The organism is Stenotrophomonas sp. SMYL89, from assembly GCF_036319985.1.
GTDB lineage: Bacteria > Pseudomonadota > Gammaproteobacteria > Xanthomonadales > Xanthomonadaceae > Stenotrophomonas > Stenotrophomonas maltophilia_Q.
In genome coordinates this window covers 226,897-340,918 of the sequence record NZ_JAWIRW010000002.1, presented here as the reverse complement: position 1 = coordinate 340,918, position 114,022 = coordinate 226,897, and the positions used below count along the sequence as shown (strand labels likewise).

Genomic DNA, 114,022 nt, shown 5'->3' with positions numbered 1-114,022 from the left:
GGTACTGGTGGAATACCCGCTGGGCCACGCGCGCCGACGTGAGGAGGGCATTCCGCTGCTGATGGACAAGTTCCGCCGGCACCTGGCCCACCGCTTCCCGACCGCCCAGCAGCAGCGCATCCTGGCCGCATCGCTGGACCCGGTGGCGCTGGCAGCGATGCCGGTGACCGACTACGTGGACCTGTACCTGCCGGGGTAGGGCGCGCCTTGGTAGGTGCCAACCTTGGTTGGCACGGGCCCAACGCCAACCAAGGTTGGCGGCTACCGGGACCGCCGGGCATGGCCCTGCGCTACCGTTCCGATGCATTCCTGCCGAATCCGCGTCAACACCTTGACGCGGCCTGCCTATAATGGCCACCTCGATCAAGGAGTGACGACATGAGCGGTCCGGCACGGCGGAAGCGGTGGGGATGGGCGGCGGCGGTGCTGGCAGGAGGCCTGTTGCTGGGCCTGGCCGGCTGCCGCAACGACAGCGGGCAGCTGCCCAAGGCCAGCGGTGAAGCCATCACCACCAAGGCCGAGCAGGTGAAGGAGTTCACCCTGCTGCGCGCGTACCCGGACCAGAAGAATGACGGCCTGTCGCTGGCGCTGGAGTTCTCGCGCCCGCTGGTCGGCACCCAGGATTTCGACACGCTGGTGCGCTTCGAGGAGAAGGTCGGCACCGACGACAGCAGCTGGACGCTGTCTGATGACGGCCTGACCCTGCGCTACCCGTTCGTCGAGGCCGGCAAGGAGTTCAGCCTGGTGGTCTCGCCGGACCTGCTTGCCGCCGATGGCAGCCGCCTGGGCAAGGAACTGAAGCAGAAGGTGTTCAGCGGCGAACTGAAGCCGGTGGTCGGCTTCGCTTCGCAGGGCAGCGTGCTGCCGGCCAAGGACAGCCGCGGCCTGCCGGTGGTGTCGGTGAACGTGCCGGAGGTCGACGTCGAGTTCCTGCGCGTGCGCGAGAAGGACCTGCCGACCTTCTTCAGCCAGTACCAGCGCGGCGGCCGCCGCGGCAGCTGGGAACTGAGCAGCGATTACGAGCGCAGCCCGATCAACAAGCTGGCCGAGCCAGTCTACGTCAACCGCTTCATCCTCGGCGGCAAGCAGAACGAGCGGGTGCTGACCTACCTGCCGACCCAGGACATCAAGGAACTGCAGGAGCCGGGCCTGTACTTCGCCCTGCTCAAGCGCACCGGCGACTACGAGGGCGAGTTCGATACCGCGTTCTTCTCGGTCAGCGACATCGGCCTGCACACCCGGGCGTACAAGGACAAGCTGTTCGTGCACACCGCCGGCCTGAAGGACGGTGCGCCGCTGAAGGGCATCGACCTGCGCGTGCTCGATGCCAAGGGCGAGGTGGTGCTGAAGGGCAGCACCGACGGCAACGGCAATGCGCTGCTGAACTACACCCTGGACGCCACCCACGTGCTGGTCGCCAGCAGCGGCAAGGACACCAGCTTCCTGCCGTTCAACCAGCCGGCGCTGGACCTGAGCGAATTCGCCGTGGCCGGCCGCGACAACGCCTGGTTCGATGTCTATGCCTGGTCCGGCCGCGACCTGTACCGCCCGGGCGAGACCGTGCGCCTGTCCGCGCTGCTGCGCGACAACGATGGCAAGCCGGTCAAGGCGCAACCGGTGTTCCTGCGCCTGAAGCAGCCCGACGGCAAGACCTTCCGCGAGACCCGCCTGCAACCGGGCGAGCAGGGCTACATCAACTTCGAGCAGGTCATCCCCGCTGAGGCGCCGACCGGGCGCTGGCAGGTGGAATTCCGTACCGACCCGGCCAGCAAGGAAGCGATCCAGGGCATGACACTGCGCATCGAAGAGTTCCTGCCCGAGCGCATGAAGCTGGACCTGGACAGCGCGCAGAAGACGCTGAAGCCGGGCGAGGAGCTGCGCCTGCAGGCCAATGGCGCCTATCTGTACGGTGCGCCCGCCGATGGCAACCGCTTCACGGCGCGCATGGCGGTGGCCGCCGAGCAGCAGCCGGTGGAAGGCCTACCGGGCTACTTCTTCGGCGACCCGACCCTGCAGTTGCCGCGCGAAGCCAAGGATGTGATCGACACCACGCTGCCGGCCAATGGCCAGCTGCGCGAGGACGTGGCCCTGCCGGAAGAGGCGGCCAAGGCCAAGGCGCCGATCGCGGTGGTGCTGTCCGGCAGCCTGTACGAGACCGGCGGCCGTACCGTCACCCGCACCCTGAAGCGGGTGATGTGGCCGGCCAATGCGCTGGTGGGCGTGCGCCCGCTGTTCAATCCCGAAGACGGTGCCGATGCCAACGGCAATGCGCGCTTCGAGCTGATGCGCGTGGATGCAGCGGGCAAGCCGCAGCCGGCCAAGGGCCTGAAGATCACCCTGGTGCGCGAACTGCGCGATTACCACTGGACCTTCAACGACAACCGTTGGGACTACGATTTCACCCGCCGTTTCGAGAACAAGGAAACGCGCACCGTCGATGCCGGCGGCAGCGCGGTGGCCTTTGATTTCCCGGTGGAGTGGGGCGAGTACCGGGTGGACGTGTTCGATCCGTCTACCGGTCTGACCAGCCGCTATCCGTTCCGTGCGGGCTGGAGCTGGGGGGATGACAACCGGGGGCTGGATGCACGCCCTGACAAGATCAAGCTGGGCCTGGACAAGACCGGCTACAAGGCAGGCGACACGCTTGAGGTGACGGTGACCCCGCCGCATGCCGGCAAGGGCATCCTGATGGTCGAGACCGACCGCATGCTGTACGTGCAGGACATCGACGCCAAGCCGGGTTCGACCTTCAAGATCCCGGTCACCGCCGACTGGGAACGCCACGACGTCTACATCACCGCGCTGGTGTTCCGTGGTGGCAGTGCGCCGAGCAAGATCACCCCGGCCCGTGCCGTGGGCGTGGTGCATGTGCCGATGGACCGCAAGGGCCGCACCGTGGCGGTCGGCCTGGCGGCGCCCAAGCAGATGCGCCCTGAGCAGGACCTGCCGGTGACGGTCAGCGCACCACAGTTGGCCGGCAAGATGGCGCACGTCACCGTCTCGGCGGTGGACGTGGGCATCCTCAACATCACCCGTTTCCCGGTGCCCGATGCCGGCGCGCACTTCTTCGCCCAGCGTCGCCTCGGCATCGATGCCTACGACATCTACAGCCGGGTGATCGAAAGCTTCGACGGCGGCGCCGGCAAGCTGAAGTTCGGCGGCGACATGGCGCTGCAGGCACTTCCGCAGGCCAAGCGCCCGACCGCACGCGTGCAGACCGTGGACCTGTTCTCCGGCCCGGTGCAACTGGATGCCAAGGGCAATGCCCGCATCCGCCTGAAGGTGCCGGACTTCAACGGCACGCTGCGGGTATCGGCGCTGGTCTACAGCGATGACCAGTACGGCAAGCGCGATGTGGAAACCGTGGTGCGTGCCCCGATCCTGGCCGAAGCCAGCATGCCGCGCGTGCTCGCCCCGGGCGACCGCAGCACCGTCACCCTGGACGTGCAGAACTTCACCGGCAAGCCGGGTGCGTTCAACGTGCGGGTGGAGACCGAGGGCCCGCTGGCACTGGCTGAAGGCACGCGCAGCGTGCAGTTGAACGCCGATGCCAAGAGCACGCTCAGCTTCCCGCTGTCGGCGCGCGAGGGCCACAGCGTGGCCAAGGTGCGCGTGCGGGTCGATGGCAATGGTTTCAGGGCCGATCGCCGCTATGACCTGCCGGTACGTGCGGCGTGGCCACAGGTGCTGCGTTCGCAGGTGCGCACGCTGGATCCGCTGGCCGCGGTCAGCCTCGACAACAGCCTGACCGAGGGCCTGATGTCCGAGTCGGTGAACGCACGGCTGCTGGTCAGCCCGCTGCCGCCGATTCCGTTCGCCAGCGCCCTGCAGGGCGCGTTGAACTACCCCTACGGCTGTGCCGAGCAGACCACCAGCAAGGGCTACGCCGCGCTGATCCTGGACCAGGCGACGTCGTCGATGCTTGGCGCCGATGGCTTGGATGCCAAGACACGCCGCGAACGCATGGAAGGCGCGTTCGGTCGGTTGGCGTCGATGCAGGTAGCCAATGGCAACTTCTCGATGTGGGGTGACGACGGTTACGTGAACCCGTGGCTGACCCCGTACATCACCGAGTTCCTGCTCGATGCCAAGGACGCCGGCTTCGCCGTGCCCGACAACGTGCTGCAGAAGGCGCTCAACCGCCTGAGCGAGGATCTGCTGTCCGGCGGCAACCAGTTCTACGGCCAGGATGACCGCGAGAAGCTGAAGTTCGCCAACCAGGCGTATTCGGGTTACGTGCTGGCGCGGGTCAACCGCGCACCGCTGGGCACCCTGCGCACGCTGTATGACAACGAGCGCAGCAAGGCGGTTGGTGGCCTGTCGCTGGTCCATCTGGGTGTGGCGCTGTCGCTGCAGGGCGATGCCAAGCGTGGCCAGGCGGCACTGGCGGCGGCGTTCGCCAAGTCCAGCAGCGAGCGCCCGTCGTACTTCGGCGACTACGGCAGCGCGATCCGCGATGACGCATTGATGATCGCGCTGACGCACGAGAACAAGCTGGCCAAGCCCGCCTGGGACGCACGTGCCGTCGATCTCGGCCGTGGCCTGGATGCGCGCCGCAATGCCGGCTGGATGTGGCTGAGCACGCAGGAACAGGTGGCGATCGCCCGCCTCGGCAAGGCGCTGGCTGCCAACCAGAAGGCGCTGGTGGCCGGTGAGCTGGTGATCGGCGGCAACAGCGAAGCCATCGGCGAGCGCAAACTATTCGGCCGCAACTTCAGCGCCACCGAACTGGCCAGCGGCGTGCGCTTCACCCCGCAGGGCCAGCCGCCGATGTTTGCCAGCATCGACGTGGCCGGCATCCCGCGCAGCGCACCGGCGCCGGACAACAGCGTGCTGGGTGTTGAACGCAGCTACTTCGGCACCGATGGCAAGCCGTGGACGCCGCGCCCGCTGAAGGAAGGCGAAGCGCTGATCGTGCGCGTCACCGTCACTGCCGACACCACCATGCCGGATGCGCTGCTGACCGACCTGCTGCCGGCGGGCCTGGAGATCGAGAACTTCAACCTCGGTGATGCCAAGCAGTGGGCTGACGTGGTGGTCGATGGCATCACCATCAGCGACCGCAGTGAAGCAGCCGATACCAAGCACGAAGAGTTCCGCGACGATCGCTACGTGGCCGCGCTGAAGCTCTCGCGTGGCAGCAAGGCCAACGTGTTCTACCTGGTGCGTGCGGTGACCCCGGGTACCTACTCGGTGCCGCCGCCGCTGGTGGAGGACATGTACCGGCCGCAGCTGCGTGGCGTTGGCCGCAGCAACCCGACCACGATCACGGTGGTGCAACCGTGATCCCACGGATGGGCCGCGCAGGGGCGGCCCGTCCTGCGGGCAATGTGCAATGAAAGACGCAATGAAAAACCGGCTGGCGGCCCTGCGCCGCCGGCTGCAGCCGCTGTGGCCGTGGCTGCGCTGGGGTACCGCGGCGCTGCTGGCGCTGCTGCTGGTGCTGGATTTCGCCTTCCCGCCACCCTTGCCGAAGCAGCGCGACACCAGCACCCTGGTGGTGGCTGCAGACGGCACACCACTGCGTGCGTTCGCCGATGCCGAGGGCGTGTGGCGCTATCCGGCTTCCATCGACAGCGTCTCGCCGCTGTACCTGCAGGCATTGCTGACCTACGAAGACCGCTGGTTCTGGCGCCATCCGGGCATCAATCCGCTGGCGATCCTGCGGGCAAGCGGCCAGCTGCTGCGCGGCGGCCGCATCGTCTCCGGTGGCTCGACCCTGACCATGCAGGTCGCACGCATCCTCGATCCGCATACGCGCACGCCCTGGGGAAAGCTCAAGCAGATGCTGCGCGCGGTGCAGCTGGAAGTGCATCTGAGCAAGCAGCAGATCCTGGCCCTGTACCTGGAGCGCGCGCCCTACGGCGGCACCATCGAGGGCGTGGAAGCGGCCAGCTGGGCCTATCTGGGCAAGCCGGCGGCGCAGCTGTCGCATGCCGAAGCCGCGTTGCTGGCGGTGCTGCCGCAGGCACCGAGCCGGCTGCGCCCGGATCGTCACCCGGAAGCGGCGCAGAAGGCGCGTGACAAGGTGCTGACCCGCATGGCCGAACTGGGCGCGTGGACACCGGAAGAGGTGCAAGACGCGCGCATCGAGAACGTGGTGGCGCGCTCGCTGCGGCCGCCGCTGCATGCCGCGCTGCTGGCGCAGCGCCTGCATTCGGCGCATCCGGGCCAGGCACGCATCCAGAGCAGCATCGACATCGGCCTGCAGCGCACGCTGGAAGAGCGCGTGGCCAGCTATTTCTCGACGCTGCCCGAGCGTACCTCGGCCGCGCTGCTGGTGGTCGACAACCAGACCCTGCAGGCGCGTGCCTATGTCGGTACGTTGTCCTTTGGCGACCGCCAGCGGCTTGGCCACGTGGACATGGTGCAGGCCTGGCGTTCGCCCGGCTCCACGCTCAAGCCATTTCTCTACGCGATGGCACTGGATGATGGCCTGATCCATTCGGAGAGCCTGCTGGTCGATGCGCCGCAGAGTTTCGGCAGCTATCGCCCGGGCAATTTCGATATGGCCTTCAATGGGCCTGTTGGCGCCTCCAGCGCATTGCGGCTGTCACTCAACGTGCCGTCGGTGGACCTGTTGCAGCGGGTCGGGGCCGCGCGCTTTGCCGCACGCCTGTCGCATGCCGGCATCCAGCTGCGCTTTCCGCCGGGCAGCACGCCCAACCTGTCGTTGATCCTGGGCGGCACCGGCGCGCGGCTGGAAGATCTGGTCGGCGCGTTCGCCGCGCTCAACCGCAATGGCATCGCCGGGCGCGTGCGTTACACCGATGACGAGCCGATGATCGAGCGACGTCTCGCTTCGCCCGGCGCAAGCTGGATCGTGCGCGAGATGCTGGAATCGAATCCGCGCCCGGGGTACAGCGTCGGTACGTTCGATGTCGGTGGCCGCCCGCGCGTGGCGTGGAAGACCGGCACCAGTTACGGGTACCGCGATGCGTGGGCCATCGGCAGTACCCGCCATTACACCGTGGGCGTGTGGGTGGGCCGGCCGGACGGCACGCCTCTGCCGGGCCAGTACGGCGCGGTCACCGCGCTGCCACTGATGTTCGAGGTGGTGGACAGCCTGCCACGCCAACGCGGTGACTCGGCGTCCGCGCCGATGCCGGCCAGCGTCAGCCAGGAAGACGTCTGCTGGCCGACCGGTGAGCGTGCCGAAGACCTGTCTGCTGCGCTCTGCCAGCGCAGGATGTCGGCCTACCTGCTCGATGGCGCAGCACCGCCGACCTTCCCCGAGCGCGAGGCACGACGCTGGCAGCCGGGGCGGCAGCGTTTCCTGGCAGACGCCCGCAGCGGTCTGCGCGTGTCAGCCGATTGCCGCTTGCCGCACGAAGAAGTTGCGCGCGAGATCGCGCGCTGGCCAGCGTTGCTGTCACCGTGGCTGCCCAAGGCCACGCGCGAGGCCTCCCAGCTGCCGGCGCTGTCGCCGGACTGCCGTGATGATGGGCGTGAGGCCAGCGTCGCGTTGCACATCGATGGCCTCAATGATGGCGCCGCACTGGCGCGTGCACCCAACGCCGAACATGGCGTACGCCTGCAGCTGCGCGCGCTGGGCAGCGAGCAGACGGTGGACTGGCTGCTGGACGGTCGCTGGATCGCGCAGACTCACGGTGCGCAGTTGATGCAGCGCGAGTTCGCCGAACCGGGCGCGCATGCCCTGACCGCACTGGCGGCCGACGGCGCGTGGACGCAGGTGCGGTTCACCGTACTCCGGTAGGTGCCAACCTTGGTTGGCACGTCCCGTATGTCTGCCACGCTGTTGTAGAGCCGAGCCCATGCTCGGCTGCTCCTGCGACGTGCATGCAGAGGTAAGCCGAGCATGGGCTCGGCCCTACAACACCGTAGATGGCCGCGAGCCCTTGGCGTAACCGCTATTCCCCGATCCACCCATCCAGCAGGTCGGCGAATTCATCGGCGTGTTCCTCTTCCTGCGCCAGGATTTCCTCAAGGATGCGCTTGGTGGTGGTGTCGCGGTCGCCGATGAAGTTGATCATCTCGCGATAGCTGTCGATGGCGATGCGCTCGGCCACCAGGTTCTCGCGCACCATGTCGCGCAGGTCGCTGCCTTCCTTGTACTCGGCATGCGAACGCGCGGTGAGCGTATCGGGGTTGAAATCAGGTTCGCCGCCGAGCTGGACGATGCGCTCGGCCAGCTTGCCGGCGTGCGCCTGTTCCTGCTGTGCATGCTCGAGAAACTCGGCTTTCACCGCATCGGCCAGCATGCCCTTGGCCATGAAATAGTGCCGGTAGTAGCGCAGCACGCAGACGTACTCGGTGGCCAGCGCGTCGTTGAGCAGCTTGATCACCACCTTGCGGTCGGCGCTGTAGCTGTCGGTGATCGCGCCATCCTCGATGTTGCGCCGGGCGCGATCACGCAGGGTCTTGCGGTCGCTGATGCCGGGAACCTTCGCGGCGGGCTTGGGGGCTTTGGCTGGCTTGCTGGACATGGCTGGCCGTTTCCTTTTGCGGTGGAGAATCAGGTGGGCAGGTGCTCCAGCACGTACTCGGCTGAAGAGACTTCGAACTGGCCGGGTTGTTCAACCCAGGCGGCGCGCACCACGCCATCGACCACGTACAGCGCGAAGCGACGCGAGCGGATGCCCATGCCCGAGGCGCTGGCGTCGAGCTCCAGGCCGAGCGCGCGGGTCAGTTCTGCATTGCCGTCGGACAGCATCAGCAGGCCGTCGGGCACGTGCTGGTCGGTGGCCCAGGCTTTCATCACGAACGGATCGTTGACCGCCACGCAGTAGACGTCGATGCCGCGCTGGCGGAAGGCCTCGAACTTTTCGACGTAGCCGGGCAGGTGACGGGCCGAACAGGTGGGGGTGAACGCACCGGGCACGGCGAACAGCACCACCTTGCGCGCGTCGAACAGCGAATGCGTATCGAGCGTTTCGATGCCCTCGCGGATGCGCTTGAGGGTCACTTCCGGAATGCGGTCGCCAACGTGGATGGTCATGGTGGACTCCTTGCAGGGGCAGGCTAGAGGCCGGCGTGGGACAGGGGCGTCAAGACATTGGAAAACCGGCGTGCAGGCCCCATCTTCAGGCCTGGCGGGGCAGGCTTCCAGTCACAGCCTGGGGCATGGGGATGGCAGCCGCATTGCGCAGGATCAGTCGGCCTCACCAGGGCCGCACGAGGGGCGGCGTAGCATCGCCGGCGCGTAGAATGAACCCGGGGCGGCGCCACCGGCGCGGCCGAAGCGAATCGAGGTAGATGGATGGAATTCAAGGATTACTACGCCACCCTGGGGGTGGAACCGAGCGCGGGCGAGGCGGAGATCAAGACCGCCTACCGCCGGCTGGCACGCAAGTACCACCCGGACGTCAGCAAGGAGGCCGGGGCCGAAGACAAGTTCAAGGCGGTCAACGAGGCCTACGAGGCGCTGCGTGATCCGGAGAAGCGCGCGGCCTACGACCAGTTGCGCGCGCAGGGCTATCGCCCGGGCGAGGAGTTCAACGTGCCGCCGAACTACGGCGGCGCCGGGGGCTTCAATTTCGAGGAAGTGTTCGGCGGTGGCGGCCCCAATGGCGGCTTCAGCGACTTCTTCGAAAGCCTGTTCGCGCGCCAGCGTGGCGGTGGCGGCGCTGGTCCGGGGCCGGGCTTCAGCAGCCAGGGCCATGCGCCCAATCGCGATACCCGCGCCAAGCTGTCGGTACCGCTGGAGGCGGCCTATAACGGTGACAGCCTGCGCATCACCGTCAACGGCAAGCAGCTGGACGTGCGCGTGCCCAAGGGCATCCGTCCGGGCCAGGTGATACGGCTGGCCGGGCAGGGCAATCATGGCGGCAACCTGCTGCTGGAAGTGGAGTACGCCGCGCACCCGCAGTTCGAGGTCGATGGCCGCAACATCCTCTATACGCTGCCGGTCACACCGTGGCAGGCCGCGTTGGGAACCAGCATCAGCGTGCCGACCCTGGGCGGTGCGGTGGAGCTGAAGATTCCGGCCGATTCCGATGCCGGGCGCAAGCTGCGCCTGCGTGGCCGTGGCCTGCCGGGCAATCCGGATGGCGACCAGATCGTCGAGATCGAGATCGTGGCCCCGGCCGCGACCGATGAGGCGCAGAAGAAGGCATACCGGAACCTGGCCAAGGCGTTCGGCGAAACGATCTGAGGTGGATTCTGGTGGGGGCGGACCTGGGGCCACACGCTTTTCGGCCGTTCAAGGCGTGCCAACCAAGGTTGGCACCCACCGGAATGTTTCAGCCCTGCCCGGCGAACACCCGTTCCAGCACCTCGGACAGTTCGTCTTCCGAGAACGGCTTGGTGATGTAGGCCTTGGCGCCCTGGCGCATGCCCCACATGCGGTCGGTATCCTGGTCCTTGGTGGTCACCAGGATCACCGGAATGTGCCGGGTCGCCTCGTCACGGGCCAGCGTGCGGGTGGCCTGGAAGCCGTTGAGGTTGGGCATCACCACGTCCATCAGGACCAGGTCGGGCAGCTCGGCCTTGGCGGTTTCGACCCCGGCGGCGCCATCGGTGGCGGTCAGGATCTGGTGCCCGAGCTTCTCGACGATGCGCTGTATCCCCAACAGCTGCGACGGTGAGTCGTCGACGATCAGAATGCGTGCCATGTTGTTCCCCATGTAATGCCCGCAGTGTAGTGCGGGCACATTACCGGCGGGAGGGGACCGCCTGCCGTCCGTCGCCTGCCTGCGACGTTCAGTCGATCCGCACCACGGTGCGGCCCAGCGAGCCGCCGGCCAGCATCCGCTCGAACACGGCGGGCAGGCCATCCAGGCCGACTTCGGCAGTACAGATGCGGTCCAGGTGCTGCGGTTTCCAGTCACTGCCCAGTCGCGACCACACCTCTTCGCGCAGCCCGCGCGGCGCATTGGCCGAGGACACGCCCAGCAGCGAGACACCGCGCAGGATGAACGGCATCACGGTCATGTCCAGCGTCGGGCTGGCGGCCAGACCGGCACTGACCACGCTGCCGTAGGGCACGGTCTGCGCCAGCAGGCTGGCCAGCATGTCGCCTCCGGCATTGTCGAGGCCACCGCCGAAGCGCGCCGACTGCAGCGGGCCGGTATCGGCCAGCGCGTCGCGTGGCAGTACCTCGGTGGCGCCGATGCTGCGCAGGAAATCGGCCTGGTCCGGCTTGCCGCTGACCGCGTGCACGCTGTAGCCGGCACGGCTGAAGATCGACAGCGCCAGCGCACCGACACCGCCGCTGGCACCGGTGACCGCCAGCGGGCCGAGTTCCGGGGTCTGCCGGTTGTCCTGCATGCGCAGCAGGGCCAGCGCCGCAGTGAACCCAGCGGTGCCCAGCACCATCGCCTCGCGAGGGGTCAGCCCGGCCGGCTGGGCGATCACCGCACGCGACTCCAGCCGCACGTACTGGCTGTAGCCGCCGTCGCGGGTTTCGCTGAGGCCGCAGCCGGTGGCCAGCACCGCGTCGCCTTCACGCCAGTCAGGATCGGCGCTGGCGACTACGGTGCCGGCCACGTCGATGCCCCCGACCAGCGGGAAGCGGCGCAGGATCTTCCCCTTGCCGGTGCCGGCCAGGGCGTCCTTGTAGTTGACCGAGGACCAGTGGGCGCGGATCAGCACCTGGCCGGGGTTGAGGTCGTCGACACCCAGCTGGGCCAGGCCGCTGCGGTAGCCGGCGTCGTCGTTTTCGATACGGAAGGCGGTGAACGGGGTGGTGGGGGCCATCGGCGTTGCCTGACTTCGAGGAAAACGCCACCTTACCCCGTAGCCCCCCTTTCGATCCTGCCGATCCGCCCCATCTTGTATGATCGGTGATGGTTTCACGGCTGGCGGTGCGGGAAGGGCCCGTGCCGCAGCCCAAATCTTGATGGAGCGTGCATGGCCTGGAATACACCCGGCGGCAACAAGGGCGGACAAGGCCCCGAGGACAATCGACGCGGGCCGTTCGGGTCACGCGGCGGTGGCAATGGTGGTGGCTGGGGCGGATTGCCCGGACCACTGAAGGACCTGTTCGACGGCGGCTTCGTGCGTTGGGTGGTGGCGGCCGTGGTGCTGCTGGTGCTGTTCTCCAGCTTCCAGCTGATCGGCGAACAGCAGCGTGGCGTGGTGCTGCGCTTCGGCCAGTTCTCGCGCATCCTGCAGCCCGGCCCGAACTTCAAGCTGCCGTGGCCGATCGAATCGGTCACCAAGGTCAATGCCACCGAGATCAAGACCTTCTCGATCCAGGTGCCGGTGCTGACCCGCGACGAGAACATCGTCAACGTCTCGCTGAACGTCCAGTACCGCATCGACGACCCGCAGCAGTACCTGTTCGGCACCGTGGATGCCAACCAGGTGCTGGAGCAGTCGGCGCAGAGCGCGGTGCGCGAGGAAGTCGGCCGCGCCGACCTCAACGCCGTGCTGAACAACCGTGGCCCGCTGGCCGTGGCCGCCGAAGAGCGCCTGCAGGCGCTGCTGAAGGCGTTCAAGACCGGCCTGACCGTGACCGGCCTGACCCTGCAGGACGCCCGTCCGCCGGAAGAGGTCAAGCCGGCCTTCGACGAGGTCAATGGCGCCCAGCAGGTCAAGGAACGCCTGATCAACGAAGCCCAGGCCTACGCCGCCAAGGTCGTGCCGGAAGCCCGAGGCCAGGCCTCGCGTGCCCGTACCACCGCCGAAGGCTACAAGCAGGCCGTGGTGTCCAAGGCCGAGGGTGACGCGCAGCGCTTCAGCCTGTTGCAGGCCCAGTACAAGGACGCCCCGGAAGTGACCCGCAAGCGCCTGTGGCTGGAGACCGTGCAGCAGGTGCTGAGCGAGAACCGCAAGGTGATCGGTGGCGATGGCCGCCAGCTGATCTACGTGCCGATGACCGGCGATACCCGTCCCACCACCTCGGCCCCGCCGGGGGTGACCAACCCGGAGGTGGTGATGCCGTCGCTGCCGGGCGCAGCGGTGGAACAGTCCCGTGATCCGGGCCGGCCGGTGGGCCGCCCGACCGGGCGACCGAGCGGCCGTGAGGAGGGCAGCCGATGAAGAGTCCTATCTGGATCGCCGTGATCGTGGCGGTGGTGCTGGGCCTGCTCGGCTCGGTGTACGTGGTCCGTGAGGACCAGACCGCCATGGTGCTGAACCTGGGCAAGGTGGTGCGTTCGGACATCAAGCCGGGCCTGCACTTCAAGGTGCCGGTGGTGGAAACGGTGAAAGTCTTCGACCGCCGCTTCCAGGTGCTCGACACCGCCCCGGCGCGTTACTTCACTGCTGAGCAGAAGGACGTCAGCGTCGACTTCTTCGCCATCGGCTACATCTCCAACGTGGGTGACTACTTCCGTGCCACCGGCGGCGATCCGCGTATCGCCAATGCCCGTCTGGCACCGATCATCACCGACTCGCTGCGCAACCAGATCAACTCGCGCACCCTGCAGCAGCTGGTTTCCGGCGACCGCAGCGAGCTGATCGCCGAGCAGCTGAAGGGGATCAACGAAGCCGTGGCCGGCCTGGGCATGCAGATGATCGACCTGCGCATCAAGCAGGTGGACCTGCCGACCGACAGCCAGGTGATCAACGACGTGTACGAGCGCATGCGCGCCCAGCGCAAGCAGGAAGCCGCCAAGCTGCGCGCTGAGGGCGAGGAGCAGTCGCTGACCATCCGCGCCCAGGCCGACCGTGACAGCACCGTACTGATCGCCGAGGCCGAGCGTGATGCCCAGCGCCTGCGCGGTGAAGGCGATGCCGACGCCGCCCGCATCTACGGCAAGGCCGGCTCGGCCGACCCGTCGTTCTACGCGTTCTACCGCAGCCTGGAGGCCTACCGTGGCTCCATGACCGACGGCAACGGCGTGATCGTGCTGGACAAGAACGACCCGTTCCTGCAGTACCTGAAGAACGACCGCTGAGGTCGCAGGGCGTTACCCCACGGGGCCCGGCTGAATGCCGGGCCCCGTGTTTTTTCCGGAGTCCCCCCCATGAAAGATCTGTTCGCCGCCGTCTGCCTGGTGGCGGTGCTGGAAGGCCTGTTCCTGTTCGTCGCACCGTTCGCCTGGAAGCGCATGGCCGAGCGCCTGCTGGACATGCCGAGCCCGGCCCTGCGCAGCTTCGGCGGGCTGGTGCTGCTGGCCGGCCTGAGCCTGCTGTGGTGGGCACGGCACTGAACCCCGCCCTGTAGCGTCCGAGCCCATGCTCGCGCGGCGCCGCGCAGCGGCGGAAAGGCAGCCGAGCATGGGCTCGGCTCTACATGAGACGCCGGCCTGACCGGCCGGTGAAGCCGTCCGTCGGAAAGGTGGCACCCGACCCCGGAAACCCGGATAATGCACAAAAGCCGGACGGGCCTCCCCGTTCGGCTTTTTCCGTGTCTGGGCCTTCCATCGCCGGCCGCTCCCCGTTTGGAGCCGCCTTGCAGGTGCTGGCCAGCCCCGCCACGGTTTACCCGTCCGCGGCCCCGATGGCCGCAACAAATCGAGGAGCCCGTCATGGGTCAGTCTGTCGTAGTGTTGGGTGCCCAGTGGGGCGATGAAGGCAAGGGCAAGATCGTCGATCTGCTCACTGAGGAAATCGGCGCCGTCGTGCGCTTCCAGGGCGGCCACAACGCCGGCCACACCCTGGTCATCAACGGCAAGAAGACCGTCCTGCACCTGATCCCGTCGGGCATCCTGCGTGACGATGCGCTGTGCCTGATCGGCAACGGCGTGGTGATCTCGCCCGCCGCACTGCAGAAGGAAATCGCCGAGCTGGAAGCCTCCGGTGTGGAAGTGCGTTCGCGCCTGAAGATCTCCCCGGCCGCGCCGCTGATCATGCCGTACCACATCGCCCTGGACCAGGCGCGCGAGCGCGCTGCCGGCGGCAAGGCGATCGGCACCACCGGCCGTGGCATCGGCCCGGCCTACGAAGACAAGGTGGCGCGTCGCGGCATCCGCATCGCTGACCTGCACTACCCGAAGCAGCTGGAAGAACTCCTGCGCACCGCGCTGGATTACCACAACTTCGTGCTGACCAAGTACCTGAACACCGATGCGGTCGACTTCCAGAAGACCTTCGACGAAGCGCTGGCCTTCGGCGAATACGTGCAGCCGATGAAGTCCGACGTGGCCGGCATCCTGCACGACCTGCGCAAGCAGGGTAAGCGCGTGCTGTTCGAAGGTGCGCAGGGCGCGCTGCTGGACATCGACCACGGCACCTACCCGTACGTCACCAGCTCCAACACCACCGTCGGTGGTGCGCTGGCCGGTTCCGGCGTCGGCGCCGATTCGATCGACTATGTGCTGGGTATCGCCAAGGCCTACGCCACCCGCGTCGGCGGCGGCCCGTTCCCGACCGAGCTGGACGACGAAGTCGGCCAGGGCATCCGTGACCGCGGCGCCGAGTACGGTGCTTCGACCGGCCGTCCGCGTCGTTGCGGCTGGATGGACATCGTCGCGCTGAAGCGCGCAGTGGCCATCAACGGCATCAGCGGCCTGTGCATCACCAAGCTGGATGTGCTGGACGGCATGGAAAAGCTGAAGGTCTGCATCGCCTACGAATACAACGGCAAGCGTACCGAGTACGCGCCGCTGGACGCGCAGGGCTGGGAAGAGTGCACCCCGGTGTACCTGGAGTTCCCGGGCTGGAGCGAGAACACCCACGGCATCACCCACTGGGACGAGCTGCCGCCGGCCGCACGTGCCTACCTGCGGTCGCTGGAAGAGCTGGCGGGTTGCCCGATCAGCATCGTCTCCACCGGCCCGGACCGCGACCACACCATGGTCCTGCAGGATCCGTTCGCCTGAGTGAGTGACCGGTAGCGCTGGGCCATGCCTGGCGTCGCAGAAAGAAGAAGCCCCGCGAACGCGGGGCTTTTTCGTTACTGTGTCGCCAGTGCCGGCGAGGAAGCGAAGCGATGACCAGGATGTCAGCGTGAAAGGCGAGACCGTGGTGCGGGTCACCCTGTGGGTGTTGTGGAGCCTGTGGGGCATCGCCTGCGCGGTTCTGGCGCTCGGCGCGATCGCCAACCATATGGCCTCGCGTACCCAGACCCTGCCGCTGCTGCTCAGCCCCGGCGCGACGGCCGAGGTCACCGTCTACCGCTTCATCGATGACCAACTGCGGCTGCGACTGCGCTATGCCGCAGACGGTACTCAGGCTGACCCTGAAGTTCTGCTGCGCATCGATACTCCCACCGATCATGGAGATTTCCGCGCGGGAGAGCGTTCGGGCGTGGCCGGGCAGGGCATCAACCGCAGGCTGGCATCGGTTGAATCCAGCGGCCTCACGGCGTCCTACTTCGGCTATGGCCCCGGCGATGCATTGCCACGCGGACGCTCATGGCTGCGGGTAACCGTGCTGGAGGTGGACCCGGCGCTGGCGGGCAGGGCGGCCGTGATCGAACTGCAGCCCCCACTGGACCTGTTGAAGCTGACCGACCTGGACTACGTCTGGCTGTGGCCGTTCTTCTTCTGGAAGGTGGCGGCACTGTTCCTGCTGATTCCTGGGGGCGCGTTGGCGGTGTTCACGTTCACCTTGCGGCGCTGGCAGCGCCGGGCGTCGAAGCAGCCGATTTCAGCAGCGGATACGGATTGATCGATTCCCCCTTCCACCACTGCTTCTCCGGCCCCAGTACGTGTACTTCGAAATGCAGGTGCGGGGCCTCCGCGCTGGCATTGCCGGTGCTGCCCACATAACCGATCACCTCGCCGCGCTTGATCACCTGCTTTTCGGCCAGGCCATCGGCATAGCGCTGCAGGTGCGCGTAGTAGTAGCACCAGCGTCCGCTGGGCTCGAACTGGTAGATGGTCAGCCCACCGCGCTTGCTGTCGAACAGCTTCTCCACCGTGCCGTCGGCCACGGCCCGCACCGGCGTACCGGCATCCGCCATGATGTCGATTGCATCGTGCACGCGGCCCTCGCTGCGTGCATCGGTGAAGGTGTCGCGCAGTTGCGAGGGCAGTACCCCCTGCACCGGCAGCAGCAGATCCACGGGTGCATCGCTGGCGCTGGCTGACGTTGGCAAGGATGCGGATGCTGGAGCATTCACGTGCGGCACTGCCGACGCCTTCGCCGGTGCAGCAGCCACCGCTGGTTGCGATGCGGGCGCCACAACGTCCACCGGTTCACCCACATCGCGGCGCAGCCACCAGCCCACTCCCACACCCAGCAGCACGCCCAGCACGATCAGCTGCGAAAGACGCATCGGCTCACTCCTGCATCACCACGGGAACGGAGGTATCCACCGCATCGGCCACACGCAGCGCATCCCAGTTGGTCATGCGCACGCAGCCATGCGATTCGGTCTTGCCGACATGGCCAGGCACCGGCGTTCCGTGCAGGCCATAGTGGGGTTTGGACAGATCGATCCAGACCCGGCCGACGGGATTGTTCGGACCGGGCGGCAGCGTGGCCTTCTTGTCGCCCTTGCGCGCATCCCAGAACAGCTTGGGGTTGTAATGGAATGGCGGGTCGCGATACACGCCGAGAATCTTCCATTCGCCGATCGGCAGCGGATCGTGCTGGCTGCCGGAAGAGACCGGCACCTGCGCGATCACCTTGCCCTGCGCATCCAGCAACTGCAGGGTGGAATCGGACTTGTCGACCACGATCCTGGCCGCCTTCGGCAACGCCCCCGGTGCGATGTTGGGCACCTGGATGCGGTTGCCAGCCTTGGCCAGATCGACGCCGGGGTTGAGTGCCTTCAGCAATGCCGGCGAGGCATGGAAGCGCTCGCCCAGTGATTCCTCGACGCTGCTGTAGCCCAGTGCTTTCAGCTTGGCCTGGGCGGCCGGTCCTTTCGGGACCGGCTGGAACGGGCCTCCCACGTCATCGGCGGTCAATGTGTAACTGGCAAGCGGTGTGGTCGCATCGGCCTGCAGTGCTTTCCAGGTGGCATCGTCCAGCTCACCGGTCACCGTCAGCCCGTGTGCGGCCTGGAAACCGGACACCGCGCGGCGCTGATTGCTGCCGACCTCACCGTCGATCTCGCCCGGGGAGAAATTGGCGCGATCCAGAAGCACCTGGGCGTGCAGCGGCGAGCGCGCCGCGGTATCGGGTCCGGCCTTCTCGGCAATGGGCTCCGGCAGCTGGGCCGGCGGCGGCACCTGCGCGAAGGCGGGAGACACCAGCAAGGACAGGGCGAGCAGGGCAGGGCGGTGTACGGGCATGGAGGTCTCCGGCAGATGGCAGCTCCACCCTGCCCGCAGAGGCTGCGCAGCCCCCGTGAAAGCATCCTGATGCCGGCATGAGCAGGGCAGCCCTGGCGTGGCCCGGGCCCTTGTCGCAGAAGCGTAGTGCGTGGCATCACCAAGGTGAACGGCTGCCGACGCCCGTGCATGTTGCCGGTCAAGAATGCCGGCGGCGCGGCCGATAGGGGCGCATCCCCCCGTTTTGGATGTACCGATGAACTACTTGAGGAATGTCAGGGTTGCCTGGCGTCTTGGGCTGGGCTTTGGCCTGCTGTTGTTGCTGGTTGCCGCCGTGGTGGCCACCGGCGCCACCGCCAGTGTCGTGCAGAAGCGCGCGATGCAGAAGGTGGTCGACATCAGCGTGGCCAAGGTGCGTCTGTTGTCGCAGATGCTCGATACCAACAACCAGATGATGGTGGTGCGCCGCGAGATGCTGATCCGCCAGGGCGAAGATCGCGGACACGACGAGCAGCGCATCGCCGATCTGGTCAAGCGCTACGAGGCCAGCTGGACCGCCTACCAGGCGCTGCCCAGCGACGCCCAGGGCAAGGCCATCGCGGAAACCATCGCGGCCAAGCGTGCCGTCGCGCGCCCGCTCAACAAGCAGACCAGCGAACTGATGGAGCAGGGTGACTACCCGGGCGCCGTGGCGCTGACCCTGGGCCCGGTGCAGGAAGCCGCCAATGGCTGGAACAAGGCGCTGTCCGATGGCGTGGACTTCGAAGAGAAGGAAAGCCGCGATGCAGCCGCCGAGGCGATCAGGCTGGGCGAGCGCAGCCTGCTGCAGCTGCTGGTGCTGGGCGGCGTCGCGCTGCTGGTGGGCATCGGTGCCTCGGTGATGATCGGCCGCAGCCTGACCGGCCCGCTGGCCCGCGCGGTGAACCTGGCCGAGCGCCTGTCCAAGGGCCAACTGGACCAGGAGTTCCGCCTTGGTGGCCGTGACGAACTGACCCAGCTGGGCGAGGCGATGGCCAGCGTGCGGCAGAGCGTGCAGGCGGCGATCGGCGCGCAGCTGCAGATGGCCGAACAGCATGAGGCCGGTGCGATCCGCTATCGCATGGATGCCAGTGCGTTCCCCGGTGATTTCGGCCGCATGGTGCAGGCCACCAACAGCCTGGTCGAATCGCACGTGCAGGTTGAGCTGCTGATGGCCGAGGTGATGCAGCGCTACGCCATCGGTGACCTCAGCCGTGATCTGCCGGACTACCCGGGCGAGAAGGGCACACTGACCCGCACCCTGGCGGCGGTGAAGCAGAGCCTGATGGCGATCAACGCGCAGATCGATGAACTGGCCCGCGCCGCACGCGCCGGTGATTTCAGCATGCGTGGCGATGCCGCAGCGTTCCAGTACCAGTTCAAGGCGATGGTCGAGCACCTCAACGGCATGATGGCCAGTTCGCAGGCCAGCATCGCCGACGTCTCCGACGTGCTGCGTGCAATCTCGCACGGCGACCTGACCGCGCGCATGGAGGGCGAGTACGACGGTGTGTTCGCGCGCATGCGCGACGACGCCAACACAACCACCGCGCAGCTGACCGGCATCGTGCGGGGCATCCAGGTGGCCGCCGACAGCATCAACAACGCAGCGCAGGAACTGGCCGCCGGCAACAACGACCTGTCGCGCCGCACCGAGCAGCAGGCCGCCAACCTGGAAGAGGCCGCAGCATCGATGGAGGAGCTGACCTCCACCGTGCGCCAGAATGCCGAGCTGGCCCGTCAGGCCGACAGCGAAGCGCATGCCGCCGGTGCCGCAGTGCGCGAGACCGAGCAGGCCATGGCACAGATGGCATCGGTGATGGGCGAGATCGATCAGTCATCGGCACGCATCTCGGAGATCTCCACGGTGATCGACGGCATCGCGTTCCAGACCAACATCCTGGCGCTGAATGCTGCGGTGGAAGCCGCCCGTGCGGGCGAGCAGGGCCGTGGGTTTGCCGTGGTTGCCAGCGAAGTGCGCACGCTCGCGCAGCGTGCCGGCGTGGCCGCCAAAGAGATCAAGGAACTGATCGAAGACGCCGCTGCCAAGGTGAAGAGTGGCCTGGCGGTCACCGTTGAATCCGAAGCCGCCATTGCGCGCGTGGCCCAGGCCAGCTCGCGCACCACCCAGCTGATGAGCGACATCGCAGCGGCCAGCAAGGAACAGGCGGCCGGTATCGAGCAGGTCAACCAGGTGGTGGTGCAGATGGACCAGGTGACCCAGCAGAACGCTGCACTGGTGGAAGAAGCGACCGCGGCCAGCCGCGCGCTGGAGGAGCAGGCGCATGCACTGACCACGTCGGTGTCGGTGTTCAAGGTGGAAGGTGAAGTGCAGGACAGGTCTATGCGGTCAAAGTCCGCCGCGTGATGAATGGCTCGCGCGCTGGAGTGGCTCCAGCGCGCGCATTTGGATTGTTCATGCCAATGCTAGGTGCCGAAGAACAGCCGAATCGCATTGATGATGGTGGATGAGTGCGAGCCGATGGCCGTGGTTTTCTCCAGGCGTTCCAGCTTGTTCACGGCTTGATGCTCTGGTGCCGAGTTCACGTGGATACTGCCGACGTACATCACCGACCCCAAGGCGGCATTGTCCATTGACGCAGGTGCTGTACCCGTCGCTTCAGCCTTGGATTCGGGGAAAAATGGTTCGCCGCTGTGACGCAGGAACTGCCGGTCGGGCAGAAGCTCGTTGACCAGCGCATCTGGCGTCAGTTCGAGTAGCCGACGCATTCTGGCAAGTTCGGAATCGATCCGAATGGCAATTGATGCGAATAGAGTGTGCGGGATCTTCTTTTGTCTTACTTCGACTCGCCACGTGTAGATATCCACGGGATTGTCGAATGGGTAGAGTTGCTCCAGCCCCAGCGCACACAATCGTTTCAATGGCGTTGGGCCCAATGCAATCGAGCATGCATGAACCTCCACTGCAAGCTCGTAGAGCCGGGGTGCCCCGAATTCGTCGTCATGGCCCTGCTTTCTGCCAGACGGGTAATGCTTCATCAGCAGATGGAAGTATTCGTTGTGTGCATTCTGGAAAGCATCAAGCAGCGTTTCTGGATTCATGTGGACCAAGAGTACGGGTTGGCAGGTCCGATCCCGTGCAGGTTCAGGATTTCTGAGGGCTCCAGGATCGGCGTCTCCAATGATTTGACCTTCCGGCGGGTGGTGCAAGCCAATCGGCGAGTTCGGGCACAAGGGCCGGAACGGTCATCGTGGGTGTCAACTACGGGCGGGTGACTTCTTGGTGGTCGCCTTCTTCGCCGCCTTGCGCCCACTGCCACTGCGCTTGCCCCCACCATCCTGCTTGTTCACGGTGGCCCAGGCGATGCGTTCGGCGGTGCTTTTACTGGCACCACGCTCGCGCTCGCTGTCCTCGATGTGCTCGGCTTGGCGCTTCTGCTTTTCGGTATAGGCGGACTTGTCACCGCGGGGCATGACCGGTCTCCGGCAGGAACTGGCCTCACGGTGGACCTGGCAGCGTTAAGCGCAAGTCCCGCAAGGGTGATCGCACCGGCAAGGGGCCTCGGCTATGCTTGCCGCATGCGAGTCGAGCCCGCCGACATCGAAGCCCTGTTCGACGCCATCCCGGATGTGCTGTTCTTCATCAAGGATCTCCAGGGGCGTTACACCCACGTCAACCAGACCATGCTGCGGCGGCTGGGCCTGCGCGCGCGCAAGGACGTGATCGGGCGCACCGCGGCCGAAATCTACCCGACCGGCCTCAGCGCGGACTACGTCGACCAGGACGCCCGCGTGCTGTCCGGCGAGGTGATCGAGAACCTGATGGAGCTGCACCTGTTCGCCAACCGCGAACCGGGCTGGTGCCTGACCTGCAAGCGCCCGCTGGTGGTCGATGGGGCCATCGAGGGGCTGATCGGCATTTCCCGTGACCTTGGCCAGAAGGACAGTCTGGGTACCCAGTACGAACAGCTGCGACTGGCACTGGCCCACCTCAACGCGCACTACGCCGAGAACGTGCGCATGCAGACCCTGCTGGACATCACCGGCTTTTCGCTGTCCAAGCTGGAGCGCAGCTTCCGCAAGGTGTTCCAGATGACCCCGCAGCAGGTGCTGACCCGGCTGCGGATCCAGATGGCCATGCACCTGCTGCACGGTGACGAGAGCATCGCCAGCATCGGCCAGGCCTGCGGTTTCAGCGACCAGAGCGCCTTCACCCGCAAGTTCAAGGCTGAAACCGGTTTCTCGCCGCGCGCCTACCGCGCCCGTATCGGCGGCAACGTCGGCGAGCCCGCACTGGCCTGAGTGGCCTGCTGCGCTGTGCCTATCCCCGCGGGCATGGGACAGGGTAAGGTGTCGCCCCTGTAGCCCGCCGCCAGCCCCGCCGATGCCCAACTCGATTCCGACCGCTTCGCCGTCCCGCCTCGGACATTCGCTCAAGCCCCGCCAGCTGATCATGATGGGCCTGGGCAGCGCCATCGGCGCCGGGCTGTTCCTCGGCTCGGGCGTGGGCGTGCAGGCGGCCGGTCCGGCGGTGCTGGTGTCCTACCTGGTGGCCGGCGCGCTGGTGATCATCGTGATGAACGCACTGGGCGAAATGGCGGCGGCCAAACCAACCAGTGGCGCGTTCTCGGTCTATGCCGCCGATGCCATGGGCGCCACCGCCGGTGCCACCGTGGGCTGGCTGTGGTGGGTGCAGCTGGTGATCGTGATCGCTGCCGAGGCGGTGGGGGCGGCCGGTCTGCTGGCCACCGTCTGGCCAGCGGTACCTGTACCGATGGCGGCGCTGGCCTTCATGCTGTTCTTCACCGCGATCAACCTGCTCGGGGTGAAGAACTTCGGCGAGTTCGAATTCTGGTTCGCCATCCTCAAGGTCGCGGCGATCCTGGCCTTCATCGCCATCGGCGTGGCGCTGCTGATGGGCTGGCTGCCGCAGGTGACCTCGCCGGGCCTGAGCAACTTCACCGAACACGGTGGCTTCGCACCGAAGGGCCTGGCCGGCATCGGTGCCGCGCTGCTGGTGGTGGTGTTCGCCTTTGGCGGCACCGAGATCGTGGCCGTCGCTGCTGCCGAGACCGAAGACCCGGAACGCAGCATTGCCCGTGCGATCCGCACGGTGGCCTGGCGCATCCTGGTGTTCTACATCGGCTCGCTGAGCGTGATCATCGCTGTGGTGCCGTGGACCAGCGAGGCGCTGAAGTCGCCGTTCGCCGCCGTGCTGGATATCGCGCGCATTCCGGGCGCTGGTACCGCCATCACCCTGATCGCGGTGATCGCGCTGCTGTCGGCGCTCAATGCCAACCTCTACGGCGCCTCGCGCATGATGTATTCGCTGGCGCAGCGTCGTGAAGCCCCTGCCGTGCTGGGCTGGACCGACCCGCGCCAGGTGCCGGTGATTGCCGTGCTGGCCAGCGTGCTGTTCGGTTTCGCCGCCACCGTGATGGAACTGCTGTTCCCGGACCGGGTGCTGCCGGTGCTGCTCAACATCGTCGGTTCCACCTGCCTGCTGGTGTGGACGCTGTCGCTGGTCTCGCAGCTGGTGCTGCGCCGCCGTGCCGACCGCCTGGGCACCCGCCTGCCGTTCCGCATGGCCGGTTTCCCGTGGCTGACGGTGTGCGCGCTGGCGATCCTGGCGCTGATCTTCGGCCTGCTGCTGAGCGAGTCGCACACCCGCCTGCAGTTCCTGTCGATGGTGGCGCTGACCGCCACCATCGCCGCCGGCAGCGCCATCGCCCGGCGCATGCGCGAGGCGTGATCCCGTAGAGCCGACCCTACGGTCGGCTGCCGTTCGGGCAGATGTCAGCCGAGCATGGGCTCGGCTCTACAGAGGGCATACATTCGGCGTGTAATCCTGCTTGCGTGGGCCGTCACCGGCCCGTCGACCGGGAGTACCGCATGCTGCGCAGCCGTCCCTTCCTGATGTTCACCGGCCAGGCCGAGGCCGCGCTGGCCCTGTACGCCGAAGCCTTTGCCGATTTCCGCCTGCTGGCCCTGCAACGCCATCCTGATGGCGCCGGCGCCGGCGTCGGCGTGCCCGGGCAGGTCCGCCAGGCCATCTTCCTGCTCGGTGGCACCCACTACCTGTGCTTCGATAGCCTGGACGTGCACGATTTCACCTTCTCGCCATCGATCTCGCTGTTCGTGGAGTGCTCCGGTGCCGAGCAGTTCGAGCGCGCCGCGCGCGTGCTGGGCGAGGGCGGCCACTGGCTGATGCCGGTGGGCGATTACGATTTCAGCAACCGCTACGGTTGGGTGCAGGACCGCTTCGGGGTGTCGTGGCAGTTGAGCCTGGGGCAGATGCCGGACCCGTGATCGACTTGTTGTGGGTGTGGGCCTTGGTCCACACGCCCTCATGAAAACGGCCCGCTTGCGCGGGCCGTTCTCATTTCCTATGGGTCGAAGGCTTACGCCTCGACTTCATCGTCCTTGTAGGCATCGACCGGGATGCAGGCGCACATCACGTTCTTGTCGCCGTACACGTTGTCGACGCGGGCCACCGGCGGCCAGTACTTGCTCTGCTTCAGGCTGGCCAGCGGGAAGGCGGCCAGTTCGCGCGGGTAGGCATGGGTCCACTCGCTGGCGGTCACCGCGGTCGCGGTGTGCGGCGCGTTCTTCAGCGGGTTGTCCTCGCGGTCCAGGCGGCCGTCTTCGATCGCGGTGATTTCCTCGCGGATCTGGATCATCGCGTTGATGAAGCGGTCCAGCTCGTGCAGCGACTCGCTCTCGGTCGGTTCGACCATCAGCGTGCCAGCCACCGGGAAGCTCAGGGTCGGGGCATGGAAGCCGAAGTCGATCAGGCGCTTGGCCACGTCCTCGGCGCCGATGCCGCTGGTCTTCTCCAGCGGACGAACGTCCAGGATGCACTCATGCGCCACCAGGCCGTTGCGGCCGGTGTACAGGGTCTTGAAGTGCGGGGCCAGGCGCTTGGCGATGTAGTTGGCGTTGAGCTGCGCGACCTGTGTGGCCTTGCGCAGGCCTTCACGGCCCATCATCGCGATGTACATCCAGCTGATCGGCAGGATCGATGCACTGCCGAAGCTGGCGGCGCTGACCATGCCGACCGGACCGTTGTCACCCAGCTTGCCCGGCAGGAACGGGGCCAGGTGCTCCTTGACCGCGCACGGGCCGACGCCCGGGCCACCACCGCCGTGCGGGATGCAGAAGGTCTTGTGCAGGTTCAGGTGTGAAACGTCCGAACCCCACTTGCCCGGCTTGGCGACGCCGACCAGGGCGTTCATGTTGGCGCCGTCGGTGTACACCTGGCCGCCGTGCTTGTGGATGATCTCGCAGATCTCGACAACTTCTTCCTCGAACACGCCGTGCGTGGACGGGTAGGTCATCATGATCGCGGCCAGGCGGTCGCTGTACTTCTCGGCGTTGAGGCGGATGTCCTCGACGTCAACGTTGCCGTTGGCGTCGGTCTTGGTCACCACGACCTTCATGCCGCACATCTGCGCCGAAGCCGGGTTGGTGCCATGTGCCGAATCCGGGATCAGGCATATGTCGCGGTGGCCCTCGCCGCGCGAGCGGTGGTAGGCGCGGATCGCCAGCAGGCCGGCGTACTCACCCTGCGCGCCGGAATTCGGTTGCAGGCTGACTGCGTCGTAGCCGGTGCATTCGACCAGCATCGCTTCCAGCGTGTCGATCAGTTCCTTGTAGCCCAGCGCCTGGTCGGCCGGCACCAGCGGGTGGATCTGCGAGAACTCCGGCCAGGTCACCGGAATCATCTCGGCGGTGGCGTTGAGCTTCATGGTGCACGAACCCAGCGGGATCATCGTGCGATCCATCGCCAGGTCCTTGTCGGCCAGCGAACGCAGGTAGCGCAGCAGCTCGTGCTCGCTGTGGTGGGTGTTGAACACCGGGTGGGTCAGGAACGCGGACTGGCGCAGCAGGCCGGCCGGCAGCGCGTCGGCGGTGCTGGCGTCCAGCGCTTCCACATCCAGCCCGGCACCGAACACGGCGGCCAAGGCCACGATGTCGGCGCGGGTGGTGGTCTCGTCCAGGCTGATGCCCACCGAGTCGCTGTCGATCGCACGCAGGTTGTAGCCGGCGGCGCGCGCCTTGGCGTGGATCTCATCAGCGTGCACGCCGGTGATGTGCAGGGTGTCGAAGAAGTCGCCACCGACCTGCACGCCGGCATTGCGCAGCGCTGCGGCCAGGATGGAGGCCAGACGGTGGGTGCGGCGGGCGATGCGGGTCAGGCCCTCCGGTCCGTGGTAAACGGCGTACATCGAGGCCATCACCGCCAGCAGCACCTGCGCGGTACAGATGTTGGAAGTCGCCTTCTCGCGGCGGATGTGCTGCTCGCGGGTCTGCAGGGTCAGGCGGTAGGCCGGGTTGCCCTGGGCATCGACCGAAACACCGATCAGGCGGCCTGGCATCGAGCGCTTGTAGGCGTCACGGCAGGCCATGAAGGCGGCGTGCGGGCCACCGAAGCCGAACGGCACGCCGAAACGCTGGCTGTTGCCGACCACGATGTCCGCGCCCCATTCGCCCGGGGCAGCCAGCAGGGTCAGGGCCAGCAGGTCGGTGGCCACGGCCACCAGGCCGCCGCGTGCGTGCACGGCATCGACCAGCGCCTTGTAGTTGCCCACTTGGCCGAAGGTGTCCGGGTACTGCAGCAGCAGGCCGAAGGCTTCCGCGTCCAGTGCTTCAGCCGGGGTGCCGACGCGCAGCACGATGCCCATGGGCTCGGCGCGGGTACGCAGCAGTTCCAGCGTCTGCGGGTGCACGGCGTCGTGCACGAAGAAGGTGTCCGACTTGGACTTGGCCGAGCGCTTGGCCAGGGTCATCGCTTCAGCAGCGGCGGTGGCTTCGTCCAGCAGCGAGGCGTTGGCGATTTCCATGCCGGTCAGGTCGGCGCACAGGGTCTGGAAGTTGATCAGCGCTTCCATGCGGCCCTGCGAGATTTCCGCCTGGTACGGGGTGTAGGCGGTGTACCACGCCGGGTTTTCCAGGATGTTGCGCAGGATCACGTTCGGCGTGTGGGTGCCGTAGTAGCCTTGGCCGATGAAGCTGCGCAGCACGGTGTTCTTGTCGGCGATCGCACGGATCTTCGCCAGTGCCTGCACTTCGGTCATCGACTCCGGCAGCGCCAGCGGCGCCGGCGACTTGATCTTGGCCGGCACGATGGCATCGGTCATCGCATCCAGCGACGCGTGGCCGACGACGTCGAGCATCTGCGCGATCTCGGCGTCATTGGGGCCGATGTGGCGCTCGACGAACGCGTTGTGGTGCTCGAGCTCACGCAGGGAAGGGGTGTTCTGGGACATGGCGAAGGATCCGTCAGGAAAGGGCACACGCACGGGCACAAGCCGCCGGTCGGCGGTCTGCGGGGCGCCCCTCTGTCCTTTTGCCTGAGAGTTTAAAAGCGCGGAAAACCGCAGCTTCGTGCCCCTTCGGCGCCGGATCGAACCGGTCTCTCCAGAGTTGTGTTACGGGTGGTATCGGGCCTGAGCGATTACGGGCGTTGCGCCTTCGGCAGCGGTGTTCCGCTTCTCCCACCGTGTTGCCCGCTGATTATAGCCCGTTGCGGGCGCGGCGGCCGCCTCCGTCCCCTGACCGCCGCGCCTGAATGGCCGATGGCCCGGCCGTGCGTTTTGTGCAGTGCTGCATGGCATCAAGCGCAATCCCCACCTATGATGGGCGGATACCCGAATTCATCTGGCGCCGTCCCCGTTGCTGCGGGACCGGCGCCCGCCGTGCTTGCCCCGCATGGCCCTGCCGGACGTTTCCTCCATGACCGCCGCTGTTGCCCCCTCCACCCGCCGCATGGCCCTGCTGCTTGCCGGCCTGGCCATGTTCGGCCCGTTCTCGATCGACACCATCTTCCCGGCGTTCCCGCAGCTGGCCCAGCGCCTGGCGGTGGACGAGGTGGCGGTGCAGCAGACCATCAGCGTGTACCTGCTGTTCTACGGCCTGATGAGCCTGGCGCACGGCCCGCTGTCCGATGCCTGGGGCCGCAAGCGGGTGATCCTGGGCGGCCTGGTGGTGTTCGTCGGCGCCTCGGTCGGCTGTGCGCTGTCCACCGACCTGAGCACGCTGCTGGCGTTCCGCGCGCTGCAGGGCCTGTCGGCAGGTGTCGGCATGATCGTCGGCCGCGCGGTGATCCGCGACCTGTACCACGGCCACGATGCCCAGCGGCTGATGAGCCAGGTGTCGATGCTGTTCGGCATCGCCCCGGCCATCGCACCGATCATCGGTGGCTGGATCCTGCTCAGTGGCGCAGGTTGGCCGCTGATCTTCTGGTTCCTGGTGGTGTTCGCACTGGTCCTGCTTGCGGCCACCGCGCGCTTCCTGCCGGAAACCCATCCGGTCGAGGCGCGGGTGCCGCTGTCGCCGCGCGTGCTGCTGCGTGACTACGTGCGCATCGGCTTCAACCCGCGCTTCCTGCGCCTGGCGCTGGCCGGCAGCATCGGTTTCGGCGGCATCTTCCTGTACATCTCCTCGGCGCCGGTGTTCGTGATGCAGCACCTGCACCTGGGCGAGGGCGGTTTCGCGTGGTTGTTCATCCCCACCATCGGCGGCATGACCACCGGCTCGTTCCTGTCCGGGCGCATGGCCGGGCACACCACGCCCACACGCCAGGTCGCCATCGGTTTCAGCCTGTGCGCGCTGTCGGCGCTGTTGAATGTCGGCTACGTGGCGCTGTCGCCGCAGTTCGTGCTGCCGTGGGCGGTGCTGCCGATCTTCCTGGGCGGCATGGGCATGTCGCTGATCTTCCCGATCCTGGCCCTGGCGGTGCTGGACATGTACCCGCACCAGCGTGGCCTGGCGTCGTCGCTGCAGGCCTTCGTGCAGCTGATGATCAGCACGGTGGTGGCGGGCGTGGTGTCGCCGCTGCTCAGTGCCAGCCCGCTGCACCTGGCGCTGGGGCAGGCCGCGTTCTTCGCTGCCGGCTTCGTGTTCTGGTACTGGGAACACCAGCGTGAACGCGCGGCGCAGGCAGCCTGCACGGACCATTGAGCAGCGCGCAGGGGTAGGGCGGGCCGCGATGCCCGAAAGGCTTGCGGCGAGGAATGACCGGACTAGGCTGGGGACTCCAGCCAGCCGGTGCGTGGATGCACGACAGCCAGCCGATCCGATGTCGTTGCATGAGGTTCCCATGGCTGCGCAGCAGACCTACCGCCTGTTCGAGGTGGCGCTGAAAGAGCGCCGCGTTCTTTCCCCTTCCCTGGACCGCATGGTGTTCACCGGTGCCGACGTGGCGCGGATGAAGACCGAAGGCCCGGACCAGCGCATCAAGGTGTTCTTCCCCTTGCCCGGCCAGGACGTGCCGCAGGTGCCCAGCGGCGAGGACTGGTATCCGCGCTACCGGGCGCTGCCGGACGATCAGCGCCCGCCCATGCGCACCTACACCATCCGTCAGCTGCGTGCCGAGCAGGGCGAGGTCGACGTTGATTTCGTACTGCATGGCGAGACGGGGCCGGCCTCGCGCTGGGCCATCCACGCGCGGCCGGGCGACCGCGTAGTGCTGCTGGCCCCCGATGCCGACTGTGCCGACAGCAGCGAAGGCTGGGAATGGAAACCGCCGGCGGGTGTCGGCCAGGTGCTGCTGGTGGCGGATGAAACCGCGCTGCCGGCAGTGGCTGGCATCCTCGAGGAACTGGCCGCGCTGGCCGATCCGCCACGCACGCTGGCGCTGCTGGAAGTGGCGCAGGCCGGCGACGCGGTGCCGCTGAAGGCGCCGTCCACGGCCGAGCTGGTCTGGTTGCCGCGTGGTCAGGCGGCCCACGGCCAGCCGCTGCTGCAGGCGGTCCAGGCGCGGCTGGCAGCGGCCTCGGCGGTGTCTGCTGGTGACGAACTGGAGGAGATCGATGTCGACGCGCAGATCCTCTGGGAGCAGGCCGATGCCAGCGTGGCCGGGCCGCTGTATGCCTGGGTGGCAGGCGAGGCGGGGGCGGTGATGGCGATCCGTCGCCACCTGGTCCGCGACTGCGGGCTGGACCGCCGCGCGATCACCTTCATGGGCTACTGGCGGCACGGCAAAGTGCTGGACTGAGGGGTGTGAAGCGGCGTGGTGGGCGGGGTGCGCTATCCTTGCGCCCCCCTTTCGCAGCGGTACCGCACCATGTCCACCAGCTCCAAGACCCGCCGCGACCAGCGCCGTCGCCAGGAAAAGCAGGCCGCCAACAAGGCCGCTGCCCAAGCCTCGCCGGTGGAGCCGCATGCGGAACTGCGCGATGCACAGCGCACCCTGCTGGCCGGTGTCGTGCGCCGCGACGGCGAATGGGTGCTGGGCATGGATGGCCGCATTGCCGGCCATAGCGAGAGCGCTGCGCAGGTGCTGGCGCTGATCATGCAGGCCGGTGAGCTGCACGAACGCAATGGCACGCCAGTACGTCTGATGTACTCCGACGCACTGCGCGATGCCGCACAGGCCGAAGCCAAGGAGAAGGGCCAGACCTTCGAGGAGTTCAAGGCCGAGCTGGCCGCGGCGATGGCGGCGAAGAAGAACAGCTGATCGCACGCATGCTGTAGAGCCGAGCCATGCTCGGCTTGCCATGCAGCACGCTTGAAAAACAGCCGAGCATGGCTCGGCTCTACAACATGGAAAGGGGCGGATCCTTGCGGACCCGCCCTTTTCCTCATTTCGCCGCCGGGGCCGCGTTGGCCTGCCAGCCGCACATCTGGCCTTCGTTCTGCTGCTTCAGCCACTCGTTGACCGGGGTGAAGTACTCGATCATCGGGCCGGCATCGAGCTTGTCGGTACCGGTCAGCTCCTTCAGCGTGGCCTGCCACGGCTGGCTGGCACCCTTGCTCAGCATTGCCCAGTACTTCTGGCCGGCTTCCTTGTTGCCGTAGAAGGTGCACTCATGCAGCGGGCCCTTGTAGCCCGACGCGTCGCACAGGCCCTTGTAGAACTGGAACTGCAGGATGCGCGCCAGGAAGTAGCGGGTGTAGGGGGTGTTGCCGGGCACGTGGTACTTCGCGCCCGGGTCGAAGTACTCCTCGCCACGGGTGCTGGCCGGGGCCACGCCCTGGTACTTGGCCTTCAGGTCCCACCACGCCTTGTTGTAGTTGTCGGCAGTGATGGAACCGTCGAACACGCCCCAGCGCCAACGGTCGATCATCAGGCCGAACGGCAGGAACGACACACCGGACAGCGCCATGCGCATCTGGTTGTTGATGACCGCCTCGCGGCTCTCGGTCGGCGCGTCGACCAGGCCGATCGAGCTGAGGTACTTGGGCGTCATCGCCAGCACGATGGTGTCGCCGATCGCTTCATGGAAGCCATCATTGGCACCGCCCTGGAACAGCGGCGGCAGCGGGTTGTAGGCCAGGTCGTAATAGATGTGGCCCAGCTCGTGGTAGATGGTGGTGAAGTTCTCTTCGTTCGGCTTGATGCACATCTTGGTGCGCACATCGCCTTCCATGTTCATGTCCCAGGCGCTGGCGTGGCAGACCACGTCGCGGTCATCGGGCTTGATGAACTGGGTTTTTTCCCAGTATGACTGCGGCAGCGACGGCATGCCCAGCGACACGTAGAAGTCCTGCGCGCGCTCGGTCATCTGCTTGGCGGTACGCAGTTCGGCCTCGCGCTGCGCCTTGTACTGCGCGGTGACGTTGGCGTCCTTGCCGGCCTTGGCCAGCGCCGCGCTCAGGTTGGTCTGGTACTGCTTTTCCAGCGCCGCGGTGATGTCCAGGCTACCGGCGCCCGGGTACGGTTCCAGCTGGTCCCACAGGTTCGACCAGTCCTGCTGCCACATGTTGCCCAGCAGGTGCGCGGCGATCAGGCCGTTGCCCACTTCGGCCTTGTCCTTGCCGTAGGTCTTGTCCAGCTTGCCGCGTGCGTAGCAGTGCAGCTGCTCGTACATCGGCTTGACCTGCTCCCACAGGCGGTCGGTTTCCGGGCCGATCTGCTCCGGCGGCATGTCGTAGCCGCTGCGCCACATCTGGCCGGCATCGGTGAAGCCCATACCCTTGGCGCCTTCGTTCACCAGGCCGACGAATTTCTGGTAGTCGCCGCGCATGCTCTTGGTGGTGCTGTGCCAGCCCTGCCACGCATCGAGCTGCTTGTCGTAGTCGCGGCTGCGTGCCAGCACCTGCTCCAGCTCGCCAAGCTGGCGGCAGGAGTTCGGATCATTGGCATCGGTGCAGTACTTGCCGGCACCGTAACTGCCTTCCATGCGGGTGGCGATCTGGGTCAGCTCGGCCAGCTTGGCCGGGTCGCGCGGCGCCGGCATCGAGGACATCAGCTTCAGCAGGTGGATGGCGCGCTTGCTGTCTTCGCTCATCGGCTTGCCATCGAACTTGGCGGCCTGCTCGATCCAGCTGTTGAGCTGGGTCAGCGAGCGCTCGTTGGCCTTGGCCGCGATGCGTTCGGAATCGCTGTTGATGTAGGTGGAGGACAGCCACTGCGCCGAGGTCATCTCCGGGTAGGCGGCCTTGAATTCGGCATTGATGCGGGCCACGAACTGGTCGGCGGTTTCGCCGGCCGGAGCGCTGCTGCTGGCGGTATCAGTGCCTGGGGTGGGTTCCTTCTTGCAGGCGGCCAGGGCCAGCGTGGCGGCGGCGATTGCCGAGGCCAGCAGGAGATGACGGTGTTTCACGGGCGGTCCTTGGGTGGTGAACGACGGCCGAAGGCTAGTGGGCAGGCGCTGCCACCGCAAGTGGCGGAAGTCGGCCGGGCGGCGCCCGGCACCCGCAGAGGCCTTCAAGCAACGGCAAAGGCCGAAGCAACAGCAACACTGCCCCACCTCCGACAGATTCCGTGTGCTGTGGGTAGGTGTCGACCTTGGTCGACACATCTGTCAGGTATCGACAAACAAGAATGGTGTCGGATCGGTTTTCCTTCGATAAACGTATCCGACCCCACGGTCGTCCCAACAGGCCGCGGAAAACTGTCGAAGGCGGGTTGGGTCCGCTGACGGGGGCATGAACCGCATGGATGCGTCAACCGAGCCTGCAGGGACGTGCTTGCGGCGTACCCTGCGCAGCCCACCCACCCGGACAGCTCCATGAATTTCGCCTTCCGACCGCCGCGAGGAGCTCAGCCTTTGGCCGGCTTCCAGCACCAGTGCCACGGTTCGTAGACGATGCCGTGCGGGTTGTCGCGCGGATAGCTCAGCTGGAAGCCATGACCGCCCGCGTGCGACCGCAGCCACGCGAATGCGGCGGTCACTTCGAACGATTCCTCGGCCGGCGCATCGCCCGGTGTTCCGATGTCCAGCGCGTAGCCGCTGTGATGTTCACTGAAGCCCGGCGCCGCATTGACCTTCAGGATCTCCGCCACGCTCAGGCCGCGCGCGCGCTTCCGTTCGAAAATGCCCAGTTGGTAGGCGTGGCTGCGGAAGCCGGAGATGGCATCCAGTGCGATGCCATCCTGCGCTGCGTGCAGGCGCATGCGTCGCCAGCCCTGTGCGGCGTCGCGGCGCAGCCAAAGGGGGCGAGCGAAACGATCACGGCCGGCGAAGTGCAGCAGGCAGGGTTCGGGTTCGAGCGGCAGGCCACTGTCGTCGGCGTAACGCTGCGGGTCCAGGCCGAGCTGCTGCAGGCGCTGCTGCAGCCCGGCCAGTGGCAGCCATTGATCTTCCAGTGACGTGGCGAACGGCCGCGCATTGCGTGCATCCAGTAGCGCCAGAGCGTCCTCGACACCGGGCTCGCGCGGGAGGCGCGGTACCAGCGAATGCACGCCACGCGCCAGCACTGCCGCCAGGTAACGGCCATCACGCTTGCGCCGCAGCACCCATTGCGCCTGTGCCAGCAGGCGTGCATCGGCATTGCTGCGTGCGCGCAGCAGATCGGCGGGCCACAGCTCGATGGCTTCGGTATTGATCAGCAGGGGCGGGCGTCGTTGCATCGCCCCAGCTTACTGCTGTGGTGCTGGTGCGGCCACCTTGCGCAGTGCCTCCAGCAGCGCCTGTGGCCGGTCCAGGCTGAGCAGCAGCGCGCTGCCATCGCGTACCGGCAGCACCAGGACGCGGCTGCGGTCGGTGACCAGGGCAAAGCCCTTGCCGCCGCCCAGCAGGCGGAAGTGGCCGGAATGGAAGCCGGGCATCGAATAACCGTTGGTCTTGAAGCGGATGCCATAGCGCCGGTCGCGGCCGAGGTCGACCACCTCGGCCTGGTCCAGTCGCAGCTGCGCCACCGGCACGCGCCGTCGGTACATCGTTGAACGGACGTCCAGCACGTCGCCATCGAACTCCACCCGGCGCCGGAAGAAGGCCAGGCCCAGCCCGATGCCGAGCGCGGCGATCATCACCAGGCTCCATGCCGCGCTGCCGCCCATGCGGAACCACGGCGGCGACAGGGTCACTTCCACCCACGGCGCGTTGGCGCGGGCGGTGTGAAGCTGCGCGTAGACGCTGATGGCGAAGGCCAGCAGCAGCGGCAGGACCACCCACAGCACGCGGAACGGCGAGCTCTCCGCCACGTCGAAGCGCTTCGGGTCGCTGCCGCTCATCGCTGCGCCTTGATCCAGGTGGCCACGTCATCGATCAGCGTCGCATCGACATGGCCCGGTTGCGCGTATTCCTGCAGCGAGCTGGGGCCGCTGCCGGCAATGCCGATGTGGTTGAGCGCCGGATAGGCCTGCCACTGCACGTCGCCGCGGCCGGCCAGCGCCTTTTGCCACAGCACCCAGTCGGCATCGGGTACCTGGAAATCGCGGCCGCCGTGCAGCATCAGCAGTGGCTTGTGCAGGGCCTGTGCATCGGCCCGTGCGTTGACCGCCTCCACGCTCTTCCAGAACGATTGAGGAACGCCCAGTGGCAGTTCGCTCGCTGGCGCCGGTATATCACTGCGTGCTGCGGCGATCTGGGCGTCAAGGCGGTCGAGGAAGGCCTGCTCGGGCGCACTGATGCTGCCGTCCAGTGCCATCAGGTAGCGGTTCTGTTCCGGCAGCAGTTCCAGCAGGGTTCGTGCAGGTGCGGCCCACAGGATCGCGCCGCGCGCCTGCGGCCAGCGGCTGGCGATGCGCGGGGCGAGCATGCCACCCTGGCTGTGGCCCATCACGAACACGCGCTTGCGGTTGACGCGCGGGTCGGCGGCCAGGCTGGCCAGTGCAGCCTCCGCATCCAGCGTGGTCTCGTCATCGACGGTGAAGCGGTCATTGGCGAAATCCTGCGGGCGGGCGAAGGTGCGCTTGTCATAGCGCAGCACGGCGATGCCCTGGGCGGCCAGGCCGCGGGCAACATCCAGGAACGGGCGACTGCCACCGATCGTCTCATCGCGGTCCTGCGGACCCGAGCCATGCACCAGCACCACCGCCGGGAACGGGCCTTCTCCCTTCGGCAGTGCCAGGGTGCCAGACAGGGCGCCGCGCGCCTGCGGCACGCTGAAGTCCACTTCGCTGTAGCGGGCATCGGCCGGTGGCGGTGGTGCCTTGTCGGCCGCGGCGGGCCGCAGCATCAGGCCGGCCACCTTGTCCTGTGCATCCACCGCTACCTGCGCATTGACGCGGCCGCTGGCGAACTTCAGTGGCACTACCACCAGCGTCATGTCCTGTCGTGTATTCACCTGGATGGCGCCGCGATCCTGCAGTGTGCCCAATGAGTTCCACAAGGCGCCCAGTTTCTCGGCGGGCACGGCCTGGGCCATCTGCGGCGTGAACATCGCTTCCGCTTCGGCTACGCGCCCGGCCTGCAGGTGATCGAGCAGGCGGTTGGCGACCTGCTGCGGTTCGGCGGCGATCGCCGGGCAGCTCAGCAGGGCCAGTGACAGCATGAGCAATCTGCGATGGCGCGACATGGCTACTGTTCCTTCTTGAAGACCAGCATGGCCGGGCGCATCGGCGCCGGAATGATGATGTTGACCAGTTCCCAGCCCAGCTGGCCCTGGCGGGTCAGTTCACTCTGGATGTCCTCGGCCTTCAGGACGCCCATCATCGTGGTCTTCACTTCGATCGTCTGGTAACTCCAGCGCGTGCTCATTCCTTGTCCTCCGGCGATGGCGTGGGTTTTGGCAGGCGTCCTGCCTTGCGCAGTGCGTCGCGCAGCACGTATTCAATCTGCGCGTTGAGGCTGCGCAGCTCGTCGTCGGCCCAGCGCTGCGCCGCGGCCAGGACCTCGGCGTTGATGCGCAGCGGATAGGCTTTCTTCTCACTCATGAAAACTCCTGGCGGGGCGGTGGGGACGCCCCGTTGCGAGGGTGGTTCAGTACAGCGAACCGGCGTTGACGATCGGCTGGGTGCCGCGGTCCGAGCACAGCACGGTCAGCAGGTTGCTGACCATGTGCGCCTTGCGTTCCTCGTCCAGCTCAACCACGCCGTTCTTCTGCAGTTCGGCCAGGGCCATTTCGACCATGCCGACGGCACCAGCCACGATGCGCGTGCGTGCAGCGATCACCGCGTTGGCCTGCTGGCGCTGCAGCATGGCCTGGGCAATTTCAGCGGCGTAGGCGAGGTGGCTGATGCGTGCGTCGATCACCTGCACACCCGCATCGGCCAGGCGTTCGGCCAGCTCGTTCTTCAGGTGCTGGGAGATCTCGCTGGCATGGCTGCGCAGGGCCAGCTGGCCGTCCTCGTGCTGGTCGTAGGGATAGCTGGTCGCCATCGCACGCAGCGCGGATTCGGACTGGATGTGTACGAAGCTCTCGTAGTCGTCCACGTTGTAGACCGCTTCGGAGGCGTCGACCACCTGCCAGACGATCACGGCGGCGATCTCGATCGGGCTGCCGTCCAGCTCGTTGACCTTCAGCTTGCCGCTCTCGAAATTGCGCACGCGCTGGCTCACCCGGCGCTTGGCGTAGAAGGGGTTGTTCCAGCGCAGGCCGTTGTCCTTGACGGTACCGACGTACTTGCCGAACAGGCTCAGCACTGCCGCCTGGTTGGGCTGGATGGTGTACAGGCCGGCCAGGATGAAGACTGCGGCAGCGACCACCAGCACGCCGGCCAGCATCAGCAACAGGTTGGGCGAGCCGGTGCTGGCCTTGGCCGCCACCCCCAGCACGAACAGCGCGCCGCCGGCCAGCGCGGCCAGCAGGGATCCGGCCAGGGTGCCGAGGCCGTTGAGGGAGGCAAGCGACTTCTCTTTCATGGCGGTACGTCCTTGAGGGTTCGGAATTAAGATATCAAATTGATATCACTTGTCGACTACCGTCCGTCGGATGCCATGGTCCGGGTGCCCGGCCAGCTAGAATGCCCACCCGCCTTCACATCGCTGCTGGAACCGCCATGGCCAAGCTTGGAACTCCGTTGTCCCCCTCCGCCACCCGCGTGCTGCTGCTGGGCTCGGGCGAACTCGGCAAGGAGGTGGCCATCGAGCTGCAGCGGCTGGGCGTGGAAGTGATCGCGGCCGACCGCTACGCCGATGCGCCGGCCATGCAGGTTGCGCACCGCGCGCACGTGATCGACATGCTGGACGCGATGGCGCTGCGCGCGCTGATCGCCCAGGAACAGCCGCACCTGGTAGTGCCGGAGATCGAGGCCATCCACACCGAGACCCTGGTGCAGCTGGAGCAGGAGCAGGGCCTGCGGGTGATCCCGACCGCGCGCGCCGCGCGCCTGACCATGGACCGCGAAGGCATCCGCCGCCTGGCCGCCGAGACCCTGGGCCTGCCGACCTCGCCGTACCGCTTCGTCGATACCGAGGCCGAGTACCGCGCCGCAGTGGCCGCCATTGGCCTGCCGTGCGTGGTCAAGCCGGTGATGTCGTCCTCGGGCAAGGGCCAGAGTACCCTGCGCAGCGAGGCGGACATCGCCCCGGCCTGGGACTACGCGCAGACCGGTGGCCGTGCCGGTGCTGGCCGCTGCATCGTCGAAGGTTTCATCGATTTCGATTACGAGATCACCCTGCTGACCGTGCGCCACGCTGGCGGGACGTCGTTCTGCGCACCGATCGGCCACCTGCAGAAGGACGGTGACTACCGCGAAAGCTGGCAGCCGCAGCCGATGTCCAGCGCGGCACTGGCGCGCGCGGAAGAGATCTCGCGCGCGATCACCGACGACCTCGGTGGCTGGGGCCTGTTCGGTGTCGAGCTGTTCGTGAAGGGCGACGAAGTGTGGTTCAGCGAAGTGTCGCCGCGCCCGCACGATACCGGTCTGGTGACCCTGGTATCGCAGGAGCTGAGTGAGTTCGCGCTGCATGCGCGCGCCATCCTCGGCCTGCCGATCCCGGTGATCCGCCAGAGCGGCCCGTCGGCCTCGTGCGCGCTGCTGGCGCACGGTGAGGGCGTGCCGTACTTCAACAACGTCGCAGCTGCGCTGCAGGTGCCGGATACCGCGGTGCGCCTGTTCGGCAAGCCGAGCGTGCATGGTCATCGCCGCGTGGGCGTGACCCTGGCGCGCGCCGAGACCATCGACGAAGCGCGAGCCATCGCGCGTGATGCCGCCGACGCCATCGGCGTCGAACTGCGTCCATAAAGCGGTAGCGCCGGGCCACGCCCGGCGGCTTTCCCTGCGCTGAGCGATTCTTCTGTAGAGCCGAGCCCACGCTCGGCTGCTTTTCAATCCGCGCCGCGCGCGGGAGCCGAGCGTGGGCTCGGCTCTACAGCGCAATCTGCCTTACGGCTTCACATCCACCCACACCAGGTGGTGGTCGCTGCCGTCGGCGATCTTCGCCTCCGGGCTTTCATTGGCCGGCCAGAAGATGCCGCTGCCCACATACTCGAAACCGGTCGAGGGTAGCACGTAATCCAGGCGCATGGTGCCGGACTTCGGGCCGAAATCGCCGGTGGCGTGGAACGGCGCGCCCTTGCGCTCGATGCCCTTGGCCGCATAAGCCAGGCTGGTCTGCTCGCCGCCGACGCTGCGCGGGGTGGGGTAGCGCAGCACGCGGGCGTTCTCGATCAGCTCGACGATCGCCTCATGGCGGCCATCGCCATCGACCGGGTCGTTGTTGAGGTCGCCGAGGATCACGAAGCGCGCGTCCTGCGCCAGGCCACCGCATTGGCCCTTGTCGTCGCACAGCCACGGCTTGTCACCGCTGGACAGGTACTCCTGCCACAGGCGCAGTTCGTCGTGGTTGCGCGCAGCGTTGCGCTTTTCCGGGCCGTCGAACACCGGCGGGGTCGGGTGTGATACCAGCGCATGCACCACGCCGGCCGGGGTCTTCACCGGCACGTCCCAATGCGACTTCGAGGACAGGCGGAGCTGCGACCACACGTGGTCGTTGTAGAAGCTCTGGCCGGTACGTGGATCGACCGGGCGGATTGCGCCGGGCATCGCGCTCCACTTCAGCAGCTGAAAGCTGCGCACCTTGGCCTCATCGATCGGGTAGCGCGACAGCACCAGCATGCCGTACTGGCCCGGGTGCAGGCCGTATCCCCAGGCGTCATTGCCGCGGCTGCGGCCTTCGCCGCCGACCACGCCGTTGTTGTCCAGGTCCAGGCCGCTCGGCACGCCGGTGTTGACCGGGGCCAGGTAGCGGTAGGCGAATTGCAGTGGCTTGCCGCCGCCGGGCTGGGCCACTTCCAGGTAGCGTTTCTGGAACAGCTCGGCGGCGCGGTGGGCGTCGTCGAAATCGAACTCGTTCAGCAGCACCAGGTCCGGGCGCACCTGCTGCAGTACCGCGGCGATCTTGCGCGCGTGTTCGCTGTCGCCTTCCAGCTCCTTGATCAGGCCGCCGGCGTCGTCGGAGTACAGCGAAGTGTTGTAGGTGGCCAGGCGCAGCGCAGTGGACGGCTTTTCGGTCATCGCGGGGGACGTGGCGAAGGCGGGGGCGGTGGCGCCGCAGAGCAGGGCCAGGGCGAAGATCAGGGGTTTGGCGTTCATCCCCCTATTCTGCACCCGGCCCGGTGTCAGCGGTTTGTCAGCGCCCGTCCAGTTCGTTGTCGAAATCGTGCCAGCGGCGGCCGTCGTACGCCTCCAGCGGATGGAAGCGGCGCTTGTAGTCCATCTTCTGGTGGCCGCGGATCCAGTAGCCCAGGTACACGTGCGGCAGCCCCTCGCGGCGGGCCCACTCGATCTGCTGCAGGATCGCGAAGGTGCCCAGCCCGCGCGCGGCGTGGTCCGGGTCGAAGAAGGTATAGACTGCCGACAGGCCATGCTCGGTGACGTCGGTCACTGCCACCCCCAGCAGCTGGCTGGGCTGGCCGTCGCGGCCGGGCAGGCGCATCTCCATGAAGCGGGTGTGTGACCAGCTGCCGATCAGGAACTGCTCGAACTCGTGCGGCCCGTGGTCGTCCATGCCGCCATTGGCGTGGCGGTGGGTGAGGTAGCGGTGGTACAGCGCGAACAGATCGTCACGGGCGGTGGCGGCGGTGATCCGCACCTCCAGGTCGTCATTGCGGGCGGCACAGCGGCGCTGGCTGCGGTCCGGGGCGAAGCGGGCCACCGGGATGCGCACCGCCACGCAGGCCTGGCAATGCGCACAATGCGGCCGGTAGACCAGGTCGCCGCTGCGGCGGAAGCCCCAGCTCAGTGCCAGCGGATACAGCCCGCCCAGGCGGCGATCGTGCGGGTCCAGCACCAGGTCGCGCGCCACCCGGTCCGACCAGTACCCGCAGGGGTGCTCGCTGGTCTGGAAAAGCCGCAGTTCGTCGTCTCTGTCGCCGTGTATCGCCATGGGCACAGCATAGCCCCAGCCCGTCGCAGTGGCGGCGACTGTCCGCCGGATGAATGGAACCGGCCGCGGCGTCAACCGATGTCGCGCCCGGGCGTTGTTGTCTCCCGAGGGTGAAGTGATCACCCCCGACGCAATTCCCATTCCCAGGAGTGACCCCATGATCCGTACCCCCCTGTTGCTGGCCCTGCTGCTTGCCACCTCCGCTTCCGGCATCGCGCTGGCGGCCGATACCCCGGCCGCGCCGGCACAGCGCCTGGCCAAGCTGGACACCAACGGCGACGGCGTCATCGATCGCAGCGAGGCCGCTGTCAACCCGCGTCTGGCCGCGAAGTTCGACCAGCTGGACAAGAACAAGGATGGCAAGCTTTCGCGCGATGAACTGCCGCGCTGGCAGCATGGTCGCCGTGGCCACGGCGGCGAGCGCTGGGCCAAGCTGGACGTCAACAAGGACGGGCGCATCAGCCGCGAGGAAGCCAAGGCCGATCCGCGCCTGACCGCGCGCTTCGACCAGCTCGACCTCAACAAGGACGGCTACCTCGACAAGGCCGACCGCGAGCTGCGCATGAAGCAGCGCCGTGATGCCTGGTTCGCTGCCGCCGACACCAACAAGGACGGCCAGTTGAGCAAGGCCGAGTTCGACGCAGCCAAGGGCCCGATGCACGGCGGCCCGCGTCATGGCGGTCCGCGCGATGGCAGCGTGCCGAAGCCGCAGCCGCAGCGCTGAGTTTCAACGCGATGATCCACGACAACGCCGGCGCACTGCCGGCGTTGTTCGTTACAGGTTTCCGCTGCGCATCAGCGAATACACCACCAGGGCGATCACGAACACGTTCGCGCCGATGATGCCGGTGCGGCCATACAGGGATTCGAATTTCCAGTTGGTTCCACTGCGGCCGCGCCTCGCTGAATCACGTGCGATCATCGGTGCCATCAGGCGCTGCAGCGGCACCAGGCACTGGTAGTTGACCACGGCCAGACCCAGTGCCAACAGCAGCAACTGGCTCCACATCGGCACCTGCAACAACGTCGCCACCAGCATTACCAGGCACCAGGCCAGGCCGGTGCCGGTGTTGATACGCACAAAGCGTCGCACCTGCGTACGTTCGTCTTCGGTCCCGGTGTACGACATCAGGAAGCGCGCACCGAGGTAGCTGCCGATCGCACCGCCGATGACGGCACCGGCGATCGCCCCCCAGTTTTCGGCCGGGATCACGTGCAGCTGGCCCAGCGTAGCGGTCAGCGTGCCCATTGCGGTCCCGCCGGCAGCGCTGGCGCCGCCCAGGCCGAGCTTGCTGCCACCGATGCCGACACCAGTGCTGAGCAGGATCGCAGCACTGGCCGTACCCGGCGCTGCGACCAGCACCATCGACACCACGGCGGTGGCGAACGCGGCGCTCGGTGCACTGCTGCGGGCGAACTCGCCGAAGCGCTGCAACAGGCCGTCACGCACCAGGGCGCGGGCGCGTGACAGGCGCTTGCGCACCGCCGCGTCGCTGAGCCCGAGCAGGTCGGCCACCTGCTGCGAGCGCTGGCCCTCGCGGTAGTACAGCAGCAGTACTTCGCGGCTGTCGGCGGGCAGGGCGGAGATGATGTCCTCGGCGGCGATCTCTTCTTCCACACGCTGCAACCGGTCGGCTGTGCTCGGCGACGGATCGGCGGCCATCCCCAGCGCCACTTCGGCCGCCTCGCCGGAGAGGGGCCGGCCACGTTGCGCACGCAACCAGTCACGGGCCAGGTTGCGGGTGATCTGCCGCAGCCACGGCAGGAAGCTGGTCGAGCTGCGCAGCTGGTGCAGCTGCTGCCAGCCCTTCACGAAGGCTTCCTGAGCGATGTCCTCGCTGGCCTGGCGGTCGCGGGTGATGGCCAGCGCGATGGCAGTGACCGTGTTCTGGCAGGCCAGAACGATTCGGCCATAGGCGTGCTGGCAACCGCTGGCGGCGGCCGGCAGTTCGCGTTCCAGGGTCTGGTCGATCGATGCGGCGAACGTCGTCATGGCGGCGGCACTCCTGCTGGGATTGTGTCCCAAGACGGAGCTGCGCGCCCAATGTGACCGCAGATGCTGATGCATCTGCGGTCCGCGCATTCCACTTCATCGCCGCGCCGTTGGCGCACCCCCTTGAACAACAAGGGGGCTCCAATCCTGACGGGTTACGGTGAAATCGCCGCCCCGCTGCCAGGTCGCTGTGCTCGCCGGGCATGGCCCGGCGCTACCGCCCCTTACTTGGACGGCTGGATGCGGACCCGCACTTCTTCCTCTTCCGGCGCGGCCTCCGGGGCCGGTTGCGCCTGCTGAGGCTGGGCCTGCGGGGCAGGGGCCGGTGCCGCAGGCGCCGGGGCGCCGCGGTGGCGCAGGCCGATCACCAGTGCCACGCCGGCGATCACCACCAGCAGCGCGATGCGGATGCGCCAGGCCCAGCTGCGGCCGCCGCTGCCCGCTTCAGGCGCGTCGCGGAAGGCGAACTCGGCCGTGGGGTGGTCGCGGCGGGTGGTGTCGAGCAGGCGCGCCTCGCGCAGGATTTCGCGCGCGCGCGGCTGATCGTCGGCGCGCACGATCCACACCGCCGGATAGGCATTGGCGTTGCCGAGGTCGGTGTAGCTGAACTGGCCGCGGCGGCGGGTCTTGTACGAGCGCCCGTTGGTCACCTTGACCTCGATGCCGTGCTCGCGCAGGAGCTCGGCCACGCCCTCGACGGTTTCCACGCGCTGGCTGCTGAAGATCTGGCGCATGGGTTTACTCCTTGGCCGGCACGGCGGCGGCCGCAGCCTGGTCGGGAACGACGCGGATCAGGCCTTCCTGCGCGGTGCTGGCCACCAGCACGCCGTTGCGGGTGAAAAACTGGCCGCGGGCCAGGCCGCGCGAATCCTGCGCGCTGGGGCTGTCCAGCGAGTACAGCAGCCAGTCGTCGGCGCGGAACGGGCGATGGAACCAGATGGCGTGGTCGAGCGAGGCCATCTGCACGTGCGGGTGGTAGTAGCTGATGCCGTGCGGGAAGGTCGCCGTGCCCAGCAGGTGGAAATCGGAGGCATAGGCCAGCAGCGCCTGGTGCAGCTCCGGTGCATCGCCAACCGGTTCGCTCAGGCGCAGCCACACCTGGTGGTAGGGCGGGCGCTTGGGCGGGTTCAGTTCGTCACGCGGGTAGACGTGGCGGAACTCGAACGGACCGCCACGCGACAGCCAGCGCTGCACCTTGATAGGCAGCCGTTCCAGCACTTCAGCCGGCAGCGGCCGGTTCGGTTCGATGTCTTCCGGCTGCGGCACTTCAGGCATCTTGTGCTGGTGCTCGGCGCCGGTTTCGGCCTGCTGGAACGAGGCCGCGCAGAAGAAGATCACCTTGCCGTGCTGGATCGCGGTGACCCGGCGCACCGAGAAGCTGCCGCCATCGCGGGTGCGGTCCACGTCGTAGACGATCGGGTGGTCGATGTTGCCGGCGCGCAGGAAATAGGCGTGCAGCGAATGCACGTGGCGGCCGTTGTCGACCGTGGCCTGCGCGGCGGCCAGCGCCTGGCCCAGCACCTGCCCGCCGAACACGTACTTGGTGCCGATGTCGCGGCTCTGCCCGCGGAACAGGTTGTCCTCCAGCCGCTCCAGCGTGAGCAGGTCGATCAGCTCGGAGACGACGGGTTCGGGCGTGTCGTTCAAGGGGGCGGCCAAAGCAGTGAAAGAGGGCCTGATTATACCGGTCAGGGGTCAGATCCCTTTCGCTTCGCGAACGGGATCTGCCCCCGATGCCGCGCGCTGGCCGATCATCGGTAGTGCCGGCCGCTGGCCACCAGCCTCATGATCCTCTTGGGGCGCCTGCGGTTGCCGGCCAGCGGCCGGCACTACATTTACTTGCCCAGGCGCGCCACCAGGGCCTGCAGCGCGTTCTGTGCATCCGGGGCGAACCAGGCCTCGACGAAGCGGTCCAGCTGGATCAGGTCCGGGTGCAGCGCTTCGTGCAGGTCGGCGCGGGCGATGGCGCGGGTCAGCAGCATCGGCTGGCGCGGCTGCTTGATCAGGTTCTGCAGCCAGGCGATGGCGCGCGCCACCACCAGGTCGCCTTCGGCCAGTTCATCAACCAGGCCGATCTGCAGCGCCTGTTCGGCCGGCACCAGCGAGCCGGTGGTCAGCAGCACGCCGGCACGGTGCACCCCCACCGCACGGCGCAACAGGCGCTGGATGCCCTCCGGTGCGATCAGGCCGACCTGGACTTCGTTCAGGCCGATGGCATACGGCCGCGACGGATCGGCGCTGCGCGCCATCACCCGGTAGTCGCAGCACAGGGCCAGCACGCAGCCGCCGGCCGGGGCGTGGCCGGTGATCGCCGCGACCACCGGGATGCGGCTTTCGGCCAGCGTGCGCACGGCGCCAAAGAAGGCGTTCCAGGTGTCCTGCAGCTTGTGCTTGTCATCGCCATGCGAGAGCAGGTGCGGCACGTCCATGCCGCCGGTGAAGATGCGCTCGCTGCCCGACAGCACGATGCCGTGCGCGTCTTCGGCCATGGCCAGCTCGATGGCATGGATCAACTGCCGGCACAGTTCGGTGTCCAGTGCGTTGACCGGCGGCCGCGCCAGGCGCAGTTCGCGGATGGGGCCATGGTTGATCACCTCGATGAGCGTCGTCATGCTGCGGTCTCGTTGCGAAGAAGGAACCTGGGCGATGATAACCAAACCATTCGTTGGCGTACTGTTGGTTCTGTGTGCGGCCGCAGCATCGGCCTCGGCCGCGGAATCTGGCTGCGTCACGGTGGAGCAGGGCTGGGCGCGGTTGCCACCGAATCCGGCGATGCCGATGACCGCCGGCTACGGCGTGATCCACAACGGCTGCAGCAAGGCGGTGGTGATCACTGGCGCGGCCAGCAGTGGCTTCGGAGATGTGTCGCTGCACGAGACCACGATCGTCGACGGGGTCAGCCGGATGCGGGCCATTGAACGCCTGCCATTGGCACCGGGCGCCCGTGCCGAGCTCAAGCCCGGTGGCCTGCACCTGATGCTGATGCAGGGCAAGGGCGCGTTGAAGGAAGGGCAGGCGCTGCCGCTGCGGCTGCAGCTGGAAGGGGGGAGCGAAGCGAGCGCAACGTTGACCGTGCGCAAGGCCACGCCGTAGCGGGATGGTAGTGCCGGGGGGGGGGGGGGCCCCGGGGGGGGGGGGGGCGCGGGCGGCCCGCCCCAAAACACGAGACACCCCACCGGACCCGGGCCCCTCCCCCCGGGGGGCGGGGCTGTGTTGGGCGCCCCGCGCCCCCCCCCGCGGGGGGCCCCCCCCCCCCCCCGGCACTACCAAACAGGCTTACGACCAGTCGTACGAGAACAGCACCGTGCGGCTGATCGGCTCGTAGAGCATCACGATCGCGTCGGCACCGGTGGCGCACCAGTTGTAGCCGGCTACGTCGGCCACGGCGAAGAATTTGTTGCCATTGCGGGTGATGATCACCGTTTCGGCATCGTCCGGTGCGTCGGGGGCATCGGCCGCCTCGGTGAAGCCAAGCTCGAAGGCGGCAGGAATCTCTGCAGTCTCTGTCCAGTTGCCGAAACCGATCGGGCCACCCAGCGTATCCAGGTAGTCACGCTCGCTGGGCTCGCCCTTGCCGAAGCGCGAGTAGCAGGCCAGGCGGCCATGGGCGGCATGGTAGTCACGCGCCTTGGCATAGCTTTCGCGCATCTGTGCGATGTGTTCGCGCGTGTACTTGTCATCCACCTGGTCGCCGATGAAATAGCCCTCGTTGCCGAGGAAACGCATCTCGTTGTCGGCAGTCAGTTCGAAGGCGATCCAGTTGGTGCCGGTGAAATCGTTGTGGTGCGCTTCGGTGGTCTCACCGATGCAGCCGTCATACGGCTCGATCGGGCACAGCATCGTTGCCACCTGGCCGGCCAGTTCCGGGCGCAGCACACCCAGGTCGATCTTCAGTAGCGGCAGCAGGTGCTGGCCGAGCCACGCCTGGTCAGCGGGGAAGACGTCGGTGGGGAAAGGGACCATGCCGGGCAGCAGGTCGCGCAGTTCAGTCTGGTGGATCATGTCAGTCCTTTGAATTGGATCGGGAGTGCCGGCCGCTGGCCGGCCTCCCGGAAACCACTGGAGGGTGGCGGGCCCCGGGCCGGCCACCCCGCCGCCGCCCGCGCGCCCCCCCCCCCCCCCCCGCGCGCCCCCCCCCCCCCCCCCCCCACTCCCCGATGCGCGTCAGGTCGACGCGCTGCGGATCGCCTCCGGCAGCGGCGCACTCCTGCCGGTCTGCGTATCCATCCAGACCACCACCACGTTGCCGTCCGAATACAGCTTCGAATCGTCCTGCTGGTCGACGATGCGGTGGCCGATGGTCACGCTGCTGTTGCCCAGGCGCTCGACGAACAGTTCGACCAGGATGTCGTTGGGCCACACGATCGGCAGCCTGTAATTGACGTTGGTCGCGGCCACCACCGGTGCGATGCGGTCGGTCATCGATACGCCGTCCACGCCCAGCATCCAGCGCACGCGCGCTTCTTCCAGGTAGGAAATGTATTTGGCGTTGTTGACGTGGCCCATGCTGTCCATGTCGCGCCAGCGCACGCTGATCGGGATGCGGGCCAGGATCTTGTGTTCGCTGCTCATCAGGCGTCCTTCTTCTTCGTCGTGCTCTTGCTGGCCTTGCCGGTGCTCTTGGCGGCCACCGCCTTCTTCGCCACCTTGGCCGGCTTCTCAGGTTTCACCTTGCGCGGCGGCCGGGCATCGGGCTTGTTGGCCACCGCGGCCGGCTGTTCCGGGCGCGCGCTGGTGGAGGGCAGCATGCGAGCCAGGAACTGGCCGGTGTACGACTGCGGGCAGGCCGCCACGTCTTCCGGCGTGCCGGTGACCAGGATGGTGCCACCGCGATGGCCGCCTTCCGGGCCCAGGTCGACGATCCAGTCGGCGGTCTTGATCACGTCGAGGTTGTGCTCGATCACCACCACCGTATTGCCCTCGTCGCGCAGCTTGTGCAGCACGCCCAGCAGCGCTTCGATGTCGTGGAAGTGCAGGCCGGTGGTCGGCTCGTCGAGGATGTACAGGGTACGGCCGGTATCGCGGCGCGACAGCTCCTTGGACAGTTTCACGCGCTGCGCTTCACCACCGGACAGCGTGGTCGCGCTCTGGCCCAGCTTGATGTAGCTCAGGCCCACGTCCACCAGCGTTTCCAGCTTGCGGGCGATTGACGGCACCGGCTCGAACAGCTTCAGCGCATCCTCGACGGTCATTTCCAGCACGTCGTTGATGTTGAAGCCCTTGTACAGGATCTCCAGCGTCTCGCGGTTGTAGCGCTTGCCGTGGCAGACATCGCACGGCACGTACACGTCCGGCAGGAAGTGCATCTCGACCTTGATCAGGCCATCGCCCTGGCAGGCCTCGCAGCGGCCACCACGCACGTTGAAGCTGAAACGGCCCGGCGAATAACCACGCGCACGCGCTTCGGGCACCTGCGCGAACAGCTCGCGCAGCGGGGTGAACAGGCCGGTGTAGGTGGCCGGGTTCGAGCGCGGGGTGCGGCCGATCGGCGACTGGTCGATGTCCACCACCTTGTCGAACAGGTCCAGGCCATCGATCTCCTTGTACGGGGCGATCGGGTGCGAGGAACCATTGATCTCGTTGGCGGCCAGCGAGAACAGGGTGTCGTTGATCAGGGTCGACTTGCCCGATCCGGACACGCCGGTCACGCAGGTCAGCAGGCCCGACGGAATCGCCAGGTCCACGCCCTTCAGGTTGTTGCCGCTGGCCCCGCGCAGGTGCAGGGTCATCTTCGGGTTCGGCTTGTGCCGGCGCGCCGGAATCTCGATCGCGCGCTTGCCCGACAGGTACTGGCCGGTCAGTGAACGTGGTGCCTCCAGGATATCCTGCAGGGTGCCCTGGCCGACGATCTCGCCGCCATGCACGCCCGCGCCCGGGCCGATGTCCAGTACATAGTCGGCCAGGCGGATCGCATCCTCGTCATGCTCGACCACGATCACCGTGTTGCCCAGGTCACGCAGGCGGGTGAGGGTGCCGAGCAGGCGTTCGTTGTCGCGCTGGTGCAGGCCGATGGACGGCTCGTCGAGCACGTACATCACGCCGACCAGACCGGCGCCGATCTGGCTGGCCAGGCGGATGCGCTGTGCCTCGCCACCGGACAGGGTGTCGGCCTTGCGTTCCAGGGTCAGGTAATCCAGGCCCACATCGACCAGGAAGCCGAGGCGTTCGCCGATTTCCTTGACGATCTTCGAGGCGATCTCGCCACGCCAGCCCGGCAGGCTCAGCTCGCTGAAGAACTTCAGCGCCTCGTCGATCGGCAGCACCACCAGGTCCGGCAGCGGGCGGTCGGCCACGAACACGTTGCGTGCCGCCTTGTTGAGGCGGGCGCCATGGCATTCCGGGCACGGCTGTTCGCTGATGTACTTGGACAGCTCTTCGCGCACCGCCGGCGATTCGGTTTCCTTGTAGCGGCGCTCGAGGTTGGGAATGATGCCTTCGAAGCGGTGCTTGCGCTGGGTGCGGCCACCGGCTTCGGTGAAGTAGGTGAAGGTGATCGCTTCATCGCCACTGCCGTAGAGCACGGCCTGCTGCACGTTCTCCGGCAGCGAGTTCCACGCCGCGTCGACGTCGAACCTGTAGTGCTTGGCCAGCGAGGCGATCAGCTGGAAGTAGTAGGCATTGCGGCGGTCCCAGCCGCGCACCGCACCGGCGGCCAGCGACAGCTCGGGGTGCACCACCACGCGCGAAGGATCGAAGAATTCGGCCATGCCCAGGCCATCGCAGCCGGGACAGGCGCCCATCGGTGCGTTGAACGAGAACAGGCGCGGTTCCAGCTCCGGCAGCGAGTAGTCGCAGACCGGGCAGGAATACTTGGAGGAGAACAGGGTCGGCGCGGCATCGGCAGTGTCCAGGCTCTGCACCGAGGCCATGCCGTCGCCCAGTTTCAGCGCGGTCTCGAAGCTCTCGGCCAGGCGCTGCTTGATGTCCTCGCGCGGGCGGAAGCGGTCGATCACCGCCTCGATGGTGTGCTTCTGGCGCAGCGCCAGCGGCGGCACCGCGTCGATTTCATGCAGCTCACCGTCCACGCGCACGCGCACGAAGCCCTGCGCGCGCAGCTGGTCGAACACCTGCGCGTGCTCGCCCTTGCGGTCGCGGATGACCGGCGCCAGCAGCATGTAGCGCTGTTCCGGGTCCAGGGTCAGCACCTGATCGACCATCTGGCTGACCGTCTGCGCTTCCAGTGGATAGCCGTGGTCCGGGCAGCGCGGGGTGCCGACGCGGGCGTACAGCAGGCGCAGGTAGTCGTAGATTTCGGTGATCGTGCCGACCGTCGAACGCGGGTTGTGCGAGGTCGACTTCTGCTCGATCGAGATGGCCGGGGACAGGCCCTCGATGTGGTCCAGGTCCGGCTTTTCCATCACGCTCAGGAACTGGCGTGCATAGGCCGACAGCGACTCGACGTAGCGGCGCTGGCCTTCTGCATAGATGGTGTCGAACGCCAGCGAGGACTTGCCCGAACCGGACAGGCCGGTGATCACGATCAGCTTGTCGCGGGGCAGGTCGAGGTCGAGGTTCTTCAGGTTGTGCGTCCGCGCGCCGCGGATGCGGATGAAATCCATCGCCATGGGGAATCCGGTTGTGGGGGCGTTGGCTGGGTGCCGGGCCAGCAGGGAACGGCAATCGGTCAGCCTACCGAGGTGACCAGATGGGGGCAATGGGCGACAATGCCAGCCCGGTGTCTCACCTTCTGAGACAGGCCGAAAGGCAGGGGTCAGATCCCTTTTCACAACGTGAAAAGGGATCTGACCCCGTTCCGGCCGGGCCTCCCAGGCCGTTCAGGGGTTGACTTGACCCGCGCCCGCTGATCTGCGTACAATTCCGCTCCTGTCCGCCCTCGACGGCGGCAGTCCATAGACCACAATAACTACAGAGGAAGTCTGGTCATGTACGCAGTACTGGTCACCGGCGGTAAGCAATACCGCGTGGCGCAGGGCGAAAAGCTCCGCGTCGAAAAGCTCGAAGTCGAAGTCGGCAGCGAGATCAAGTTTGACAACATCCTGATGCTGGGCGACAGCGATGGCGTGAAGCTGGGCGATGCGCTGAAGGGCGCTGCCGTCACCGCCAAGGTCCTGTCCCAGGGTCGTGCTGACAAGGTCCGGATCATCAAGTTCCGTCGCCGCAAGCACCACATGAAGCGTCAGGGTCACCGTCAGTACTACACCGAAATCGAGATCACCGGCATCGCCGGCTAAGCATCAGGAGAAGCAGTCATGGCACATAAAAAGGGCGTAGGCTCCTCGCGCAACGGTCGCGACTCCAACCCGAAGTACCTGGGCGTCAAGATCTTCGGCGGCCAGGCCATCGAAGCCGGCAACATCATCGTGCGTCAGCGCGGCACCCAGTTCCACCCGGGTTCGGGCGTTGGCCTGGGCCGTGACCACACCCTGTTCGCCCTCGTGGACGGCAAGGTGGAGTTCTCGGTCAAGGGCGCCAAGAAGCGTCGTACCGTCAGCATCGTCTCGGCCGACGCCTGATCCAGGCATCGCCGGCACCCATGCCCCGGCATGGCCGTGCTGGATGAAGAGCACGCTGCATGGAGAGCCCCGCTTCGGCGGGGCTTTTCGTTAGAGTGAACGCAAGACCGGCTGTGCCGGGTTGCCGGCCCGCGGCCGGCGTGACATTCAAGGCGACGGCAGGCAGGCCGCGCCCATCGCAGGCATCGAAACAATGAAACTGGTAGACGAAGCAGAAATCGAAGTGTTCGCCGGCAACGGCGGCAACGGCTGCATTGGCTTCCGTCGCGAGAAGTTCATTCCGCTCGGCGGCCCGGACGGCGGCGACGGCGGTGCGGGCGGCAGCGTGTACATCCGCGCCGACGAGAACCTGAACACCCTGGTCGACTTCCGCCATGACCGCATCTTCAAGGCGCAGCGCGGCGAGAACGGCATGGGCCGCCAGGCCTATGGCAAGGGCGGCGAAGACCTGACCATCACTGTGCCGGTCGGTACCGTGGTGATCAACGTCGCCACCGATGAAGTCATCGGCGATCTGACCCAGCACGGCGATCGCCTGCTGGTGGCCAAGGGTGGCCGCGGCGGCCTGGGCAACATGCACTTCAAGAGCTCGACCAACCGCTCGCCGCGCCAGGCGCTGCCGGGCGAGCCGGGCGAAGAGCGCACGCTGAAGCTGGAGTTGAAGCTGCTGGCCGACGTCGGTCTGCTGGGCTTCCCCAATGCCGGCAAGAGCACCTTGATCCGCGCCGTTTCGGCGGCGACCCCGAAGGTGGCCGATTATCCGTTCACCACGCTGTACCCGAACCTGGGTGTGGTGAAGGTGGAGAACTACCGCAGCTTCGTGATTGCCGATATTCCGGGCCTGATCGAAGGCGCGGCGGATGGAGCCGGCCTCGGTGCGCAGTTCCTGCGTCACCTGCAGCGCACCCGCCTGCTGCTGCACCTGGTGGACATCTCGCCGATGGAAGGTGGCGTGGAAGGCATTTCGCCGGTGGAGCAGGTGCGTGCGATCGAGCGCGAGCTGGAAAAGCATGATCCGGAGCTGCTGAACAAGCCGCGCTGGCTGGTGCTGAACAAGGCCGACCTGATGTTCGAGGACGAGGCCAAGGCCGCGGCCGAGCAGATCGTCGCCGAGCTGGGCTGGAAGGAGCCGTGGTTCCTGGTCTCCGCGCTGGGCCGCGAAGGCACCTTCCCGATCATGAGCCGGATCATGGCCTTCTTCGATCGCCAGAAGGAAGAAGAGCAGGAAGCCCGCGACGCCCAGTAATGGTGTTGTGGTTCCGCTCGAAAAACCCGGCTTCGGCCGGGTTTTTTGTTGGTTGCCGCTCTTCTGTAGGGCTGAGCCTATGCTCGGCCGCTGTTCGCGCGGCCAGCCGAGCATGGGCTCGGCTCTACAGGGTGGAAACTGCAGGCAACAAAAAACCCGGCCAGGGCCGGGCTTTTGTCTGCTGCCCAACCCCGAGGGGCAGGGCGGCAACGCCGGATCAGGCGGCCTTGAGGGCCTTGATGCGGTCGTTCAGGCGGCTCTTGTGGCGAGCAGCCTTGTTCTTGTGGATCAGGCCACGCGCGCTGAAGCGATCCAGGATCGGCTGGGCAACGGCGAAGGCGGCTTCGGCGCCGGCGGCATCGTTGGCGTCCAGCGCCTTGATCACTTTCTTGACAGCGGTGCGCAGCATCGAGCGCTGAGCCACGTTGCGCGCGTTGCGCACGACGGTCTGCTTGGCGCGCTTCTTGGCGGACTTGATATTGGCCACGGTGGTGGTTTCCTGAAAAAATCGGTGTTATGGGAACAGCAAGCTAGCTAGTATGATGGCGTAAGAAATGCACGTCAAGTCGATTGTCAAGAGGGACGCTGAGTGAGTTCACCCAAGTTGTTGCGGGGCCTGCTGTCGTTCAGCAGCATGACCATGGTCTCGCGCGTTCTCGGACTTGTCCGGGACTTCGTGGTGACCACCACGTTCGGCACCAACGCCATCACTGATGCTTTCTGGGTCGCCTTCAGGGTACCCAATTTCCTGCGGCGTTTGTTCGCCGAAGGCTCTTTCGCCACTGCTTTCGTGCCCGTGTTCACGGAAGTGAAGGAAACCCGCAGCCACGCCGAGCTGCGTGAACTGATGGCCCGCACCGCCGGGACCCTGGGCGGGGTGCTGATGCTGGTCACCGCGCTGGCGCTGATCTTCGCGCCGCAGCTGGCCTCGGTCTTCTCCAGTGGCGTTGATACCGACCCGGTGAAGCAGGGCCTGCTGGTCGACCTGTTCCGCCTGACCTTCCCGTTCCTGCTGTTCGTCTCGCTCACCGCGCTGGCCGGTGGCGCGCTGAACAGCTTCCAGCGCTTCGCCATGCCGGCGCTGACCCCGGTCATCCTCAACCTGTGCATGATCGCCGGTGCGCTGTGGCTGGCGCCGCGGCTGGGCGGCACCCCGGAAAAGCAGATCCTGGCGCTGGGCTGGGCGGTGCTCGCCGCCGGCATCCTGCAGCTGCTGTTCCAGCTGCCCTCGCTGAAAGGCATCAACCTGCTGACCCTGCCGCGCTGGGGCTGGAGCCACCCGGGCGTGCGCAAGGTGATGACGCTGATGGTGCCGACCCTGTTCGGCTCCTCGGTGGCGCAGATCAACCTGCTGCTGGACACGGTCATCGCGGCCAAGCTGACCGATGGCTCGCAGTCCTGGCTGTCGCTGGCCGACCGCTTCCTGGAGCTGCCACTGGGCGTGTTCGGTGTGGCGCTGGGCACGGTGATCCTGCCGGCGCTGGCCCGTCACCACGTCAGCACCGACCGCGAGGGCTTCTCGCGCTCGCTGGACTGGGGCCTGCGGATGACCCTGCTGATCTCGGTGCCGGCCATGCTCGGCCTGCTGCTGCTGGCCGAGCCGCTGATCGCGACCATCTTCCAGCACGGCCAGTTCAGTGCCTTCGATACCCGCATGACCGCGCTGTCGGTGTACGGCCTGAGCTTCGGCCTGCCGGCGTTCGCTCTGCTGAAGGTGGTGTTGCCGGCGTTCTACGCCCGCCAGGACACCAAGACCCCGGTACGCGCGGGTGTGGCTGCACTGGTGGCCAACATGGTGTTCAACTTCGCCCTGCTGGCGGTGCTGTACCAGGTGATGGTGCCGCACGAGCTGAAGGCACAGGGCGTGATGGCGGCCATCGGCAAGCAGCCGGGCCTGCACCTGGCACTGGGCATTGCCAGTGCGCTGTCCAGTTACCTGAACCTGGGCCTGCTGTGGTACTGGCTGGGCAAGACCGATGTCTACCAGCGCCGGCCGGGCTGGGGCGGCTATCTGTTGCGCCTGCTGCTGGCCTGCGCGGCCATGGTTGCTGCGCTGCTGGCCCTGCTGCACTGGCTGCCGGCGTTCTCGGCGATGGGCGTATGGGAGCGGATCGGCAGCCTGTCGCTGCTGGTCGGCGGCGGCGGCGCCACCTACGCGGTGACCATGGTGGCGATGGGCTTCCGCCCGCGCGACCTGCGCGGGCATTGATCACCGCTTGTGGCGGCTATACTTCAGGGTTACACCATTGAAGCGGCGGCCCCGGGCGGGCCGGAACGAGAGTTGATGAGCAGGCTGTTCAGAAGCGTCGAGGGCGGGGAGCTGTTCCCCAGCGGAAGCGTGGTCTGTATCGGTGCATTCGACGGCCTCCACCTGGGGCATCGTGCGCTGGTCCGCCACGCGGTCGCCCGCGCGCGCGCCTTGGGCGTGGCCGCGGTGGCCGTGGCGTTCGAGCCGCTGCCGCGTGAGTTCTTCGCCCAGGGCACACCACCGCCGCGGCTGACCCTGGCGCGCAGCAAGGTCGAGATCCTGCGCGAGCTCGGCGTCGATGCGATCGGCCTGCTGCGCTTCGACGCGGCCATGGCAGCGATGCCGGCCGAGTCGTTCGTCCACCAGCTGCTGGCCCACCGCCTGGGCGCACGCGAAGTCTGGATCGGCCCGGAGTTCTGCTTCGGCAACCGCCGCCGTGGTGACCTGGCCCTGCTGCAGAAGATGGGCGCCGAATTGGGCTTCACTGCTGGCGAGATCGAAGCGGTCGACCTGCATGGCGAGCGCATTTCCAGCACCCGCATCCGCCAGCTGCTGCAGGACGGCGACTTCGCCCGTGCCAACGACCTGCTCGGCCGTCCGTATGCTATCAGCGGCCGGGTGGTGCGCGGGCGCCAGCTCGGCCGCACGCTGGGCTTCCCCACCGCCAACCTGCGTTTCCCGAAGACCCCGGCGTTGTCGGGCATCTACGCAACCTGGGTGCACGGTGTGTTCGACCAGCCGTGGCCGTCGGTCTCCAGCTTCGGCACGCGGCCGACGGTGGAGGGCGTGGAGCCGCTGCTGGAAGCCCACCTGTTCGATTTCCAGGGCGACCTGTACGGGCGCCACATCGACGTGGAGTTCGTCGCCAAGCTGCGCGACGAAGAGAAATTCAATGATCTGGCGGCGCTGACCGACCAGATGCACCGCGACGCCGAACAGGCGCGCGCCCTCCTTTCCGAACATAGATTGCGAGCCACTGCGTGAGCCAGGACTACAAGACCACCCTGAACCTGCCAGCCACCGAATTCCCGATGCGCGGCGACCTGCCCAAGCGCGAGCCGGGCATTCTGGCGCAGTGGGAAGCGCAGGGGCTCTACCAGCAGCTGCGCGACAACGCCGCCGGCCGCCCGCTGTTCGTGCTGCATGACGGCCCGCCGTACGCCAACGGCCGCATCCACCTGGGCCACGCGGTCAACAAGATCCTGAAGGACATCATCGTCAAGTCGCGCTACCTGGCCGGCTTCGATGCGCCCTACGTGCCGGGCTGGGACTGCCACGGCCTGCCGATCGAGATCGCGGTCGAGAAGAAGTGGGGCAAGGTCGGTACCAAGCTCGACGCCGTTGAATTCCGCCAGAAGTGCCGTGAGTTCGCCGAAGAGCAGATCAACATCCAGCGCGTGGACTTCAAGCGCCTGGGCGTGACCGGTGACTGGGACAACCCGTACAAGACCCTGAGCTTCGACTTCGAAGCCAACGAGATCCGTGCACTGGCCAAGGTCGTGGCCAACGGCCACCTGGTCCGCGGCGCCAAGCCGGTGTACTGGTGCTTCGACTGCGGTTCGGCGCTGGCCGAGGCGGAAATCGAGTACCAGGAAAAGGAATCGCCGGCGATCGACGTGGCCTACGCCGCGCGTGATGCGCAGGCCATCGGCCAGGCGTTCGGCGTGAGCGTACCGGCCGACGTCGAAGTGGCCGTGCCGATCTGGACCACCACCCCGTGGACGCTGCCGGCCTCGCTGGCGGTGTCGCTGGGCGCGGAGATCAACTATGTGCTGGCCGAAGGTCCGGCCCACAACGGCAAGCGCCGTTGGCTGGTGCTGGCCGCCGCGCTGGCCGAGCGTGCGCTGCAGCGCTACGGCGTCGAGAGCGTGGTGCTGCACGGTGAAACCACGGGTGCGGCGCTGGAGAACCAGCTGCTGGCGCACCCGTTCTATCCGGAGCGCGACATCCCGCTGCTCAACGGCGACCACGTCTCCGACGAGGACGGTACCGGTGCGGTGCACACCGCCCCCGGCCACGGCCAGGAAGACTTCGTGGTCAGCCAGAAGTACGGCCTGCTGGACAGGTACAACGCCGGCCAGGTCACGCCGATCGACGGCCGTGGCGTGTACCTGGAATCGACCCCGCCGGCCGGTGACGTGGTGCTGGCTGGCCAGCACCTGTGGAAGGCGCAGGAGGCCATCGTCGGCGTGCTGCGCGACAACGGTTCGCTGCTGGCGTTCCATCCGATCCGCCACAGCTACCCGCACTGCTGGCGCCACAAGACGCCGGTGGTGTTCCGCGCCACCCCGCAGTGGTTCATCTCGATGGACAAGGCCAACCTGCGCAACGATGCGCTGGCCGCCATCGATACCGTCGGCTGGTTCCCGACCTGGGGCAAGGCGCGCATCCAGAGCATGGTCGACGGTCGCCCGGACTGGACCATCTCGCGCCAGCGCACCTGGGGCGTGCCGATCGCGCTGTTCACCCATCGCCAGACCGGCGAGATCCATCCGCGCTCGGTGGAGCTGATGCAGCAGGTCGCTGACCGCGTGGAAGCCGAGGGCATCGACGTGTGGTATTCGCTGGATGCCGCCGAACTGCTGGGCGCTGAAGCGGCCGACTACGAGAAGGTCACCGACATCCTCGACGTCTGGTTCGATTCGGGCGTGACCCATGAGGGCGTGCTCGCCGCGCGTGGCTTCGGCAAGCCGGCCGACCTGTACCTGGAAGGCTCCGACCAGCACCGCGGCTGGTTCCAGTCCTCGCTGCTGACCGGCGTGGCGATCGACAAGCGCGCGCCGTACAAGCAGTGCCTGACCCACGGCTTCACCGTGGACGAGCACGGCCGCAAGATGTCCAAGTCGCTGGGTAACGGCATCGAGCCGCAGGACATCATGAACAAGCTGGGCGCGGACATCCTGCGCCTGTGGATCGCCTCGGCCGACTACAGCAACGAAATGTCGTTGTCGCAGGAGATCCTAAAGCGCAATGCCGACGCCTACCGTCGCCTGCGCAACACCGCGCGCTTCCTGCTCGGCAACCTGGACGGCTTCGATCCGGCCCAGCACCTGCAACCGCTCGACCAGATGGTTGCGCTGGACCGCTGGATCGTGCATCGCGCCTGGGAGCTGCAGGAGAAGATCAAGGCGGCCTACGACGGCTACAACATGGCCGAGATCGTGCAGCTGCTGCTGAATTTCTGCAGCGTGGACCTGGGTTCGCTGTACCTGGACGTGACCAAGGACCGCCTGTACACGATGCCGACCGATTCGCACGGTCGCCGTTCGGCACAGAGCGCGATGTACCACATCGCCGAAGCGTTCACCCGCTGGGTCGCGCCGATCCTGACCTTCACCGCCGACGAGCTGTGGGGCTACCTGCCGGGCGAACGCGCCGGCCACGTGCTGTTCACCACCTGGTACGACGGCCTGGCGCCGCTGCCGGCCGATGCCCAGCTCAACGCCACCGACTTCGATCAGCTGCTGGCCGTGCGCGAGCAGGTGGCCAAGGTGCTGGAGCCGATGCGTGCCAACGGCGCGATCGGTGCCGCGCTGGAAGCGGAAATCACCATTGCCGCCAACGAGGAGCAGGCCGCGAAGTGGCAGCCGCTGGCCGATGAACTGCGCTTCCTGTTCATCAGCGGCGACGTGCAGGTGCGCCCGGCGACCACCGACGAGGTGTTCGTCAGCGCCCAGCCGACCACCAAGGCCAAGTGCGTGCGCTGCTGGCACCACCGTGCCGATGTCGGAAGCAACGCCGACCATCCGGAACTGTGCGGCCGCTGCGTGAGCAACATCACCGGCGCTGGTGAAGTGCGGAGCTGGTTCTGATGGCCGCGCCCCGTCCGCACCCGAACGCCCTGGTCTGGCTGCTGCTGTCGGCCGCCATCATCGGCCTGGACCAGTGGTCCAAGGCCTGGGTCCTGTCGAGCCTGCCGGAGTTCCAGCCGGTGGTTGTGATCGACGGCTTCTGGAACTGGTACCGCACCTACAACACCGGCGCCGCGTTCAGTTTCCTGAGCGACGCCGGTGGCTGGCAGAAGTACTTCTTCACCGCGCTGGCCATCGCCATCAGCGGCCTGATGGCCTGGTGGCTGCGCGGCACCGCCCGCGGCAACTGGAAGGCCGCGGTGCCGTATGCGCTGATCATCGGCGGTGCCATCGGCAACGTGATCGACCGCCAGGTGCACGGCCACGTGGTCGATTTCATCCAGTGGTACGTGGGCAGCTACACCTGGCCCTCGTTCAACATCGCCGATTCGGCCATCGTGGTGGGTGCCATCGGCATCGCCCTGTTTGGCCTGTTCGAAGGCAAGTCCGCCAAAAAGGCGGATAATGCCAACCCGAAACCGTAAGCCGGCCGCTGCCGGGAGATTGAACTGATGGATGTGCTGCTCGCCAACCCGCGTGGTTTCTGTGCCGGTGTCGATCGTGCGATCGAGATCGTCAAGCGCGCGATCGAAACGCTGGGCGCGCCCATCTACGTTCGCCATGAAGTGGTGCACAACCGCTTCGTGGTGGACGATCTGAAGCAGCGCGGCGCGATCTTCGTCGAGGAACTGGACGAAGTGCCGGACAACAACACGGTCATCTTCAGCGCGCATGGCGTGTCCCAGGCCGTGCGCCAGGAAGCCGAGCGCCGTGGCCTGAAGGTGTTCGACGCTACCTGCCCGCTGGTGACCAAGGTCCACTTCGAAGTCGCCCGCCACTGCCGTGCCGGCCGCGACGTGGTGCTGATCGGCCACGCCGGCCACCCGGAAGTGGAAGGCACCATGGGCCAGTGGAACCGCGAAGCCGGTACCGGCCAGATCTATCTGGTCGAAGACGTGGAGCAGGTCGCCACGCTGCACATCAACCAGCCGGAAAACTTCGCCTACACCACGCAGACCACGCTGTCGGTGGACGACACGCGCGGCATCATCGATGCGCTGCGTGAGCGCTTCCCGGCGATGCAGGGCCCGAAGAACGACGACATCTGCTACGCCACGCAGAACCGCCAGGATGCGGTGCGCGACCTGGCCAAGCGCTGCGACCTGGTGCTGGTGGTCGGTTCGCCGAACAGCTCCAACTCCAATCGCTTGAGTGAGCTGGCCCGCCGCGAAGGCGTGGAGTCGTACCTGATCGACGGCGCGCATGAAATCGACCCGGCGTGGGTGGCGGGCAAGCAGCACATCGGCGTCACTGCCGGTGCCTCGGCGCCGCAGGTGCTGGTCGATGGCGTGCTGGCACGCCTGGCCGAGCTGGGTGCCAGCGGCGTGGGCGAGCTGGATGGCGAGCCGGAATCGATGGTATTCGCGCTGCCGAAGGAACTGCGCCTGCGTCTGGTCGACTGACCGCGGCAGCTTGTTCGCCGGGCATGGCCCGGCGCTACCGGGTGCATGTCATCCACGCATGGCGTGGATCTACTGCATCCGGTCGGCACACCCGTAGATCCACGCCATGCGTGGATGGGCACCGACCATGACCTTGTCCGCCCACGCACCCCAGTAGATCCGCGCCATGCGTGGATGGGCGCACCGCGCGTGACCTTTTTCCCGCTTGCGCATCGCAAATAGGTTCACGCCATGAGTAGATGGGCGCAGCGATGGTGATTATCGAGGGTACCATCGCTGGAAGCTGCCAAATAAACACGCGACCCATACTCAGCTCACTGCTGGCTGAGCAGATGAGCAGATGAGCGATCATGCGACTTGAACACTCCGAGCTTTGATGCGCTGTTCCATCAACGGCCTCGCCCGGGGGCTTTCACTCTGCGAACGCATGGCGGTTTTTCTTCAAAATCCGACGCTTGCCCCTGATGCCGAAAAGTTTTAACGCGTTCTCGTTTCGGGTGTGATTGACTGCAAATGGCGGAGTCTTTAGGAATTTTCCTATGATGAAAAAGGACTGTTGGCGCTATTTTTTGAGTCGGATCGCTGCGATCCAAGGAAAGGGGTAAACAAATGGTATGGAAATACCTGATTTTGATCATCTCACTTCTTTGTCCGACCTACGCGAAATCGCAGGCCTTCCCTGTAACTGGTTTGGGCCAGTGCGTAGACTTCATCTCCGCTGCTTCCACCACGCTCACCTCCCAGATCCAGGCACATGTGGGGGTAAGGGCATACGGTCTTCCACCTAGTTACGACCCGCTGACGGCGAAAATATTGGTGCCACCATACTCTTGCGAAAGCAATGACTGGCCTGGTCTCTATAAAACTGTGGGCTATCTGAGTCATGAGCTTGGTCACCACGAGGCAGGTGTTCCCAATATTGATGCTCCGATCACCAAAGCCCAGTATGTTGAAAGGAATTGCGTGTGGGAGGCTAAGGCCGTAGTTAACAACGCGGTAGTGAGTGATCAGATTCGCGTGGCATCTGAAGGATTTGTTGAAGTCCCGTTGATTTCCGAGAACTCCGCTAAGCTATGGAGCATGTGGTCGGGTGGTGAGTCGTTGGTGGATATCGGGAAAGTTTTCTGCGATAACAATCATGTCGCGTCGGGAAAAACGTATACCAAGCAGCACGAGGACTACTACGATGCCAACTATCCTTGGTGATTTTGCTAGGGCGTCAGTGAAATCATTGCTGACCTTGCCTATGATTGTTCCGCTCGCCGCTGTAGCGGCAACCTCGCCCCCTCAGGCATGGAGTTCCGCGGCAAAAGCTTCGCAGCTCGAGGCACTCGATTACATCGAGAAGCTGGAGTTGGCGCGAAGTGCGGGGCCGGATGCCGCCGCTGATGCTTTGGGCATCAAAAACGGCTCGCTTGCTGAGGTCGCGACTGCTTTCGGGACTGTCCGGAATTTCGGCGGTATTGAGCTAGCTACCGAACTTGATCAACGATCAGGCCAGACTACGATCGTTGTAAGGGCATCGGGTGGGTGTATCGATCGGGACCTTGCGAAGGCAAAACTGGTACTTGGCAAGATCGTATGGGCGCCGCTGGCCGATTCACCGGCACCGGTTTTCGGTTACGCACATTTCCAAGGGGGCTCGGCATCCACGGTATTTTTTGACGCAACGGGTTCCAGATGTTTGACAGGCGTCAGGATCGAGGATCCGGCGAGATTAAAGGGGGCCATTGAAGCCGCTTACAAGCAAGAAGCGTCGAAGTAGATTCCCAATCCAGAGGGCTTGCCAAGCCGACGATGGGCCTGGCAAGCAAACTCTCGAAGGCACGTGCATCAATGGTGCCGAGAGATTCTAGAGGGTTTCCCTGCCTGAGGCCTTCAGCAAGCCTCTCTCCCATGACCTTTGGCCATGGGGCAGGGCACTCTACAGGCCTAGCATCGGAGGATTCTCCGCTGTTGGATGCTGCCCGATGAAGACCCGAGCCCTGGTGATGTCCCTGCTGTTCGCGCTGGCGGCCTCGCCTGCACTGGCGCAGACCTCGCCACCGGCCAACACGGCGGCGCCCGGCCTGCTGCGCATCGACGTGGACGCGCGCAACCTGGCCCGGCGCATCTTCAAGGTGACTGCCACCGTGCCGGCCAAGCCCGGCCCGATGACCCTGTTGTACCCGCAGTGGATTCCCGGCAACCATTCGCCCACCGGCCCGATCGACAAGCTGGCCGGCCTGCGCGTGACCGCCAACGGCAAGCCGCTGGCCTGGCAGCGTGACCAGTACAACGTCTATGCGTTCAAGGTGAACGTGCCCGAGGGCGTCAGCGAGATCGTCGCGCACTTCGACTTCCTGTCCTCGCAGGGTGGCAGCCAGGGCCGGGTGGTGATGACCCCGGAGATGCTCAACCTGCAGTGGAACGCCAACTCGCTGTATCCGGCCGGTGTCGATGCGCGCCAGCTGCAGGCGCAGGCCAGCGTGACGCTGCCCAAGGGCTGGTCATTCGCCACCGCATTGGAGACTGCGCGCCGTGACGGCGATACCGTGGTGTTCAAGCCGATCTCCTATGATCACCTGGTCGATTCGCCGTTGTTCGCCGGCGAGCACTACCAGCGCATCGATCTCGACCCGGGTGCGAAGGTGCCGGTGCACCTCAACGTGTTCGCCGACGAGGCCAAGTCGTTGAAGCCCACCGACGCGCAGATCACCTTGCACCGCGCGCTGGTGCAGCAGGCCGACAAGCTCTACGGTGCGCGTCACTACAACCACTATGAGTTCCTGCTGGCATTGACCGACCGTCTCGGCGGCATCGGCCTGGAGCATCACCGCTCCAGCGAGAACAGCGCCGATCCGGGCTATTTCACCGAGTGGGACAGCAACGCGTGGATGCGCGACCTGCTGCCGCACGAGTACACCCATTCCTGGAACGGCAAGTACCGTCGCGGCGCCGATCTGGCTACTGCCAATTTCAACGTGCCGATGGGCGACAGCCTGCTGTGGGTGTACGAGGGCCAGACCCAGTTCTGGGGCCAGGTGCTGGCCGCACGCTCGGGGCTGTGGTCGGTCGCGCAGGCGCGCGACATGCTGGCCAACGTGGCCGCCACCTATGATCGCGGTCGCCCGGGCCTCGCCTGGCGCCCGCTGCAGGACACCACCAACGACCCGACCATCGCCCAGCGCCGCACCCTGCCGTACCGCAACTACCAGATGAGCGAGGACTACTACTCCGGCGGCCAGATGCTGTGGCTGGAGGTGGAAGGCAAACTGCGCGAGCTGAGCGGCAACCGCCGCAGCCTGGATGACTTCGCGCGTGCCTTCTTCGGCGTCGGCAAGGGCGACTGGGACGTCAATCCGTACACCTTCGACGATGTGGTGGCGACCTTGAACGGCATCGCGCCGTACGACTGGTCGAGCTTCCTGCGCGGCCGCCTGGATGGCCACGGTTCGTTGAACGGAGGCCTGGAGCTGGCCGGCTGGAAGCTGGTCTACCGCGATACCCCGAACGATGCCTACAAGGCGCAGGAAAAGCGCGCCAAGGGGGCGCTGCTGGCCTACTCGCTGGGCGCGACCGTGCTCGACAGCGGCACGGTCGGTGATGTGATCTGGGACAGCCCAGCGTTCAACGCTGGGCTCGCGCCGGGCATGAAGGTGATCGCGGTGGGTGGCCGCGAATACAGCAGCCAGCGGCTGAAGGACGCGGTGGCCAGCGCGGCGAAGGACAAGGCACCGATCGTGCTGCTGGTGAAGCAGTTCGACCGGATCGAGACGATGAACATCGACTACCACGGTGGCCTGCAGTACCCGGTGCTGGAACGTATTGCCGGCAAGCCCGACCGCCTGGCCGACCTGTGGAAGGCGCGATGAAGCCGCGGGTGCGCGATGGTGTGATCCTGTTGATGGCGGTCCTCGCCATCGTCGGCGCGTTCCTGGATGGCGAGGGGCGTTGGCTGCACTGGCTGGCCAAGCCGGCAACCACGCTGCTGATCGCCGCCATCGCCTGGTGTGTGCGTGATCCGGCGCAGCCGTTCTACCGCCGCGCGGTGCTGGCCGGCATGCTGCTGTCGTGCGTGGGCGACATCGCGCTGATGCTGCCGATCGACGCGTTCGTGCCGGGCCTGGTCGCCTTCCTGCTGGCCCACGTCTGCTACATCGTCGCCTTCCGCGCTGGCCTGCGCGCCGGTCGTGGTCTGGTTGGCGCCAGCATGCTGCTGGGTGCCTTCGCCGTGCTCAACGTGATGGGCCTGTGGCCGCACCTGCCGGCGCCGATGCGCATTCCGGTGCTGGCCTACGTGGTGGTGCTCGCCTCGATGGCGGTGCTGGCGCTGGCGCGCGCATGGACGCGTCCTCAGGCGGCCGCGCCGGAACCGTGCAGTGCACGCTGGGCGGCAACCGGTGCCCTGCTGTTCGTGGCCAGCGATTCACTGCTGGCCTGGGACCGCTTTGCTGGCGGCCTGCCGCTGGCCAGCCTGCTGGTGTTGTCCACCTACTACGCCGCGCAGTACGCCATCGCCCGCTCGGTAAAATAGAAAAAGGGGACGGAGGGGATTAAGTCGTAACTGCCTTGATGCCGATGGCGACTTAATTCCCTCCGTCCCCTTTTTTGACGCTGCGCGCGATGCCCTGTGCATCGAACTGCAGGCGTGCCGATTCGCGGTCGCCTGCAACCTCGTCCGGCAGCCATGCCAGCTTGCCGGCCTTGCGCACGATCACGTAGACGTGGCCGACTTCCGAGGCCGGGTTCTGCAATGCGTTGCGTTGTTCCTGCAGTGCCTTGGCCACGCGTGGTACGGCATCGAAATCGATGTTGGCCAGGGGTGTGCTGCTGCGATGCAGGCTGATGGTCGGCGCGAACTGCTGCGGGTTCACCGGATTGCCCTTGCGCCACTGGCCACGTTCGAAGTGGTAGCTGTCGACGTGGTCCGGCTGCTGCGGATCGACCAGGTCCAGATTGATGCGGCCATCGTCGTAGAAGTGGATGCTGTGGAACACCGTCAGCCGGTGTCCGGACAATGCAGGCAACTGCTCCAGTGCCTGGCGTGCGCCCAGCAGGTACTCCGAATCGAACAGCCGGTTGCTGCGGTGGGGTATCGGGTCGGACTGCAGTCCGGGCGCCGTTGCCAGTGAGTCGGCCTGCTCGCGCGGCGGTTGCGATTCAGATGGCCTCGGCGGACGGTCGGGCTGCAGCGGATGTCCCAGCGTTTCGGCGATCGTTCCCAGTGCACCGCCGGCTACGGCCACGCCGGCCAGCACCAGCAGCACCAGCGAAAACACCCGTCGGGTGGAAGGAGGCCGCTTCACATGCCCTCCAGGCGCACGTTGCCGCGATCTTCCGGGTCGTACAGCAGCGTGACCTGCTCGCGGGGAAGGTTGGCCAGCTCGATCAGCGGGATGAAGCGGCGCACGCGGGCCTGCTGCACGTTGCCTTCGCGGTCGATGTATTCCAGCTGGAACTCCACCTGCGGTTGTTCGTTGAGGTAGGTGCCGGTCTGACGCACCTTCAACACCTTGGCCTCCACGCCGATGCCGCGGTACTTCAGCGCGTCACCGCGGGCATCGGCCTGCAGCAGCCGGCCGAGCAGGCGCAGGCCCAGCGCATAGCCACACAGCACCAGCGGGCACACCAGCAGGGGATGGCCGAACGACAGGAAGGTCCAGCCCAGCCCCTCGCTCTGCAGCCGGTAGGCAAACACATAGGCACTGGCCACCGCCACGATGCCGATCGCTGCGCCGACACCACGACGCCAGAGGCTGGCGACATCCAGTTCGGGCTGCGCCCCCTCCAGCACCACATTGGGGAACGCGCCCGGTTCGCGGCTCAGGCGAACCTCGAGGCGCTGGCCGGCAACGAAACGCTGCAGCTGCGGCTTGCTGTCGACCACCAGCAGCTGTTCCCTGATCGGCGTGGCCGACAGATTCTGGAAGGACAGCTGCAGTTTCCATTGTGCGAATCCACGCACGTGCACACCGGTCTGCTCGGCGTGTTCGATCAGCGCATCACGCAGTTCGCCATCGGCGAGGATCGAGCGAACGCGATGCAGGGCGCGCGGTGGGCCGAGCAGCAGGAAATGCAGGAAGGCGAACAGCAGAGAGAGCCATGCAGCCAGCGACAGTACAAGCAGCAGCAGGGACAGCCACGGCGCGCTGCGATCAGCCAGCGCTAACGGCCAGGAGGTGCCGAAATAGAGGATGCAGGGGAAGGGCAACGCGAAGAACAGCAGGAACGCGCCCCAGAACCAGAGATAGGCTTTCATGGGGGAGGTGGCAGGCCGGTGGAACAGGCCGCGTAGCGTACTACGCTCAGCGGAACTGCAGGGTAAGCAGGTAGTAACGGCCCAGTGGATCGTCCAGTCCCGGCATCTGCCCGCCATTGCCGTCCAGGTAGTTCACCGGCTGCGCATCAAGCACGTTGTGCACGTCCAGCGCCGCGATGACGCGCGGGCCCAGGCGGCGCGCCAGGTGCAGGTTCCAGCGCAGCTGGCGCGGATTCATGCAGTGGTTCTGTTCGATCTGCCGCTGCGGGCACTCGGCGCCGGGCAGCCATGCACGGGTGCGGCCCACCTGGTTGCCGCGCAGGGCGATGTCCCAGTTGCTGTTCTGCCATTGCACGTTCAGGACCGCCGCCATCTCGGGGGTGACATGCCCGCGCAGGTCGATCGCCGGTTCGTGGTCGCGACGACGGCGCAGCTCCTGCTGCTTCAGCGCGTCCAGCGAGAACATCCACTGGCCGTTGCTGCCGGTGTCGATCCGGTATTCGCCACGCAGTACCCAGTTGCGTGAGGTGGTACGGCCGATATTGTCGAACGACAGCCGCAGGCTGCTCAGGTTGCCATTCTCATCCAGCTGCCAGGTGTCACGGTTCCACACGGCATCGGCCGGCTGCAGCGCAAGGATCTCATTGCGCAGCTCGACGATGTTGTGGGTCAGCGACAGCGAGAACGCATCGCTGGGTGACCAGGTCGCCGCCAGCGAATGGCTGCGTGAGCTCTCGGCCTTGAGCGTGGTGTTCTCTTCCACGTCCACAGTGACCACGCAGCGGCCGTCGGGCTCGCTCTGTGCACAGGGCGGCAGTGCGCTTGAGGCGGGCAGGGTGAGGGTGCCGAACTGTCCTGGCGGCCGGCGCTGTTCGAACAGGCTGGGCGCGCGATAGCCGCGGCCGCTGGCCAGCAGGAACGACCAGTGCGGTGTGGGTGTCCAGCGCAGGCCGGCACGGGGCGAGAATGCCGTGTAGTCGCCGTCGTAGTCCCAGCGCGCGGCCACGTCCATGCGCAGCTCCGATGTGAGCGGCAGGCCCAGTTCCGCATACGCGCCGCCACTCTGCCGCGACAGGCGCCGCTGCTGCTGCGGCAGCCCCAGTGCCAGATCGCCCTGGCTCAGCAGGGTGTCCGGGTGGGACGTCCAGCGTTCATGGCGCAGGTCGATGCCGGTAGCCAGCTGTGCATTGCCGCCCTGCATCGGCACCAGCATCCGCTGTACGCCCCACCAGCCCTGCCACTGCTCGGTAAGTCCACGGTTGCGGATCGACGGGAACAGCGATGTTGCTTCATCCGCGGGCAATGCATTGAAGCCTGGCAGGAACCTGAGTGACTGCGCAGCCTCGATGAAGGGTTCGGCGCGCACGGTGCCCGGCGTGGACAGGGTGACGTCGCTGCGCTGCGCGCTGATGCCGGCGTCCCAACTGTGGCTGCCCTGGTCCCGGCCGATGCCCAGGGTGAGATCGGCGTCGGTGGCACGTACCTGGGGACGCACATTGCCGGCTTCCCGCAGGACGCTGTTGAAGGTGTAGCCGTACAGGCCGAGGGCGACGGCGGTCGGGCCCAGATCGAAGCGCTGCCGGTTGTGGCTGGCGCGGGCTTCGGCATAGACGTAGCGCCCCTGGCCACGCTCATGCCGGTAGCGCAGATAGGCCGAGGCGGTATCGGAGGCCGGTTGAAGTGAACGAGGGCGCGAACTGTCGAACCAGCAGGCGCCATTGCGTCGTTTCAATGGCCCGTCGCAGCGCGTAGCGGGCCAGTAGTCGCCATCGCGGAAGGCGCCGATCAGGTACTGCGACGTCTCTGCGTGCCAGTCACGCTGGTCCCCCGCCAGGTGATCGACGCGATGCAGGTCGATGCCTGCGAACCAGCGGTCCCCGTTCCCGCGCAGGCCTCCGGTGGCGGCCTGCACGCGGTACTGGCCAGCGTCGCCACGGCTGCTCAGGCCGGTCTGCAGCGTCGCCTCCGGGCCGTCGGCCTGGTCGCGCAGGATGATGTTGACCACGCCGGACATGGCATCGGCGCCGTAGATGGCTGAAGCACCGCCGCGAACCAGTTCGATGCGTTCGACAAAGCTGAGTGGAATGCCGCCCAGATCGGTGAGCCCGCCCTGCTCCAGCGACACCATCGGGTAGCGGGGCAGGCGCCGGCCATTGACCAGGAACAGCGTGGCGCGTGGTCCCATGCCGTCCAGGCTGGTGGTGGCGGCAGCACCGACAGGCAGGTACTGCGAATCGCCACTGCGTGCGCTGCTCATCGCGGGCAGTCCGTTCATGCCGGGCAGGTGTCGCAGCAGGTCGAACAGGCTGCCGTAGCCGCTGCGCAGGATATCTGCGCGATCGATCGTAGTCACCGGCAGGGTGGTCTGCACGGAGGTGCGCGGCAACCGGCTGCCGGTGACATGGATCGGCGCCAGGTCCACCTGGCGCGGCGATGGCGGGGGCGTGCGTGGGCGCGGCGCGACTGCTGCCGGAACCGGCGGGGCGGCCGCGGGCGCGACGCGGATGCGGCGGACCACGAAGCCTCCGGACGGTGTTCGAAGGATGGTCACCGGCATGCCGGCGACCAGCCGTTTCAGGGCCGATGCTGGATCGGCCAGGCCGTGGGTGCCGTTGGCACGGAGCCCCGCCAGTTCCCGGGCATCGAACACCAGGGCGATGCCGCTTTGCCGTGCCCATTGCTGCAATGCTGAAGGCAACGGGCCGGCGTCGATACGGTAGTCATGGGCCGCAGCGGAATCGCCTGCGATGGCGGCAGGCGGCGCGGCGACCAGCAGCGCCAGGCACAGCAGGGGGCGGAGCAGCCCCCACTGCAGCGTGCCTGGTCCTGCCATCACCGCAGGCCTCCTCAGTACGTGCGGCGCAGTTCCAGCGCGCCATCCGGGCGCGTCTGGCCAGCAATGGACCAGCCAAGTTCCAGCGCGGACAGCAACTCCTGTGCGTCACCTGCGCGGAACGTGCCGCTGACCGCCAGATCACTGATCTCAGGGTCAGCGATCACCAGCGGTGCATGGCCATAGCGGTTCATGCGTTCGACCACGATCGACAGCGGGGTGGCATCGAAGACCAGCTGCCCATGCAGCCAGCCCTCGGCGGCTGCCGTGGAGGACAGCGCTGGACCGGGCTGGATGCGCCCGGAGGGCAGTACCTGCAGTTGCTGGCCAGGGGCCAGCGTGTGCTGGGCGGCGCCGTTGCTGACTTCCACCGCGCCCTCCAGCAGCGCGACCTCGACCAGTCCATCGTGCAGGCGCTCAACCTGGAAGGTCGTGCCGATATCGCGGATCGTGCTGGTGCCGGCGCGCAGCTGCAATGCCTTGCTCGATGGCGCGACCTGCAGCTGCAGGCGGCCGCGTTCGAGGTCCAGCTCGCGGTGGCGCCAGCCGAAGCGCGCATGCAGCGTCGTGCCGGCATCGAGCATGGCCACGCTGCCATCGGGCAGGGTCAGCCGCTGTGCCTGATGCGTGTCATTGGCAAAGTGTTGCGGGGCAGGGTTGCCATCCACCGCTACCATCCAGCCCACGCCGATGGCCACGCAGATACCCGCGGCTGCGGCCGCAGCAGGCAGCCAGCGGCGCCGGGCAGGCCGTGCCGCGCGCGCCGCAGCCGTCCGCAGCCACGGGTCCGCAGCCAGGCCCTGGCCCTGCTGGAAAAGGTCTTCGGCCTGCACCCAGGCTTTGACATGGGCAGGGTCTTCAGCAAGCCAGTCTTCGAATGACTCGCGTTCGGCTGCGGTGCAGTCCGGAGCTTCCAGACGCGCCACCCAGGTGCTGGCGCGTGCGAACAGCGAGGCGTCTTCCCTATGCCGGTGGCTGCTCATTCGGTATCCCTGTCGTTGTGCAGCGGATCCGGTCCCAACTCCTGGCGCAGGCCCTGCAGGGCGCGGGCGATATGTTTTTCCACGGTCTTGGCTGTAATTCCACAGTGCCGCGCGATCTGCGTATAGCTCATGCCGGTGATCCGGTTGAGCAGGTACACCTCGCGCGCGCGCTCGGGCAGTTTGAAAAGGGCCTGCCGCAGCAGGGACAACATCTGCCCGGACTCTGCCTGGCGCAAGGGGTCCGGCGACGGGCTGGTGGGCTCGTCGTGACCATCATGCTCGGCCAGTGACAAGTGAGGTCGCGACTGCGGCGATCGGCCGCGATCGGCCAGGCGATTGCGCGCGATACGATACAGCAGCAGGCGCAGTTCGTCGGTGCCGTGCGCGCGATAGCGGATCAGCCGCTCCATGCAGTCCTGCGCGATGTCCTCTGCATCCTCCGGCCCGACGCCCCGTGTGCGCAGGAACGCACACAGTGGCGCGCGTTCCTCGCGTACGAACGCGATGAAGGCGTCCGCAGGCGCGGGTGGCTCCGGCGCGTGGTGGATCAGGGGGGACGGGACGGACAGGGCTGGCCTCGGCTGACGTTGGCGGATCCGCCTTCGAGTTTTACGCGACGATGACCGGATGGGGAAGAGTGTGTGGTGCTCCTCTCTCATTGTGAATGCATTCATTTTTCCCGGCCTGCCGGGCTGGGGGAGATTCCGGCGCTTTGCCGTTTGACTCCTTACCCGCGTGTTGCGGGTGGAGAGAGAGAACGTATGAAGCATTCGAAGTTGAGCCTGGCCCTGGCCGGGCTGATCGGCGTTGGCGCCATCGCGGCGGCAGATGACGTCATGGCAATGAGTTATCACGTGCAGGGGGATCGCATCTTCCTGAGCGGCGGGGTGACCTACGCCGACGTGGTATCGCTGCCAGCGTTGCTGGCCAAGGCGCAGGCCGAGGGCCGGCCGATCCGCGAAGTGGTGCTGCGCACCTCCAATGGCGGCGCGTTGATCGCCGGCGAGTGGCTGCAGGGCATCATCCGCACATCCGGCCTGAACACCATCGTGTCCGGCCACTGCATTTCGTCCTGCTCGATCATGCAGTCCGGTGGCGTCGAACGCTATCTGGCCGGTGATCTGCCAATCGTCGATTCGGTACAGATCCATGCGGCCAGCAACAGTGGCAAGGTGATCTACACGCCGTCGCCACGGATGACCCAGATCTACACCGGCAACTACGGCGGCGGCATGGACGCCGGGCTGCTGCACAAGGCCATGTATGAAGTCGTGCAACCCAACGGCTTGCTGGTATTCCGAGATCCGGCGCGCACCACGGGTACCTCGGTCACCTTCGACCCTGATGGCAGCGGCAGCAAGCTGGAGTCGTTCCCGGGCCAGGACATCTACAACAACAGGATCATCACTGCGAAGGGTTACCGCGATCCGGGCGATACGTTGAGTGTTACCGCCAACGTGAGCGGCGACATCAACCCGGGTTACCTGCGCACCGGTCGCCAGCTGCAGACCTTCGTCGATGATGATTTCGCGCGGTGGAACACCAACTGGCAGTCCAGCTACATCAACCTGGCGCAGAGCATCTACAACGCGTCCAGCAATGGTCCGCAGGGCATCGGCGCGAACTCGGTACAGGACTACCAGAAAGATCCGTACTACAAGGCCCTGCTGCTGTCGAAGCTGCGCCTGGGCGACCTGGACGTGTCCACGCTGGACGACTCGATGGGCGTGATCCGCGTGACCAACGGTGCCACCTGGCGAACCTCCGCGACCACCGGTGCCGACTTCATGCTGGTCGACAACGGCACCATCGCGCTGGAAGGCGGCGCCCTTCGCGCTTCGGAGGTGCGGGTGATGGGCGCAGGCATGCTGGTCGGCAATGGTGATGTGGCGGGCACCGCGATGGATCTCAGTGCGCTGGCCAGCGGCACCCGCCCGTCCTGGCGCGAGGATGGCTTCAACCGCCTGCGCGTCTACGGCACGCTGATGCCGCGCGGTGGCGACCTGGTCACCCATGGCTACGTCAACATCATGCCGGGCGGCAAGGTGCTGTTCGACGTGACCGAGAACGGCGGCGCCGGCAGTGGCCGCCTGCGCGTAGGCAGTTTCTTCGACAGCAAGCAGACCGACGGCGCGCTGGTGATCTCCAAGGGTGCCTTCCTTGAACTGAACGTGGCGCAGGGCTACTACGGCCAGGATTTCCGTCGCGATCTCGTGCAGGGCCCGATCTACCAGGGCGGCTTCGAAGACGTCGTGCGCCTGGGCGACACCGGCTACAGCGCCAACATCACCGGCGGCGAAGTGTTCCGCCCACGCCACAACTCGCTGCTGAGCTTCAACGTGAAACAGACCGCGGACGGCCTGTGGTTGACCGCCAACCCGGGCTTCGACCAGCTGGGGCTGTTTGCCAATGCTGTTTCGGGCGATGCCCTTGGCCGTGCGCTGGCGACCGCTTCCGATCGCAAGGATGGTGGCCTGAAGTCGCTGCTCGGCGCCTTGCAGTTCGCCGACCGTGATGTGATCGCACAGCAGGCCGGTGCCCTGCGCGGTGACGCGCACGCGAGCCTGCGCCTGGCCGACAATGCATTGGTGGGCAGCATTGGCAACGTGGTGCAGCAGCACCAGGCGGCGATGCGCAGTGGCGGCGATGCCGACGGCCTGGCCTCGCAGGCCGCGCAGTCGGTCTCGGCGCAGCCGGGCATGCGCCACGGCAGCCTGTTCAACCAGCTGGCCATGCATCTGGTCGAGCCGGCGGCGGGTGGCGGTGAAGGCAGTGGCTCTGGTCGCAACCATGGCCTGTGGGCGCGAGGTTTCGCCAGCCACGGCCGCATCGATGCCGACGGTGGCGTGGCCGGCTTGAGCCATAACATCGGCGGCGTCGTCGTCGGTGCCGATACCCGCGTTGCCGATGACCGCGTCACCCTGGGCGTCAGCGTGGCAGCGGCAGATATGTCGACCAAGGGCCGCGATGGTTCCGACTTCAGCGGTGACGTGCGCGCGCTGGACGTGGGCGGCTATCTGGACGCGACCTATTCGCGCGGCTATCTGTCGGCGGCGGTGCGCTATACCGACCTGCGTCATGACACCCGGCGCAGCGTGAGCGGCATCGACGGCCTGCAGCAGCCGCTGCGCGCCAAGTACAACAACGATGCGATCTCGGCACGGGTGGAACACGCGTTCTCGTTCACCACTGGCAAGGGCCTGGTGATCCAGCCGTTGTTGCCGGTGGTGGACTACGCGCGGACCTCGGCCACCCGCTTCAATGAAGGGCAGGGCGCGGGTGCGCTGGTGGGTCGCAGCGGCAGCCTGGAGAGCATCCGCGTGGGTGCGGGCCTGCAGCTGTTCAGGACCTTCGAGGGCGACAACGGCGAGCGCATCACCCCGCGTGCGCGCGTGGTCTGGCAGAAGGAGCTGGGCGATTCGCAGGCCCGCTACAGCACCGGCTTCGCCGCAGCACCGGACCTGGTGTTCGGCGCCAGCAGCCAGGCCGTGGGCGAGCAGGTACTGGCCTGGAACCTGGGCGTGACCAGCCGCGCCAGCGAACGCCTGTCGATCATGGCCGATTACGTGGGCGAGCGTCGTGACGGGCAGATCCAGAACGGCGTGATGCTGGGCCTGGGCTACCGGTTCTAAGTGGTACAGGGCACCGGCGACGTTCGCATCGCCGGTGCCATCCCCACGGACGCGTGGCTGCGGTATGGTCGGCATGGCATTCCACCCAGGTTCTTCCATGCAGATCGCCGTCTTCAGCGCCCGACCCTACGACCGTCGCTTCCTGGACGACGCCAACCTGCGCGATGCAGCGGGGCAGGGTTACACGTTCGTCTACTTCGATGCCGCGCTGGATGTGCATACCGCAGCACTCGCACAGGATTGCGCCGCCGTCTGCGTGTTCGTCAACGACCGGCTGGATGCGGCGGTGCTGCGCGCGCTGCACGTGTTGGGCGTGCGTGCGGTGCTGCTGCGCTGTGCGGGCTTCAACAATGTGGACCTGGCCGCTGCGGAAGCACTGGACCTGTTCGTCGCCCGGGTGCCTGCGTATTCGCCCGAGGCCGTGGCCGAGCATGCACTGGCGCTGGTGATGACCCTCAACCGCCAGACCCATCGCGCTTACAACCGCGTGCGCGAAGGCAACTTCATGCTCGATGGCCTGCTGGGGCGCACCCTGCATGGACGCACCGTCGGCATCGTCGGTACCGGCAAGATCGGGCTGGCCACCGCGCGCATATTCAAGGGCATAGGCTGCACCGTGCTGGGGCATGACCCGTATCCGTCGGCCGCCTTCGCGGGTGTCGGCGAGATGGTGGAGCTGGATGAACTGCTGGCGCGCGCCGACATCGTCTCGCTGCACTGCCCGCTGACACCCGGTACCCAGCACCTGATCAACGACGCCTCTCTGGCGCGGATGAAACCCGGTGCAATGCTGGTCAACACCTCACGCGGCGCACTGGTGGACACCCATGCAGTGATCCGCGCGCTGAAGTCGCGCCGGCTCGGCCACCTGGCCATCGACGTGTACGAACAGGAAAGCGCGTTGTTCTTCCAGGACCTGTCCGGCGAGATCATCGACGACGAGGCCTTCCAGCGCCTGATGACCTTCCCCAACGTCCTGGTGACCGGCCACCAGGGCTTCTTCACCGTGGAGGCGCTGCAGGAGATCTCGGCGATCACGCTGGGGAACCTGCAGGATTTCGCCGCCGGGCGGGTGTGCGCCAACCGGGTAGAGGTTAGCTGAGTCGGATGGATTGACCGCCGGGGCGTCAAGCCCTTAAAATCGCGGGCTACGCCGGAATAGCTCAGTTGGTAGAGCGGCGCATTCGTAATGCGTAGGTCGCAGGTTCGACTCCTGTTTCCGGCACCAGTTGCATGAAAAGCCCCGGCCTTGGTCGGGGCTTTTTGTTTGGGCATTTGAAGCAATCACGGGCCTTGTGTCATGAGCGCGAACCCTTAACAGGCTCAAGCGCCCGCACCGGCTGCCGCAGTACGGTCTTCAACCGCGCAGCGTCGGTCCTGCGCGGGTCGCCCAGGTAGATCTCGTGATGGGGGCCGGCGAAGGTGTAGCCCAGCGAAGGCATCAGTTCATCGTGCAACTTCGCCAGGATCGGGCCCTCCTCATCGTAGGCACCAATATGCAGGGTCTGCAGGCAGAGGCCTTCTTCGAGAATTTCGTGGCGGAGGCTGGCCGGAACGTCGCCCAGTTTCTTCACTGCCTTGGCAATGGCAGCCTCCAACTGCGCTGGACTGATCCCGTCCGGCGTGCGGATCATCACCGTCCACCTCCACTCATCCTTGCGGCGTGCCACAAAGCTCGACGGATCCTCGGCGGTCCACAGCGCTTCCAGCGGTGGCACCACGTAGTCCTGGCCTTCGCTCTTCAGTGCAAACTTCAGCGCATAGCTCACCGCGTACAGCCACTGCACGGCCAGCTGGTAGGCCGGGGCCGTGTTCGGGTCACCGCGGCCGTCGATCATCAGGTAGGGCAGGGGCGGTACGTCCACCGTTACGAACCGGCCCGCCGGGGGCTGGTACAACGCGCGATCACGCTTCTTGAAGTTGATCTTGTCCATGGGGCTTCCTCCAACGCCAAGCATCCCATGCATTACCTTCGCGGGCATGCCTGAACATGTTCAGGCGACCTTTCCGGGCACGGGCGGAGCAGCCGCCATCGCCCGATGCCAGGATGCCGCCCGCGAGCGCTCTGCCCGCCGTGGCCGCGCACTGCGACAACGTGTCGCAGCCTGAAACGGGCCTTTCCTGCGCCTGATCATTGTCAATGCCTTTCTTAAATGGTGGGTGACGGCCTAAAATTGAAAGGCTGACTCGACCCCACCTCCCTGCCTGTCTTCCGGACCGGCGGGACCGGCTTTTGCCGGAACAGGCAGGACGGGGAACGGCATTCCCTCGCAATTGGATCGACCGATGATTCCGTTGAAAACCCTTGGGCGCTGGTTGCGCCCGGGCCTGCTGCTGTCGTTGCTGGTGATGCTCACCGGCTGCGATGCCGTGGCCATCCTCAGTCCGAAGGGCCAGATCGGCCAGGATGAGAAGACCCTGCTGATCACGGCCACCGTGCTCATGCTGCTGGTCGTCATCCCGGTCATCATCATGACCCTGACCTTCGCGTGGAAGTATCGCGCCTCCAACACCAAGGCCCGTTACGAGCCGAAGTGGTCCCACTCGACGGCGATCGAGGTGGTGGTGTGGTCCATTCCCTGCATGATCGTGCTGGTGCTGGCGGTCCTGACCTGGCGTTCGTCGCACGCGCTGGACCCGTACAAGCCGCTGGAATCGGACGTCAAGCCGGTCACCATCGAGGCGATCTCGCTGGACTGGAAGTGGCTGTTCATCTATCCGGAAGAGAAGGTGGCGGTCGTCAACGAAATCAAGTTCCCGGTCAACACGCCGCTGAACTTCAAGATCACGTCCGATTCGGTGATGAATGCCTTCTTCATCCCGCACCTGGGCAGCATGATCTACTCGATGGCTGCGATGGAGACCAAGCTCCACCTGATCGCCAACGAGACCGGTGAATTCCCGGGCATGTCCTCGCACTACAGCGGCGCGGGCTTCGCCAAGATGCACTTCACTGCCTACTCGGTCACCGATGCCGAATACCGCCAGTGGCTGGACCAGGTCCGTGCCGGCGAGCAGACCCTGGACAAGACCTCGTTCAAGGCCCTGGGTGAAGCACGCAACGCGGAGTGGTACCCGGTCACCTACTTCGGCAAGACCGAAGAAGGCCTGTTCAACTGGGTCATCGCCAAGCACATGGGCGACAACAAGCACTACGGCATGAAGCACGAACATGCCGGTGCCGCCGCTGCCGATGCCGCCAGCCATGAAGCGCACGAGGGCCACGCCCCCAGTGACGCGCATGATTCCAAGGAATCGGGTGAAAACCTGGATGCCACCGAACACGAACACGCTGGCCATGCTGGCCATGCGGGTTCGGGAGAATGAACATGTTGGGAAAACTCTCTCTTGAGTCGATCCCCCACGATCCGATCGTGCTGACCACCCTGGTCGGCGCGGTGCTGGGTGGCCTGGGCGTCATGGCCCTGATCACCAAGTTCAAGCTGTGGGGCTATCTGTGGAAGGAGTGGTTCACCTCGGTGGACCACAAGAAGATCGGCGTGATGTACCTCATCGTCGCCTTCGTCATGCTGCTGCGCGGCTTCTCCGACGCCATCATGATGCGTACCCAGCAGGCGCTCGCCGTCGGCGGGTCCGAGGGTTACCTGCCGCCGCACCACTACGACCAGATCTTCACCGCCCACGGCGTGATCATGATCTTCTTCGTGGCGATGCCGCTGATCACCGGCCTGATGAACCTGGCCGTGCCGCTGCAGATCGGTGCTCGCGACGTCGCGTTCCCGTTCGTCAACTCGCTCAGCTTCTGGCTGTTCGTGTCCGGCGCGGTGCTGATCATGCTGTCGCTGTGGATCGGTGAATTCGCCGCCACCGGCTGGCTGGCGTTCCCGCCGTTGTCAGGCATCGAATACAGTCCAAGCGTAGGCATGGACTACTACATCTGGGGTCTACAGGTCGCAGGCCTGGGTACCACGCTGAGCGGTATCAACTTCTTCATCACCATCCTGAAGATGCGTACCCCCAGCATGAAGCTGATGCAGATGCCGGTGTTCACCTGGACCGCCCTGGTGACCAACGTGCTGATCGTCGCCGCCTTCCCGGTGCTGACCATCACCCTGGTGCTGCTGACCCTGGACCGCTACCTGGGCACGCACTTCTTCACCAATGACGGTGGCGGCAACGCCATGCTGTACATCAACCTGATCTGGATCTGGGGTCACCCGGAGGTGTACATCCTGGTCCTGCCGGCGTTCGGTGTGTTCTCCGAAGTCATCGCGACCTTCTCGCGCAAGGCGCTGTTCGGCTACAAGGGCATGGTCTACGCCACCGCCTGCATCGGCGTGCTGTCGTTCATCGTGTGGCTGCACCACTTCTTCACCATGGGCTCGGGTGCCAACGTCAATGCCTTCTTCGGCATCACGACGATGATCATCTCGATCCCGACCGGCGTGAAGATCTTCAACTGGCTGTTCACCATGTTCCGCGGCCGCGTGCACTTCACCACCCCGGTGCTGTGGACCATCGGCTTCATGGTCACCTTCGTCATCGGCGGCATGACCGGCGTGATGCTGGCAATCCCGGCCATCGACTTCGTGCTGCACAACAGCCTGTTCCTGATCGCCCACTTCCACAACGTCATCATCGGCGGCGTGGTGTTCGGCATGTTCGCCGGCATCACCTACTGGTGGCCGAAGATGTTCGGCTTCCGCCTCAATGAGTTCTGGGGCAAGTGCGCGTTCTGGTGCTGGTTCATCGGCTTCTACGTGACCTTCATGCCGATGTACGTGCTGGGCTTCATGGGCATGACCCGCCGCCTGCAGAGCACCGTCAACCCGGCCTATGAGCCGCTGCTGCTGATCGCCGCCGCAGGTGCCTTCATCGTGGGTGCCGGCATCCTGTGCCAGATCATCCAGGTGGCCGTGTCGATCCGCGACCGCAAGAAGACCGTCGACCTGACCGGCGACCCGTGGGATGCCCGTACGCTCGAGTGGGAAACCTCTTCGCCGCCGGCCTTCTACAACTTCGGCACCCTGCCGGAAGTCACCGAACTGGACGATTTCTGGGAGCGCAAGCAGCGTGGTGAAGCCTGGCCGAAGCCGGCCAAGTACACCGACATCCACATGCCGCGCAACACCGGCACGGGCGTTGTCATCGGTGCTTTCAGCCTGGTGTTCGGCTTTGCGATGATCTGGCACATCTGGTGGCTGGCCATCGTCGGCTTCGTCGGCATGATCGCCACGTTCATCTACCGCACCTTCGACCAGGACGTGGACTACTGGGTCCCGGCCGCCGAGGTGGAACGCATCGAGAACGAACACCGCAAGCACCTGGAAGCCCAGGGCCTGGTGAAGTCGGAGCTGAAGGCATGAGCACCAATACCTCGACCCTGAGCCACGGGCACGCCGCGCATGCGGCGGCCCATGGCCATGACGACCACGAGCACCACGACACCGGCGGCAACACCGTCTTCGGTTTCTGGGTGTACCTGATGAGCGACTGCCTCATCTTCGCCTCGCTGTTCGCCACCTACGTGGTGCTGGCAGGCGGCACCGATGGTGGCCCCACCGCGAAGGACCTGTTCGAACTGCCGTTCGTGGCATGGGAAACCGCGCTGCTGCTGACCTCGTCGCTGACCTTCGGCCTGGGCATGATCGCCATGCACCGCAAGCAGATGGGCCAGATGTACCTGTGGCTGGGCATCACCTGGCTGCTGGGCTTCGGCTTCATGTGCATGGAAGTGTGGGAGTTCCAGCACCTGATCCACCAGGGCTACGGTCCGGACCGCAGTGCCTTCCTGTCGGCATTCTTCGCCCTGGTCGGTACCCACGGCCTGCACGTCAGCGCCGGCCTGTTGTGGCTGCTGGTGATGTTCGTGCAGCTGAAGAAGTACGGCCTGACCCCGACCAACAAGACCCGCATGGCGTGCCTGAGCCTGTTCTGGCACTTCCTGGACCTGATCTGGATCGGCGTGTTCTCCGTCGTCTACCTCAATGGAGCCCTGTAATGGCACATGACAACCATGCACACGACCACGGCACCGGCGGCGAAAGCCATGGCACCGTGAAGTCGTACCTGATCGGCTTCGTGCTGGCGGTGGTGCTGACCGTCATCCCGTTCTGGATGGTGATGTCGGGCGATTTCTCGCGCACCGTCAACGGTGTGGTCATCGCCATCACCGCGGTGCTGCAGATGCTGGTCCACCTGGTGTTCTTCCTGCACCTGGACCGCTCCTCGGAAAGCCGCTGGAACGTCAACGCTGCGGCCTTCACCGTGGTGGTGATCGGCATCATCGTGGTCGGCACCCTGTGGGTCATGCACAACATGAACGTGCACATGATGCACTGACGTCTTCGCGACGTTGCCACGCAGAAAGGCCGCCCTTCGGGGCGGCCTTTTTGTTGGCGGATGGATGGGGTCGGATCCCTTGCCGCAGGCCAGGGCTCTGACCCCGGGGCCCGGGTAGATCCACGCCATGCGTGGATGAACCGCGCGCACGATCCATCCGGGGGGCAGAGCCCTTGCCTGCGGCAAGGGGCCCGACCTCGAAACCGGGACCTCACCCCACCCGGCGCAGGAACTCGTCGGCGTCCATCGGCCGGCCCAGGTGGTAGCCCTGCAACTGGTCGCAGCCCAGCTCGCTCAGGTATTCACGCTGCGCCTGCGTCTCCACGCCTTCGGCCACCACCTGCAACTGCAGGGTGCGGCCCAGCGCGATGATCGACGAGACGATGGCGGCATCTTCGGCGTTGCACTCCAGGTCGTGCACGAATGCACGGTCGATCTTCAGTTCGGTGGCGGGCATGCGCTTCAGGTAGAGCAGGCTGGAATAGCCCGTGCCGAAGTCGTCGATGGCAATGTGCACGCCCATCGCGGTCAGGTCGTTGAGAATCGCCAGGCTGGCGTCCACGTCCTTCATCGCGGTGGTCTCGGTGATCTCCAGGGTCAGGCACGCCGGTTCGATGCGGTGCCGCTCCAGTGCCTCGCGCACGCTGTCCAACAGGGCCGGCGAGGAGAACTGCAGTGGCGACAGGTTCACCGCCATCGACCATTCGGCATGTCCGGCATCGTGCCACGCACGCAGCTGCGCGCAGGCGCGGTCCAGTACCCAGTCGCCGATCGGCAGGATCAGGCCGCTGCGCTCGGCGATGGGAATGAACACATCCGGTGCCAGCAGGCCCAGCTCCGGGTGCTGCCAGCGCAGCAGGGCCTCGGCGCCGGTGGCCGGTGCACCCGCCGCGGGGAATTTGGGCTGGTAATGCAGTACCAGTTCGTTGCGCGTGATCGCCTTGCGCAGGTCCTGCAGCAGGCGCAGCTGGCGGTTGGCGCTCAGCTGCATCGACGGCGTAAAGAAGGTATAGCCGTTCCGGCCGGTTTCCTTGGTGTGGTACATCGCCGCATCGGCGTGTGCCATCAGCTCGCGTTCGTTGACGGCATCATCTGGATACAGGGCGATGCCGAGGCTGGCGCTGACCTGCAGTTCGGCCGCGTCCAGGGTGAACGGCTCGCCCGCAGCAGCGATGATGCGCTCGGCCACGACCACGGCATCGTCGGGAATGTCGATGGCCAGCACGATCACGAACTCGTCGCCGCCGAGGCGGGCGAAGGTGTCCTGCGGGCGCAGCAGGCCGCCGATACGCTGTGCCACCGCCACCAGCAGGCGGTCACCGAGCTGGTGACCATAGGCATCATTGACCGCCTTGAAGCCGTCCAGGTCGCAGAACATCACCGCCACCGCCTGGTTGCGCCGCCGCGCCTTCTCGATGGCCTGCTCGATGCGGTCCTGCAGCAGCATGCGGTTGGGCAGCTGGGTCAGCGGGTCGTGCAGGGCGGCCTGGATCAGCTTGTCGTTGGCGTGCGCCAGCGAGTCGGCCAGCAGCCCGGTGCGCACGCGCATCTGCCGGTCGAACAGCGAGGCCACCAGGGCGATGCCCAGGGTCGCCACGGTGGTGACGATCACCAGCACTGCCAGCCAGCGCGTATCGATGCCGCCACTGCCCACCGCGCCACAGATGCTGCCTGCGGGGAAACGCGCCGCAGCCATGCCGGTGTAATGCATGCCCACGATGGCCACGCCCATCACCAGCGAGGCGAGCACGCGCAGGCGCAGGGTGTTGCGCTGTTCGGCACGCAGGCGGAAGGCGATCCACAGCGCAGCACCGGCGGCACCGATGGCCACCGCGATCGAGGCGGCGAACCAGCCGGGGTGGTAGTCGATGCCCGGCTGCATGCGCATCGCGGCCATGCCCAGGTAGTGCATGGTGGCAATGCCCAGCCCCATCAGTACCGCGCCAGCCAGCAAGCGCCGCCAGGGCAGGCTGGGTCGCGACACCAGCCACAGTGCGTAGGCCGAAGCGCCAATCGAGACCGCCAGCGAATACAGGGTGATGCCGAGGTCGTAGCCGACCGGGATCGGCAGGTCGAAGGCGAGCATGCCGATGAAGTGCATCGACCAGATGCCCAGGCCCATTGCCGCCGCACCCCCGGCCAGCCACCAGCGGGCCACGCGCCCCTCGGCCGTGGCCAGGCGTCCGGCCATGTCCAGCGCCGTGTACGAAGCAAGGATGGCCACCAGCAGGGAGATGATGACCAGGCTCTGACTGTAACTGCCAGTCATGTTGAATCCAGTGGGGGAGGGAGGGGCGCCCGCAAGGCGCACGCCCGCGACCCCTATCGGCGCGGGTGGGTGGGACTTGAGCGGTCGCAGCACCTGCGACCCGGCTCGGCTATCCTGCCACGCCTGTTCCCGTTGCTGGAAATCATCCAATGGCAAAAGCCCGCACCGCCTACGTCTGCAATGAATGCGGCGCCGAATTCAGCAAGTGGCAGGGCCAGTGCACCGAGTGCAATGCCTGGAACTCGCTGTCGGAAATCGTGCTGGAGAGCGCGGCGGCGGCCAAGGCGCCGGCGTCGCGGCGGGCGGGCTGGGCGGGCAAGATCGATCCGCCGAAGATCACCGCCCTGAAGGACGTGGAGCAGACCGAGCACCGACGGGTCAGTACGGGCATCGGTGAGTTCGACCGCGTGCTGGGCGGCGGCCTGGTCGAGGGCGCGGTGGTGCTGGTCGGCGGCGACCCGGGCATCGGCAAGTCCACCCTGCTGCTGCAGGCAGTGGCGAAGATGGCGGCCGAACTGCCGGTGCTGTACGTCACCGGCGAGGAGTCGCTGGCGCAGGTGGCCGGCCGCGCGCACCGGCTGGAACTGCCACTGGATGGCGTCAACGCGCTGGCCGAGACCGGCGTCGAGTCGATCCTGCAGCATGCCTCCAGGGCCGGCCCGCGGTTGATCGTGGCCGATTCGGTGCAGACCCTGTGGACCGAGAGCCTGACCGCCGCGCCGGGTTCGGTCAGCCAGGTGCGCGAGAGCGCGGCGCGCTTGGTGCGTTTTGCCAAGGAGACCGGCACCGCCGTGTTCCTGGTCGGCCACGTGACCAAGGAGGGCGGCATCGCCGGCCCGCGCGTGCTCGAGCACATGGTCGATGCGGTGCTGTATTTCGAAGGCGAGAGCGGCAGCCGCTTCCGCCTGTTGCGCGCGTTCAAGAACCGCTTCGGCGCGGTGAACGAGCTGGGCGTGTTCGCGATGGGCGACAAGGGCCTGAAGGAAGTCTCCAACCCCTCGGCGATCTTCCTGTCCGGCGGCAGCACCCATCAGCCGGGCAGCTGCGTGATGGTCACCCGCGAGGGCACCCGGCCGCTGCTGGTGGAGGTGCAGGCGCTGGTAGATGCTTCGCCGCTGTCGAACCCGCGCCGTGTCGCGGTCGGCCTGGAGCAGAACCGGCTGGCCATGCTGCTGGCCGTGCTGCACCGTCATGGTGGCGTGCTGGTCGGCGACCAGGACGTGTTCGTCAATGTGGTCGGCGGCATCCGTGTGCAGGAGACCGCCGCCGACCTGCCGGTGCTGCTGGCGGTGCTGTCCTCGCTGCAGGACCGGCCGCTGGCGGAAAAGACGATTGCCTTTGGCGAGGTTGGCCTGTCCGGCGAGATCCGCCCGGTGCCCAATGGCGAGGACCGCCTGCGCGAGGCCGCCACCCATGGTTTCAAGCGTGCCATCGTGCCCAAGGCCAATGCGCCCAAGGGTGGTTCGGTGAAGGGCATGGAAGTGATTGCGGTGGAACGCCTGTCCGAGGCCATCGACGCGGCGTGATGCCCGTCCTGTAGGGCCGAGCCCACGCTCGGCTGCTTCTTGTAGAGTCGAGCCATGCTCGACGGGTGGTCGAACAGCAGCCGAGCATCGGCTCGGCTCTACACGTGTCCAATGCAGTAACGGTCAGCTTCCTTGTGCTAGTTTTTCCCGCTCGACGAAGACGCCCTCTGGCGTCTTTCCGTGCCCAGGAGTAAACGATTACATGCAGGACAACGCGCTCACCGCCCCCAACGCCGAAATCCGTCGTGCCGGGGTCGATCTCAATGGACTGATGACGGTGCTGGGCAAGCACCTGTACTCCACCCCGGTGGTGGCGCTGCGTGAGCTGGTGCAGAACGCGCACGACTCGATCATCCGCCGTCGCATCGAACAGCCGGGCATCGAAGTGCCTTCGCGCATTTCGGTACAGGTCGATGCCGCTGCCGGCGTGCTGCGCATCACCGATACCGGTGCCGGCCTGACCCGCCAGGAAATCCACGACTACCTGGCCACCGTCGGCGTCGGCTACACCCGTGGCCTGCGCCAGGGCGGCGAGGACGACGAAGGCCTGATCGGCATGTTCGGCCTCGGCTTCCTGTCGGCCTTCGTACTGGCGCGCCGGGTCAGCGTGCGTACCACCTCGTACCAGACGCCGGAGCTGGGGCATCTGTACGTGTCCAGCAATGCCGAGCAATACACCGTCAGTGAAGTGCCGGCGCGGTCGGTCGGTACCGAGGTGGAGCTGGAGCTGCATCCGGACTTCCTGCCGCTGGCCAACGAGGCGCGCCTGCATGAGGTGCTGGGCCGCTACTGCGCGTTGCTGTCCGAACCGATCTTCATCGGTGCTGCGGCCGAGGCGCTCAACCCCGAGCCGCCGCCGTGGCGCGGCCAGGGCGACGTCGCTGTGCATCCGGTGCAGGCGCGGCGCCAGGCGCTGCAGTTCGCAGCGCGCTTCGAGCACGATTTCGAGCCGATCGTCACCGTGCCGTTGCGCGCGGATGGCAACAGCGATGCCACCGGCCTGCTGTGGGTGCAGGACGGTGCTACCTACGGCACCAGCGACAACCGCAACCTGTCGGTGTTCGTGCGCGGCATGCTGCTGGACGACGACGCCCGCGACCTGCTGCCGCCCTGGGCCGGCTTCATCGGCGGGGTGATCGAATCCTCGCGTCTCACGCCTACCGCCAGCCGCGAAGACCTGCAGCGCGACGACCAGTACCGAGCCGTGCAGCATGCACTGCTGGAAGCGCTGATCGACGGCCTGGCCGACGTTGCGAAGCAGCAGCCGGAAGCCTGGCGACGCGTTCTCACGCGCCATAATGAGGCCTTGCTGGGCGCGGCGCTGTGTGATGACCGCCTGTTCGAACTGCTGATGGAGCATGTGCGGGTACCGACCTCGCAGGGCGACCTGCCGGCCAGTGCGCTGCCGGCGCGCGGTGCCGTGCATGTCATCCTCGACAACGGCGGTGGTTTTGAAGAGATGCTGTTCCGCGCGATGGGCGTACCGGTCGCGCACGGCCATCGCTATGCGGTGGTGCCATTCCTGCGGCGCTGGGCCCAGGCCAAGGGCCTGCGCCTGGTCGAGCTCGGCACCGAGCAGGGCAACCGCTCACTGTTCCGCAGTGATGACAGCCTCGACGAGGCGCAGCTGGCGTGGCTGCGCGAACAACTGGGCGACGGCGAGCAGCTGCTGCCCGCACGTTTCAGCCCGGAGGCGCTGCCGGTGGTGGTGGTGCCCGACCGCGAGGCCGAGCTGAAGCAGCGGCTGGAAGACGACGAGAACGACAAGCGCGTCTCGATGGCCGCGCTGCGCCTGGCCCGGCAGTTCACCGCACGCATCGAATCGCGTGCACCGTCGCGGCTGTACCTCAACCTCGACAACCCGGCGGTGCAGGCACTGCTGCGCGCCCAGCGCGAGGGCCACCCACAGGCCGAGGCCGCAGCCCGCCTGCTGCGCTCGCTGAAAGTCATCGTCGCCGCGCAGGGCCGCCCGCTGGCACGCGCGACTGCTACGCCGGGCCCGGATCTCAATGGTGCCTTCACCGATATCGCCGGTGCCCTGCAGCAGATGCTGCGCTGAGCACCGCACCCTCTCATCCAGCCTTCGCTAGACAGGAGCAATTACCCCCATGGACATCTGGAACTGGGTCGAAAAGCTGCAGGGTGACCTGCGCCAGGCCGGCCAGGCGCAGAACGCGCACCTGCTGAACCGTCTCGCCGACGAGGTCAGTGAACTGCAGATCGACCGCGTCGATGCCCTGCTGCCCGAAGCACGCGCCCTGGGCAAGGCGCTGGACAACCCTTGGGTTGACGTCTATGTCGGCCACTGGGCGCTGCGCAACCGCGTCGGCAACCGCGTGGAAGGCGAGAGCGCACTCGGCGAAGCCGTAGCGCTGTTCGAGCGCGCGCACCGCGAGGACACCCTGGAATGCCCGCAGTCGATCTGCGTGACCCAGGACCTGGCCGCCTGCTACGGCAACATCGACGGCCCGGGCTGGGTGCCCGAGCGCATCGAGGTCTGCGACGAAACCCTTGGCCGCATCGACCCGAGCTGGGCCTGTTTCCAGTGCCTGAGCTGCGAGAAGGCCGATGCGCTGCTCGATGATGGCCGTGGCCAGGAGGCGCTGGATTACCTGCAGGTGCAGGCCGATGCCGTGGAAGCCTGTGGCAAGGAAGTGTTCGACAGCTTCCCCGAGATGCAGATCAAGATCCTGCTCGCTGTCGGCCGTGCCGACGAGGCACTGGCGCTGATCGAGAAGCGCGAGGCCGAAGTGGCAGCCTCCGGGGAGTACGAGCCGGCCAACTGCACGGTGCCGCGCCGCCTGTCCAAGGCCTGGGCGCTGGCCCAGCTGGGCCGCGACGAAGAGGCGCTGCAGCAGCTGGTGCCGTGGAGCGAGCTGACCCCGAACTACTGGCGCCTGTGGGCCAACACCGCCGCCGCGCTCTGTCAGCGGGATCCTGCGCGCAACACCTGGGATCTGGGCACGCGCTTCAACACCATCATCGAGCACTTCGCACGGGTCGGTTCGCACCGCCTGCTGATCGAAGTCGCGGCGCTGAGCCTGGAGCTGGCGCTGCAGCGTGGCGCGCGCTGGGTGGCACTGCGGCAGCTGGAACTTGCCCGCACCCATCTGGCGCAGCTGCGCCAGGATCGGGGTGCTGCGGCGCTGGTGGCAGGCCTGGCCGCGCGCATCGAGGCATTACCGGACGTCGCGCCGCTACCGGTGCCGGCGGGCGAGCTGCTGGCATGGCTGGACGCGCAGGGCGAACAGAACCAGTCGCGCGATCCCGAGCGCGAAGCGCAGTGGTTGCTGCAGGCGCATGCCGAGCTGCCCGATGACGAGGCGCTGGCTGACATGGCCGCCTCGGCACTGAATGCCTGCGGCGCGCAGGCCGAGGCGCGGTCGCTGCTGTGGCGGTTCGTACGCGGCCATACCCAGCACGATGGCCCCGCGGCCTACACGCTGATGCGCTGGCTGGCCGAACAGGGCGATGACGACGGACTGCGCCAGCTGGCCGATCTCTATCGCGGCAGCGTGCCGGTGTTCGCGCACTGGTGCGAGGTGCAGCGTGCACGCCGTGTGTCCGACTGGCCGGCGCTGGAGCAGGCGGCCCGATCGCTTCTGGAGCTGTCTCCGGGCTCGCACGGCGCGCGTGGCACGCTGGCGCGGATGTACATGGAAACCGGCCGCTTCAGCGAAGCACAGGCCTGCTATGCGCAGCTGGTTGAATTGCTGGAAGAGCCGAATGCCGCGCATTGGGACCACATGAGTGCCGCCAGCGCGGCGCGCGACTGGGACGCCGTGCGTCGCTCGGCGACGGCGATAGGCATGGAATTGTCCAGCCAGGACGGCGTGGTCGAGGAGCCGTGGGGATGGGTGATCATCCGCAGCGAAGAGAACGGCGAACCGATGGAGTACTACGCCCGTCGCAGCGGTCCGGTGACCGCGCGCATCGTCGAGAACGCGCCGTCCAACCGCGCCCAGCAGGTGGGTGACTGGGTGGTGTTCGATGCAGCGCTGGTGCATCCGGCCCCGGAGGAAGAAGAAGCGCGCGAGCATTTCATCCCGACCTATGCGCAGGTGCATGTGCTGGAGCGCGGCGGCTTCGCCCGCAGCTGGATGATCGATGGCGCGCACCCGGGCGAAGAGGCCTGGAATGCCTTCGTCGAGGCGGCCGAAGCACAGGGCTGGAAGGTGTGGTCACACAGCCGGCCGGACTACACCGTCACCGACCCCGATGTGGAAGACGGCACGGTGCCCGGCCTGCTGTTCACCGTGGCACAGCCGCAGGACCATGCACCGCTGGCACTGCATCGCTTCCTGCAGCGGGAAACCGCGACGTGGCCGCATCCGCATTGCTGGCTGCGTCTGGCCGAGGCCTGCGACCAGGATCGCCAGCCGCACCTGGACGTGATCGAGCGCTACGGGCTGTAAGTAGAGCCGAGCCTGCGCTCGGCTTATGCTGGGACGCAGCCGAGCATGGGCTCGGCTCTACAAAAGATCGCCATCACGACCAGAGGGATTGGACATGCGAAAGACAGGGATGCTCGTGATCGCCGGCCTGCTGCTGGCGCCCGCCGCACAGGCCGCGCCCACCTGCCAGGAGCCTGCCGCTGTGGCCCGCGCCTTCTACGAGGCAACGACGGGTGATGGCGACCTGCTGGAGCCGCCACCGGCGCTGGTCAGTCCCGCCTTCGGCAAGGCACTGCGCGGCGAGCGTGCCTGCCAGGAACGCGAACAGGGCATCTGCACGATCGATTCCGATCCGTGGCTGGATGCGCAGGACGGCGACATCGAAACCCCGGTGCGCTACAGCTGGAAAGCGGCCTCGGCGAATTCCGGCCAGGTCGAGATGCGCTATTCGGTTTGGGAGAAGGCCTACGTGACCCGCCTGCCGATGGTGCGCCAAGCGCAGGGCTGCTGGCAGGTCGATGACATCCTCACCAACAGTGGCCGTTCGGTGCGGAAGATCCTGGCCCAGCCGCTGCCTTGATCGTCTGCGGCATCCACGCAGGGCGTGGTTCAGTTGCCGGCCAGCGGCCGGCACTACCAGGTGATGTTGGGGTGGGTGCCGACCGTTGGTCGGCACGCCTCTACCGCGTATGCCCAAACACCAGTTCGATCACGAACTGGCTGCCGAAGAACGCCAGCAGCAGCAACAGCATCGCCGCCAGCGTCCAATGCACCGCCTTCATGCCGCGCCAGCCGTAGCGACGGCGGCCGATCAGCAACACGCCGAATACGATCCATGACAACACGCTCAGCACGGTCTTGTGCACCAGCTTCTGCGCCAGCAGGTCATCGACGAACAGCACGCCGGTGACCAGGGTCAGGGTGAGCAGCGCGAAGCCGACGGTGATTACCCGGAACAGCAGGGATTCGAGGTCGGCCAGCGGCGGCAGTGCGCGCAGCCACGGGCGGAACTCACGACGGCGCAATGCACGCTCCTGCAGCCACAGCATGATCGCCAGCAGCGCGGCGATGCTCAGCGTCGCGTAGGCCAGCAGTGCCAGCCAGGCATGACTGGCCAGGCGCCAGCCCAGCACCTTGCTCGGTTCGTGGCCGTAGCCGTGGTAGGCCAGCAGCAGCACCCCGGCCAGCGGGAACACGACCACGCCCAGCGCCGACATCCGCCCGCGCGCGCCGACCAGCGAGGTCAGCCAGGCCATGCCCAGGCCGACCAGCGACAGCGCGGCGAAGAAGTGCATGTCCGGGCCGCCGTTGGTGCGCATTGCGACCAACACGTGGTAGCTGCCATGCAGCAGCATCGCCGGCAGGGCCGGCCACAGCCAGGTGGGCGCGCCAGGGGTTCCATCGCGGCCGAGCGCGCGCACCAGCAGGGCACTGGCAGCCAGGTACAGCAGGACGGCGATGAGAACGATTGTCATCGTTGCAGTTTCGCATACCCCCGCGGTGGTGGCGACGGCCGCAGCGTCGCAGCCCGGGGGCAGGGGCGGACCCGTTATACTGTCTGCCTTATTGTCCCCCGCTTTCAGACAGGTTGCGCCGCATGTTCGAGTCCCTGACCCAGCGCCTTTCCGGCACCATCGAGCGCCTGCGTGGCCGTGGCCGCCTGACCGAGGAGAACATCCGCGAGGCGACCCGCGAGGTCCGCATCGCGCTGCTTGAAGCCGACGTCGCACTGCCGGTGGTGCAGGCCCTGATCGAGCGCATCAAGGTGCGCGCGGTCGGCCAGGAAGTGCTGAAGTCGCTGACCCCGGGCCAAGCCCTGATCAAGGTCGTGCGCGACGAGCTGACCGCGGTGATGGGTGCTGAAGCCAGCGACCTGAACCTGAATGTTCCGGCCCCGGCCATCATCCTGATGGCGGGCCTGCAGGGCGCCGGCAAGACCACCACCGTGGGCAAGCTGGCCAAGCACCTGAAGGAAAAGCGCAAGAAGAAGGTGATGGTGGTCTCGGCCGACGTGTACCGTCCGGCCGCGATCGAGCAGCTGAAGACCCTGGCCGAGCAGGTGGGCGTGCTGTTCTTCCCGTCCAGCGCCGACCAGAAGCCGGAAGCCATCGTCCGCGCCGCCATCGACGATGCGCGCAAGTCGTTCGTGGATGTACTGCTGGTCGATACCGCCGGCCGCCTGGCCATCGACGAAGCGATGATGGCCGAGATCAAGGCCCTGCACGCGGCGGTGAACCCGGCCGAAACCCTGTTCGTGGTCGACGCCATGACCGGCCAGGACGCGGCCAACACCGCCAAGGCCTTCGGCGACGCGCTGCCGCTGACCGGCGTGGTGCTGACCAAGACCGACGGTGACGCCCGTGGCGGTGCCGCGCTGAGCGTGCGCTACATCACCGGCAAGCCGATCAAGTTCGTCGGTGTCAGCGAAAAGCCGGAAGGCCTGGATGTGTTCCATCCGGACCGTATCGCCAGCCGCATCCTGGACATGGGCGACGTGCTGTCGCTGGTCGAGCAGGTCGAGCAGCAGGTCGACAAGGACAAGGCCGCCAAGCTGGCCGAGAAGGTCGCCAAGGGCAAGAAGTTCGACCTGAACGACATGCGTGACCAGCTGGAGCAGATGCAGAACATGGGCGGCATTGGCGGCCTGATGGACAAGCTGCCGGGCCTGGGCAACATCCCCGACCATCTGAAGCAGCAGGTCAGCCAGGGCAAGGAAGTGCCGCGCATGATCGCCATCATCGGCTCGATGACCAAGAAGGAACGGCGCAACCCGAACCTGCTCAATGGCTCGCGCCGCGCGCGCATCGCCAAGGGCTCGGGCGTGACCCCGGCCGACGTCAACAAGCTGATGAAGCAGTACATGCAGATGGAAAAGATGATGAGCAAGATGGCCGGCGGCGGCATGAAGGGCATGCTGCGGAGCATGAAGGGCATGATGGGTGCCATGGGCGGCCGTGGCATGCCGTTCCGTTGATGCAGCGACGGGGCCGGCGCGCATTGCGATCCGGCCCCGGTCACAATGACTGGCGTATGCTGGGCGGCGACTTCTCCAACGGGTATGTCGCGTGAACGCATCGCCGATTCTTGAACGCGCCGACACCTTCTGTCGGCGTTTTTCATTGCAGCTTCCGATCCTGCTGGCACCTATGGCCGGCGCCTGCCCGGTACCGTTGTCGGCCGCGCTGGCCAATGCCGGCAGCATGGGGGCAATGGGCGCGGTGCTGTCGTCATCGGCCGATATCGGTCGTTGGATGGAGGACTTCCGCGCGACCTCCACCGGCCCGGCGCAGGTGAACCTGTGGGTGCCGGACCCCGTACCTACCCGTGACGTTGCCGCCGAGGCCGCCAGCCGCGCTTTCCTGGCGCAGTGGGGCCCGGACGTGCCGGCCAGCGCCGCCGATGCCACGCCCGCCGACTTCGAAGAACAGTTCGCCGCACTGCTGGCCGCGCGCCCGGCGGTGGCCTCGACCATCATGGGCGTGTTGCTGCCGCGCCACGTGCAGCAGCTGAAGGACGCCGGCATTGCCTGGATCGCCTGTGCGACTACGCTGTCCGAAGCGCGTGCCGCACAGGACGCCGGTGCGGACGCGGTGGTGGCGCAGGGCATGGAGGCCGGTGGCCATCGCGGTGCGTTCGATCCGGCAATGGCCGAGCGCCAGCTGGTCGGCCTGTTCGCGTTGCTGCCGCGCCTGGCCGATCACCTGCAGATTCCAGTGATTGCCGCTGGCGGTATCGCCGATGGCCGTGGCATCGCGGCCGCACTCACCCTGGGGGCCAGCGCCGTGCAGATCGGCACCGCCTTCCTGCGCACGCCCGAAGCGGCGATCGCCTCGGCGTGGGCCGATGGGCTGGCCGCCAGCGAACCGGAAGATACCTGGCCGACCCGCGCCTTCAGTGGCCGCCTGGGCCGCGGCCTGGCGACACCCTATGTACGCGCGGCCGCTGCGGAAGGCGCCCCGGCGCCGCGTCCGTATCCGGTGCAGCGCGGCCTGACCGCGCCGATGCGCAAGCAGGCTGCGCAGGAAAACCGCCTGGCGGCGATGCAGGCCTGGGCCGGGCAGTCGGCGTGGATGGCGCCGGCACAGCCGGCCGCCGACGTGCTGCGCGGCATGTGGGAACAGGCGCAGGCACTGCTGCGATGACGCTGACCTGTAACGGCCTGCCGGCACAGGTCGAGGATCTGCTGCCGGCGCTGGTGAACTACGGCCACTTCACTTCGCTGCAGGTGCGCGACCACGCCGTGCAGGGACTGGACCTGCATCTGGCGCGGCTGTCGCAGGCCACGCGCGAACTGTTCGGCAGCGAGCTGGATACGGCGCAGGTGCGGGGTTGGATGGCGCAGGCGCTGCGGCAGGCCGGCCTGGGCGATGCCTCGCTGCGGGTGACGGTGTACTCGCGTCGCTTCGATTTCCGAAACCCGCTCGCGGCGGTGCAGGTGGACGTGCTGGTGGCGGTGTCCGCGCCGGTGACGCTGACCGCCTCAAAGCGCGTGCGAAGCGTGGCCTGGCAGCGTGAACTGCCGCAGCTCAAGCATGTGGGCACCTTTGGCCTGTTCGCCGAGCGTCGCGCGGCGATGGCGGAAGGATTCGACGATGTGCTGTTCGTGACCGCCGAGGGCGACGTGAGTGAAGGCAGCACCTGGAACCTGGCTGTGCACGATGGTGAACGGTTGCTCTGGCCGCAGGCGCCGGCCCTGCGCGGTACGGCCGAGGCGCTGCTGAAGAGGCACTGGCCGGGCCCGCAGGCCACGCAGCCTCTGCAGCTGGCGGATCTGGCCGGTGTGAAGGCCGCCTTCGCCTGCAACGCCAGCGGCCTGTGGGCGCTGGAGGCCATCGACGGGCATGTCCTGCCCGGCTCGCAGGCCTTGGCTGAACAGGGAAGGGCGGTGCTGGCGGCGGTGCCTTGGGACAGATTGGGGTGATCCCTTTTGCGGCGCAAAAGGGATCTGACCCCGGGAGTTCACCCCTGGGGTTGGCTCGGCCGGGCTCTGCCGCTATAATCGCCCGCTTACCTCGCCATCCTGGCGACTGGGCAATAGGAAAAACACCATGGTCAAGATTCGACTGACCCGCGGCGGCGCCAAGAAGCGTCCGTTCTACCACATCATCGTCACCGACGTGCGCAGCGCGCGCGACGGCCGCAACATCGAGCGCGTTGGTTTCTACAACCCGGTCGCCCAGGGCGGCGAGAAGCGCATCGAGCTGGACCTGGCCCGCGTTGACCATTGGGTCAAGAACGGCGCCCAGCCGACCGACAAGGTCCGCAACCTGATCAAGGAAGCGACCAAGTCCCAGGCCGCTGCGGCCTGATCCTGACGGGCCACGCTTCGGCGTGGCCCTCTTGGTTGAAGCAGATGAAAGATATCGAGCGCCGCATCCTGCTGGGCAGGGTTGTCGGCGCTTTTGGTGTGCGCGGCGAGATCAAGCTCGAGTCCTGGACCGAGCCACGTTCCGCCATTTTCCGTTACCAGCCGTGGATCGTGCGCAGCCCGTCCGGCGTGGAAACCACGATTGAAGGTGTGCGTGGCCGCGACAGCGGCAAGCACCTGGTCGCCCGTTTCCCCGGTGTCGAGGACCGTGATGCGGTCGAAGCGATGCGCGGCACCGAGATCTACGTGGCCCGCAGTGCCCTGCCGCCGCCGAAGCCCGATGAGTATTACTGGGTGGACCTGGAAGGCCTGGATGTGAAGACCACCGAGGGCGTTGCCCTGGGCCAGGTCTCGCACCTGTTCAGCACCGGCGCCAATGACGTGGTGGTGGTCCGGGGTGACCGCGAGCGGATGATTCCGTTCGTGCAGCCGGACTTCGTCAAATCGGTCGACTTCGAGGCCAACCTGGTCGTGGTCGACTGGGATCCCGAGTTCTGAGTGTGAGCATGCGTTTCGACGTCATCACCCTGTTCCCCGAGTTCCTCGCCCAGTCCGCCGGACTGGGCGTGGTCGGGCGCGCGCAGGAGAAGGGGTTGTTCAGCCTGCATGGCTGGAATCCCCGTGATTACGCCGAAGGCAACTACCGCCGGGTGGACGACCGTCCGTTCGGCGGTGGCCCGGGCATGGTGATGCTGATCGAGCCGCTGCAGGCCTGCCTGCAGGCGATCCGCGACGCTGATCCGACCCCGGCGCGGGTGATTTACCTCAGCCCGCAGGGGGCGCCGTTGACCCAGGCCAAGGTGCGGGAACTGGCGGCATTGCCGCGCATGGTCCTGCTCTGCGGCCGTTATGAAGGCATCGACGAGCGTTTCCTGGAGGCCAATGTCGACGAGGAGATTTCCCTCGGCGACTACGTGCTGTCTGGCGGCGAACTGGGTGCGGCAGTGATCATCGACGCCGTGGCCCGCCTGCAGGACGGGGCGCTGAACGACGCTGAATCGGCCGCCCAGGACAGCTTCGAAGGTGACCTGGGCCTGCTCGACTGCCCGCACTACAGCCAGCCGGCCCAGCACCCGCTGGGTGACGTGCCGGACGTGCTGCGCTCGGGCAACCATGCGGCCATCGCCGCCTGGCGCCGCCAGCAGTCGCTGGTCCGTACCGCCCAGCGGCGCCCGGACCTGCTGGATGAACAGGCGCTGGGCAAGGCTGACCGCAAGCTGCTGGAACAGGCCCGCCAAGCCCAGAGACAGAAGGCCGACCCCTAGCGCAGGGCCGGCTTTATCGGCTATCATGGCCAATTACCGCCAGCCTTGGCCGGCGCGCGCAGTACCCACAACAAACGTGCAGCACAGTCCGGTGACTGCATGAGCCTACGTTGTCGACACGACACGCCCACCCGAACAAGAATCGGTGTAACCCATGAGCAAGCTGAACAAGTCCATCGTCGCGGAATTCGAATCCGCCCAGATCACCCGTGAACTGCCGAAGTTCAGCCAGGGCGACACCGTTGTCGTCAACGTGAAGGTGAAGGAAGGCAGCCGCGAGCGCGTGCAGGCCTACGAAGGCGTCGTCATCGCCACCAAGAACGCCGGCCTGAACTCCTCGTTCACCGTCCGCAAGATCTCGCACGGCTACGGCGTCGAGCGCGTTTTCCAGACCCACAGCGCCATCATCGACTCGGTCGAAGTGAAGCGTCGTGGTAAGGTCCGCGCCGGCAAGCTGTACTACCTGCGTGGCCTGGAAGGCAAGGCTGCCCGCATCAAGGAAGACCTGGCTGCCGCTGCTGCCGCCAAGGCTGCCCGTCTGGCCGATAAGGCCTGATAAACAACTTCGGTTGTTGCCGCGACGGCCACCTTCGGGTGGCCGTTTGCGTTTCCGGCATCGCATCGGCCACGATCAGGTGATGAACGACATCAATCCGCGCTATCCCGCCGTGATCCAGTCGGCGTTGCGCTTCCTCGACGGCAAGGGGCTGGCGCGCGTGCAGTCGGCGCCGCTGCTGTACCGCCTGCTATGGCGCCTGGGCATTGCGCTGCCGCCACCGATCCTGGCCGGCTTCGGCATCAATGCGCTGGTGCAGGGCCTGCTGTTCGGGTTGTTCTGGACCGCGCTGATATGGCTGATGCTGTGGCAGGGCAGCGAGCGCCCGCTGGCGCTGCTGCTGGTGGCCGGTCTGTTGGCCGGCGCGCTGTTCGGCGTGGTGATGGCGGCCCTGATGCGCTCGCTGCGCCGCCACCGCAAGCTGCCGGACTGGCGGCAGTTCCGCGCGCGGCAGGCGGACTGAGCTGATGGCGCACCGCGCCGTGACCAGCAGGCGCGCGTCGCGCTAGGCTGCCGGCATCATCCCGATGGACGTGCCGTGCGATGCCCGCCAAGCGAACCGCACCCTCCGCCGCCCCAACACTGCTGTCCGGCGGCAACCCGCAGATCGCCAAGGGCGAGGGCAATGCTCCGGTGCAGGCCTACATTGCCGCCATGCCGGACTGGAAACGTCCGATCGGCGAACAGCTGGATGCGCTGATCGAACAGGCCGTACCCGGCGTGCACAAGGCGGTGAAGTGGAACTCGCCGATGTACTCGGTGGCCAGGGGCGAAGGCTGGTTCCTCAGCTTCCATTGCTTCACCCGCTACATAAAGGTCGCGTTCTTCCGCGGCGCCGCGCTGAGGCCGGTGCCGCCGGAGCCGTCCAAAAGTGCCGATACGCGTTACCTGCACATTGAGCAGGATGGCGTGCGGGATGAGGCACAGTTCCTCGACTGGGTGCGCCAGGCGGCCGCATTGCCTGGAGAACGCATGTAATTCCACCGTTACGATCTCCTTGCCGACGAGAACCGCTGATGACCACGCACGCGCCGAACCCTGACGACGCCGGAACCACGGCGGCTGAACTGATCGATGCGCGCATCGCCGAGCTGGGCGACTGGCGCGGCGAAACGCTGGCCCGCGTGCGTGCATTGATCCATGAGGCGTTGCCTGACGTGCAGGAAACCTGGAAGTGGCGTGGCACGCCGGTGTGGGAGCACAATGGCATCCTGTGCACCGGCGAGACCTACAAGCAGGCGGTGAAGCTCACCTTCGCCAACGGTGCGGCGCTGGCCGATCCGAAGGGCCTGTTCAACGCCAGCCTGGATGGCAACACGCGGCGTGCGATCGACATCCATGAAGGTGCGATGCCCAATGCCGCGGCGTTGAAGGCGTTGTTGCGGGAAGCCGCGAAATTCAACGCCGCAAAGAAGAAACGCTGACCGCTTCCCGTAGAGCCGAGCCCACGCTTGGCTGGGGGGCCATGCCTGTGCGGGCCAACGGTTCGCACCCACCTCACCGCGGCGGAGTGGCATCCAGCGCGGCGTCCGGATCGGCCACCGGCGACGGCGGACAAGCCGGAATCTCCGACGGCGTGGCCAGTTCCTCGGCGTGGGAGGGCTTGCCGATCATCTTCGCCTTGCGCCAGCCACCCCAGCGGTAATACGCCAGCGACAGCAGCATCGACACGAACGAGCTGACCGGGAAACTCCACCAGATCGCGTCGGCGCCCCAGTACGGCTGCAGCAGTTCGGCGAACGGCACACGCACGCCCCACAGCGAACCGGCCAGGATCAGCAGCGGCGGAATCACCGCGCCAGTGGAGCGCACCACGCCGGAGATGACGAAGCTGACACCGAAGAACAGGAACGAGCCGATCACCACGTGATTGAGGTGGCGGGCGATGTCCAGCGCCTGGCTGGCCGGAGGCAGGAACAGCGCCAGCAGCTGCCGGTCGAACACCACCAGTGGCAGGATCAGTGCGCCGGTCAGCAGGAAGTTGAACAGCACGCCCTGGCGCGCAGTGCCGCGTACACGGTCCCAGCGCTGCGCACCGACGTTCTGTGCGGCCATCGACGAGCACGCTGCACCGATCGCCATCGCCGGCATCTGCAGGTAGTTCCACAGCTGCAGCGCGGCGCCATAACCGGCGCCGGTATCGGTGCCGTATTGATTGACCATGGTCATCAGCAGGATCACCGACAGCGAGATCAACACCATCTGCAGGCCCATCGGCACGCCCTTGAGCACCAGTGCCTTGAGGATGGTCAGGTCGAGCTTGAACAGGCGCATGTCGGCGCGGCCCAGCCACAGCGTGTGGCGCTTGTGCCGCATGTACAGCAGCAGGCCGGCCAGCGAGAGCGTCTGCGCGACCAGGGTGGCCCAGGCCGAACCGGCAATGCCGAGCGCGGGGAACGGCCCCATGCCGAAGATCAGCACCGGGTTCAGCACGATGTCCAGCGCCACCGAGACCATCAGGAAGCGGAACGGCGTGCGCGAATCGCCGGCACCACGCAGCGCGGCGGTGAGGAAGGCGAACGCATACAGCGTTGGCATCGCCAGGAAGATGATCCGCAGGTAGGCCTCGGCCAGCGGCAGCGAGGCGGCTGGCGTACCCATTGCCGCCAGCAAGGGGTGCGCCATGAACCAACCGGCAATGGCGATGATCACCGACAGGCCGATGAAGAAGGTGGCGCTGGTGCCGACTACGCGCCGCGCCTGCGCGATGTCGCGCGCGCCGATCGCCTGGCCGATCAGGATGGTCGAGGCCATGCCGAAGCCGAACACCGAGCCGATCAGGAAGAACATGATGTTGTTGGCGTTCGCGGTGGCGGTCAGTGCCGCTTCGCCGAGGAAGCGCCCCACCCACACCGCATTCACCGAGCCGTTCAGCGACTGCGCGATGTTGCCCGCCAGGATCGGCAGCGAAAACAACAGGAGATTGCGGCCGATCGGGCCGGAGGTCAGGTCAAGCGGCGCTTTGGCCATGGAGTGGTGATCGAATCCCGGGAGGCGCACACTAGCACCAAGCCGGTTTGCGGGATGTGGCAATGCATCAACGACTGCAGGTGACGCAGGCTCTGGCGCTGGCCTTGATCGGCGCCGCACTGGCCGCATGTTCGACAGGTGACCGGCTGGGCGATACCCAGGTGCGGCCGACCGACCGCCCCGAATGCCTGGTCGGCAGCCAGCGCCAGGATCTGTCCGCGGGTGTGCCGACCCTGATCGGCGGCACCGGTTGCCGGACCGACCCCGACCATCCGCGCCCTCTGAACAAGCCACCGGAGTAGTCCAGATCGATGCATGAACTTTCCCCGCTGTCGCCCAGTGTCCGCCTGGACATCTGGCTGTGGGCGGCCCGTTTCTTCAGGACCCGCAGCCTGGCCAAGCAGGCCATCGAAACCGGCAAGGTCAGCGTCGCCGGCCAGCGTCCGAAATCCTCGCGCGCGGTGCGCGTGGGCGAGCAGCTGCAGGTGGATCGTGGCGAGGAGCATTTCGAGATCCAGGTGCTGGGCCTGAGCGATCAGCGCGGGCCGGCCCCGGCGGCGCAGCAGCTGTATGCCGAGAGCGAGGCCTCGAAGGCGCGTCGTGCCGAGCAGCGTGCGCTGCGCATCGCCGCACGCGACGGGTTCCAGCCGCCGGAGCACAAGCCTGACAAGCGCGCACGTCGGTTGATCCGCGCGCTGGGTGACCTGGACGCGCTTTGAAGGTAGTTGCCCACCTTGGTGGGCGTTGTGCCTGGCTGCCAACCAAAGTTGGTATCTACCGGTTCATGGCCGCGCGGCGTGCGCTGTGCCGCGCGCGCTCAGCTACCGTTCGGCTTGCGCCCCGCAGGTTGGATCTTCCTTCTCATGGAAGATCGCAATGCGCCTGCGCCGCAGCCTGCTGTGCCTGACCCTCGCCACTGCCGTCCCGGCGTCCGCCGCCGACATCACCTTCTGGGATATGCCGCAGCGCGGTGGCAACAGCTTCAACGAAGCACCACCTGACCGTGCCTATTTCCAGGCGTTGCGTGACACCGGCGCGACCTGGGTACGGCTGAGCCCGGACAAGTGGAAAAGTGCCGGCGGCCGCGATTTCCTGATGGGCGACGCCGACGATTACCAAGGGCTGGTGCAGGCGGATGTGACGACCCTGCGCCGCGCGCTGGATGACGCCAATGCCGCGGGCCTGAAGGTGGTGCTGGTGCCGCTGTCGCTGCCCCTGCTGCGCTGGAAGCAGAAGAATGATGGCAAGGTCGACCCGCGCCTGTGGCAATCCTTCGACAACCACGTTCCCGCGCGGCGCTTCTGGAACGACCTCGCCAAGGCATTGAAGGGCCATCCCGCGCTGGCCGCCTACAACCTGATCAACGAACCGGTTCCCGAATACGGTGCTGGCCTGGCCGAGCATGCTTCAGCAGAGGCCATGCGCCAGTGGTACACCGGTGTGCAGGACGGGCCGCGCGATCTGCGTCGTTTCTATTCGGAACTGATCGCCAGCATCCGCGCGGTCGATGCGGACATGCCGTTGATGCTGGATGCCGGCTGGTACGCCGCTGCCGACGGTTTCAACTACTGGCCGGCGCCGCTGGCAGACGCGAAACTCCTGTACAGCGTGCACATGTATGAGCCGTATGCCGCCACCAGCGCGCCAAACCAGAAGCGCACCACGCCGTATCGCTACCCGGGCGTGGTGCCGTTTGGCGAGCACAGCGAACGCTGGGATGCCACGCGTGTGCGCAGTTACCTGCAGCAGCCGATGGACTGGGCGAAGACGCATGGCGTGGGGACCAACCGCATTGTGGTGGGCGAGTTCGGTTGCATGCGGCGCTGGCCCGACTGCCAGCGCTACCTGCAGGATGTGCTGCAGGTGCTGGAGCAGGAAAAGGTGCATTGGGCGTTCTACGCCTTCCGCGAGGATGCCTGGGATGGCATGGACTACGAGCTGGGCGACGGGCCGCTGCCGTGGTCGTACTGGCAGGCGCAGGAGAAGGGGAAGACCGTGGCACCGCCGCGTTCGATGCAGGCGCCGTTGTTCGCACCGATCCTGGAGCGGCTGAAGGCAGGCAACCGGTAAGACGCCGGGCATGGCCCGGCGCTACCCATTGAAATTCCGATCATGCGCTCGGCGGATACCAATCAACGCGACGCCCCGATAGCGCCGAGCCATACCCGGCGACATCTTCGGTCAGCGCTTGCCACCGAGCAGGTTGCCGCCCAGCTTCAGCAGGTCGCCCACACCCAGCTGGCCATCGCCGTCCTGGTCCAGCAGGCTGCCAAGCAGACCACCGGCGAGACCGCCCTGCTGCTGCACCTGCTGCTTCTCCTGGCCCAGCGCCTGGCTGAGCGAGCCGGCATCGGCCTGGCCACCGCCGAGGCGCTGGGCGAGGAAGGCCATCACGATCGGGGCGAGGATCTGCAGCAGCTGGCTGGTGCGGCCGCTGTCGAGCTGGGTGGCCTGGGCCAGGCCGGTTTCCACCTTCTGCTGGCTGCCGCCGAAGATGTGGCCGAGGATGCCTGCACCGTCACTGGCGGCACCACCGCCACCGCCGCCCAGTACCGAACCGAGCACGCTGCCCAGGTCCAGCCCACTGTGGTTGTTCTGCAGTGCGCCGAGCAGCGCCTGGGCGCCCTGTGGCTGCGAGGCGTTGTTGCCCAGCGCGCCCATCAGCACCGGCAGTGCGGCACTGATCGCACCGGAGGCCTGGGTGTCGCTGATGCCGAGCTGCTGCGACACCTGCTGCAGCGGGGCGCCCTGCAGTTTGGAGAGAAGTTCATCGGTCAGGCTCATCAGGGGGCTCCTTGATTGGGTTTGGGCGTGCAGACGATACGACGCGGGCCGTTAAAACGGCGACGCCGCCCCACAGGGGGGGCGGCGTCGTACGGGCGGAGGGACGGTCAGAGCTCGATGTCTTCCGCGCCCGGGGTGGCGGCCGGGAAGTCGGTTTCCGGCTGCGCCGGCTTGAACGGATCCGACGGCTGGCTGGCCAGCGCCTTCAGGGCCGCGGCCACACCGGCGCCGTAGGCCGGGTCGGCCTTGCTGCAGTTGTCGATATGGCGCTGCTTGATGAAGTCCGGCGCATCGCCCAGGGCGCGGGCGGTGTTGGCGAACAGGCGGTCCTTCTGGGCCTGGTTGTAGCTGCGGAACAGGGCACCGGGCTGGCTGAAGTAGTCGGCGTCGTCTTCACGGAAATTCCAGAAGTCGGCGTCGCCGCGGATCTTCATCGGCGGCTCGCGGTACTGCGGCTGTTCCTGCCACTGGCCGTAGCTGTTCGGCTCGTAGTGCGGCAGGCCACCATAGTTGCCGTCCACGCGCATCGCACCGTCACGGTGGTTGCTGTGCACCGGGCAGCGTGCGGCGTTCACCGGAATCTGGTGGTGGTTCACACCCAGGCGGTAGCGCTGCGCATCGGAATAGGCGAACAGGCGCGCCTGCAGCATCTTGTCCGGCGACGGGCCGATGCCCGGCACCAGGTTGCTCGGTGCGAATGCCGACTGCTCCACGTCCTGATACCAGTTGACCGGGTTGCGGTTCAGTTCGAACTGGCCCACTTCGATCAGCGGGTAGTCGCTCTTCGGCCACACCTTGGTCAGGTCGAAGGGATGCACGCGATAGGTTTCCGCCTCCAGCTCCGGCATGACCTGGATGAACAGCTTCCACTTCGGGAAATCGCCCTTCTCGATCGCGGCGAACAGGTCGCGGCCGTGGCTTTCGCGGTCATGGCCGACCAGGATCTGCGCCTGCGCGTCGGTCAGCGATTCGATGCCCTGCTGGCTGACGAAGTGGAACTTCACCCAGAAGCGTTCGCTGTCAGCATTGGTGAAGCTGTAGGTGTGAGAGCCGAAACCGTGCATGTGGCGGAAGCTGCGCGGGATGCCGCGGTCGCTCATCACCACGGTCACCTGCAGCAGGGCTTCGGGCAGCAGCGTCCAGAAATCCCAGTTGTTTCGCGCGCTGCGCAGGTTGGTGTGCGGGTCGCGCTTGACCGCCTTGTTGAGGTCGGCGAACTTGCGCGGGTCGCGCAGGAAGAACACAGGGGTGTTGTTGCCGACCAGGTCCCAGTTGCCTTCTTCGGTGTAGAACTTCAGTGCGAAGCCGCGGATGTCGCGCTCGGCGTCGGCGGCGCCACGCTCACCGGCCACGGTGGTGAAGCGGGCGAACATCTCGGTCTGCTTGCCGACCTTCTCGAACAGCTTGGCGCGGGTGTACTTGCTGATGTCGTGGGTGACGGTGAAGGTACCGAACGCGCCTGAGCCCTTGGCGTGCATGCGGCGCTCGGGAATGATCTCGCGGTTGAGGTTGGCCAGCTTCTCCAGCAGCCACACGTCTTCCATCAGCAGCGGGCCGCGCGGGCCGGCGGTCTTGCTGTTCTGGTTGTCCACCACCGGTGCGCCGAAGGCCGTGGTCATCGGCGTGACCGGGTCATCGCCATGCTTCTGCCTGGGCGTGGTGCTCAGCTCGCGCTGCTGCTCGGCGCCCTGCTCCGGCGACGGGGCGGTGTGATACGGGCACTTGGCGTTGTTGTTGTCGGACTGGCTCATCGGCTGGCTCCTGGTGGCGGTGAAGACGTGGGAAAACATCTTCACTCGACTGTAGCTAGGGCCAGATGAAATGAATAATCGATTGATCCGTTCAGATTGATAGATTCTGTCAATTGAAATTCAGAATCGGATTCGCAGGGTCTTTCGATAGCCCGGGGTAACTCCCCGGGCCCAAGGCCTCCCGCGGCGCTGTGGTTACAGCAGCGCCTTCAGCCGATACAGGGCTTCCAGCGCCTGCTTCGGGGTCAGCTCGTCCGGATCGATCGCGGCCAGCGCTTCCTGTGCCTTGCTGGTCGGGGCGGCGAACAGGCCGAACTGCTGCGGTGCATCCAGTGCGTGCGGTGCCAATTCGGCGGCATGGCTTTCACCGCCACGCTGCTCCAGCTCGGCCAGGCGACGGCGAGCCTGCGCCACGGTCGCACGAGGCAGGCCGGCCAGCGCGGCCACCTGCAGGCCGAAGCTGCGGTTGGCCGGGCCATCCTTCACCGCGTGCATGAACACCAGTGCCTCGCCATGCTCGACCGCGTCCAGGTGCACGTTGGCGATGCCGCTGCGGCCGCCCTCGTGCTGTTCGTCGGCCAGCGCGGTCAGCTCGAAGTAGTGGGTGGCGAACAGCGTGTAGCAGCGGTTCTGGTAGGCGAGGTGGCGGGCGACCGCGTCGGCCAGTGCCAGGCCGTCGTAGGTGGAGGTGCCACGGCCGATCTCGTCCATCAGCACCAGCGAATGCGCGGTGGCGTGGTGCAGGATGTAGCTGGTCTCGGCCATCTCGACCATGAAGGTCGACTGCCCGCGCGCGAGGTCGTCGCCGGCACCGATGCGGGTCAGGATGCGGTCGATCGGCCCGATCAGCGCACGGCTGGCCGGCACGAAGCTGCCGATGTGGGCCAGCAGCACGATCAGCGCGCTCTGCCGCATGTAGGTCGATTTACCGCCCATGTTCGGGCCGGTGATCACCAGCATGCGACGGTCCGGATGCAGGTCCAGGTCGTTCGGTTCGAAGGGCTGCTCGCGCACCGCCTCGACCACCGGATGGCGGCCACGTTCGATCTTCAGGCAGGGCTCGGCCTGCAGCTCCGGGCGCGACCAGTCCAGCGCCTGCGCACGCTCTGCGAATGCGGCCAGCACGTCCAGTTCGCTCAGCGCGGCGGCGCACTGCTTCAACGGCTCCAGCTGCCCGCCGAGCGTATCCAGCAGCTGCTCGTACAGGTACTTCTCGCGCGACAGTGAACGGTCGCGCGCGGACAGCACCTTGTCTTCGAACGCCTTCAGTTCTTCGGTGATGTAGCGCTCGGCATTGGTCAGCGTCTGGCGGCGGGTGTAGTGCACCGGCGCGCGGTCGGACTGGCCCTTGCTGATCTCGATGTAGTAACCGTGCACGCGGTTGTAGCCCACCTTCAGGGTGGCGATGCCGCTGCTCTCGCGCTCGCGCTGTTCCAGGTCGACCAGGAACTGGTCGGCATGGGTGGACAGGCGGCGCAGCTCGTCGAGCTCTTCATCGAAGCCATCGGCCAGCACGCCGCCATCGCTGAGCTTCAGCGGTGGCATGTCGGCGATGGCACTGGCCAGCAGGTGCGCACACTCGTCGTGTTCGCCCAATGCAGCGTGCAGGGCCTGCAGGCGCGGCGAGTCCAGCGGCGCCAGCACCTCGCGCACCGCTGGCAGCAGGCCCAGGCCGTCGCGCAGGGTGGAGAAATCGCGCGGGCGCGCCGAGCGCAGCGCCACGCGGGTGAGGATGCGTTCCAGGTCGCCCAGGCGGCGGAACTGCTCGCGGATGTCGGCGTCGCTGCCGCGATCGATCAGGGTTTCCACCGCATGGTGGCGCTGCACCAGCACCTCGCGCAGGCGCAGCGGACGATGCAGCCAGCGCCGCAGCAGGCGGCCGCCCATCGGCGTCACCGTGCTGTCGAGCACGCCCAGCAGGGTGTTGCGGGTATCACCGTCGACGCGCGTATCCAGTTCCAGGTGGCGACGGGTGGCGGCGTTCATCGCGATCGCCTCGCCGGCGGTTTCCATCGCGATCGAGGTCAGGTGCGGCAGGCGCTGCTTCTGGGTTTCCTCGACATAGCCGAGCAGGGCGCCGGCTGCCGCCGTGGCGCGCGGCTTGTCGTCGATGCCGAAGCCGCTCAGGTCATGCAGCTTGAAGAAGTTCAGCAGCTGGCGGCGGCCGCTGTCGGCATCGAACAGCCACGGTGCACGGCGACGTACACCGGTGCGCTGGCGCAGGAACTCCGGCCAGTTCTCCTCGTCGGGCACCAGCAGCTCGGCTGGTTCCAGGCGCGCCAGTTCGGCTTCCAGGGCGTCGTCGGTTTCCACTTCATTGACCAGGAAGCGGCCACCGGCCAGGTCGGCCCAGGCCAGGCCGTAGCCCTGCTTGCTGCGCGACAACGCCATCAGCAGGGTGTCGCGGCGCTCGTCCAGCAATGCCTCGTCGGTGACGGTGCCGGGGGTGACGATGCGCACCACCTTGCGTTCGACCAGGCCCTTGGCCAGCGCCGGGTCGCCGATCTGTTCGCAGATCGCCACCGATTCGCCCAGCGCCACCAGCCGGGCCAGGTAGCCCTCGTAGGCATGCACCGGCACGCCGGCCATCGGGATCGGCGCGCCGCCGGAGCTGCCGCGCTGGGTCAGGGTGATGTCGAGCAGGCGTGCGGCCTTGCGGGCGTCGTCGTAGAACAGCTCGTAGAAGTCGCCCATGCGGAAGAACAGCAGCAGGTCCGGATAGTCGGACTTGGCTGCGAAGAACTGCTTCATCAGCGGGGTGTGTTCGGCGGACTTGTCTTTGGACATGGCACTCGTGGATCAGGGCATCCGGTCGCGCCGGAGGGCGGCGACGGCGGAGCAGGTACAGGGCCGTCCATGGTAACTGCTGGGGCTGGGGGACGCCGCTGCCGATGATGAGCAAAGTACGTGCGGGGCACGCAATCAGGCCAGGATGAGCGTGATCTGCCGGTGGCTGGCGAATATCTCCATGACGATCTCGAAGTAGGTCTGGCCATCGCCCCGTTGCAGGGCCTGCAGCTGGTGGGTGATGGCCTGCGCGTTGAAGTGACCCGGCCCGTCGAGTTTTGCCTGCAGCCAGCGGCGGGTGGCATCGACGCCCAGAGCCGCGCGGCTATGTGCGATGTCGCGCCAGACGAGGGTGACCTGATCGTGGCCAGCCAACGCGCCATAACCGCCATGCAACAGGTCGTCCAGCGCATCCAGGTTCGGCCCGAGCTGCCAGTCCTCGCTTGCCATGAACACGCGGTTGAGTTCGGCATGGAGGCTGCCGATGTCGTGGATCGCACTGCCTTCAATCTGCAGGGTAAGGGGCATGAAAGGATTCCTGGTGTGGAAAATCAAAGATAATCGTTTCGAATATGAATGCGGGTTAAGATACATTTTTCACGATTTTCCTCGCAGTTGAAGATATTCACGAAGGTATATGCGGAAAAGCTCTTAAAGATTCTCCCGGTCGCGCCGCCACCGATCGTACGGCCATGATCAAGGGAATTGAGATGCTCGCCTTACGCAACCTCCGAGTGGGATCCCGGCTGGGTGCCGGGTTTGGTCTGCTGCTGCTGTTCATCGTGGCCATCGTTGGCCTCGTGCTGTACGGGAATCACCTGAAGTCCGCCCAGTTCGAGAAGGTGGTGGACGTCAACATGGTGAAGATGCGGCTGTTGAACGACATGCTGGATACCAACAACGCGGTGCTGATGCATCGCCGGCTGATGGTGATCAAGCGCGGCGAGGATTTCGACAAGGATTATCAGAAGGCGCAGGAGCTGTCGCAGACCTACGATGGTATCTGGGCCAGGTACATCAAGATTCCACGTGATGCCACCGGCGATACCCTGGTGGCGAAGATCGAGGCGGCGCGCAAGGCTACCGACGCTTCCACCCAGCATCTGCATGAGCGCATGAGGGCCGGCGATTTCGACGGCGCGGCCAAGGAACTGCTGGCCGAACATGGCCTGGCGACGGCCTGGAATGAAGCCATCTCGACCCTGCTGCGGCATCAGGAGGCGCTGACAGCGCGCAGCCGCGAGGAGTACCGCGCGACCGAATCCTGGACCGGCACGTTGTCGATCGTGTTCGGGGTGCTGAGCCTGATACTGGGTTCACTGGCGGCGTGGGCCATCACCCGCAGCCTGACCCGTCCGCTGGCAGGGGCGGTGAAGCTGGCCGACGGTATTGCCGGTGGCCGCCTGGACAGCAGCATCGACGCCTCCGGCAACGACGAGGTGACCCAGCTGCTCCGATCAATGCAGCGCATGCAGGCACAGTTGCAGGCGGTGATGGCGGCGCAGGGCGAGCTGGCCCGCCAGCACGATGCGGGTAGCCTCAGCTACCGCATGGATGAGAGCGCTTTCCCCGGCGACTACGGGCGCATGGTGCACGAGACCAATGCGCTGGTCGGCTCGCACGTGCAGGTGCAGAACCGGCTGATCGAAGTGATGAAGCACTACGCCCGTGGCGACCTGTCGGTGGACATGGATCCGTTGCCGGGCGAGAAGGCGGCGATCACCCAGGCCATGGACGAGACCAAGACCAGCCTGTCGGCGATCAACAGCGAGATCCGCCGGCTGGCGACGGCCGCGGCGGCGGGCGACTTCAGCCTGCGCGGCGATGAAGATCGCTTCGCCTATGATTTCCGCGACATGGTGGCCGGGCTCAATCGCCTGATGCAGACCACCGACGAGAACCTGGTGCAGGTGTCGACGCTGCTGCAGGCGATCTCGCGCGGTGACCTCACCGTGCGCATGCAGGGCGACTTCCACGGCGTGTTCGCCCGCATGCGTGATGACTGCAATGCCACCGTCGATCAGCTCAAGCAGATTGTCGGCCGTATCCAGTCCAGCGCGTCCAGCATCAACCTGGCGGCGGGCGAGATCGCCTCGGGCAACACCGATCTGTCGCGGCGCACCGAGCAGCAAGCGGCGAACCTGGAAGAGACGGCGGCGTCAATGGAGGAACTGACCTCCACCGTGAAGCAGAACGCAGAGCACGCACGCCAGGCCAACCAGCTCGCCATCGGTGCGCACGGTGTCGCGTCGCAGGGCGGCGAGGTGGTCGGCCAGGTGGTGACCACCATGTCGGCCATCGAAGCCTCCTCGAAGAAGATCGCCGAGATCATTTCGGTCATTGATGGCATCGCATTCCAGACCAACATTCTGGCGCTTAACGCTGCAGTGGAAGCCGCTCGTGCCGGCGAGCAGGGCAGGGGCTTTGCGGTGGTGGCCAGTGAGGTGCGCACACTGGCGCAGCGCTCGGCCGGCGCGGCCAAGGAGATCAAGGGCCTGATCGAGGATTCGGTCGGCAAGGTCGCCGATGGATCGGCGCTGGTCCGCCAGGCCGGCACCACGATGGGCGAGATCGTGGCGTCGGTGCAGCGCGTCACAGACATCATGGCCGATATCTCAGCCGCATCGCAGGAGCAGAGCTCGGGCATCGAACAGGTCAACCAGGCCGTGGTGCAGATGGACGAGACCACCCAGCAGAATGCCGCGCTGGTGGAAGAGGCCAGCGCCGCAGCGCGTTCCATGGAAGAGCAGGCCAACCTTCTGACCGAAGCGGTGTCGGTGTTCCGCACCGGGGCAGCCGTGGCAGCCGTATCGGTCCCGCGCGCGCTTGCGGCGGTAGCGGCCTCGGTCACGCCGGTGAGACGCCCGGCGGTGCTGTCACCGCGCATCGAGCCGACGTTGGCTGCCAATGCGGGTGGTTGGGAAGAGTTCTAGCAACAGCGCATGCCGGTAGGGAGACGGCGCCCATCGCGATGGCTGATCGCGATGGGCGCAACTTTCTTCCTGAACGCGCGATGGCCGATGAGGCGGCGGACACGCGTATTTCACTTCAGATTGCCAGCCCCGGGAGGAGACTTGCGCCATACCGGACCTCAGGAGATGGCCATGAAGACCTCGACCCGACTGCTTGTGCTGGGCACCCTGCTGGCAGCAACGTCCGTTGCCGGCGCGCAGACCTACGGGCCGCGCGACGAAGGACGCAAGTTCAACGATGGCAGCCGAGTGGTCTGCAAGAACGTGGAAGTGCAGCGCAACTCGCGCGATCCCAACCGTATCGCCGGTACCGCCACCGGCGCGGTGATTGGTGGTCTGCTGGGCAACCAGGTGGGCGGTGGCAATGGCAAGAAGCTGGCCACCGTGGCCGGTGCCGTAGCTGGCGGCGCGGCCGGCCGCCAGATCCAGGGCAACAGCCAGCAGAAGAACGGCGACCGCGTGGTCGAACGCCGCTGCGAACGCGTCTACCGCTGATCGGTTACAGCCAGACCTCGTTTCCCCTTCCACACCGCAGTACGTATTCCCCGAACGCCGGCCCCGTGCCGGCGTTCGGCGTTGAGCGGCCCCGTATCGCGGAGCGCAGCCCGGTGTCTATACTGCGCGGACTTCAACGGATGAACGCCCAGTGAACGAATCACCCCTGGCTGAGTCGCGCGCGCCGGCTGTCGAGGTCGATCCAGCACCGGAAGCTGCAGCGCGCTTCGGCCGACTGCGTGAGCGTACCGACGAGCTCGAACTGTTCATCTCTGGCCTGCTGGCGTTCGCACTGTTGGCGGTACCAGGCTACCTGTTCGATGCGTGGGCACGCAGCAGCCTGCACACGGAAGGCATGTACTTCCAGGTTCTGTGGTTTGGTTTCAGCATCAGCGTGGGCATGTGTTACGTGCTGGCGGTAGCGCTGATCGCGCACCTGACCGTGCGCGGCTACTGGATAGGCCTGATCGGGCTGAAATCGCACTTCCCCAAGGGCATCGACTGGGAACGGCTGCCGCAGATGGGCCCGGTATCCCGCGCCTTCCTCAAGGCCCGCGACGGCGGCCTGGACGGCAGCATCGAACGCGCTGATCGTTTGGCCACCATGCTCTTTTCCACCACGCTGCTGGCGGTGCAGACGCTGGCCGGCACCCTGGTGATGGCCGTGCTGACGTTGTGCGTGGCGATGGCGATCAGTGCGCTTGCCGGCGGTTCCGACCGTGTGGCCATGATCGTGGTCGGTACCGTGCTGGCCAGCCTGCTTGTGCTCGCACTGGTTCCTGCACTGCTGGAGCGTGTCATTGCGCGCCGGCAGCGGCGCGACCAGGCCTATCACGGCCTGCAGCGGTGGCTGCAACGCTTCCTGGCGGGCCTGCAACGGATTCCCCTGCTGCGCCTGATGCAGACCATGCAGCTGACCCTGCAGAGCAACCTGCGCTCGCGTTCGTTCATGGCGGTCTATCTGCTGGCGGTGATGGTGGCCATGGTGCTGGGCGCGGTGCAGGTGCTGGGCTCGGTGAAGTTCTCGCTGTTCAACCGCTACCAGGTGATGACCGACGAGGCCGTCGAACACGGCATGTTGAGCGCGCACTACGAATCGATGCGTTCGGCGCACGATCAGCTGCTGCCGTATCCGATGATCCCTTCGGACACGATCAGTGGTTCACGCCTGCGTGTGTTCATTCCACACCGCCCCCAGCGCGACAACCCGCTGGCGCGCCAGCACTGCACTGCCTCGCCCGCCGCACGCGATGAAGCGACCGGCGCAAAGGCCGCCAGCACAGCGGTGGAGTGCCTGTCGCGGTTGTGGCGGGTGCAGCTGGATGGCACGCCGGTTGACCTGCACGACTTCATGCCGATGGAGCGCCGCGATCTCGACATGCGTGGCCTGGTGGGCTATCTGCCCATGGCGACGCTGGCACCCGGACGCCATGACCTGAGCCTCGTCTGGAATGCCGAAGGGGGCGAACGCGGCCCGGAGCGACGCCGCGAGTACCGCATTCCGTTCTGGTACGCGCCCGACCCCTGAATAGGGGACGGAGGGGATCAAGTCGCAATCCCTCAACCTTGCCGTTTACGACTTAATCCCCTCCGTCCCCGTTGGGGCGAGGAGGCGCCAGGCGGCGAGGCTGCCGTAGAGCAGCAGCAGGACGGTGAGGGTGATCAGTTCGTGGCTGACGTCGGCCAGGCGGGCGTCCATCTGGTTCAGGCGCACCATCAGGTTGATGCCCGAGGTGGTCGGCAGCAGCTGTGCCAGCCAGACCAGCGGTTGCGGCGTCATCACCGCCGGCCATGACAGGTTGGCCAGGAAGAACAGCGGGATCGAGGTGGCGATGATGTACTGGAAGGCGCGCTCGCGGGTGCGGAAGAAGCTGCCGACGAACAGGCCGAAGGTCACCGTCGCCGCAATGAACAGCGTGCCACCCAGCAGCTGGCCCAGCGGGTTGCCACCGCGTGGATAGTCCTGCACCCAGGCAGTGAAACCGGCATACCAGAACAGGCCGAACAGGCCGATCAGGCCGAAGCCCAATGCCATGCCCGCCAGCGTCGGCAGGTCGAAGCGCAGGCGCCGGCCGAGTGCAAGGCGGCGGCCGCCGAGCAGGACGCCGATGCCCATCAGCAGCGTCTGGTGCACGATCAGTTCGGCCACGCCGGGTACGATGGCGCTGCCATAGCCTTCTTGCGTGTTGTACAGCGGGCGCTGCACAAGCGTGACCGGCGGTGCCTGCGGTGGACCCATGAAGGCGGCCTGGCCGACCACGGCATCACGCCCGAACGCACCCAGCGCATCAGCTACGCTGCCCAGCACCCAGCTGGCGCGGCCCAGGTAGGCACCGTTGCCAAGCAATACCAGCTTGGCCGGATGGCCGCGCAGGATGTCGCGCTCCAGGTTGGCCGGGATCACGACGATGCCTTCGGCATGGCCGGCTTCGAGCTGCCGGCGTGCGCTGTCGACGTCCGCCGGTTGCCCGACCACGCGCGCGACGCGCAGTGCGTCGAGCTTGCGCAGCAGCTCGCGGCTGGTCGCGCTGTGGTCTTCGTCTACCACCAGCACCGGCAGGTTGCCGGCCACCTGGTGCCGGTAGGCGGCTGGATAGAAGAACGAGTACAGGATCACCGCACCGACCATCACCACGATCGCGTAGCGGTCGCAGAGCACCGCCATCAGGGTCTGCCGCAGGCTGCGCCAGAGTGTGCTCATGCGTCCGTCCCCGCAGGCTGCGCGGCTTCGGGCGTGCGCGCGAAGGCGATCAGGCGCAGGCCGCCGATGCCACCGGCCACCGCCGTCATCAACAACAGCGTGGCCAGCGGCCATGCCGAAACCTGCAGCGGCGAACCGATGAACTGCTGCTGGGTCTGCAGCTTGATGTAGGCGCTGAGTGGCAGCAGTTGATGCCAGATGCGGGTGAACAGGGGGCCATCCAGCACCGGGAAGGTGGCGCTGGAGAATGCCAGCGCGGTGCCGATGCTGAGGCCGACCGCCGACAGCGCGGTACCCATGTCGCGGGTCACGCCGACGAAGAACAATGCGTAGGCGGCGGTGGCCAGGTAGAACAACGGTTGCGCGAGCACCAGCAGAAGTACGCTGCCGGCCACGCCATCACCGCGCAGCCAGGCGAGGTAGCCGATGCCGAGCGCGCCATACAGCGAGAACAACAGGATGTACGGCGCGACCTTGCCGGCAATCGCAGCCCACGCCGTGCGGTCCAGCCAGGCGGGCAGGGTGCCGTCGCGGATCTCGCGGCCGATGCTGCCAGCCACGGCAAGCGCCAGCACCAGCGACAAGACTGCCGGGAAGATCAGCGGCAGCAGGAACAATTCGTAGCTGCGCGCCGGGTTGTAGAGGATGTCCGACTGCACCGCGATCGGTGCCGCACGCAGCTTGCCCGGACCGACCTGCAGGCCGATGCGCTCGCGCAGCAGGCGCGCGTTCCAGGCCGATACCGCATCGCCGATATCGCGCGCCGCAGATTGGCCGGTGGTCATGTAGGTGGCGTTGTAATAGGCGAACACCGTGCCCTGTCGCCCACGCAGCGCCTGCCGGGTGACATCGCGCGGCACCAGCACGATGGCGAACACGTCCAGCCTGCGCAGCTGCGAACGGGCGTCTTCCAGGTCCACCGGCTGGCTGGCGATGCGCACGCCGGGGCTGGCATCGAGCATGCGCAGCAGCAGGCGGCTGTCACTGCTGTGATCGAGGTCGACCACGGCGATCGGGATGTCGCGCATCACTGAAGGCGTGAACATCCACGCCATCACCGCAAGCATCAGCAGCGGCAGCACGGTGACCAGCAGCAGGTCAGCGCGGTTGCCGCGCAGTGACTGCAGCTCGCGCCGCCAGCTGGCGGCGAAGCCGCCGCGGCCCGGGCTCAGTGCTGGGGCCATGCGAACAGCACGCTCATGCCGGGGCGGAAGCCCTCGATGCGGCGTACCGGGCGCACCCGCACCTCGAAACTGCGGACGTCGTAGCCGGACGACTGGCGGGTGGTACGCCAGGTCGCATAGTCGCCGGCAGGGTTGATGAAGTAGACCTCGAACTCGCCGTCCAGGCCGAGTGCCGGCACGTTGCCCTGCAGCTTGCTGCCGACCTTCAGGCCCTGCATCTGTGATTCGCGCAGGTTCATCGCCACCCACATGCGATCGATGTCGACCAGGGTGAATACCGGGTAGCCGGCCGGCACCAGTTCGCCCGGGTCGGCCATGCGCTTGTTGATCTCGCCCGCCACCGGCGCGCGTCCTTCGACTTCGGCACGGGCGGCGTTGACTTCGGCCACCGCGCCCTGCGCCTGCTGCACCTGGCCCTGCGCGGCACGCTTGTCTTGCTCGCGTGCGCCGGCCAACGCCATGTCGTACTGCGCGCGTGCGGCACGCGCCAGTTCGCGCGAGCTGGTGGCCTGGGCCTGCGCTTCATCGCGCTTCTGCCGGGTCATCACCCCTTCGTTGAACAGGTTCTGCACGCGCTGGTAGGTGGCCTCGGCCAGCGTCGCACCGGCTTCTGCGCGCTTCCAGTTCGCTTCGGCGGCGCGGATGTCTTCGCTGCGCGCGCCCTCGTCGGCCTTGTCGGCCACTGCCTGTGCGGCGGCCAAAGCGCCGTGCGCCTGCTGTTCCTTGGCGGCCACTTCGGGGCTGTCGAGCAGGAACAGCACCTGCCCGGCCTGCACGCGGTCGCCCTCGCGCACCTTCAGTTCGGCCACGCGCGCGGTGATCTTGGCGGCCACGTTGATGGTGTCCGCATCGGCCATGCCCTGGATCTGATCGGCCGGGCTGCGCCAGGCCAGCCACAGGCCGAGCACCACTGCGACCAGCAGGACCACCAGCAGGATCGGTCCCAGCCGTCGCTTGCCCGGGGGCGTTTTCGCTTCGTCGTGCAGCACATCACTCATGGTCGATCACCTCGTCCGCACGGCGCCGGTATTCTTCAAAACGGTCCATCTGTCCACTGACCTCCAGCAACTGCGCCAACGCAATATCGTATTGGTAGGCGGCCTGCGCGCGCTCGACACGGGCACCGCCCAGGCCGAGCCGTGCGTCGATTACATCAAGCGAAGTAGCCTGGCCCTCGCGGAACGCCAGCTCCTGCAGGCGCAGGTTTTCCTGTGCCTGGGCGATGCTGCTGTCGAGCAGCACGTACTGCTGGCGCGCAGTCTCCAGTTCATTCCAGGCCTTGCGCACGCCTAGTGCGA

General features: G+C 66.7%; 98 protein-coding genes, 1 tRNA gene, 2 pseudogenes and 1 riboswitch (2 of these 102 running past the window's edge). Of the genes and pseudogenes, 58 read left to right on the top strand and 43 right to left on the bottom strand.

The features are described from left to right. From V3B41_RS04255 to pbpC, 3 genes are all read left to right on the top strand, one after another. Positions 1–199, top strand: the 3' portion of a protein-coding gene (locus V3B41_RS04255) for a bifunctional 2-methylcitrate dehydratase/aconitate hydratase (RefSeq protein ID WP_295550836.1). The gene continues 1,262 nt to the left of window position 1, outside the view; the window shows 199 of its 1,461 coding nt (coding positions 1,263–1,461); its start codon lies off the left edge, out of view; the stop codon is at positions 197–199. Between the two features lie 179 nt (positions 200–378). Continuing rightward, complete coding sequence (locus tag V3B41_RS04250; protein ID WP_049430073.1) at positions 379–5,286, top strand: alpha-2-macroglobulin; 4,908 nt, start codon at positions 379–381, stop codon at positions 5,284–5,286. Between the two features lie 49 nt (positions 5,287–5,335). After that, positions 5,336–7,717: a penicillin-binding protein 1C gene (gene pbpC / locus V3B41_RS04245; protein WP_329860190.1), complete on the top strand. Its 2,382-nt coding sequence runs from the start codon at positions 5,336–5,338 to the stop codon at positions 7,715–7,717. Between the two features lie 154 nt (positions 7,718–7,871). Here the strand turns inward: pbpC and V3B41_RS04240 are convergent, their stop codons facing one another. Together V3B41_RS04240 and V3B41_RS04235 are read right to left on the bottom strand one after the other, a co-directional pair. Then, complete coding sequence (locus V3B41_RS04240; RefSeq protein WP_049430075.1) at positions 7,872–8,447, bottom strand: ferritin-like domain-containing protein; 576 nt, start codon at positions 8,445–8,447, stop codon at positions 7,872–7,874. A gap of 29 nt (positions 8,448–8,476) precedes the next feature. Beyond that, positions 8,477–8,959 carry a peroxiredoxin gene (locus tag V3B41_RS04235; RefSeq protein WP_049430076.1) on the bottom strand — a complete coding sequence of 161 codons (483 nt, stop codon included), beginning with the start codon at positions 8,957–8,959 and terminating at the stop codon, positions 8,477–8,479. Between the two features lie 261 nt (positions 8,960–9,220). On the opposite strand from V3B41_RS04235, the gene V3B41_RS04230 reads away from it, so the two are divergent. Next, positions 9,221–10,114: a DnaJ C-terminal domain-containing protein gene (locus V3B41_RS04230; protein WP_043399085.1), complete on the top strand. Its 894-nt coding sequence runs from the start codon at positions 9,221–9,223 to the stop codon at positions 10,112–10,114. A gap of 88 nt (positions 10,115–10,202) precedes the next feature. On the opposite strand, the gene pilH is transcribed toward V3B41_RS04230, so the two are convergent. Beyond that, entirely contained in the window at positions 10,203–10,574 is a 372-nt protein-coding gene (gene pilH, locus V3B41_RS04225; RefSeq protein WP_005410644.1) for a twitching motility response regulator PilH, read from the bottom strand. Between the two features lie 88 nt (positions 10,575–10,662). Beyond that, positions 10,663–11,658: a YhdH/YhfP family quinone oxidoreductase gene (locus V3B41_RS04220; RefSeq protein WP_197620207.1), complete on the bottom strand. Its 996-nt coding sequence runs from the start codon at positions 11,656–11,658 to the stop codon at positions 10,663–10,665. A gap of 153 nt (positions 11,659–11,811) precedes the next feature. On the opposite strand from V3B41_RS04220, the gene hflK reads away from it, so the two are divergent. From hflK to V3B41_RS04195, 5 genes are all read left to right on the top strand, one after another. After that, positions 11,812–12,945 (top strand): FtsH protease activity modulator HflK, encoded by a 1,134-nt coding sequence (gene hflK, locus V3B41_RS04215; protein ID WP_197632903.1) that lies wholly within the window; start codon positions 11,812–11,814, stop codon positions 12,943–12,945. Beyond that, positions 12,942–13,805, top strand: coding sequence for a protease modulator HflC (locus tag V3B41_RS04210; RefSeq protein ID WP_010482785.1), 864 nt, complete (start codon positions 12,942–12,944; stop codon positions 13,803–13,805). The genes hflK and V3B41_RS04210 overlap by 4 nt, the downstream gene beginning before the upstream one ends. Before the next feature lie 69 nt (positions 13,806–13,874). Continuing rightward, on the top strand, positions 13,875–14,060 hold the full coding sequence (locus V3B41_RS04205; RefSeq protein WP_049427618.1) for a DUF2065 family protein: 186 nt from the start codon (positions 13,875–13,877) through the stop codon (positions 14,058–14,060). A 318-nt stretch (positions 14,061–14,378) separates the two neighbouring features. Next, positions 14,379–15,671, top strand: a complete 1,293-nt coding sequence (locus V3B41_RS04200; RefSeq protein ID WP_049427619.1) for an adenylosuccinate synthase — start codon at positions 14,379–14,381, stop codon at positions 15,669–15,671. A gap of 127 nt (positions 15,672–15,798) precedes the next feature. Then, positions 15,799–16,461 carry a hypothetical protein gene (locus V3B41_RS04195; protein ID WP_329860184.1) on the top strand — a complete coding sequence of 221 codons (663 nt, stop codon included), beginning with the start codon at positions 15,799–15,801 and terminating at the stop codon, positions 16,459–16,461. Here V3B41_RS04195 and V3B41_RS04190 read toward each other — a convergent pair. Further along, positions 16,397–17,071 (bottom strand): M23 family metallopeptidase, encoded by a 675-nt coding sequence (locus tag V3B41_RS04190; protein ID WP_295550818.1) that lies wholly within the window; start codon positions 17,069–17,071, stop codon positions 16,397–16,399. The genes V3B41_RS04195 and V3B41_RS04190 overlap by 65 nt on opposite strands. Before the next feature lie 4 nt (positions 17,072–17,075). Further along, a complete protein-coding gene (locus tag V3B41_RS04185) occupies positions 17,076–18,035 on the bottom strand; it encodes a L,D-transpeptidase family protein (protein WP_197620205.1) in 960 nt (319 codons plus the stop codon). A gap of 235 nt (positions 18,036–18,270) precedes the next feature. Between V3B41_RS04185 and V3B41_RS04180 the strand changes: the two genes are divergently transcribed. Beyond that, positions 18,271–20,400, top strand: coding sequence for a methyl-accepting chemotaxis protein (locus V3B41_RS04180; RefSeq protein ID WP_197632906.1), 2,130 nt, complete (start codon positions 18,271–18,273; stop codon positions 20,398–20,400). A gap of 59 nt (positions 20,401–20,459) precedes the next feature. On the opposite strand, the gene V3B41_RS04175 is transcribed toward V3B41_RS04180, so the two are convergent. Together V3B41_RS04175 and V3B41_RS04170 are read right to left on the bottom strand one after the other, a co-directional pair. Continuing rightward, positions 20,460–21,095 carry a hypothetical protein gene (locus tag V3B41_RS04175; RefSeq protein ID WP_197620203.1) on the bottom strand — a complete coding sequence of 212 codons (636 nt, stop codon included), beginning with the start codon at positions 21,093–21,095 and terminating at the stop codon, positions 20,460–20,462. A 162-nt stretch (positions 21,096–21,257) separates the two neighbouring features. Further along, positions 21,258–21,467, bottom strand: a pseudogene (locus V3B41_RS04170) (hypothetical protein); the annotation flags it as partial. A 105-nt stretch (positions 21,468–21,572) separates the two neighbouring features. Here V3B41_RS04170 and V3B41_RS04165 point away from each other — a divergent pair. From V3B41_RS04165 to V3B41_RS04155, 3 genes are all read left to right on the top strand, one after another. After that, positions 21,573–22,295, top strand: a complete 723-nt coding sequence (locus V3B41_RS04165) for an AraC family transcriptional regulator (RefSeq protein WP_049429965.1) — start codon at positions 21,573–21,575, stop codon at positions 22,293–22,295. 82 nt (positions 22,296–22,377) lie between these two features. Beyond that, complete coding sequence (locus tag V3B41_RS04160; RefSeq protein ID WP_049429964.1) at positions 22,378–23,745, top strand: amino acid permease; 1,368 nt, start codon at positions 22,378–22,380, stop codon at positions 23,743–23,745. A gap of 140 nt (positions 23,746–23,885) precedes the next feature. Continuing rightward, the gene (locus V3B41_RS04155) at positions 23,886–24,302 is read left to right on the top strand and encodes a VOC family protein (protein ID WP_197620200.1); all 417 of its coding nucleotides are present in this window, start codon (positions 23,886–23,888) and stop codon (positions 24,300–24,302) included. Between the two features lie 92 nt (positions 24,303–24,394). Here V3B41_RS04155 and gcvP read toward each other — a convergent pair whose 3' ends face one another. Beyond that, the gene (gcvP, locus tag V3B41_RS04150) at positions 24,395–27,262 is read right to left on the bottom strand and encodes an aminomethyl-transferring glycine dehydrogenase (RefSeq protein WP_329860177.1); all 2,868 of its coding nucleotides are present in this window, start codon (positions 27,260–27,262) and stop codon (positions 24,395–24,397) included. A 62-nt stretch (positions 27,263–27,324) separates the two neighbouring features. Beyond that, a riboswitch (glycine riboswitch) is annotated at positions 27,325–27,427 on the bottom strand. Positions 27,428–27,728: 301 nt separating this feature from the next. On the opposite strand from gcvP, the gene V3B41_RS04145 reads away from it, so the two are divergent. The 3 genes from V3B41_RS04145 to V3B41_RS04135 all read left to right on the top strand — a co-directional run bounded on the left by V3B41_RS04145 (position 27,729) and on the right by V3B41_RS04135 (position 30,453). After that, the gene (locus V3B41_RS04145) at positions 27,729–28,955 is read left to right on the top strand and encodes a multidrug effflux MFS transporter (protein ID WP_049429961.1); all 1,227 of its coding nucleotides are present in this window, start codon (positions 27,729–27,731) and stop codon (positions 28,953–28,955) included. Positions 28,956–29,094: 139 nt separating this feature from the next. Further along, on the top strand, positions 29,095–29,991 hold the full coding sequence (locus tag V3B41_RS04140; protein ID WP_295550806.1) for a siderophore-interacting protein: 897 nt from the start codon (positions 29,095–29,097) through the stop codon (positions 29,989–29,991). 69 nt (positions 29,992–30,060) lie between these two features. Then, positions 30,061–30,453, top strand: coding sequence for a hypothetical protein (locus tag V3B41_RS04135; RefSeq protein ID WP_008265644.1), 393 nt, complete (start codon positions 30,061–30,063; stop codon positions 30,451–30,453). A gap of 124 nt (positions 30,454–30,577) precedes the next feature. Here the strand turns inward: V3B41_RS04135 and V3B41_RS04130 are convergent, their stop codons facing one another. The 7 genes from V3B41_RS04130 to V3B41_RS04100 form a co-directional block, all read right to left on the bottom strand. Then, complete coding sequence (locus V3B41_RS04130; RefSeq protein WP_197632912.1) at positions 30,578–32,542, bottom strand: M2 family metallopeptidase; 1,965 nt, start codon at positions 32,540–32,542, stop codon at positions 30,578–30,580. Between the two features lie 440 nt (positions 32,543–32,982). Then, on the bottom strand, positions 32,983–33,792 hold the full coding sequence (locus tag V3B41_RS04125) for a M15 family metallopeptidase (protein ID WP_197632914.1): 810 nt from the start codon (positions 33,790–33,792) through the stop codon (positions 32,983–32,985). 9 nt (positions 33,793–33,801) lie between these two features. Further along, positions 33,802–34,395, bottom strand: coding sequence for a PH domain-containing protein (locus V3B41_RS04120; RefSeq protein ID WP_295550799.1), 594 nt, complete (start codon positions 34,393–34,395; stop codon positions 33,802–33,804). Beyond that, positions 34,392–35,681: an alpha/beta fold hydrolase gene (locus tag V3B41_RS04115; RefSeq protein ID WP_329860171.1), complete on the bottom strand. Its 1,290-nt coding sequence runs from the start codon at positions 35,679–35,681 to the stop codon at positions 34,392–34,394. Before V3B41_RS04115 ends, V3B41_RS04120 begins: the two co-directional genes overlap by 4 nt. A 2-nt stretch (positions 35,682–35,683) precedes the next feature. Beyond that, complete coding sequence (locus V3B41_RS04110) at positions 35,684–35,863, bottom strand: DUF4177 domain-containing protein (protein ID WP_106549423.1); 180 nt, start codon at positions 35,861–35,863, stop codon at positions 35,684–35,686. Then, a complete protein-coding gene (locus V3B41_RS04105; RefSeq protein ID WP_005408543.1) occupies positions 35,860–36,039 on the bottom strand; it encodes a hypothetical protein in 180 nt (59 codons plus the stop codon). Before V3B41_RS04105 ends, V3B41_RS04110 begins: the two co-directional genes overlap by 4 nt. 46 nt (positions 36,040–36,085) lie before the next feature. Then, the gene (locus V3B41_RS04100; protein ID WP_019659308.1) at positions 36,086–36,967 is read right to left on the bottom strand and encodes an SPFH domain-containing protein; all 882 of its coding nucleotides are present in this window, start codon (positions 36,965–36,967) and stop codon (positions 36,086–36,088) included. 137 nt (positions 36,968–37,104) lie between these two features. On the opposite strand from V3B41_RS04100, the gene purT reads away from it, so the two are divergent. Further along, positions 37,105–38,292 (top strand): formate-dependent phosphoribosylglycinamide formyltransferase, encoded by a 1,188-nt coding sequence (gene purT / locus V3B41_RS04095; protein WP_197632917.1) that lies wholly within the window; start codon positions 37,105–37,107, stop codon positions 38,290–38,292. A 141-nt stretch (positions 38,293–38,433) separates the two neighbouring features. Here the strand turns inward: purT and V3B41_RS04090 are convergent, their stop codons facing one another. Together V3B41_RS04090 and V3B41_RS04085 are read right to left on the bottom strand one after the other, a co-directional pair. Next, positions 38,434–39,642, bottom strand: a complete 1,209-nt coding sequence (locus tag V3B41_RS04090; protein WP_329860167.1) for an endonuclease/exonuclease/phosphatase family protein — start codon at positions 39,640–39,642, stop codon at positions 38,434–38,436. Positions 39,643–39,679: 37 nt separating this feature from the next. Continuing rightward, positions 39,680–40,435 (bottom strand): arginyltransferase, encoded by a 756-nt coding sequence (locus tag V3B41_RS04085; protein WP_197620196.1) that lies wholly within the window; start codon positions 40,433–40,435, stop codon positions 39,680–39,682. A gap of 157 nt (positions 40,436–40,592) precedes the next feature. Between V3B41_RS04085 and V3B41_RS04080 the strand changes: the two genes are divergently transcribed. Next, positions 40,593–41,159 (top strand): EF-hand domain-containing protein, encoded by a 567-nt coding sequence (locus V3B41_RS04080; protein WP_197620195.1) that lies wholly within the window; start codon positions 40,593–40,595, stop codon positions 41,157–41,159. A 51-nt stretch (positions 41,160–41,210) separates the two neighbouring features. Here V3B41_RS04080 and V3B41_RS04075 read toward each other — a convergent pair whose 3' ends face one another. The 4 genes from V3B41_RS04075 to V3B41_RS04060 form a co-directional block, all read right to left on the bottom strand. After that, positions 41,211–42,428 (bottom strand): RNA polymerase sigma factor, encoded by a 1,218-nt coding sequence (locus V3B41_RS04075; RefSeq protein ID WP_049427811.1) that lies wholly within the window; start codon positions 42,426–42,428, stop codon positions 41,211–41,213. A 224-nt stretch (positions 42,429–42,652) separates the two neighbouring features. Beyond that, a complete protein-coding gene (locus V3B41_RS04070) occupies positions 42,653–43,162 on the bottom strand; it encodes a pathogenicity-like protein (RefSeq protein ID WP_100443652.1) in 510 nt (169 codons plus the stop codon). A gap of 4 nt (positions 43,163–43,166) precedes the next feature. Next, positions 43,167–44,075, bottom strand: a complete 909-nt coding sequence (gene tesB / locus V3B41_RS04065) for an acyl-CoA thioesterase II (protein WP_005412623.1) — start codon at positions 44,073–44,075, stop codon at positions 43,167–43,169. Between the two features lie 188 nt (positions 44,076–44,263). After that, complete coding sequence (locus tag V3B41_RS04060; RefSeq protein WP_197620193.1) at positions 44,264–45,040, bottom strand: enoyl-CoA hydratase/isomerase family protein; 777 nt, start codon at positions 45,038–45,040, stop codon at positions 44,264–44,266. Between the two features lie 34 nt (positions 45,041–45,074). On the opposite strand from V3B41_RS04060, the gene V3B41_RS04055 reads away from it, so the two are divergent. Beyond that, a complete protein-coding gene (locus tag V3B41_RS04055; RefSeq protein ID WP_049427658.1) occupies positions 45,075–45,521 on the top strand; it encodes a copper chaperone PCu(A)C in 447 nt (148 codons plus the stop codon). A 183-nt stretch (positions 45,522–45,704) separates the two neighbouring features. On the opposite strand, the gene V3B41_RS04050 is transcribed toward V3B41_RS04055, so the two are convergent. The 3 genes from V3B41_RS04050 to uvrA all read right to left on the bottom strand — a co-directional run bounded on the left by V3B41_RS04050 (position 45,705) and on the right by uvrA (position 49,993). Then, complete coding sequence (locus tag V3B41_RS04050) at positions 45,705–46,430, bottom strand: enolase (protein WP_329860162.1); 726 nt, start codon at positions 46,428–46,430, stop codon at positions 45,705–45,707. A gap of 162 nt (positions 46,431–46,592) precedes the next feature. After that, on the bottom strand, positions 46,593–47,000 hold the full coding sequence (locus tag V3B41_RS04045; RefSeq protein WP_049427655.1) for a thioesterase family protein: 408 nt from the start codon (positions 46,998–47,000) through the stop codon (positions 46,593–46,595). Further along, positions 47,000–49,993, bottom strand: a complete 2,994-nt coding sequence (gene uvrA, locus V3B41_RS04040; RefSeq protein WP_329860160.1) for an excinuclease ABC subunit UvrA — start codon at positions 49,991–49,993, stop codon at positions 47,000–47,002. Before uvrA ends, V3B41_RS04045 begins: the two co-directional genes overlap by 1 nt. 318 nt (positions 49,994–50,311) lie before the next feature. Here uvrA and rplU point away from each other — a divergent pair, with 318 nt between their 5' ends. The 3 genes from rplU (at position 50,312) to cgtA (ending at position 52,148) form a co-directional block, all read left to right on the top strand. Continuing rightward, positions 50,312–50,620, top strand: coding sequence for a 50S ribosomal protein L21 (gene rplU, locus V3B41_RS04035; RefSeq protein ID WP_006424709.1), 309 nt, complete (start codon positions 50,312–50,314; stop codon positions 50,618–50,620). An 18-nt stretch (positions 50,621–50,638) separates the two neighbouring features. Then, a complete protein-coding gene (gene rpmA, locus V3B41_RS04030) occupies positions 50,639–50,902 on the top strand; it encodes a 50S ribosomal protein L27 (protein WP_005415704.1) in 264 nt (87 codons plus the stop codon). Positions 50,903–51,095: 193 nt separating this feature from the next. Beyond that, a complete protein-coding gene (gene cgtA / locus V3B41_RS04025; protein ID WP_100443651.1) occupies positions 51,096–52,148 on the top strand; it encodes an Obg family GTPase CgtA in 1,053 nt (350 codons plus the stop codon). A 217-nt stretch (positions 52,149–52,365) separates the two neighbouring features. On the opposite strand, the gene rpsT is transcribed toward cgtA, so the two are convergent. Further along, a complete protein-coding gene (rpsT, locus tag V3B41_RS04020; RefSeq protein WP_005408560.1) occupies positions 52,366–52,635 on the bottom strand; it encodes a 30S ribosomal protein S20 in 270 nt (89 codons plus the stop codon). A 117-nt stretch (positions 52,636–52,752) separates the two neighbouring features. Between rpsT and murJ the strand changes: the two genes are divergently transcribed. From murJ to V3B41_RS03975, 9 genes are all read left to right on the top strand, one after another. Further along, positions 52,753–54,357, top strand: a complete 1,605-nt coding sequence (gene murJ, locus V3B41_RS04015; RefSeq protein ID WP_100443650.1) for a murein biosynthesis integral membrane protein MurJ — start codon at positions 52,753–52,755, stop codon at positions 54,355–54,357. A 75-nt stretch (positions 54,358–54,432) separates the two neighbouring features. Beyond that, the gene (locus tag V3B41_RS04010) at positions 54,433–55,380 is read left to right on the top strand and encodes a bifunctional riboflavin kinase/FAD synthetase (RefSeq protein ID WP_049428550.1); all 948 of its coding nucleotides are present in this window, start codon (positions 54,433–54,435) and stop codon (positions 55,378–55,380) included. Then, on the top strand, positions 55,377–58,208 hold the full coding sequence (gene ileS, locus V3B41_RS04005) for an isoleucine--tRNA ligase (RefSeq protein WP_329860157.1): 2,832 nt from the start codon (positions 55,377–55,379) through the stop codon (positions 58,206–58,208). The genes V3B41_RS04010 and ileS overlap by 4 nt, the downstream gene beginning before the upstream one ends. Beyond that, positions 58,208–58,732, top strand: a complete 525-nt coding sequence (lspA, locus tag V3B41_RS04000) for a signal peptidase II (RefSeq protein WP_049428546.1) — start codon at positions 58,208–58,210, stop codon at positions 58,730–58,732. Before ileS ends, lspA begins: the two co-directional genes overlap by 1 nt. Before the next feature lie 27 nt (positions 58,733–58,759). Then, complete coding sequence (gene ispH / locus V3B41_RS03995) at positions 58,760–59,710, top strand: 4-hydroxy-3-methylbut-2-enyl diphosphate reductase (RefSeq protein WP_019337505.1); 951 nt, start codon at positions 58,760–58,762, stop codon at positions 59,708–59,710. 609 nt (positions 59,711–60,319) lie between these two features. Beyond that, positions 60,320–60,916, top strand: coding sequence for a hypothetical protein (locus V3B41_RS03990; RefSeq protein ID WP_197632101.1), 597 nt, complete (start codon positions 60,320–60,322; stop codon positions 60,914–60,916). Beyond that, a complete protein-coding gene (locus tag V3B41_RS03985) occupies positions 60,897–61,475 on the top strand; it encodes a hypothetical protein (protein WP_152906559.1) in 579 nt (192 codons plus the stop codon). Before V3B41_RS03990 ends, V3B41_RS03985 begins: the two co-directional genes overlap by 20 nt. 205 nt (positions 61,476–61,680) lie before the next feature. Further along, positions 61,681–63,564 (top strand): peptidase M61, encoded by a 1,884-nt coding sequence (locus V3B41_RS03980; RefSeq protein ID WP_329860156.1) that lies wholly within the window; start codon positions 61,681–61,683, stop codon positions 63,562–63,564. After that, the gene (locus tag V3B41_RS03975) at positions 63,561–64,226 is read left to right on the top strand and encodes a lysoplasmalogenase family protein (protein ID WP_197632100.1); all 666 of its coding nucleotides are present in this window, start codon (positions 63,561–63,563) and stop codon (positions 64,224–64,226) included. Before V3B41_RS03980 ends, V3B41_RS03975 begins: the two co-directional genes overlap by 4 nt. Before the next feature lie 52 nt (positions 64,227–64,278). Here the strand turns inward: V3B41_RS03975 and V3B41_RS03970 are convergent, their stop codons facing one another. The 5 genes from V3B41_RS03970 to V3B41_RS03950 are packed head-to-tail and all read right to left on the bottom strand — an operon-like array spanning position 64,279 to position 70,273. After that, a complete protein-coding gene (locus V3B41_RS03970; protein ID WP_049428538.1) occupies positions 64,279–64,998 on the bottom strand; it encodes a hypothetical protein in 720 nt (239 codons plus the stop codon). Beyond that, positions 64,995–65,951 (bottom strand): hypothetical protein, encoded by a 957-nt coding sequence (locus V3B41_RS03965; RefSeq protein WP_329860154.1) that lies wholly within the window; start codon positions 65,949–65,951, stop codon positions 64,995–64,997. The genes V3B41_RS03970 and V3B41_RS03965 overlap by 4 nt, the downstream gene beginning before the upstream one ends. 46 nt (positions 65,952–65,997) lie before the next feature. Continuing rightward, positions 65,998–68,784: a TonB-dependent receptor gene (locus V3B41_RS03960; protein ID WP_049428534.1), complete on the bottom strand. Its 2,787-nt coding sequence runs from the start codon at positions 68,782–68,784 to the stop codon at positions 65,998–66,000. 14 nt (positions 68,785–68,798) lie between these two features. Continuing rightward, on the bottom strand, positions 68,799–69,767 hold the full coding sequence (locus V3B41_RS03955) for a FecR domain-containing protein (RefSeq protein ID WP_049428532.1): 969 nt from the start codon (positions 69,765–69,767) through the stop codon (positions 68,799–68,801). Beyond that, positions 69,764–70,273, bottom strand: a complete 510-nt coding sequence (locus V3B41_RS03950) for an RNA polymerase sigma factor (protein ID WP_080354990.1) — start codon at positions 70,271–70,273, stop codon at positions 69,764–69,766. Before V3B41_RS03950 ends, V3B41_RS03955 begins: the two co-directional genes overlap by 4 nt. Before the next feature lie 255 nt (positions 70,274–70,528). Between V3B41_RS03950 and V3B41_RS03945 the strand changes: the two genes are divergently transcribed. The 3 genes from V3B41_RS03945 (at position 70,529) to V3B41_RS03935 (ending at position 74,627) form a co-directional block, all read left to right on the top strand. Further along, on the top strand, positions 70,529–73,399 hold the full coding sequence (locus tag V3B41_RS03945; protein ID WP_049428529.1) for an autotransporter outer membrane beta-barrel domain-containing protein: 2,871 nt from the start codon (positions 70,529–70,531) through the stop codon (positions 73,397–73,399). A gap of 97 nt (positions 73,400–73,496) precedes the next feature. Continuing rightward, entirely contained in the window at positions 73,497–74,501 is a 1,005-nt protein-coding gene (locus V3B41_RS03940; RefSeq protein WP_049428528.1) for a 2-hydroxyacid dehydrogenase, read from the top strand. 50 nt (positions 74,502–74,551) lie between these two features. Continuing rightward, positions 74,552–74,627, top strand: a tRNA-Thr gene (locus V3B41_RS03935). Positions 74,628–74,697: 70 nt separating this feature from the next. Here the strand turns inward: V3B41_RS03935 and V3B41_RS03930 are convergent. After that, positions 74,698–75,333, bottom strand: coding sequence for a GyrI-like domain-containing protein (locus tag V3B41_RS03930; protein WP_049428525.1), 636 nt, complete (start codon positions 75,331–75,333; stop codon positions 74,698–74,700). 352 nt (positions 75,334–75,685) lie between these two features. On the opposite strand from V3B41_RS03930, the gene cyoA reads away from it, so the two are divergent. From cyoA to cyoD, 4 genes are read left to right on the top strand one after another with little or no spacing between them, the layout of a single operon-like run. Continuing rightward, on the top strand, positions 75,686–76,726 hold the full coding sequence (gene cyoA, locus V3B41_RS03925) for a ubiquinol oxidase subunit II (protein ID WP_049431185.1): 1,041 nt from the start codon (positions 75,686–75,688) through the stop codon (positions 76,724–76,726). A 2-nt stretch (positions 76,727–76,728) separates the two neighbouring features. Continuing rightward, positions 76,729–78,726 carry a cytochrome o ubiquinol oxidase subunit I gene (gene cyoB, locus V3B41_RS03920; RefSeq protein ID WP_005408582.1) on the top strand — a complete coding sequence of 666 codons (1,998 nt, stop codon included), beginning with the start codon at positions 76,729–76,731 and terminating at the stop codon, positions 78,724–78,726. Then, a complete protein-coding gene (gene cyoC / locus V3B41_RS03915; RefSeq protein ID WP_005408583.1) occupies positions 78,723–79,361 on the top strand; it encodes a cytochrome o ubiquinol oxidase subunit III in 639 nt (212 codons plus the stop codon). Before cyoB ends, cyoC begins: the two co-directional genes overlap by 4 nt. Continuing rightward, complete coding sequence (cyoD, locus tag V3B41_RS03910; protein ID WP_005408584.1) at positions 79,361–79,702, top strand: cytochrome o ubiquinol oxidase subunit IV; 342 nt, start codon at positions 79,361–79,363, stop codon at positions 79,700–79,702. Before cyoC ends, cyoD begins: the two co-directional genes overlap by 1 nt. A 211-nt stretch (positions 79,703–79,913) precedes the next feature. Here cyoD and V3B41_RS03905 read toward each other — a convergent pair whose 3' ends face one another. Next, a complete protein-coding gene (locus V3B41_RS03905; protein WP_049431188.1) occupies positions 79,914–81,971 on the bottom strand; it encodes a bifunctional diguanylate cyclase/phosphodiesterase in 2,058 nt (685 codons plus the stop codon). 149 nt (positions 81,972–82,120) lie between these two features. Here V3B41_RS03905 and radA point away from each other — a divergent pair, with 149 nt between their 5' ends. The 4 genes from radA to V3B41_RS03885 all read left to right on the top strand — a co-directional run bounded on the left by radA (position 82,121) and on the right by V3B41_RS03885 (position 88,471). Continuing rightward, positions 82,121–83,497 (top strand): DNA repair protein RadA, encoded by a 1,377-nt coding sequence (radA, locus tag V3B41_RS03900; protein ID WP_005408586.1) that lies wholly within the window; start codon positions 82,121–82,123, stop codon positions 83,495–83,497. Positions 83,498–83,699: 202 nt separating this feature from the next. Beyond that, positions 83,700–85,556 (top strand): ATP-binding protein, encoded by a 1,857-nt coding sequence (locus V3B41_RS03895; RefSeq protein WP_049431191.1) that lies wholly within the window; start codon positions 83,700–83,702, stop codon positions 85,554–85,556. A gap of 49 nt (positions 85,557–85,605) precedes the next feature. Next, entirely contained in the window at positions 85,606–87,912 is a 2,307-nt protein-coding gene (locus V3B41_RS03890; RefSeq protein ID WP_049431195.1) for a tetratricopeptide repeat protein, read from the top strand. Positions 87,913–88,006: 94 nt separating this feature from the next. Then, entirely contained in the window at positions 88,007–88,471 is a 465-nt protein-coding gene (locus V3B41_RS03885; protein WP_049431198.1) for a DUF3828 domain-containing protein, read from the top strand. A 100-nt stretch (positions 88,472–88,571) separates the two neighbouring features. On the opposite strand, the gene ccsA is transcribed toward V3B41_RS03885, so the two are convergent. Next, complete coding sequence (gene ccsA / locus V3B41_RS03880; protein ID WP_049431201.1) at positions 88,572–89,366, bottom strand: cytochrome c biogenesis protein CcsA; 795 nt, start codon at positions 89,364–89,366, stop codon at positions 88,572–88,574. A gap of 122 nt (positions 89,367–89,488) precedes the next feature. On the opposite strand from ccsA, the gene ffh reads away from it, so the two are divergent. The 10 genes and pseudogenes from ffh (at position 89,489) to V3B41_RS03830 (ending at position 96,504) form a co-directional block, all read left to right on the top strand. Continuing rightward, the gene (gene ffh / locus V3B41_RS03875; protein WP_014036403.1) at positions 89,489–90,865 is read left to right on the top strand and encodes a signal recognition particle protein; all 1,377 of its coding nucleotides are present in this window, start codon (positions 89,489–89,491) and stop codon (positions 90,863–90,865) included. Positions 90,866–90,956: 91 nt separating this feature from the next. Then, on the top strand, positions 90,957–92,033 hold the full coding sequence (locus V3B41_RS03870) for a nitronate monooxygenase (protein WP_049431204.1): 1,077 nt from the start codon (positions 90,957–90,959) through the stop codon (positions 92,031–92,033). Continuing rightward, positions 92,030–92,840 (top strand): annotated as a pseudogene (locus tag V3B41_RS03865) (aminotransferase class IV family protein). The gene V3B41_RS03870 and the pseudogene V3B41_RS03865 overlap by 4 nt, the downstream one beginning before the upstream one ends. A 99-nt stretch (positions 92,841–92,939) precedes the next feature. Next, complete coding sequence (rpsP, locus tag V3B41_RS03860) at positions 92,940–93,200, top strand: 30S ribosomal protein S16 (protein WP_005408594.1); 261 nt, start codon at positions 92,940–92,942, stop codon at positions 93,198–93,200. 44 nt (positions 93,201–93,244) lie between these two features. Next, positions 93,245–93,757, top strand: coding sequence for a ribosome maturation factor RimM (gene rimM, locus V3B41_RS03855; protein WP_049431209.1), 513 nt, complete (start codon positions 93,245–93,247; stop codon positions 93,755–93,757). Positions 93,758–93,765: 8 nt separating this feature from the next. Beyond that, positions 93,766–94,524 carry a tRNA (guanosine(37)-N1)-methyltransferase TrmD gene (gene trmD, locus V3B41_RS03850; protein ID WP_049431211.1) on the top strand — a complete coding sequence of 253 codons (759 nt, stop codon included), beginning with the start codon at positions 93,766–93,768 and terminating at the stop codon, positions 94,522–94,524. 154 nt (positions 94,525–94,678) lie between these two features. Next, positions 94,679–95,080: a 50S ribosomal protein L19 gene (gene rplS / locus V3B41_RS03845; protein WP_005415736.1), complete on the top strand. Its 402-nt coding sequence runs from the start codon at positions 94,679–94,681 to the stop codon at positions 95,078–95,080. 82 nt (positions 95,081–95,162) lie between these two features. Then, positions 95,163–95,543 carry a DUF6404 family protein gene (locus V3B41_RS03840; RefSeq protein WP_049431213.1) on the top strand — a complete coding sequence of 127 codons (381 nt, stop codon included), beginning with the start codon at positions 95,163–95,165 and terminating at the stop codon, positions 95,541–95,543. Between the two features lie 80 nt (positions 95,544–95,623). After that, the gene (locus V3B41_RS03835; protein WP_049431215.1) at positions 95,624–96,058 is read left to right on the top strand and encodes a DUF1801 domain-containing protein; all 435 of its coding nucleotides are present in this window, start codon (positions 95,624–95,626) and stop codon (positions 96,056–96,058) included. A gap of 38 nt (positions 96,059–96,096) precedes the next feature. Beyond that, positions 96,097–96,504, top strand: coding sequence for a DUF1801 domain-containing protein (locus V3B41_RS03830; RefSeq protein WP_049431216.1), 408 nt, complete (start codon positions 96,097–96,099; stop codon positions 96,502–96,504). Between the two features lie 73 nt (positions 96,505–96,577). Here the strand turns inward: V3B41_RS03830 and V3B41_RS03825 are convergent, their stop codons facing one another. Next, positions 96,578–98,050 (bottom strand): MATE family efflux transporter, encoded by a 1,473-nt coding sequence (locus tag V3B41_RS03825; protein ID WP_049446980.1) that lies wholly within the window; start codon positions 98,048–98,050, stop codon positions 96,578–96,580. 62 nt (positions 98,051–98,112) lie between these two features. On the opposite strand from V3B41_RS03825, the gene V3B41_RS03820 reads away from it, so the two are divergent. From V3B41_RS03820 to V3B41_RS03810, 3 genes are all read left to right on the top strand, one after another. After that, the gene (locus V3B41_RS03820) at positions 98,113–98,352 is read left to right on the top strand and encodes a hypothetical protein (RefSeq protein ID WP_049429953.1); all 240 of its coding nucleotides are present in this window, start codon (positions 98,113–98,115) and stop codon (positions 98,350–98,352) included. 9 nt (positions 98,353–98,361) lie between these two features. Then, entirely contained in the window at positions 98,362–98,769 is a 408-nt protein-coding gene (locus V3B41_RS03815; protein WP_049429954.1) for an RNA-binding S4 domain-containing protein, read from the top strand. Between the two features lie 157 nt (positions 98,770–98,926). Continuing rightward, positions 98,927–100,120, top strand: a complete 1,194-nt coding sequence (locus V3B41_RS03810) for a cellulase family glycosylhydrolase (protein WP_329860143.1) — start codon at positions 98,927–98,929, stop codon at positions 100,118–100,120. Positions 100,121–100,231: 111 nt separating this feature from the next. Here V3B41_RS03810 and V3B41_RS03805 read toward each other — a convergent pair whose 3' ends face one another. From V3B41_RS03805 to V3B41_RS03790, 4 genes are all read right to left on the bottom strand, one after another. Then, positions 100,232–100,834, bottom strand: coding sequence for a DUF937 domain-containing protein (locus V3B41_RS03805; RefSeq protein ID WP_049429956.1), 603 nt, complete (start codon positions 100,832–100,834; stop codon positions 100,232–100,234). Between the two features lie 107 nt (positions 100,835–100,941). Continuing rightward, positions 100,942–102,453, bottom strand: a complete 1,512-nt coding sequence (locus V3B41_RS03800; RefSeq protein WP_192840431.1) for a catalase — start codon at positions 102,451–102,453, stop codon at positions 100,942–100,944. Positions 102,454–102,780: 327 nt separating this feature from the next. Next, positions 102,781–105,372: a DNA mismatch repair protein MutS gene (gene mutS, locus V3B41_RS03795; RefSeq protein WP_100443648.1), complete on the bottom strand. Its 2,592-nt coding sequence runs from the start codon at positions 105,370–105,372 to the stop codon at positions 102,781–102,783. Positions 105,373–105,507: 135 nt separating this feature from the next. Continuing rightward, on the bottom strand, positions 105,508–105,900 hold the full coding sequence (locus V3B41_RS03790) for a barstar family protein (RefSeq protein WP_049426709.1): 393 nt from the start codon (positions 105,898–105,900) through the stop codon (positions 105,508–105,510). A gap of 182 nt (positions 105,901–106,082) precedes the next feature. Here V3B41_RS03790 and V3B41_RS03785 point away from each other — a divergent pair, with 182 nt between their 5' ends. The 3 genes from V3B41_RS03785 to V3B41_RS03775 all read left to right on the top strand — a co-directional run bounded on the left by V3B41_RS03785 (position 106,083) and on the right by V3B41_RS03775 (position 110,367). Beyond that, positions 106,083–108,305, top strand: a complete 2,223-nt coding sequence (locus V3B41_RS03785) for a methyl-accepting chemotaxis protein (RefSeq protein ID WP_049426716.1) — start codon at positions 106,083–106,085, stop codon at positions 108,303–108,305. Between the two features lie 165 nt (positions 108,306–108,470). After that, entirely contained in the window at positions 108,471–108,839 is a 369-nt protein-coding gene (locus V3B41_RS03780; protein ID WP_049426710.1) for a glycine zipper 2TM domain-containing protein, read from the top strand. 151 nt (positions 108,840–108,990) lie between these two features. Next, complete coding sequence (locus V3B41_RS03775) at positions 108,991–110,367, top strand: hypothetical protein (RefSeq protein ID WP_329860140.1); 1,377 nt, start codon at positions 108,991–108,993, stop codon at positions 110,365–110,367. Between the two features lie 45 nt (positions 110,368–110,412). On the opposite strand, the gene V3B41_RS03770 is transcribed toward V3B41_RS03775, so the two are convergent. The 4 genes in view from V3B41_RS03770 to V3B41_RS03755 are tightly spaced (each overlapping or abutting the next) and all read right to left on the bottom strand, a layout consistent with a single transcriptional unit that may run on beyond the window. Then, the gene (locus V3B41_RS03770; RefSeq protein WP_049426712.1) at positions 110,413–111,540 is read right to left on the bottom strand and encodes an ABC transporter permease; all 1,128 of its coding nucleotides are present in this window, start codon (positions 111,538–111,540) and stop codon (positions 110,413–110,415) included. Further along, the gene (locus V3B41_RS03765; protein ID WP_049426713.1) at positions 111,537–112,724 is read right to left on the bottom strand and encodes an ABC transporter permease; all 1,188 of its coding nucleotides are present in this window, start codon (positions 112,722–112,724) and stop codon (positions 111,537–111,539) included. The genes V3B41_RS03770 and V3B41_RS03765 overlap by 4 nt, the downstream gene beginning before the upstream one ends. Next, positions 112,709–113,722 carry an efflux RND transporter periplasmic adaptor subunit gene (locus V3B41_RS03760; protein ID WP_049426714.1) on the bottom strand — a complete coding sequence of 338 codons (1,014 nt, stop codon included), beginning with the start codon at positions 113,720–113,722 and terminating at the stop codon, positions 112,709–112,711. Before V3B41_RS03760 ends, V3B41_RS03765 begins: the two co-directional genes overlap by 16 nt. After that, positions 113,715–114,022, bottom strand: the final stretch of a protein-coding gene (locus V3B41_RS03755) for a TolC family protein (RefSeq protein ID WP_049426715.1). The gene runs 1,099 nt beyond the window's last position; only the last 308 of its 1,407 coding nucleotides appear in the window; the start codon falls outside the window, past its right edge; the stop codon is at positions 113,715–113,717. The genes V3B41_RS03760 and V3B41_RS03755 overlap by 8 nt, the downstream gene beginning before the upstream one ends.

Coding starts and splice junctions, on each gene's coding strand:
- radA (WP_005408586.1), top strand. CDS start 82,121: ATGGCAAAAGCCCGCACCGCCTACGTCTGCAATGAATGCGGCGCCGAA.
- mutS (WP_100443648.1), bottom strand. CDS start 105,372: ATGTCCAAAGACAAGTCCGCCGAACACACCCCGCTGATGAAGCAGTTC.
- V3B41_RS04230 (WP_043399085.1), top strand. CDS start 9,221: ATGGAATTCAAGGATTACTACGCCACCCTGGGGGTGGAACCGAGCGCG.
- V3B41_RS04250 (WP_049430073.1), top strand. CDS start 379: ATGAGCGGTCCGGCACGGCGGAAGCGGTGGGGATGGGCGGCGGCGGTG.
- V3B41_RS04180 (WP_197632906.1), top strand. CDS start 18,271: ATGAACTACTTGAGGAATGTCAGGGTTGCCTGGCGTCTTGGGCTGGGC.
- V3B41_RS04165 (WP_049429965.1), top strand. CDS start 21,573: ATGCGAGTCGAGCCCGCCGACATCGAAGCCCTGTTCGACGCCATCCCG.
- V3B41_RS03965 (WP_329860154.1), bottom strand. CDS start 65,951: ATGAAAGCCTATCTCTGGTTCTGGGGCGCGTTCCTGCTGTTCTTCGCG.
- V3B41_RS04155 (WP_197620200.1), top strand. CDS start 23,886: ATGCTGCGCAGCCGTCCCTTCCTGATGTTCACCGGCCAGGCCGAGGCC.
- V3B41_RS04175 (WP_197620203.1), bottom strand. CDS start 21,095: ATGAATCCAGAAACGCTGCTTGATGCTTTCCAGAATGCACACAACGAA.
- cgtA (WP_100443651.1), top strand. CDS start 51,096: ATGAAACTGGTAGACGAAGCAGAAATCGAAGTGTTCGCCGGCAACGGC.
- V3B41_RS04060 (WP_197620193.1), bottom strand. CDS start 45,040: ATGACGACGCTCATCGAGGTGATCAACCATGGCCCCATCCGCGAACTG.
- V3B41_RS03800 (WP_192840431.1), bottom strand. CDS start 102,453: ATGACCACGGCCTTCGGCGCACCGGTGGTGGACAACCAGAACAGCAAG.
- V3B41_RS04120 (WP_295550799.1), bottom strand. CDS start 34,395: ATGAGCGGCAGCGACCCGAAGCGCTTCGACGTGGCGGAGAGCTCGCCG.
- V3B41_RS03930 (WP_049428525.1), bottom strand. CDS start 75,333: ATGGACAAGATCAACTTCAAGAAGCGTGATCGCGCGTTGTACCAGCCC.
- V3B41_RS04160 (WP_049429964.1), top strand. CDS start 22,378: ATGCCCAACTCGATTCCGACCGCTTCGCCGTCCCGCCTCGGACATTCG.
- V3B41_RS04090 (WP_329860167.1), bottom strand. CDS start 39,642: ATGAACGCCAAACCCCTGATCTTCGCCCTGGCCCTGCTCTGCGGCGCC.
- V3B41_RS03785 (WP_049426716.1), top strand. CDS start 106,083: ATGCTCGCCTTACGCAACCTCCGAGTGGGATCCCGGCTGGGTGCCGGG.
- V3B41_RS03990 (WP_197632101.1), top strand. CDS start 60,320: ATGGTATGGAAATACCTGATTTTGATCATCTCACTTCTTTGTCCGACC.
- V3B41_RS04050 (WP_329860162.1), bottom strand. CDS start 46,430: ATGATCCACCAGACTGAACTGCGCGACCTGCTGCCCGGCATGGTCCCT.
- V3B41_RS04085 (WP_197620196.1), bottom strand. CDS start 40,435: ATGGCGATACACGGCGACAGAGACGACGAACTGCGGCTTTTCCAGACC.
- V3B41_RS04185 (WP_197620205.1), bottom strand. CDS start 18,035: ATGCCCGTACACCGCCCTGCCCTGCTCGCCCTGTCCTTGCTGGTGTCT.
- V3B41_RS03835 (WP_049431215.1), top strand. CDS start 95,624: ATGCCCGCCAAGCGAACCGCACCCTCCGCCGCCCCAACACTGCTGTCC.
- V3B41_RS03830 (WP_049431216.1), top strand. CDS start 96,097: ATGACCACGCACGCGCCGAACCCTGACGACGCCGGAACCACGGCGGCT.
- V3B41_RS03895 (WP_049431191.1), top strand. CDS start 83,700: ATGCAGGACAACGCGCTCACCGCCCCCAACGCCGAAATCCGTCGTGCC.
- rpmA (WP_005415704.1), top strand. CDS start 50,639: ATGGCACATAAAAAGGGCGTAGGCTCCTCGCGCAACGGTCGCGACTCC.
- V3B41_RS04080 (WP_197620195.1), top strand. CDS start 40,593: ATGATCCGTACCCCCCTGTTGCTGGCCCTGCTGCTTGCCACCTCCGCT.
- V3B41_RS04075 (WP_049427811.1), bottom strand. CDS start 42,428: ATGACGACGTTCGCCGCATCGATCGACCAGACCCTGGAACGCGAACTG.
- V3B41_RS04205 (WP_049427618.1), top strand. CDS start 13,875: ATGAAAGATCTGTTCGCCGCCGTCTGCCTGGTGGCGGTGCTGGAAGGC.
- V3B41_RS04140 (WP_295550806.1), top strand. CDS start 29,095: ATGGCTGCGCAGCAGACCTACCGCCTGTTCGAGGTGGCGCTGAAAGAG.
- ffh (WP_014036403.1), top strand. CDS start 89,489: ATGTTCGAGTCCCTGACCCAGCGCCTTTCCGGCACCATCGAGCGCCTG.
- V3B41_RS03780 (WP_049426710.1), top strand. CDS start 108,471: ATGGCCATGAAGACCTCGACCCGACTGCTTGTGCTGGGCACCCTGCTG.
- V3B41_RS03955 (WP_049428532.1), bottom strand. CDS start 69,767: ATGAGCAGCCACCGGCATAGGGAAGACGCCTCGCTGTTCGCACGCGCC.
- V3B41_RS03770 (WP_049426712.1), bottom strand. CDS start 111,540: ATGAGCACACTCTGGCGCAGCCTGCGGCAGACCCTGATGGCGGTGCTC.
- V3B41_RS03825 (WP_049446980.1), bottom strand. CDS start 98,050: ATGGCCAAAGCGCCGCTTGACCTGACCTCCGGCCCGATCGGCCGCAAT.
- lspA (WP_049428546.1), top strand. CDS start 58,208: ATGGCCGCGCCCCGTCCGCACCCGAACGCCCTGGTCTGGCTGCTGCTG.
- rimM (WP_049431209.1), top strand. CDS start 93,245: ATGAAAGATATCGAGCGCCGCATCCTGCTGGGCAGGGTTGTCGGCGCT.
- V3B41_RS04235 (WP_049430076.1), bottom strand. CDS start 8,959: ATGACCATCCACGTTGGCGACCGCATTCCGGAAGTGACCCTCAAGCGC.
- V3B41_RS03980 (WP_329860156.1), top strand. CDS start 61,681: ATGAAGACCCGAGCCCTGGTGATGTCCCTGCTGTTCGCGCTGGCGGCC.
- V3B41_RS04010 (WP_049428550.1), top strand. CDS start 54,433: ATGAGCAGGCTGTTCAGAAGCGTCGAGGGCGGGGAGCTGTTCCCCAGC.
- V3B41_RS03840 (WP_049431213.1), top strand. CDS start 95,163: ATGAACGACATCAATCCGCGCTATCCCGCCGTGATCCAGTCGGCGTTG.
- V3B41_RS04100 (WP_019659308.1), bottom strand. CDS start 36,967: ATGAAAGAGAAGTCGCTTGCCTCCCTCAACGGCCTCGGCACCCTGGCC.
- V3B41_RS03960 (WP_049428534.1), bottom strand. CDS start 68,784: ATGGCAGGACCAGGCACGCTGCAGTGGGGGCTGCTCCGCCCCCTGCTG.
- V3B41_RS04210 (WP_010482785.1), top strand. CDS start 12,942: ATGAAGAGTCCTATCTGGATCGCCGTGATCGTGGCGGTGGTGCTGGGC.
- rplS (WP_005415736.1), top strand. CDS start 94,679: ATGAGCAAGCTGAACAAGTCCATCGTCGCGGAATTCGAATCCGCCCAG.
- V3B41_RS03985 (WP_152906559.1), top strand. CDS start 60,897: ATGCCAACTATCCTTGGTGATTTTGCTAGGGCGTCAGTGAAATCATTG.
- V3B41_RS04240 (WP_049430075.1), bottom strand. CDS start 8,447: ATGTCCAGCAAGCCAGCCAAAGCCCCCAAGCCCGCCGCGAAGGTTCCC.
- V3B41_RS04105 (WP_005408543.1), bottom strand. CDS start 36,039: ATGAGTGAGAAGAAAGCCTATCCGCTGCGCATCAACGCCGAGGTCCTG.
- purT (WP_197632917.1), top strand. CDS start 37,105: ATGGCCAAGCTTGGAACTCCGTTGTCCCCCTCCGCCACCCGCGTGCTG.
- V3B41_RS03765 (WP_049426713.1), bottom strand. CDS start 112,724: ATGGCCCCAGCACTGAGCCCGGGCCGCGGCGGCTTCGCCGCCAGCTGG.
- V3B41_RS03820 (WP_049429953.1), top strand. CDS start 98,113: ATGCATCAACGACTGCAGGTGACGCAGGCTCTGGCGCTGGCCTTGATC.
- V3B41_RS03885 (WP_049431198.1), top strand. CDS start 88,007: ATGCGAAAGACAGGGATGCTCGTGATCGCCGGCCTGCTGCTGGCGCCC.
- V3B41_RS03810 (WP_329860143.1), top strand. CDS start 98,927: ATGCGCCTGCGCCGCAGCCTGCTGTGCCTGACCCTCGCCACTGCCGTC.
- ispH (WP_019337505.1), top strand. CDS start 58,760: ATGGATGTGCTGCTCGCCAACCCGCGTGGTTTCTGTGCCGGTGTCGAT.
- pbpC (WP_329860190.1), top strand. CDS start 5,336: ATGAAAGACGCAATGAAAAACCGGCTGGCGGCCCTGCGCCGCCGGCTG.
- V3B41_RS03940 (WP_049428528.1), top strand. CDS start 73,497: ATGCAGATCGCCGTCTTCAGCGCCCGACCCTACGACCGTCGCTTCCTG.
- cyoD (WP_005408584.1), top strand. CDS start 79,361: ATGGCACATGACAACCATGCACACGACCACGGCACCGGCGGCGAAAGC.
- V3B41_RS03760 (WP_049426714.1), bottom strand. CDS start 113,722: ATGAGTGATGTGCTGCACGACGAAGCGAAAACGCCCCCGGGCAAGCGA.
- V3B41_RS04125 (WP_197632914.1), bottom strand. CDS start 33,792: ATGCAACGACGCCCGCCCCTGCTGATCAATACCGAAGCCATCGAGCTG.
- V3B41_RS03890 (WP_049431195.1), top strand. CDS start 85,606: ATGGACATCTGGAACTGGGTCGAAAAGCTGCAGGGTGACCTGCGCCAG.
- ccsA (WP_049431201.1), bottom strand. CDS start 89,366: ATGACAATCGTTCTCATCGCCGTCCTGCTGTACCTGGCTGCCAGTGCC.
- V3B41_RS03945 (WP_049428529.1), top strand. CDS start 70,529: ATGAAGCATTCGAAGTTGAGCCTGGCCCTGGCCGGGCTGATCGGCGTT.
- V3B41_RS04145 (WP_049429961.1), top strand. CDS start 27,729: ATGACCGCCGCTGTTGCCCCCTCCACCCGCCGCATGGCCCTGCTGCTT.
- pilH (WP_005410644.1), bottom strand. CDS start 10,574: ATGGCACGCATTCTGATCGTCGACGACTCACCGTCGCAGCTGTTGGGG.
- V3B41_RS04115 (WP_329860171.1), bottom strand. CDS start 35,681: ATGTCGCGCCATCGCAGATTGCTCATGCTGTCACTGGCCCTGCTGAGC.
- V3B41_RS03905 (WP_049431188.1), bottom strand. CDS start 81,971: ATGACTGGCAGTTACAGTCAGAGCCTGGTCATCATCTCCCTGCTGGTG.
- V3B41_RS04135 (WP_008265644.1), top strand. CDS start 30,061: ATGTCCACCAGCTCCAAGACCCGCCGCGACCAGCGCCGTCGCCAGGAA.
- V3B41_RS04055 (WP_049427658.1), top strand. CDS start 45,075: ATGATAACCAAACCATTCGTTGGCGTACTGTTGGTTCTGTGTGCGGCC.
- uvrA (WP_329860160.1), bottom strand. CDS start 49,993: ATGGCGATGGATTTCATCCGCATCCGCGGCGCGCGGACGCACAACCTG.
- V3B41_RS04070 (WP_100443652.1), bottom strand. CDS start 43,162: ATGCGCCAGATCTTCAGCAGCCAGCGCGTGGAAACCGTCGAGGGCGTG.
- V3B41_RS03805 (WP_049429956.1), bottom strand. CDS start 100,834: ATGAGCCTGACCGATGAACTTCTCTCCAAACTGCAGGGCGCCCCGCTG.
- cyoA (WP_049431185.1), top strand. CDS start 75,686: ATGATTCCGTTGAAAACCCTTGGGCGCTGGTTGCGCCCGGGCCTGCTG.
- V3B41_RS03815 (WP_049429954.1), top strand. CDS start 98,362: ATGCATGAACTTTCCCCGCTGTCGCCCAGTGTCCGCCTGGACATCTGG.
- V3B41_RS04110 (WP_106549423.1), bottom strand. CDS start 35,863: ATGAGCACGCGCTGGAGTTACCAGACGATCGAAGTGAAGACCACGATG.
- V3B41_RS04045 (WP_049427655.1), bottom strand. CDS start 47,000: ATGAGCAGCGAACACAAGATCCTGGCCCGCATCCCGATCAGCGTGCGC.
- V3B41_RS04200 (WP_049427619.1), top strand. CDS start 14,379: ATGGGTCAGTCTGTCGTAGTGTTGGGTGCCCAGTGGGGCGATGAAGGC.
- V3B41_RS03975 (WP_197632100.1), top strand. CDS start 63,561: ATGAAGCCGCGGGTGCGCGATGGTGTGATCCTGTTGATGGCGGTCCTC.
- trmD (WP_049431211.1), top strand. CDS start 93,766: ATGCGTTTCGACGTCATCACCCTGTTCCCCGAGTTCCTCGCCCAGTCC.
- gcvP (WP_329860177.1), bottom strand. CDS start 27,262: ATGTCCCAGAACACCCCTTCCCTGCGTGAGCTCGAGCACCACAACGCG.
- rpsP (WP_005408594.1), top strand. CDS start 92,940: ATGGTCAAGATTCGACTGACCCGCGGCGGCGCCAAGAAGCGTCCGTTC.
- V3B41_RS03790 (WP_049426709.1), bottom strand. CDS start 105,900: ATGCCCCTTACCCTGCAGATTGAAGGCAGTGCGATCCACGACATCGGC.
- cyoB (WP_005408582.1), top strand. CDS start 76,729: ATGTTGGGAAAACTCTCTCTTGAGTCGATCCCCCACGATCCGATCGTG.
- hflK (WP_197632903.1), top strand. CDS start 11,812: ATGGCCTGGAATACACCCGGCGGCAACAAGGGCGGACAAGGCCCCGAG.
- V3B41_RS04220 (WP_197620207.1), bottom strand. CDS start 11,658: ATGGCCCCCACCACCCCGTTCACCGCCTTCCGTATCGAAAACGACGAC.
- rplU (WP_006424709.1), top strand. CDS start 50,312: ATGTACGCAGTACTGGTCACCGGCGGTAAGCAATACCGCGTGGCGCAG.
- cyoC (WP_005408583.1), top strand. CDS start 78,723: ATGAGCACCAATACCTCGACCCTGAGCCACGGGCACGCCGCGCATGCG.
- V3B41_RS04190 (WP_295550818.1), bottom strand. CDS start 17,071: ATGCGTCTTTCGCAGCTGATCGTGCTGGGCGTGCTGCTGGGTGTGGGA.